Source organism: Aquimarina ulvae, from assembly GCF_053613295.3.
Map to the genome: position 1 here is coordinate 1 of NZ_JBSIBP030000017.1, position 87870 is coordinate 87870.

An 87870-nucleotide genomic window follows, 5' to 3' on the forward strand; every position below is an offset into this window, starting at 1 on the left:
AAAGAACTAACAAAACATTATCCCGTTTTGCGGGTGCAAACATACAACCCTTTTTCTAATCAACAATAAAAAAATAAGAAAGTTTTTTAGATGGATATATAACTCTGCTGATTTTTAAAAAGTTGGAAGGTCAAGATACTAAAATTAATCAAAATAGAGCATAAAAAAAAGTAAGAAAATGAATTATAAAGTGATAAAACCACTAAATAATTAATCTTTTGTTGCGGTACTTTTGATAGTATCTGTCCATTTGTTTCTTAGTTCATAGAAACTAAAATCGAGGGCAGTTTTTTGCTCCTCTAAAATGTTAGACTGAAAACTTCTTTGCAATATATCTTCAATCCAATAATCTTCTTCAACATTTATGGGATCATATTCCTCTTTTAAAGAAATACTAAAAAGTTTAGCTGTGCTATTATACCAAAATGCCTTCCATCCGCTTCTATATTCTTTTACCAAATCAAACATTGTTTGCCCAGTTTGCCGATGTATCAACTTTACTAAAATCTGACCTTCAGTACGGGTCATTTTTTTTAACTCAGACGTAAACTCCTCTTCCATATATCTCTGAAGTATTTTTATATATTTTTTGCGAGCTCTTTTCGTTTTAATATCCGTTAGTCTTTTATTCAATTCGATTAACCTGTCTGAAGCTAATTTTGCATAAGGATATACTTTTCTAGTTTTACGCCGTAAAATAAGATACTTTCTTCTAGCTAATCTATCTTTGAAATTGAGTTTACCTAATATAACAACTTCATCAAGATCGATTGCCTCGTGTGGAATAGTGTCTCCTTCTATAATATAATATTGTACGTATCCCGTTGTATCTATTTTTGTAGAGTCAACCTCTTCCTGACAAAAAACAGTATAATGAAATAATACTACTGATATGTATAGCAAATGTTTCTGCATAGTAGGTAATCTTCTTCTAAAATCATTCCAAAATTAATAATAAACCCTTTGTTAACTGCAAAATCTTTGTGAATATTATTAACTTCGTACAAAACAAAATAATATACATGGCTAAAAAAAGCATATTAAATAAGAAGTCTCTATCTTTTCTAGAGAAATATTTAAATAACGCAGCTCCTACCGGTTATGAATGGGAAGGACAAAAAATATGGATGGACTACCTTAGTCCTTATGTTGATGAATTCATTACTGATACTTACGGAACAGCTGTAGGTGTTATCAACCCTGAAGCGCAATATAAAGTAGTTATTGAGGGGCACGCTGATGAAATTTCTTGGTATGTTAACTACATCACTGACAACGGTCTTATTTATGTTATAAGAAATGGAGGAAGTGATCATCAAATCGCCACCTCTAAACGAGTGAATATCCACACAAAAAAAGGTGTTGTTAAAGGTGTGTTTGGATGGCCTGCTATCCATACAAGAGATAAGTCTAAGGAAGAGGCTCCAAAACCAGACAATATCTGTATTGATGTTGGATGTGATACTAAAGAGGAAGTTTTAAAACTTGGAGTTCATGTAGGGTGTGTGATTACATATCCCGATGAGTTTTTTATCCTAAATAAGGATAAGTTTGTTTGCCGTGCTTTAGATAATAGAATGGGTGGTTTTATGATTGCTGAAGTTGCTCGGTTATTAAAGGACAACAAAAAGAAGCTCGATTTTGGATTATATATTACTAATTCAGTACAAGAAGAAATAGGACTTAGAGGTGCCGAAATGATTACACATACTATCAAGCCCGACCTAGCTATTGTCACGGATGTCTGCCACGATACAACCACACCAATGATAGAAAAGAAAACTCAAGGTGAAACAAAAATTGGTGAAGGTCCAGTGATTTCTTATGCTCCAGCTGTTCAGAATAGACTTAGAGAACTTTTAATCAATACTGCAGAAAAGAAAAAAATACCTTTTCAACGAATGGCGTCCAGTAGAATGACAGGTACTGACACCGATGCTTTTGCCTATAGCAATGGTGGCGTCGCTTCTGCATTAATTTCTTTACCACTTCGTTATATGCATACTACTGTAGAGATGGTTCATAAAGATGATGTAGAAAATGTAATCAATTTAATTTATGAAAGTTTACTTTCTGTTAAATCTGGTGAAACTTTTAGTTATTTTGCAGAGCCAAAATCAAAGACAAAAAAGTAATACTAACTAAACAAAAAACCTCGCAATTGCGAGGTTTTTTGTTTAGTCGTGTTTTCACAAGGCATTGTCCATAATTTCTTGCACTACCTCCGGATTCAGTAACGTGCTGGTATCGCCAAGATTAGAAGTGTCTTTAGAAGCAATCTTTCTTAAAATACGCCTCATAATCTTACCACTTCTTGTTTTAGGTAACCCTGGAACAAACTGAATTTTATCCAGTTTTGCTATCGGGCCAATCCGTTCTGTGATCTGTTGATTAACTTCTCGGCTTAAATTATCTCGATCTCTGGACTCTCCTACTTCTTTGAGAATCACAAACCCATATAAAGCATTTCCTTTTATATCGTGAGGAAAACCAACAATAGCTGATTCTGCAACTGCTGGGTGCTCATTAATCGCATCTTCGATTGGTGCAGTTCCTAGGTTATGACCGGAAACAATGATTACATCATCTACTCTACCGGTTATTCTATAATATCCAACTTCATCTCTAAGCGCACCATCACCGGTAAAATACTTGTTTTTAAATGCAGAAAAATAAGTTTCTCGATATCTTTTATGATCGCCCCAAATGGTTCTTGCAATAGATGGCCAAGGAAATTTAATACATAATCGACCTTCCACCTGATTCCCTTTAATTTCGTTCCCATTTTCATCCATGAGTGCTGGTTGCACTCCTGGCATTGGCAATGTAGCATATGTTGGTTTAGTTGGTGTGGAAAATGGTATTGGAGAAATTAAGATCCCTCCTGTTTCTGTTTGCCACCAAGTATCAACAATAGGACATTTTTTTTCTCCAACATGATCATTATACCAATGCCAGGCTTCTTCATTAATTGGTTCTCCAACCGTTCCTAATACTTTTAAACTTGACAGATCATGTTCAGTAACATAATCTAAATTTTCCTTTGCCAAAGCCCTAATTGCTGTTGGAGCTGTATAAAACTGAGTAATTTTATGTTTTTGAACAATATCCCAAAATCTTCCAAAATCAGGATAAGATGGAACACCTTCAAACATAACTGTTGTTGCTCCATTAGCTAATGGCCCGTATACAATATATGAATGCCCCGTAATCCAACCAATATCAGCTGTACACCAGTAAATATCATCTTCTCTATATTGAAAAACATTTTTAAAACTATAAGCTGTGTATACCATGTAGCCTCCAGTAGTATGCATCATCCCTTTTGGCTTTCCTGTTGATCCTGATGTATAGAGTATAAATAAAGGGTCTTCTGCATCCATAATCTCAGGAGCGCAATCAATATCTGCTTGATCCAATAATGGTTGTAACCATTCATCTCGATCAGGCTCCATCTGTATATCAGATTTTATTCTTTTTGCCACCAACACCGATTCAATACCAGGGCAGGTTTCCAGAGCATCGTTCACTATTCCTTTAAGATCTATTGTTTTAGATCCACGATATGACCCATCAGAGGTGACTACCATTTTTGCACTGCAGTCATTAATTCTAGTAGCTAATGCTGTGGCAGAGAATCCTGCAAAAACTACTGAATGAATCGCTCCTATTCTTGCACAGGCTAAAACCGAAATAGCCAATTCTGGAATCATTGGAAGGTAAATACAAACCCGATCTCCTTTTTTGATTCCTTTGCTCTTGAGAACATTAGCAAATTGACAAACTCGCTTATGAAGCTCTTTATAGCTAATATGCTCTGCAGCTTCCTTAGGGTCATTAGGTTCAAATAAAATAGCGGTTTTATCGCCTCTTACATATAAATGTCTGTCGATACAATTTTCCGTAATATTTAGTTTGGCTCCTTCAAACCATTTCACTTCTGGTTTGGAGAAATCCCAATCTAACACTTTGTCCCATTTTTTTCTCCACAAGAAGTGCTCTTCTGCAACTTCTCCCCAAAAAGTCTCAGGGTTACGGATAGATTTTCTATAAACCTGAAAATACTCTTCAAGATGTTTTATGTGATAATTACTCATTGTAGTTGGTTTTATAATTTTTAAATATTCAATTTCTTAATATTCATTTTACCTTTCAAAATTATTTAGTCAAACGACACGCTATTGTAGCTAAAAAACCTTTAATTATATATTTCAAAATCTAATGCTATCTCACTCTATTCAATTAAGGTTTTTATTTCTGCTACCACTTTTTTAACAGAAAATGGTTTTAACAAATACCTATCCGCTCCCATTTCTAGTCCTTTTTCTATATCTGCAGCTTTGTTCTTAGCACTTAAGAATACTACTTTGATATTCTCCGTTTTTGGGTTTTTTCTGATATACTGAATAGTTTGATATCCGTCTACATTAGGCATCATTATATCCAATAATACTACATCAGGTATCTGTGTTTCTAAAATCTGAATTGCTTCACAACCATCTCTAGCTATAAAGACTTCAAAATTTAGTTTTTTAAAAGTATATTCTAATGACATTACTATATTCGGTTCATCATCAACTATTAATATTTTTTTTTGCATTTGTTGTAAGTTTTCTATCTTTTGGTAAGATAAAATTTCTTTTTATTACATATTAAAAAATTAGCCTGTTACGTTTTTGGGTAAGTCTATAACAAACCTAGCGCCTTTACTAAAAGAATCATCAATCCATATTTTGCCAAGATGTCCTTCCATGATTTGCTTACAAATAGCCAGCCCTAAGCCACTACCTATAGGCTTCTTAATATTCTGATTATTTGACTGGTAAAACTTATCAAAAATATATTTTCTATCTTCTTCTGATATCCCTTTCCCATTATCTTGTATAATTATTCTAATAAAACTATCAACTTCAGAAAGTGTAATCGTTATCAATCCATTTTTATCCTCTACGAACTTAATCGCATTAGATAAAACGTTCGTAATGACCTGTTGCATCCTATCTTCATCATAAAATACGAGAATTTTATCAGGTAATTCAGAAGTAATAATTTTTATTCCTCTCTGTTTTGTAATAGTAGATACCCCAGTAATTATTTGTTTTAAAGTAGAAACCAGATTATTATTCTTTTTATCGAAATTTTCTCTACCCGAAGACAGTTTCTCTAAATCAAGTATGTTATATATTAATCGAGAGAGTCTATTTGCATCCATTAGAATAGTCCCTAAGAACTGAATTTTTAATTCATTTGGCATATCATCAGCGTCATCTAACAGAACTTCTGAAGCTGCTTTTATAGATGTGATGGGAGTTTTGAGTTCGTGTGCTACTGTATCCAAAAACTCATCCTTCATTCTATCCTGAAGTTTTAATTCTTCATTTGCTTGTTTTAGCTCTTCTGTAAGCTGAATCAGTTCATTCGATCTTTGCTTTAAAAATTTATTTGTAGAAATCGTTTTTTTACTTTCTTCTAAAATTTCTAAGACTTCTACCAAAGTAACAGGTTGCTCTTTTACAACACTTGCAATTAAGATTCGAGAAGAAGCTCCTCCAATACTTCCAGTCAAAAGTTTTTCTGAAAAATTAATTAATCGAGCATCTGCTTTCTCTTCAACAATAGACAAACCATGCTTTTTATAAAATAGATTTAAAGCTCTTTCGGTTCTATTGGCACCTAGAAATTTGGTTAATAAGTTTCTAATATCCGAAACATACGCTTCTCCTTTCCATACATACGCATTTTCCTGAAGAGAATTATAACTGTTATTTACAAACATTTCGGCATAATTACGTTCTCTATAATTTCCTTTTTTAGAAAGAGAAACCGATAGGTACACCAATGTATTAAAAAACAAACTCCAAAAGAATGCATGAGTAACTGGTGTCATAAAATCTACCCCTAATAATTCATAGGGCTTTAACAATTCTACTCCAAAAGCACCATTCATAATAAAACCAGTATCACCCAATATGATATCCATCACAAAAGGCAGTATTAATGTATATACTGTGATCAACGTTCCACTAATTATAGAGGCTTTAGCTGCGATTGCTGAGCCCCTGTTCCAAAACAATCCAATAAAAAATGATGGTGCTAATTGTGATATAACTACAAAAGAAATTTGTCCGATAGAAAACAAAGATAATTGTACATTAAAATTAATGTAAAATAAATAGGCTCCCACGATCAATGTAAAAATTGCAATTCTTCTGATATTTTTAATATAATAAGCATTTCGTTCTGGGTGACTTCTACTAAACTTATCGAGAAAACCATAAGGAATAATGAGATTATTGCTTAACATCACTGACAACGCCAATGTAGAAACTACTACCATGGAAATTACCGCAGAAAAACCTCCTAAAAAAACTAAAGTAGCTAGAAAAATATTGTCATTCTGTAATGGCAATAACAATGTGTAGTAGTCTGGGTTAAGATGTTCACTAAGACTTAATTTTCCTCCCCAAGCTACAAATATCACAAATATATTAAATAACAAAAGGTATAATGGAAACAACCAGATCGCCTTCTTCAGATGTTTTTCTGAAGTATTCTCTATAACTGAAACCTGAAACTGTCTAGGTAATAGAAATATAGCAAAAAATGATAAAGCGATCATAAAATACCAATTAATCCCAGCTTCTAAACCATTAAGTGTAGTAAGCGATTCGAAATTTTCTACTAAAGAAATTTTATTATAAATATCTGTAGTCCCATCAAATAAAAAAAAAGTTACATAAATACCAATGGTTAAAAAGAAAACTAATTTTAAGACTGATTCTACCGCAACAGAAAATACAATTCCTTGTCGTCTTCTGGTAGCATCCGTAAGTTGAGTTCCAAAAAAGGCTGCAAAAATAGCTAATAATAAAGCTACGTAAAAAGTAGCATCCTGAAAAATTGAAGCTGAGGAAAGACTGGTATCTTTAGAAATAATCGCAAATGTTTCGGAAACCGCTTTTAATTGTAATGAAATATATGGTACAATACTTATCACGCAAATTACTGTCACCAATGCTCCCAAAAAACGATTATTACCATAGCGTAAAGAAATAAAATCAGCTATACTTGATACCTTTTGCTCTTTAGATATTCTTATTATTTTTTTTAAGACAATAATCCATAATGGAAATGCAATCACTGGACCCAGGTAGGTAGTCAAAAAGCTAATACCTGAAGTAGCTGCAATTCCCACACTACCATAATATGTCCAGGCAGAACAGTAAACCGCAAGTGACAAGGTATACACATATGCATTATTAACCCAACTACTTTTTGCTTTTTTTTCTGCCCATAGAGCTATCCCAAACAAAAGTGCTAGGTATACTATAATTATGAATATTAAAACATAATTATTCATAGTACTTCATTAAAATAATTGCAGCTATTAAAACACCAATAGCCCAGATCAAAAAAATAGAAAAAAACATCACTGGAAAACCATATACACTTCCGGAATAGTTGAAAATTAAAATCAGTGGAATATTAAACAGTAATAGCAACACTAATGATAGTATGATCAACTTTTGTTCATGTCGTTTTTTCATGTAATTCGATTATACTTTTAAAACCTATGCGAATTTTAAATATCACATAGGTTTTTATCTCTTTTATTAATGATTAACGGCTTCTCCTGCTCCACTCGGTATTCTAATATTTTCTACAATTTCCTGAACTTCCTCAGGTGGTGCCGCAGTGAACTTACATACTACTATAGAAACTAAAAAATTAATTACCATCGCTACAGCGCCAAAACCTTCTGGCGAAATTCCAAACCACCATTCGCTCGAAGAAGGTAGTTTTTCGTCGAACCATCCTAACTTATATTTTATCATATATAATAACATACATAAAATACCTACTACCATTCCAGCGATTGCACCTTCTTTATTCATTCTCTTATAAAAAATACCCAATACAATTGCTGGAAAAAAGGATGCCGCTGCCAAACCAAAGGCCAAAGCTACTACCGCAGCTACGAATCCTGGTGGATTAATACCAAAATATCCAGCTACGCATACCGCTGCTACTGCAGAAAGGCGTGCAGCAATTAACTCTCCTTTTTCAGAAATATCTGGTTTAATCATTTTCTTTATTAAATCGTGAGACACTGAAGAAGAAATCACAAGCAATAAACCAGCTGCTGTAGATAGCGCTGCAGCCAATCCTCCTGCAGCAACCAAAGCAATTACCCAGTTCGGCAGATTTGCAATCTCGGGATTTGCTAGGACCATAATATCTCTATCTACAAAAAGTTCATTTTTTGTAGCGGCATTTACATTTGTAATTAACCGCTCTCCTCTTTCACCTCGATTTTTACCATCAAACACTGGTTTATTCTTATTCCCTTCTACTGCATGACCATTAGAATACTGTACTTGACCATCTTTGTTCTTATCAACCCATCCTAACAGTCCGGTATCCTCCCAGTTTTTGAACCAAGCTGGAAGTTCTTCATACTTCTTATTCTGAACAGATTCTATCAAATTGGTTTTTGCAAACACAGCAACTGCAGGTGCAGTGGTATATAAAATTGCAATCAAAAGAAGTGCATACCCTGCTGATTTACGAGCATCTTTAACTCGTTTTACTGTAAAAAACCGAACAATCACGTGCGGTAAGCCAGCTGTACCAACCATTAAAGCTAATGTGATTGCAAAAACATCTAATAAAGACTTAGAACCATCAGTATACGCCGCAAAACCAAGTTCAGTACTAAGTCCATCTAATTTATCCAATAAATACATTTCTGATCCGTCAGTTACCGTACTTCCAAAACCTAATTGAGGAATCGGGTTCCCTGTCATCTGGATAGAGATAAAAATTGCAGGAACCATAAAAGCGAAAATTAACACACAATATTGTGCCACTTGTGTATATGTGATCCCTTTCATTCCTCCTAATACTGCGTAAAAAAGAACTATAATCATCCCGATAATTACTCCGGTATTGATCTCAACTTCCAAAAAACGAGAAAATACAATTCCCACACCTCGCATCTGTCCTGCTACATAAGTAAAAGATACTAATAGTGCACAGAACACTGCCACTGATCTGGCTGTTTTAGAATAATATCGATCTCCGATGAAATCTGGAACTGTAAACTTTCCAAATTTCCGAAGATATGGTGCCAACAATAAAGCCAACAGCACATAACCACCTGTCCATCCCATTAAATAAACTGCTCCATCATATCCTGCAAAAGCAATAATTCCTGCCATGGATATAAACGAAGCGGCACTCATCCAATCTGCAGCAGTGGCCATCCCGTTAGCTAATGGCGAAACTCCGCCTCCAGCAACATAAAACTCCTTAGTAGATCCAGCTCTTGACCAAATCGCAATACCGATATATAGTGCAAACGTAATTCCTACGATAATATAAGTCCATAATTGAACACTCATAATTTTATATCTTAAATTGTTATTTTTATTTTATTTTACCTTTAGTACTTAAATACTAAGGTCAACGATAAGCTTTTTTAGCATCTTTACTAAACCCTAATCTTTATCATATCCGTACTTCTTATCCAACTTATTCATTAACCGAACATATACAAATATTAAGATTACAAACACATAAATTGAACCTTGTTGAGCAAACCAAAAACCTAGCCTGAAACCTCCAAGCCGAACATTATTTAAAGCGTCTTTGAGCAAAATACCTGCTCCATATGATACTGAAAACCATATAGCAAGAAGTATAAAAAGATATTTCACATTTTCCTTCCAGTACGCTTTTGCTTTTTTCCTTTTTTCTGTCATAATGTTAGATTTTATAAATAAATCATCGCTTGTAATGTTACTAATCCTTGAGCACTATTATCACCATACTTTGTGTTTTGATACTCCAGTGTTAACTTAGAATTGTGTCCGCTGATATATGCATTTGCTCCTATTCCAAAACTTGTAGCATTATCATCAATAGCATCTATTGATCTGCTTTTGAATAATGCGTATGGTTGAAATTTTATTTTTTTATCAGCATTAGGAATCACATAACCAACATGGCTATAGAACATGGACCCTGTTTCGTAGGTTTGTCCTAACGTAAAATCGTTCCCATAATCATTATTTTGATAGGTTGCATATGCTGTAATTGCAGAGCCATTATTTCCTACCGGTGCATCATAAAAAGCATCTACTGCTAGTATAGCTACATCCTCTCCTTCTAGTGTTCCATCATCGTTAGCAAGTACACTGCCGTCTGGGTGATAGAAGAACCCTGCACCAACATTAAACACTTTCTTACCACCTAAGTATGTTCCTACCTTGTAAGGTAAGAAGTTTGATTCTTTATCCATAAAATTATATTCAAAATATCCAGCAAAGTTTTTACCTGCATCTTTAGAACCTAATAATCTGCGTCCTGCATAAACTGCCGAACCATTTGCTACTGGATCTATCGCTTCCTGAAGATTGTTGGTTATGGATTCATTGACAGATACCTGATATGAAAAATTACCAAAAGATCCTTTAGCATAAATTCCAATATGGCGAGCAAATTGATCAGACAGCCCAATAGTTGCCCAAGATTGTCTATTATTATCTAAGGTCATTATGTTTAAAGTACTTTGATTATTTAATCTAGAAATACCATTCCAATAGTGCAACCCAGCTCCTATCGCATGGTTTGTTCCCAAACTATACTGTACCCACACTCCGTGGAAGAATAATTGAGAACTTTCTCCAAGTCCGGTGGGACTTTGATTATTTGCATTTAAACTATTAAGTCCAAAATGCGTAAGAATTAAAAAATCTTTATTTATCTGCGAATACATAAGTATCCGTGCACGTCTAATACTGAAATTAGTATTACTTACATCATCTGGGACATCATCGTCATATTGAGCCCAGAATTGAGCCCAAGATATTACTCTGAAATATTTGGACCCATCTTCATTAAGTTTCACTTTTAATCCACCAGTATAGTCTGGAGATCCTTGTGAATATGAATACTGAAAGAGAAATAGAAAAATCCCAACCAATAATATCAATTGCTTCGTCATAAAGTTTTAGAGATTAGATTAATTAAAATGATCGTGTGCACACTGCTAATCTCATAAAAAGAATGAGTTAACAAAAAAGCACTATACTTTTATGTTAACTTACTATATCTAATCTCTAAAACGCTCCCATCTTATTAGCATAAACTTATCACCTAGCTCTGTAATAACAAAACCTGCTCCCGATAAATTAGTAGGATCCTGAAAGTAGGTTGATAACTCTGATCCACTAAGAATCTTATATGTTGGGTGATAATTATGATTATAAGGCCTCTTTATATTATATTTTTTCACCCAATTCATAATACTAACATGGGACACCCCCAAAACCCGTTCGATTTCTCGGTATGTTAACCCTTCTAAATATAGCTGCAGTGCCTTATTCACGTAATAATCGTCAATCTTTTTACCTATTTTATTTACTGAAAAAAAATAATTACATGATTTACACTTGTATCGTTGTCTATTAGAAACTATTCCACTTTTAATATATTTGTTAGATCCACAATTTGGACAGGTTTCAATTTTCATGTATATTAAATTTGCATAAATATATTAATTTAGCAATAAATATTTAACAAACAATTATGCTAAATACTATCAAATACCAAAAAAACGTATGGTTTTCATACAATATTTATAATAAAAAAATAATTTTTTAGAAATTAACATAATTTCATTTAAAAAGATGGCTGACGAACTAATTGATATTTTAGATAAGAATGGTAAACCTACTCGAGAAGTTCGACTAAAATCCGAAGCTCATCAACTGGGGCTGTACCATAGCAGCGTTCATATTTGGTTATATACCAAAGAAGGAAACCTTTTGTTCCAAAAACGCTCAAATAACAAAGATACTTTTCCTAACCTCTGGGATGTTTCTGTAGCTGGTCATATAGGAACAGGTGAATCTGCAAAAGAATCTGCACTAAGAGAAATTCAAGAAGAAATAGGAATTTCGGTAGCTCAAGAAGATTTAGAATTTATAAGAACTTGTCTGGCAAAAAAAAGACCCCGATCAGATATTTTTGATAACGAGTTTCATCACGTTTTTATTTCTGAATTAAAAGTATCTTTAGATGAATTAACCTTACAAAAAGAAGAAGTATCTGATATCAAACTAATGCCTCTTGCCAAACTAAAGCAATTAATACAGAATACCGAATTATCAAAAGCCTATGTTCCACACGGATCTACATATTTCGAATTTGTTTTGGGAGCTGTATTGAAAAAATTAAAAGCATACAAACGGCGATTTTAATTTTTAAAAACTAATTTCGGCATATAAAATTTTAAACTGAAACCCTTTCCTATGATACTTCCAAAATCAAATCTCTACTTTATGTTGTTTCTTAATGTATTTTTAGGAAGTTGTCAAAACATGGAGGATACAGATCTCATTCTCGTAAACAACCTTTCAAAATTGAATCGTGAAATATCGGGTATTGCTTTATTTCCGAATGAACAAACGATGTATGCTATTAACGACTCCGGAAATAGCAATTCCATATTTTTACTCAACCTTAAAGGTGAAATCCAAAAGGAAATACGTATACCCAATACTAAAAACGAAGACTGGGAAGATTTGGCTTATGACGATAATAAGAATTTATATATAGGTGATTTCGGAAACAATGATAATGACAGAAATGATCTCGTTATTTATAGAATATCAAATATAAACTCCAATGTTCCTCAAGTAGCAGAAATAAAATTTACACTTGAAGATCAAAAAAAATTTCCTCCTAAGAAAAAAGAACGGAATTTTGATATAGAGGCAATGATTTATACAAAAGGGAGTATATTTCTTTTTAGTAAGAACCGTAGTTCTAAATTCGAAGGAACCACTAAATTATATAAAATCCCTGCTCGTCCCGGAAAACATAGTGCGCAATTAATTTCTAGCTATAAAACCTGTGATGATGACAAGGACTGTTTTGTCACCGGAGCTACAATTAATAGTGATGGTTCTAAAATTGTATTATTAACTTATAATAAACTTTTTGTGCTATCTAATTTTAAGGATGATCAACTATTTGAAGGAAATATCGACAAAATTAAACTTCATCATTATTCACAAAAGGAAGGAATCTGTTTTAAGAACGATAGTACGCTTTTAATCACTGATGAAGGTAGCGGAAAATCAGCAGGTAATTTGTATGAGTATCATCTGGATTAAAATTAATTTAACAACTCCCAATCTTCTTCTAACATTGCATATTCGTAGTTATCAGACCAACCTGTTTTAAGCGGCAACACTTTGCGCTTATGACCTTCTTTAATCATTCCTGATTTTTCTAATACCCTAATAGACCCCATATTATCTACTGCACAACCTGCTTCAATCCTATGAAGCCCAATATCGGTAAAACCAAATTGTAACACTCTCTTTACAGCCTCTGTAGCGTATCCCTTAGACCAAAAATCGGGGTGTAATTTATACCAGAGCGACCCTATACTATATTTAGGGTTACCAATTCTTAAGGATACAAGCCCGATAAATTCATCATTGGATTGTAAAGTAATCACAAAAACAAATTCATTTCTCATCTTAAAATTTTCTATCCACTCTTCAACGTATACAGTTGTGACTTCTTTATTAGTGGGGATTCCCAGAGCATTGTATTGATCTACCTCTGCAATAGAGAGCAATTCATGAACTTTAAGGAGATTAGATAATCCTACAATTGCAAGTCCTAATCGATTTGTAGTTAATGTTGCTATTTTCAAAATACTAGTTTTTAATAAAATATTTACAAGCCTACTTTTATCGTACAAAATGATGTAAAAACATTCTTAAAAGTTATTAACATGTTCACACTTAAACTAAAGGTTTATCCTTTTGTCGACAAAAACAGTGATGCCGATTTGTTGTTAAATAAAAAAGTAGTACAAAACCTACTTATTAACATTTGCTGTGATGAATGAATTAAGTTTTCAACTGATTCATACTTATTTACAGATCTTTTTATCTTTATTTTAGCTACTCAATTCTTGGTAACATAAATTACCTTATAGCAACCCCAAACATCAAATGAATATATGAAAGCCACCCCAGCTTACTTTATAATAATAATTACCCTATCATCGAGTTTTCTTTTTTCTCAACAAAACATTTCAAATAGCAAAGTCGAAATTATAGAAAACACCATAAAACACAAAATTACTCAAATCACTAAAAAAACTAAGAAAAATATCATTGTATAAAGTGTAATACCTAAGCCATCAAATGATAAAGCAAAAAAAACAAGGACTACAACAAAAACAGTTCGATCTAATTTTAAAAGTACAAAGATTCCACGTACCACATTAGATTTTTTCTAGAAAAACATTTGGTTTTGCGGACAAGTTAATTGTTTTCGAACCTGAAAACTCCTGGTATTTCGCATCTTATATCGGGAGTTTTTTTTAAAAACTCAAACCTAATCCAAAAGTAAATCTCAGTCCATCATCACTTCTGAACAAATTGAATTGACCTGCTATTGCATCTACTGCATTGATCCAAAACCCTCCTCCAATAGAATCGTGCCAAATATCAGCATCGCTACTGTCAAACCATACCCTGCCAATATCGTAACCTCCATATACCCCTAATTGTAAAGGTAATAAACCTGTTTTGAACTTATTAAAACTATATCTAAGATCCGCACTAAACGCTAATGCTTTATCACCCGTAAAACGTTCTTCTCTAAATCCTCTTAGACTATTAATTCCACCTAAAGTTGCTGCTTGATAAAACTCGAAACCATCTCCAATTATAAACGCTCCCTGCACATTCGTTTTTAATACCAGTTTTCTGTTTTTACTAATTGCATTGTAAAACCCAAGTTTAGGGTTTAAGTAACCAAAAGTACGATCTGCGTTATCCAGGTTCATTTTAGAACCACCATTCAATCTAAATAACATCCCTCTGGTAGGGTTCGCAATGATATCAAAACTTTGGTATTCGTAGTTCAAGTCTATACCTGCAAAAAACTTTCTTTCAAAAAAGTCAGAATCAGCCGTAATGAATTCAAGACCAGGAAGTGCAGATGTAATAAATCTACCTTTTGAATCCTGTACCTCTACCCCTTCATATGAACCTGTTATAGAAAAATCATTACCAAACCTTCCTTTTTTGGCTGCACCAATGTGTACTCCCCAAATACCAGTTTTGACCCTATTATAATCTAACCCCAAAACATCGTCTGGATTACTTGTGTTGTTTCCAAAGCCAAAAAAATTCTGAGCAAAGTTCTCGCTTGTATATGAACCTCCGACCAACAAGTTCCAATCTCCAACTGTATTTACGAATTCTCCTTTGTAGGAAAAATCATACCCAGTAGTAGCAAAGTAATATGCTGCTTTGAACGTATGTTTACTTTGATAAGGGCTGTTATTAAAACCTCTTACAGTATACACATCCGTGAGATTGATATTAACTCCGTCATCAGGGTTAAAACCAATTAAGGGTGTTACGGTATTCGCCTCATCTATATACTTATTGTAATCATAGGTATTATAGTTATAATTATTACTGAAGATAAACTTAGCTCCGCCTTTTTTATTTATTGTATTCGGTTTTGTTTTATGATCATATACTTTAATTTTTCTACCATTTTCAATAGTATAGACATCATTATTTTGTCCACCAACGATTCTGATACGTATTGGTCTTTTTCCTTTTCCTGTAACTACAAACTCATCATCATCATCCAGTCCATAAATCCATATTTCTTTTGTTTCTTCAGAAAAAACAGTTCTTTCATAAAATGGTTTTTTAGGAACACCTTTCTTAATTCGAGAAATTTTTATTGTTGTTTGATCATCTTTTCGAGTAATCTCAAAAACATCATCTTTATCCGTTCCATTAATGATCACTTGTTTAGAAAGATACTTATAATATCTAGCCGCAATATCTTCTACGTTATCCCTTCTTTTTCTCAATGACTTTTTAATTTTCTCTACCGTTTCATCTTGCAATTCTAAAGGCAGGTTTTCAAATGCATTATCTATAGATTTATCACTCAAGTTTTCTTTTATATATCTAGCTTGCTCTAACCATATTTCTTTTCCAGAACTTTGTGCAAAGGTTCTGTCTAATCGTATTCCCGCTTCGTTAATCCATCTAATATTCTTTAATTCTCCATCGTACACCTGAAACTTTCTTGTTATAGGTACAATAAATTTTATGACATCTATAAGACCTCCATCATAATTAGAAAACACTTGATCACGATCCTTTGGTATGGGTCTATAAATTCTTCTTTTATCTGTATCAAAACGAGACCATCTCCATTGGTCTGAGTGCCTGTCCCAATCTCCTAAAAGCATATCGAATAATCGGGTACGGATATAATGTGGTTCATCCATTTGATACTTCTCATCTCTTCGCAATTTTTTGAGCATATCATCTGTGCCCTCAATATCATCTGGATTTCCGAAAGAAGCAACATCTTTATGTTCTTTACCAGGGCGCTCTTCCAGAAAATACATTTCATCACCAAAGTCTTTATTGTATTTTCCCAAAGCTGGATGTTTAGGAATATAATATACTTTGGAATTGGCATGGTATACATCGATTACATCTGCCAAACCTCCAACAACCAAAAATGCATAAGGATAACTGGAAGTATAAAAGTCGAAAAGGAGTTCTTCTGTAAATGTATCGTCAAAACCATCTTCTAAATACGTATCTCTAAATGCTCCTTTTTGTAAAAACTGTGTAACACTTTTTCTCATCGCTCGAAGACTATAGCGCTTTCCTGTACTATCAATCAATCGCAATGATCTTGTTACCTGACCTCCTCCTCTTCTATCTATCGTAAAACCTCCCATTAACGTATCTAATGTGGCCACAGGGATTTTAATATCTGTACTGTATATTTCTCTATAATGTTCGCCCCAAAGAGATTTATAAAAATTGGATTTTGACGTTTCTTCTTCAGCATATATAGACTCCGACATTTCATTATCAAAAGTATTATTTAGGCCATCACTTTGATAATTTTCGGGCTGCGTATGCACATTTGTCTGAAAAACCAATGTCGCCTCTCCATTTTCATTTCCATAGAAACGAACATTAGAGGATCCATCAGTGTATACATCCAATACTGCAAAACCTTGATTGGGATAAGAAAACAATCCATCTTTACCTAATGAAGCCGGAGAAACTTTAGAACCAGCTCCAGAGACTATTTGTTTTAACCCTTTATTGTCAATATACTGTAATGAATGTTCGTGGCCAGATGCAAAAATCACCCTCTCACTATCTCTGGCAATTGTAGCCAACCTTCTCATCAATTTATTATAACTTTCATTATATCTATCCTGAGACGAAACACCTCCCTGAGAACGGATTTGTGTTACCAAAGATCCTAGCACAGGTAGTGGTATACGGTGCCTAGTAGGAAAAATATGTTTCTTAAAACTGTATTTTCCACCGTGTGGTCCATTGGTAAACATAGGATGATGCATCACTACCAGAACAGTCTTACCATTGTGTTTTTTAAGTTCTCCTTCTATCTCACTTAAGAATTTATCTCTGGTTTTAATCTGACACTCATCATTGATGGTAGGGTTTTTATTCCAATCTGCCAGGTACCATTGTGTATCCAGCAACAAAAGCTGAATTTTATCACTCACTTCAATGCTTTCAAGAGGACATCCCTGAGATGGTAAAAAAGAATTTTTACGATCTAATTTCTCCTTTACATACTTTTCTTGTCGTGATAAACCTTTTACCCCATTATTATACCAATCATGATTTCCAGGAATAAAAACAATGTCTCCATCAAACAATGTTGCTGCATCTATTTGTGCATTAATCTTATGCTCAGACAAAACCCTTTTTGAAGATTCCTTTACTGGCATACCTTTTTGATAAATATTATCGCCCAGATATAGTAAATAATCGTTTTTTGTGTCTTCTTTATCAATAACCTGTTTCAGTGCATCAAGACCTAATGTACTTTTATTCATGTTAGCATTGCCAGCATCACCGATTAGGTAGAAACTCTTTTCTATTTCTTTGTTTGGTAATGGATCTGAGAATTTTTCGTCTAAATATTGAGGGGTATATGTTGCACAAGAGTTTACTAGTAAAATAAGAAGTAAGAATAACGCCTGGATATTTCTTTTCATAAAAGAGTGCATTCACTTTTTTTTAATTATTTTGGTTACTGAAAAATTATAATATGGAATCCCTAGTTAAAAAAACTGATAATTTCGTTTCTGAGCTGTTTGAAAAAAAGCTTCCGAAATCCTGTATTTATCATAATTATACTCATACCAAAAGAGTATTTAAAAGTACAAAAGAAATTATTGACAACACAAATATTTCTGAAGAAGATAAAGAAGCTTTGCTGCTAACTGCTTTGCTTCATGATACAGGTTACTCAGAAAGTCTTGATAACCATGAAGAACACAGTGTTCGTATTTCAGAAACGTTCCTAAGACAGCAACAGGTTTCGGAAGAGTTGATAAACAAAGTTTCTGCATTAATTATGGCAACCAAAATGGAATATGAGCCTGTTAATTTGTTAGAAAAAGTTATTAGAGATGCGGATGCATCCCATTTAGCTAAATCGTATTTCAAAGAGACAAGTGAATACTTAAGGCAAGAATTTGAATTAAATTGTAAAGAAAATTATAGCAGTAGTGACTGGTTAAAAATTAATATTGATTTTTTACAAAACAGGCATAATTTTTATACAGAGTACGCAATTGAAAATTGGCAATCTAAAAAAGAGGAACATCTTTTGGAAATAAAAAATGAGCAAGCTGCTTTAAAGAACAAAAAGAAAAAAGAAAAACTAAAAAAATTAGTCAAAGAAGAAAGCCCAGAGAAAGGTATTCAGACACTATTTAGAGTCACATTGCGTAATCATTTAAAGTTAAGTGATATTGCAGATACTAAAGCCAATATACTTTTATCCGTAAACGCTATTATTATTTCGTTAGCGCTATCAAATCTAATTCCTAAGTTAGATAACCCTTCTAATCAATATCTTATTTATCCAACACTAATATTTATTGTATTTAGTATCATATCGATGTTGTTATCTGTTTTAGCAACCCGCCCCAATGTAACTGGTGGAGAATTTACACGGAAAGAAATCGAAGAAAAAAAAGTAAACCTTTTATTCTTTGGAAATTTTCATAAGATGCCGTTGAATGAATATAAGTGGGCTATGCACGAGCTTATGGATGACAAAGAATATATTTACGATACAATGATTAAAGACTTATATTTTTTAGGAAAAGTTCTTCATAAGAAATACAAAATACTTCGTATTACGTATACAGTTTTTATGATTGGTTTTATAACGTCTGCTATTTCTTTTGTTGTTGCGTTTAATACGTTACAATAAAAAATAGGTTATTTGCTTATTTCCTTCATGAGATCTTCATACGTGTAAAACTCTTTATCCTCTTTATTTTTGCTATAAAGAATATTTACTCTTAATGCTTTGAGACCTGTTACACCCTGTAAATCCTCCAATTCCACTATTTCAATTTCATCTTCGAGATAATTTTTGGATTGCAAGAAATTGATATATTTTATATATTCCACTTCATCTGAACGCTGCGAATAAACGACAACCAGCTTCCCTTTTTCTGTTATGCGTCGGTCGGTTCCTTTAATATAGGCTTTATCAACTCGTTTTTTGACTACTTCGTATCTGGCATTATAAGTACCATCCACATCAAAACGCTTTTCATCCATCCTAAATCTAACTGATAAGGAGGTATTAAACACCAGCACCATAGAAGCTACGTCCAATGCCACAGGAAGGTCTTGCTTAAATTGATAATACTCATTTTCCATTTCACACATTACCTGTAGCTGCCACAATCTTAAATTATACAAATAGATTTTATTGAAATTATTTTGCTTGGTAATGGATTCTCCGATATACATATTATGTTCTACACCATCCGTCTTGAATCTTTCAAAATAGTGCGGATACATTTTTTGTGCTTCTTCTTGTTTTTTATCTAGTAATGAAGCCATTTTCTTATTGATCAACATGACTGACTCATCGTAGGCTTTTCGATGTTTATACAACATCTTAGTACTTTTATCTAATGAATTGTTATACTGATTGATTAAGCCTTCTAGCTCGATATTTGTTCCTTTAAGATGTTTGAATAGCGGTTTTATCTCATTCTTGATAAAAACTAGAATTCCTTGCTCGCTGTCTACCTGTAATTGATCTGCAATAGAACTAATCAGCGTATCAATCCTAAACTTGATTTGTTCATATACTGGCAATGGATCTATTTCTATTACTTTACGAATTACTTTGGTGATTCCTTTTAATTGTAATATCAAATCTTTCTGTACAGAACGATTTCGAGCATCAGAAGAACCTTTTATATCTATTTGACCGAACAAAGGATATACATCGTCAAAAACTACTTCTCTAAAAGATGTTGGGTTTTCTTCTGCTTTTGCCAAAATAAACCGTTTAGCTTCTTGTCTAAATTTCCAATATACACTAGAATGGATTGCGGTACATTCTTGTTGGATAATTAATTCAATTTCATTCTCTGCTTTTGCTTTGGATCTTAAAACCGAATCGATCAAATAAGGCATAATATCTAATAGTTTATGCGCATTGATACTATTTAACTCCTGACTATTAGGAGATACGATCTCTAAAACTCCTAAAAACTTACCATTATTTTCTATTGGTGCAATAATTGCACTATTAATGTTTTGTTTGATCAGGTTGGCATACATCACCTCATCCGGGTAGGTCTCTACTATTTTTTTGACATTAGAAATTGCAAATGCCTCTGATTTTTCAAATAAGGAATGATAAGTCCCTTTGCACAAAGCAGTCTCACAACGGTCTGAGTATTCATCGTATAAAATATAACTTTCTATTGTTTTAAAAGGAACTCTTTCTAAAGTGCCTTCTTCTTCATTGTAATTTGCAAATCCCACTTTAATCTCTGGAAGATTAAAAATCCCCCTGAAAATATTCTGAAAACTTTCTATAAAATTACCTTGAGATTTATCATACTTTAAGAGACTGGTCTTAAAATCTGATAAAGACACATCAGTAGTTACATCAAAAAGATTCGCGATGACTATCCCCTTAAAAACCCAAGAATTTGGAGGGAACTTTTCCTTCCATATTTCTACGTTATTAAAATTATCCAGTAACTCTGCTACATCCTCTTTTGTAATTTCTTTTGCTTTCTCCGTTTTAATAACTTCGATAAAATCCCCATTATATAGAATTCTATAATGACGTACAATTCCTGATGCATCAGGAATATCATAAAAAAATGGTCTTCTGAAATCAATTTTATATCCGTAATATTGGCTCAGAATAATGCTGCATCCCATAATAAAATAGTGATCTTCGTCTAGGTTCTTTATTTGAGGTTCAAAATCAGGTCCGGCTGCCTTAATAATATTTTTATACCGTTGTGTAGCTTTTACGACCGTATTATTGAAAGGAATAGTAGCTATTTTTATTTCATTATCTTGTAGAATCTGAGCAAAAGAATCTTCTAAAACCAATTCTATTTGAGGTAAAAGCTCCTGGAGTCTTTCTTCGGTACTTATACCATCTTCAAGTTCTGGAAACTTTGACGCGATTTTAAGTATATTTTCCGCACGATCACGAAGCAATATATTATCACTATGTAAAAACTCTCGATATTTGTCAAAAAATAAGGAGAAGCTTATTTTAATATCCATCGGAAAATCATGCCCCAATACCTTCATAACGGTTTACTTATGGTGGTTATACAAAAATAACATAAAACTTTAATACTCAATTATAGTATTAACAATTAATTAAGCTATTTCATTTGTTCGGTTATAGTAGGAATCCTGTATTACTACATCGAATATGTTACGAGAAGTTGGACAAAAAAAATTAAAAAAAGTATTTGCAATCGTATCACTTGCCTAAAGCCCCTGTTTATTCCTGATCCTATTACTTATTAGACGAATTAAGTACTGATTTTGTTACATAGACCTTAAAAAACAGTAAAAATTAACAATTACCCATATTTTAAAGTTAATTTTTGTGGTATAATCATCATATTATATATTTTTACACATCAAAAAAATAGAAGGATGAAAAAAATAATAGTGCTTGCGCTTATATTACTATCTGTAGCTTGCCAAAAAGAAGAAAAGGGATATTCTATTGCAGGAGAAACAATAGGATTCAAAGATGGAGTAACGGTATATGTAAATGCGATAAATCAGTCAAACAGACCAACTATTATTGATTCTACCACCATCAAAAATGGGAATTTTAACATAAACTTACCCGTAGTAGAACAAAACGACTTTAACTACTTAACCTTTAAAGGAGTTCCGCAAAATGTGTTGTTTTTAGCAGAGAATAATCCAATAAAAATGACAATCTACAAGGATAGTTTACGGTCTTCAATGATCAAAGGTGGATCAGAAAACCAATTATTTTTTGCATATCTAAAGAAGATGAATGCTTTTGGTAAAAAAAGACAGGAGCTTAGCAATCAATACCAGATAGCTTCTAAGTTAAAAGAAGTTGAAAAAGCATCAACACTATCTTTAGAAATACAAGAAGCACAGACGAATGAAAATAAATACCGTAGAGAGATTGCAGAGAACAATCCTAATTCTTTGGTAGCTGTTATGGCACTTACAGATTTATTGAACCTAAAGGCAGCACCTGCAAAGGAAGTAAAAAAAATATATGCAGCAGTAGAAGACACTCTTAAAACATCTCGATTAGGTAAAAACCTAGATAGATTAATCACTGCATCTATAGGCAAAATAGATGTCGGTAGTGAGGCTGAAGATTTTTCTGCTCCTAATCCAGAAGGGCAAGTAGTATCTCTTAAGGAATCTATGGGTAAAATCACCATAATCGACTTTTGGGCTTCTTGGTGTAAACCTTGTAGAGCAGAAAACCCAAATGTGGTAAAAGTGTATAATAAATATCACGATAAAGGTCTTAATATTATAGGAGTATCTCTGGACAGAAATAAAGATCACTGGATACAGGCTATTGATAATGATAATCTAGACTGGAATCACGTATCTCATTTAAAGTTCTGGCAAGATCCAATAGCAAAAGCATATGGTGTAAGATCCATTCCGGCGACTTTTATCCTTGACGAAAAAGGAAATGTAATCGCTAAAAACTTACGTGGAGCTGCGTTAGAAGCCAAAATGTCAGAATTGCTAGGAGAGAAATCCTTGTAAAGTTATCTTATAAAAAAAATTGAAAACGACCTGATGATTAGGTCGTTTTTTTTTACCTATAGTTTGCCTAAGCGTTGCATAACAAACAAAACAATGATAGGAACTGCTAATAAACCTATCATTAGTAAGTTTTGCTGAAATAAGTAGGGAGCCAGAATTAAAGTTACTAAATATCCACCGGCAGCTCCTCCAAAATGGGCATCGTGACCTATATTACCTGTTCTACTTTTCATACCATAAATAGAATACAATAAATATCCAATACCAAAGATATATGCAGGAATCGGAATTGGAATAAACATAAGATAAAGTTTCATATTGGGTTGAAACAATATAGCAGAAAAAATAATCCCAGAAACCGCACCACTTGCTCCCACAGCACTATAATGGTATTCATTTTTATGGAAAAATAAAGAAAATAAATTCCCAACAAATAAGCTACAAAAATACACTGCCAAAAACTTAATATTACCTAATGAATTTAATACAACGGGCGCAAAAAAATATAAGGTGAACATATTGAAAAACAAATGCATCATATCTACATGTAAAAAACCAGAGGCCAACATTCGCAATTGTTCACCTCTTCTAATTCCTCCGACATTAAACTTATAGCGTTCAAAAAACGAAAAATCATTTAACCCTTTTAATGAAACAATAACATTAGCAAGTATGATAACAACTACGACAATATCCAGATTTAGCATATACAATTTTTTATCGTTCAAATATAGCATATATTTTCACCCAATGGATCTAGATTTTAATTTGAAACAATATCATTTTACGCTTTGCTAGTGCTACGTTAAAATATATTACCTTTGAAAATTCAAAAAAATAAATCAATGCATTTAGTTATTTATTGCCTCGTTTATCCATTACTTTGGATGATATCTAAACTACCGTGGCGACTATTTTATTTCCTATCCACCTGCGTATATTTATTAGTCTATTATATCATAGGGTACAGGAGAACTACTGTTACCGAAAACCTAAAATTAGTATTTCCTGATAAGGCCCCAAAAGAGATAAAACGTATCCGTAAAGCTTCTTATAAACATATGTGTGATATGTTTCTAGAAATGATCAAGTCATTATCTATCAGTGAAAAAGAAATAACAGAGCGTTTTCAAATAACTAACCTCGATACACTTGTAGCATTAGAAAATAAAAACAAAAGTATAATTACTATGATGGGACATTATAATAGTTATGAGTGGACCAATTCGATAGACCTGATTAGCAAGTTTAGATGTGTTGGCATCTATAAACCAATCAAAAACAAGTATTTTGATAAACTGGTACATCGCATTAGAGGTAGATTTAACTCTAGGTTAATACCAAGTGCAAAAGTCTTTAGAGAAATGACGTTGGACCAGAGAAAAGAAAACCCAGAGCTTAGTCTATACGGTTTGATTTCTGACCAATCTCCTAAACTTACGCATGCTACCTTTTGGACAGACTTTATGGGCATCAAAGTTCCAGCTTTCGTAGGAGGGGAAGTGCTATCCAAGCGATTAGGTCTTAGTATATTCTATCTCCACGTAGAAAAAATAAAAAGAGGATATTATGAAGCTACATTGGTTCCTATTTCTGAAAACCCCAAAGAGGAAGAAGAATATACTATCACAAAAAAATTTACAAAACTACTAGAAGCTCAGATTATTAATAAACCGGAAAATTATTTATGGACACATAAACGATGGAAGCACCGTAATGCAAAACCTATAAAAACTGCAGTAATTAGTTAGGTAAGAATTCTATTTCTTAAGATTATCCTAAGATTCTGAGCCCGTACTTAATTTTATATGTGTAGGCTTAAATTATTACAATGTAATTATTGATGTATCGCTTGGTATATCCTATTTTGTGGGTTATATCAAAACTACTCTGGCGTGTATTCTATATGTTCTCTACCTGTGTATATATTTTTTATACCATATAATTAGATATAGAAGAAAATCAGCAACTGAAAATCTGGTACTCGTTTTTCCTAAAAAACCATCACAAGAGATCTTTAAAATTCGCAAAGCTTTTTATAAACAAATGTGTGATATGTTTTTAGAAATGCATAATCAATTTCTATAGGGACAACGATTTACTGGATCGTTTTAAAATTATTGATATTGAAACACTGAAAAAATTAGAGTCAAAAAATAAAAGTATTCTGGTTTTAATGGCGCATAATGCCAGTTATGAATGGGCTACCGTTACACAACTACTAATTGATTTCCACACCGTTGGGGTTCTCTATAAACAAATTAAAAATAAATATTTTGATCAACTTGTACATAGGATATGGCAACGATATGATGCCCGTCTTATACCTAGTTATCGTGCCATGAAAGAAATTACAAGAGATAAGATCAATGGTAAATTATGCTCTATGCTTTTTTATCTGATCAATCCCCTAGATTGGCTAAAGCTACATACTGGACAAATTTCAAGGGTATTAAAGTTCCTACTCACGTGGGAGGTACCGCTCTGGCGAGAAGATTAGACCTGTCTGTGGTATATTTACACATAGAAAAATAAAGCGGGGTTACTACCAGACCAAGTTTATTCCTATTACAGAAAACACAAAAAATTGTGAAGACTTTTTATTGTAAAAACATATTTAAGAATACTCGAAAAACAAATCCGCATTGCTCCGGAGTACTATTTGTGGACACATAAGCGATGGAAACATCGCAATGCAGATATTCCGATGGACGCAACTGTACATTAACAAAAACACTCCTACTTAGAAATTGCAGGAGTATTTTTAACGTAATCTAAATCCCTGCTATTTCTTTTAAGACAGCAATCGTATCGTTAGCCAATTGATCTGCTTTTTCCTGACTTAATGCCTCTGTATAAATACGAATAATAGGTTCTGTGTTACTTTTTCTAAGGTGAACCCAGCAATCACTAAAGTCAACTTTTACTCCATCTATCGTACTAACTTCTTCAGAAACATGTTTGTTATGAAACCCTTTTAGTATAGCATCTACATCTAATTCTGGTGTTAACTGAATTTTATTTTTACTCATAAAATAGGATGGATAACTATTACGTAGTTCGCTTACACTACATTTTTTTTCTGCCAGATGCGTTAGAAAAAGCGCCACACCGACTAAAGAATCTCTGCCATAATGGAGCTCTGGGTATATGATTCCTCCATTTCCTTCTCCACCAATAACTGCTTTATTGGCTTTCATCTTGGCAACCACATTTACCTCTCCTACTGCGCTCGCTTCATACATACCGTGATGTTTTTCGGTAATATCCCTAAGGGCTCTGCTAGATGATAAATTGGAAACTGTATTTCCTGGTGTTTTACTTAACACGTAATCTGCACAAGCCACTAACGTATACTCTTCTCCAAACATTTCTCCATCTTCACTCATAAAAGCCAAACGATCCACATCGGGATCAACAGTCAATCCAAAATCTGCTTTTTCCTTCACCACAAGTTCTGACAAATCAGTTAAGTGCTCTTTCAATGGTTCTGGATTATGAGGAAAATGACCATTTGGTTCGCAATATAACTCTACAACCTCAACGCCCATTTCTTTCAATAATGCCGGTATTGCAATTCCACCAGTCGAGTTCACTGCATCGACTACTACTTTAAAACCAGCATTTTTTACAATTTCTATGTTTACTAATGGAAGTTTTAGCACCTCTTCGATGTGCTTATCGATATAGGTATCATTTGTGGTAATTGAGCCTAGGTCATCAACCTCAGCAAAATTATAATCATCATTTGCTGCAATATCTAAAATTTTCTTGCCATTTTCTGCATTTAGAAATTCGCCTTTACCATCTAATAGTTTTAATGCGTTCCATTGCTTTGGATTATGACTGGCAGTTAGTATAATGCCTCCATCTGCTTTTTCTAAGGGTACAGCCACTTCTACAGTAGGTGTAGTGGATAATCCTAAATCTATTACATGAATACCTAAACCTACCAGGCTATTCATCACTAATTGTTGAATCATTGATCCAGAAATTCTGGCATCCCGACCTACTACTACAATTGGGTGCTTTTTTTTACTTTCAGCCAGTAACCAGCTACCATAGGCAGATGCAAATTTAACGGTATCAATAGGAGTCAAATTGTCCCCCACGGTTCCGCCAATAGTTCCTCGAATACCTGAAATTGATTTTATGAGTGTCATATACCTTACTAAATTTGTGTCATTTTTGAACAAATGTACAAGATACAGGTAATTGCTACAATGTAATACCAGAAAACTTCCGGTAAAAAGCAAAGTTTATCATGACCTCATCTATATCTTTGAGGTATAAGAAATAACTTTTTTAGATATTTATAATGTATTTATTACCGCCTCAATACATCCTTTATCAGCCATTGTGATAAAAAATGTTTTAAAATCATTATCAAAAGTAATATTAGTAGGTTTCTTTCCTTCTAAAATAAATTCTTTCAATAGTATTCCTTCTGGTGATAAAACTACTACACTACCTTTATCGTAACGACATATATAGAGGTTTCCTTTATTATCACATCTCATACCATCCAATCCATACTCGTCAAAAGAAAAAAACTGTTTTTTATTTACTACTGAACCATTCTGCATAATATCATATACCCAAACTTTTCTCTGTACAGATTCATTAACATACAGTTTTTTACCATCAGGGCTTACTTCAATACCATTTGTTGTCCCCATCCCACTCTCTAATAATTCAAATCCTTTTTCTTTTGTAACTTTCCAAATGTTACCCGTATGATCAGACCAATTAGGATCACTGGCATATAGTATTCCATCATCACTTATCGCTATATCATTAGGTTGATTTGCCAATGGTTCATGCGCAAATACTACTATAGATTTTGTATCCATATCTACCTTTAAAATATTGTGATTGATATAATCTGCTACATACATTTCATTGGTTTTACTGAAACGTATTCCGTTTCCTATACTAGTACCTGGAAGCTGAACAAACAACGACGTATTCCCATCTGGTGTTATTTTTCCTATTGTTCCTTCTTTTTGATAATTTACAGCATAAATATTTCCAAGAGGATCAGTTGCCGGCCCTTCTATTCCGGCGGTAAAACTTCCTGGTTCGGTATAATTAGTAGTCTTAAGGTATCGACCACAGGAATCCAGAAAAATTAAGAGCATTAGATTCAAAAATATTTTATATTTCATCATTATAAGTTCAAGTATTCAAAAATATTTTTTTTCTATTCTAAAAAACTTCTTTTTTGTACAAACGACATCAATTATACTACAAACAACTTTTATAGTAAAAATATCGTAAATAAAACTCGTATTTTAACACAATGAATTTTTTAGCCCATATCTACCTTTCCGGAGAAGACCCGGAACTTAAAATTGGTAATTTTATTGCTGATTCTGTTAAAGGTAAAAAGTTTACCCAGTTCCCTGATCGTGTGCAACAAGGTATTACATTACACCGTAAGATTGACTCTTATACAGATAGTCATCCTATTGTTAGAGAAAGTGTTTTACGTCTTTTTCCTAAATACGGTCACTACAGTACCGTAATTGTAGATATATTATATGATCATTATCTGGCTGCTTACTGGAGTGAGTACTCTGATATTACATTAGATACATACGTCTCAGATTTTTATGATCTGCTACAGGAGAATTATGAGATATTACCTAAACGTGTCCAAAATTTCTTACCCTATATGTTACGGGATAATTGGCTATTAAGTTATGCAACCATTCCCGGTATCGGAAGAATCTTGTATCAAATGAATCACAGAACTAAGAATAGATCAAAAATGAATTTTGCAGTGATAGAGTTACAACAACATTATTCAGATTTTGAAAAAGAGTTTCGCTCATTTTTTGAAGAACTTCAGATTTTTACTAAAAATGAAATAAGAAATTTATGAAATCAAGAACTCCCTTCATAATTACCTATATTTCAGTCAATCTTTGTAGTATAGAAGTCTATAATACAAACCACATAAAAGAACTTAACTATTAACGATATTCTATGATGCGTTTACTTTATTTTTTATCCTTTCTTTTAATTTTCTCGTGTAAAAATTCTGAAAAATCTACTGAAGCTAAAAAGGAGTATATCCCAGTTAGAGGTGTAATTGAGAAAAATGCTATAGTAGTTTCTGCCAGGCAAGAAGCTTCTAAAATAGGGAATGATATTCTTAAAAAGGGTGGAAATGCTTTTGATGCGATGGTTGCAACAGAGATGGCACTTGCAGTATCTTATCCGTATGCCGGTAACTTAGGTGGTGGTGGTTTTATGGTTTACAGAAAAGCTAATGGAGAAACTGGTGCGATTGATTATCGAGAAAAAGCTCCTCTCGCGGCTTTTAAAGATATGTATCTTGACGAGAATGGAGAGCCCATTCCAGAAAAAAGTCAATTAGGCGCTACGGCGGTCGGAGTTCCAGGTACGGTGGCCGGTATATTTGAAGTACACAAAAAGTTAGGAACTCTGCCTATAAGAGAATTATTGTCTCCAGTTGTTGAACTTGCTCAAAAGGGATATGTAATTACAGAAAAACAAGAAAAACGGCTCAATAACTTTAGAGAATTATTTATCGAAACTAATAAAGACACCATCCTTTATGCTCAAAAATTTAAAGCCTTTGATACTATAAAAAACCCGATGCTCGCTGCTACAATTCAACGAATAATAGAAAATGGGAAAGATGAATTTTACAAAGGAGAGACCGGTCAAAAACTGATCGAATATATTCAATCTCAAGGTGGCATCATAACGATGGATGATCTAAATGCATACAAAGCAAAATGGAGAAATCCTGTAGAGTTTACTTATAAAGACCTTACGATTATATCTATGTCACCTCCATCTAGCGGAGGCGTGTGCCTTGCACAAATCATGAAGATGATTGAGCCATATGACATTGGCAATTATGGCCACAATACATTAAAATCAATTCAAATTATAACGGAAGCAGAAAGAAGAGCATATGCCGATAGAAGTTTCTATCTTGGTGATCCTGACTTTGTGAAAATTCCAGTGAGTACCTTGATTAGTGATGCTTATTTATCAGATAGAATGAAAAATTTTGATTTTGAAAAAGCCACTCCGTCCACTGATCTAAGTTATGGAAGCATACCAGGATATGAAAGTAGTGAAACCACACACTACTCGATTATTGATCAATTTGGAAATGCTATTTCGGTTACAACCACACTAAATGGAGCCTATGGATCTAAGCTCTATGTTCCAGAACTTGGGTTCTTTTTAAATAATGAAATGGATGATTTTAGTGCGAAACCCGGCACCCCTAATATGTTTGGACTATTAGGTGCTAAAGCCAATGCCATTGCGCCAGAAAAAAGAATGCTTAGTTCTATGACACCCACACTTGTAGAGAAAAATGATAAACTATGGATGTCTGTAGGAACTCCAGGAGGATCCACCATTATCACCTCAGTCTTACAAACTATTCTGAATGTAAAAGAGTATGGAATGACGATGCAAGATGCAGTGAATGCTCCTCGCTTTCATCATCAATGGCTACCGGATATCGTTATCTTTGAACCTCATTCCTTTGACGAAGAAATATTAAATAATTTGAGAACCAAAGGATACAAAACGAATGAAGAAGAGAGTAGAATTATTGGTAAAGTGGACGGTATTCTTGTACTACCCGATGGGAGTCTAGAAGGTGGTGCCGATAAACGAGGGGATGATACTGCAGTAGGGTTTTAAGGTTTAATTGCATCCAATATGTGAATATCCTAAGATTGCAATATCCTTAATTTTTTACAGCATAATTTTTTATTCTTGTAAGAATCTATCATAAAAACACCAACGTTATCAACTTGCACAGTGTATAAAACTAAATAAAGCAAGTAAATGCAACAAAAGTGTTAGCAATTGCAACATTTCTTATAGTAGAGGTTTATTCTTAAAAATAACTTAGTATTCATAATGTAACGTTGTTTAAATATAATCACATTTTAAAAAAAGCAATGTTCAAAATATATAATTATGAAAAAAATACTACTGTTCACTTTATTAATGACTATTGGAAGTCTTTACACTACAAATGCGCAATATGCTATTAGTTATGACTCTGCAGATCCGATAACTGTTGTTGCAGGTCAATCCATCGAATTAAATTATACATATACTGCATCAATGCAAGTAGCTGCACAGTTTCAAATTTTCGAGACAGATGATGCCGGTATTTTTGGAGGCTCTACGGCTATAGGAACTGCCGTAGCCGAGTTTCCCACACTTGACGCAGGAACAGATGTAATGGGCACCGTAACGCTTACAATTCCAGCCAATTTTCCTGTGAGTTCATCCCTTTCTGGAACAGAATATAGAATTTTTGGTAAATTATCGTCTGAAGCAAATCCTGATGCGACATCAGATGTAACCTGGGATACTGCAGGAGCATATCCATTAATAACAGTGGCAAACCCTCCGTACTCTATTACATACGATTCAGCAAATCCAGTTACGGTGGCTGCGGGCGAATCTATAACACTGAATTACACTTACACTGCATCTATGGACGTTGTGACGCAATTTCAAATTTGGGAAGCTGATACTCCTAGTATTTTTGGAGGAAGTACCGCTAGTGACACGTCAGTTATTGTCACTCCTACTGTAACTGCTGGAACAAATGTTGCAACCACAGTGACCCTTGATATTCCTTCAAATTTTCCAACAAGCGCATCACTTTCTGGAACAAAATATTATATTTTTGGCAAATTATCATCTGAAGCAAATCCTGATGCGGACTCTGATGCAACTTGGGATTCAGCTGGGGAATATCCAGAAATTACTGTTTCAGAAACACTTAGTATAGATGATAATAATTTTAATAAAGAAACATTGTATTTTAATAACAGAACTTCTTCTCTGGTTTTGGGTGAAACTTACAATAGTAAATCAATAAGAATTTACAATACGATAGGAAAACAAATTTTAGATTTAGCGGATATTTCAGACACCAAAAACATAGATTTATCTGGTTTACCAAAAGGATTGTATATTGCTAGATCTGATTCTAAGTTTTTAAAGTTTATCAGATAAAATTGATTTAGAGTAACCAACGATATCAATTTAATTTGATTATCATATAAGTTAAGATACATCTAAAGAAGATTACAGTTTAAGCTTAACTTGTCAAAAACAATTCGGTCATAGATTAAAGGTGCGGAATCGGAATATACTAACATCTCCCCATAGGTTGTATGGTTCGATTTCGCCCAAAATGACATGAAACTTCTTTTTTCAAACAGTTACTTTAGCCGTAATGAGTTGCTCCTTGATAAACAGTTTAATCATTTGTAAAATTTGAGATAACCCTGTGATTGAGGATAGTATGTATTAAAAACTTCTCTTCTTTTCCCAGATGATAACAATGGGATTTCGGCTACGTATTCAATTTTGATATTAGCGTCCTGCCCAAAATATCCTCTATATTCCTTCAACATTCTATTTTCATCTACCTTTTTATCCGTGTTGAGTTTAATTACATAATCTTTTTGACCATTTTGCACTAGTTGAAACTGTTTATAATCCCCATATTTACATAGTTTATAAGACACATGAGAAGGAATAATTTCACCCTTTGTGTTGTAGATTACATCTAATTTTCTTCCTTCTACAGAAGAGAGATAAGGTATATTGTTTTCATCAAAATCCATAGTTCCAATATCACCTGTATCATAGCGAATCATTGGCATTGCATAATTATGCAGATCGGTAACAATAATTCTTCCTATTTCACCTGGATTGATTGGGACATCTTGATCGAAATGAAAAACTTCTATAAAATAGCTCGCAGAATTAATGACAAATTTAGAGGTTCTATTTCGATCCTCTTGTGCTAAAATTCCATTTTCATTATTAGAATATCTTCATATGGGAAAAATGCCAAAATACTTTTTCATACTGTACCTTACGTAATCATTAAGTCCTTCTGACATTGTGATAATTGATTGGACTTTCGATGCTATCGGTGTGGCGTTTGTTTTATCGAGATATTGGCAAATTGTTGCAAAAGCAGAGGGGTATCCCAGAAAACTTTTTTGCGAAACACTATCGGCTCTTAATTCTTTAATAAACACTTCTATTTCTTGATCCGAAAGGTTAAAAACACTTTTAGGATATATATTCTGCCACCAGAATTTGGAGAATAAATTATGTTTATAATTGTCTGACCAAATTTTTACATAGATTAACTTTTGTCCGATTTCATATCCCGAATTGTTTGAAAAGTAAAGGTTATCTGCTGTATTTCTACATCGTTTGCTCTTGTTATGCAGCACTGAAAATGGAGCTCCTGTAGAACCACTGGTGGAAACCAATACACAATTCTTAGCTATATATTTGGACGATTTAAATTCTTCAAAGTTATCCCGAATTAAGTTTTTGTTGATAACCGGAAAATCGTCAATAGAACGATATCCCGAGTATTTCTGATAAAACCAGGTAGTACTTACTGCATGCTGGAGAATTTTCTGAAGATATTCTTTTTTTCTGAACTGAACCAACTGAGAGTTTGGATTTTCAATCAATTCTTTGATATCCTTAAAATGATTTTTAATATCATTTCCTTGAAGAATATCAAAAAACCAAAAGATTTTTCTACGAAAAACTTGTGATAGACTCATTAATACATTTCATTATTTACACCTGAAAAAATTAGGCTCTATAGTGATCTTCATTATTAAGAATAACTGTGTGTAAAATGCAATACTATTGTGAGGGATAATTTTAAGCTATTATAAAAGTAAACTTTTTTTGCTATACGTGCTCTATTAATATAAAAAAAATGCACAGCTTTCACCGTGCATTTTTTTTTTAGAATAACAACAATTCTTACTTCACTTCTTCAAAATCTACATCCTCTACATCACTAGCTTCAGAATCACCGCCTTCTGGTTGTGCTCCGGCTTCTGGTTGTTCAGCTGCACCACCTTGTTGTGCTTCTGCCTGCGCCTTATACATTTCCTCACTAGCTACTTTCCAAGCTTCGTTGATTTTATCAAGAGCAGGTTGAATTACTGCTAAATCTTTAGATTCATATGCTTTTTTCAATTCCTCAAGAGCATCTTCGATTGGTTTTTTCTTATCATCAGATAATTTATCACCAAACTCTTTAAGCTGTTTTTCTGTCTGAAAAATCATTCCATCTGCTTCATTTAACTTATCTGCAGTTTCTTTTGCCGCTTTATCTGCTTCAGCATTTGCTTCAGCTTCCTGCTTCATTTTCGCGATTTCTTCTTCTGTTAGTCCCGAAGAAGCCTCGATACGAATATCTTGCGACTTATTAGTTGCTTTATCTGTAGCAGAAACTTTAATAATACCATTAGCATCGATATCAAAAGTAACTTCGATCTGTGGTGTTCCTCTTTGTGCTGGTGGAATTCCATCCAAATGGAAACGACCAATAGTTTTATTATCTGCAGCCATAGAACGTTCTCCTTGTAGTACATGGATCTCTACAGAAGGTTGATTATCTGCTGCTGTAGAAAACACTTGTGATTTCTTAGTAGGAATCGTAGTATTCGCTTCGATTAGCTTCGTCATTACGTTCCCCATTGTTTCAATACCAAGAGAAAGTGGTGTAACATCTAATAACAATACATCTTTTACATCTCCTGTAAGTACTCCTCCTTGAATGGCAGCTCCAACAGCTACTACTTCATCAGGATTCACACCTTTACTTGGTGCTTTTCCAAAGAATTTTTGTACTGCTTCCTGAACCGCAGGAATACGGGTAGATCCCCCAACTAAAATAATTTCATCAATATCGCTTGTAGATAGCCCTGCACTATCAAGAGCAGTACGACAAGGTTCGATAGTACGCTTTACCAAATCATCTATCAACTGATCAAATTTAGCTCTTGTTAAAGATCTTACCAAGTGTTTAGGACCACTAGCTGTAGCTGTAACATATGGTAAATTGATTTCTGTCTGCGGAGAAGATGATAACTCAATCTTTGCTTTTTCTGCAGCTTCTTTGAGGCGTTGTAAAGCCATTGGATCCTTACGAAGATCCATATTTTCATCTGCTTTAAACTCTTCTGCTAACCAATCAATAATTTTTTGATCTACATCATCTCCACCTAAGTGCGTATCTCCATCTGTAGAGAGTACTTCAAATACACCATCTCCCAATTCCAAGATTGATACATCGTGCGTACCTCCACCAAAGTCAAATACGACAATTTTTTGATCCGTACCTTTTTTATCAAGTCCGTATGCTAATGCTGCCGCTGTGGGCTCATTAATTATTCTTTCTACAGTAAGTCCCGCAATTTCTCCAGCTTCTTTAGTTGCCTGACGCTGTGCGTCATTAAAATATGCTGGTACTGTAATTACAGCTCTACTAACATCTTGTCCAAGATAATCTTCTGCTGTTTTCTTCATTTTCTGAAGTGTCATTGCAGATAATTCCTGAGGAGTATATAAACGACCGTCGACATCAACACGCGGTGTATCGTTATCTCCTTTTACTACTTTATAAGCAGCTCTTTCCGCTTCTTTTGCAGATTCAGAGAATTTATTACCCATAAATCTTTTAATAGAAGAGATTGTTTTTGTCGGGTTCGTAACCGCCTGACGCTTTGCAGGATCACCAACCTTTATTTCTCCTCCTTCTACAAATGCAATTACAGATGGAGTGGTTCTCTTACCTTCCGCATTAGGGATTACAACGGGCTCATTACCTTCCATCACAGAAACACAAGAGTTTGTCGTCCCTAAATCTATTCCTATTATCTTACTCATAATTATTATATAAATTTTTTAGTGTTGTTCCTAATAATTTATTCAACATAAGTCAATGATTATGCCACGACAATTTGTATGACAGGATGTCACTACCTTCCAATAGCAATTAGTCATCAAAAAAAATGACACATAAAAAAACATACATTCCCTACATAAGTATTCTTTAAAAAAAAGTATTCTTTTTTACCAATACGCTATATTTACCTGCAAAATTTTATACTTAATTACGGATTATGGAATGTATCAGTATTTTTGATATGTTGAAGATTGGCGTAGGCCCATCCAGCTCTCATACCTTTGGGCCCTGGAGAGCAGGAAGAAGATGGATAGCAAAGTTGAAAAAAAACAATAAGTTTGACTTCGTTGAATCTATTACCGTAGATTTATTTGGATCTTTATCATTAACTGGAAAAGGACATGCTACAGATATCGCTTGCATATTAGGGTTGTGCGGATACGACCCCCAAACTATTGATGTTGACTCTATTTCTAGTATTATAGAGGGTATTAAGAAAAATAAGGTTTTGCACTTCAATCAAGAGTTTCTCATAAAATTTGATCCACAAACCCATATTGTTTTTAACAAAGAATTTAAGGAATTCCACCCGAATGCAATCACTTTTAGTGCTACACTTAGTAACAAGCAAAAAACAACTGCTACATTTTATTCTATAGGAGGTGGTTTTGTCGTTCAAAAAGAACGAAAAAGGAAAAAGAAAAAAATGGCTGCTTTCAGAGAATTTCCACTTCCAATACAGAAAGCAACTGATCTTTTAGCATATTGCCAGAAAAAAAATAAGAAGATATCAGAAATTGTTCTCGAAAATGAACGTTCCCTGCAAAATGATCATGAAATTGATGAGCGAATAAAAGAAATATGGGATGTCATGCTAGATTCTATGTATCAGGGTTGTCATACTGAGGGTACACTGCCTGGAGGACTTCATGTACGAAGGCGTGCTTATGATACTCATAAAAGATTGATTGGATCTAAAGAATATAGCAATCCCGCGGAGTGGATTGCATCCATCAGAGATACCGAAGTAAAATTTAGACAAATTTTAAAATGGGTATCTTGTTTTGCACTTGCCGTGAATGAAGTAAATGCTTCTCTAGGTAGAGTGGTTACAGCGCCAACTAATGGAAGTGCTGGAGTAATCCCTGCTGTGATGATGTATTATATGGTTATAGAAAATCACGATGCTAATCTTGATGATGTTAAGCAGTTTATGTTGGTAGCAGGAGAAATAGGTAGCTTATTTAAAAAAGGCGCAACGATATCTGCAGCTATGGGTGGCTGTCAAGCAGAAATTGGTGTTTCTTCGGCAATGGCAGCCGGAGCATTGACAGAATTAATGGGTGGTACACCTGCGCAAGTCCTAATGGCAAGTGAAATAGCAATGGAGCATCATTTAGGGTTAACCTGTGACCCAATTGGCGGCCTAGTACAAATTCCTTGTATAGAACGAAACGCTATGGGAGCCATAAAAGCTATCAATGCTTGCGAAATGGCATTAGACGCAGATGCTACTTTTGCAAAAGTACCTTTAGACAAAGTCATAGAGACTATGTGGGAAACCGCAAAAGATATGAATACTAAGTATAAAGAAACCAGTGAAGGCGGTTTGGCTATTAAAGTAAGTTTAAGTGATTGCTAGTTTTGACAATGGATAACAATATCTTGTTTCATAAAATTAAAAATCTATTAGTCACCTACTTCCAGTTGTTTGGATTATATATTCTCTTTTTTATTTGCGTGGCAATACTACAAAGTGTTTTTCCTTATCTAGACCTAAAAAAATATTCTCAGGATAGTATTTTTGAAATCTTCAAGGAGGATAGACTTAAAGCATTTCTGGCAATGATCGTATTTGCTCCCATTGTAGAAGAATTGATGTTCAGAACATTACTGAAACCCAAAACAACAGATCTTTTATTATTTTTAAGTTCCTGGACACTTTTCTTCTTAGGATTATTTATAACCCCTGCGTTGGCTTGGTATTATCGTTCTCTATTATTTATGGTATTTATTGTACTACTCTTCCTAATGTATAACAAAGTACTACCGAAACACTATCTTGAGAAGAGTAAGAAGTATTTAGAAAACCATCAATTAATGACACTTCAGGTTACATCTATCGTATTCGGTTTTCTTCATATTTTTAATTACGTAGACTCTTTTAAGATGAACAGCGTACTATTCCTTCTGATTGTGCCCAGAATTATTGCCGGTCATATGTTTGGCAACATAAAATTAAGAAACAACCATATTGTTTGGTCTATCTTACTTCATGCAATAAATAATGGGGTAGTTTTTTTGATCATTAGCAGTAGGCTCTAAATTACTTACAACCATCCTTTTTTCGGGTATCAACGATGGCTATAATCTTCCAGCTATTTCCATCATTAAATAACTGAAACATATTAACGCCACAATGACTAAATTTGTCATTTACATAAAATTTATATGGAGTCCAAACCTGCGCAATACTTGTATCTGCGTCAATTTTAAAACCCAACAACTTTTCTAGCCATCTTTGATCTTCAGGTCTGTTATGAATCACTTCTAGAAACTTATTTACGTCAGTCTTTAGGATTTTGGTTGTTCCTTCTTTGGTTTTAACAATTGTTTGCATGACAATTGTAGCATCCATTGTCTTCCTGATTCGAGTAGTATCGCCTTGATGAAATCCTTCAAAAAAATCCAACACTGCTTGTTTAGCATTTTTTTGATTTATGTCTATTTCTTTTTGAGAGAAACCAACATTAACAATGAATATCATAAATAAAAATAAACTCTTATACATACAGCCGCCTTTTGGTAAGTTTAAATATATGATTTTTATTACTTTCTAAAAGTAATTTGTTAAATTGACAATATGGTATGATTAAAAAAACAAAATTGATTACCATTATGTTACTTTTTACATTCAATTATTGTTATTTTTATCCTAGACCTGATAAATTCTAGAACCATTCCCAAATCTTCATACTTACTGTTGAATTTATCTCCAAAAATCAATAAAATGGGAAAGTTCTATCATTACAATTTAGACTATTGTGAATTATTTATTCTTGAAAACTTGATTGTAAAACAAATTAAAGAAGGGGAAATAATTTCTTCAAAACACATTACTGAATTAGAAAAAATAATTGAAAAACATTTTAAAAACGATACGCTAATATACCTTTCGAATCGAACTTTTTCATATTCAGTGGACCCTTTAGTATATAAAGAGGCTTCGAAAATCAAAAACTTATTAGGGATTGGGATTATTGTTAGTAATGACAATACCATAGAAAATGCAAAATTTGAAGGAAAATTTTATGAAAAAGACTTTGAGGTGTTTCGTCATTTTGATAATGCAGTATCCTGGGCAAAAAAGATTTTAAGCAGCTATGATTAAAGAATTATCATATTTTATAGAGCTGCGATAGAGATTTTGTAAAAATAATTCGGGTAGTTATCCACATTGATAATCAAATACAATATACGTTTGTTACCATTATACGAATTGATTACTTTTACCACATTAAATTAATAAAATCAAATGTCTACAGCAAAAAAGGATTACAAGCGTGTTACAGTAAAATCTCTGGTAGAGATGAAAGCCAATAAAGAAAAAATATCTATGCTTACGGCATATGACTATACGATGGCAAAAATTGTGGACAGCGCTGGGGTTGATGTTATTTTAGTTGGAGATTCTGCTTCGAATGTAATGGCTGGGCATGAAACTACACTGCCAATCACGTTAGATCAAATGATATATCACGCATCCTCTGTGATCAGAGCAATAGAGAGAGCATTAATCGTTGTAGATTTACCTTTTGGAAGTTATCAAAGTGATCCTAAAGAAGCATTGCGTTCTGCAATTAGAATCATGAAAGAATCCGGAGGTCACGCCGTAAAACTCGAAGGAGGAAAAGAAGTTAAAGAATCTATCAAACGAATTCTGAATGCAGGAATCCCGGTAATGGGACATTTAGGTTTAACACCTCAATCCATTTATAAATTCGGAACCTACACGGTACGTGCTAAAGAAGAAGAAGAAGCTAAACAACTAAAAGAAGATGCTTTAATGCTCGAGAAAGCAGGGTGTTTTGCTATAGTATTAGAAAAAGTACCGGCTAAACTAGCAAAAGAAGTAGCCGAAAGCCTTACGATTCCTATCATCGGAATTGGTGCAGGAAATGGAGTGGACGGACAAGTATTGGTCACTCACGATATGCTCGGAATGACTCACGAATTTAACCCGCGTTTTCTAAGACGTTACCTGGATTTATACACTGATATGACAAATGCTTTCCAACAATATGTTTCTGACGTAAAGTCTTTAGATTTTCCTAATGATGATGAGCAGTATTAATGTTAGTTCTTAGTTCAAAATAACTATACTTACCGAATAAAATTATTATTGAAAAAAATAATCTCCAATACATCGAATCTTCAGGTTCTTTATGAAGATAATCATTTGATTATCGTTAATAAACGGGCAGGAGATATTGTACAAGGAGATAAAACAGGCGATAAACCACTTAGCGAAGTTGTAAAAGAATACATCGCAAAAAAGTATAACAAACCGGGTGCTGTTTATCTGGGTGTTGTACATCGTTTAGATAGACCTACCAGCGGAATTATAGTTTTTGCAAGAACAAGTAAAGCACTTCCCAGGCTTAATAAATTATTTGCTGATAAAGAAGCAAAAAAAACATACTGGGCCGTTGTAAAAAATACGCCACCAAAAGAAAAAGACACACTTATTCATTGGCTAAAACGTAATCCAAAACAAAATAAATCGTATGCTCATAACAAGGAAGTAATTGATAGCAAAAAAGCTATTTTGAATTATAAAATTATAAAAACCCTACATCACTATTGCGTTTTAGAAATTGATCTTCATACGGGTAGACACCATCAGATAAGATCTCAATTGTCCTATATCGGTAGTGCAATTAAAGGAGATTTAAAATATGGAGCAGCTCGAAGTAATAAAGATGGAAGCATTCATCTACATGCTAGAAAACTTACATTGATACATCCTGTAAAAAAAGAACCTTTGACGATTGTAGCACCGCCTCCACCCGATCCTATATGGAATGAAACTATGAAATAGTTACTAACACGTTACGTTACTTATAAGATCGCACACTCTCAATGACCACAGAAGTTAAGATTAGAACTCCTCCGATGATAGTGGTTAACACAGGAATTTCTTTTAAAAATGTAATTCCTATGACAATTCCGTAAACTGGTTGTATGCTACCTATGATACTGGCTGTAGTTGTAGAAAATTTTTTCAGACTAAATAAAAACAATGTATGACCAACAGCCGTTGTTACTATTGCTAAAACTAATGTCCAAGGCCAATGTGTAACAATTCCGGAGCTATCCTTTATAAAAAGCGAAGGTAATAGCATCATACCAATAATCAGAAGTTGATACCACATAAGTATTGATCCGTTATAAATGCTCACTTTAGTTTTCATAATTAAGTTTCTCAGTGCATAACAAAAGGCAGACACAATACCTAAACCTACCGCTTTTGCATAGGAGTTATTTAAACTAAAATCAGGCACTAAAAAGTAGATTCCTAATAACACTAAAGCGCCTAAAACCAAATGCATTTTCTGAAACTTGGTTTTCAGTAGTATCGGTTCCAAAAAAGAAGTAATCACCGGATATGTAAATAAAGATAACATCCCTATTGCTACATTAGACATCTTTAGCGCATAGAAATAAGTAATCCAATGAAGTCCCATAAGAACACCACCAACGATGATTGTTAAACGATCCGCAGCGGCAATTTTGAAAGATATTTTTTTCCACTTACAGAAAAAAAACAATACAATTCCTGCTAAAATGGCTCTAAAAGCTATAGTCACTGGTACTGGCATGTCAATATATCTTCCTAATGCTCCCGATGTACTGATGAAAAGCATGGCAAGATTTAATTCGAGAATATTCTGTAAGTGCTTTGTACTTTTTGCCATAGAATTATCTAATTATCGAACTAGTTTCCTAGATTTTTCTTTGATGATATCAGCTACTGGTCTTCCTTCTATATTGCTTTCTAGCCAAGATAAAATATCCAAATATAAAAATGCTCTTTTCTCGTAAGGATGGTTTTCATATTGCTTTAATGTTTTATGCAGTTTTCTAAATTCATCCTTAATCTGATGTGGAAAAATATCTCCAAGGTTTTTAAGAAACTTAATCATCTCTTTTTGCACTTCATATAAGTCGTCCATTTTTATCAAAAACCGATAGGTCTCTTTCAACTGAGTTTCTAGATGATAATCCATTCCTGCTTCATAATGTGCCACCAAGCTCAGTACTCTTGCAAAACACATTAGATCTTCACGCATTTTTAGAGATTTGTTATTGATGATTTTGCTGAGATATTCTATACATTTTCGATGATTTGCCATCCCAAAATAGAGACAACCTACTTTATAATATAACACCATAATATGGTGATCATCTAAGCGATTTTTGTATTCTTCAATTCCTGTCAATATTTCATTTACCAAATATTCACCTTCATCAAAGGTTCCTTCTAAAAAGTGAATATTTAATTTGTTATTATAGACAAACTGAAAAGAAAGCACTGCAATATTATCGTCAATCGGAAAGTCATCTGATGCAATACTTCTTTCGAATGTTCTCAATGTTAATTTTAACTGAGTTTTATCCTGAATCAGAAACAATGATTCTAATAGATAATGATTTCCTCTTAGAAAAAACACTGGGTTAAGAATGATCATTTTAGGGTATTCATAAAACAGGTCTACCCATTTTTTTGAATATTTATAGCAGGATAAAAAATCCTGTACCATAAAACTATACCATAAATGTGTTTTGTACAACCATAATTTCTCTCTAAAACCAAGAATGTTCCAATCATACTTTGGCAACTTACTTTCAAAATAATTGGTAATTATTGTATGCTCCTTATCATTGCGCACATACCCACTTTTAATCATCAAACCATACAATTGAAGCGAAAGATTAGACAATCTGCTAGTGAGCACATTTTTCATGCTTAGCATTTTTGCTTCTATTGTCAATTCATCAGCACGACTATTAATACTTCTAGTTATATATTGGGTTTCTATGACCTTTTCTAACTCTACAATCTCATAAGCGATATTATTCTCTTCATTTTCTTTTGCTAACGTTTTTGCTTTATCCAAAATCTTGAGGCTTTGCTTATAGAGTCCTTTATGATATAAAATGGTTGCAAAATCTAATTGTTCCCGTATCTGTGACCTAACGTTTTGATGCAATGGACTTAACCGAAGACTAATTAATATTTGCTTATACAGATGCGCTTTAAGATTAGAAAGTTGTTGTTTTTTTACAATTCCTTTGGATACAACTAACTCTTCGTCCAGCGATTCATTCTTATCCAAATGGTTAAAAAGCGCTAAGAATTTTGAATCAGTATTTACCCCTAACCTTCCGACATACACTTTAAATTGTCGTTTTTCGGACTTGGATAGTGACTTCACTAAGACAAACAAAGGATCTTTTTGATCATTAGTCATTGTAAGAAAATATATTATAATTAACTGATTAAAAGAAAGTTAAACTCACATCAAAACATTTCAACATTGTAAAATGTGTGTCAAAACCCTTCTTTTTCAATAACCAAAATATAAATTCGTAATAGAATACTAAAACATCTTTAACATTATATTTAAAAAGATATCATTTAAAGAGATTATCAATATTAATAATTCACATAATTCCTATGAGCGATAATAAAGTCCAAATTTTTGACACCACGTTAAGAGACGGAGAACAAGTCCCTGGTTGTAAGCTGAATACACAACAAAAATTAGTGATTGCAGAGCGCCTAGACCTGCTAGGAGTGGATGTCATTGAAGCCGGATTTCCAGTATCAAGTCCAGGAGATTTTACTTCGGTATATGAAATTGCAAAAATTGTTAAAAATGCTACGGTTTGTGGATTAACCAGAGCTGTAGAAAATGATATTAAAGTAGCTGCCGAAGCGCTTGAGCATGCCAGAAAACCAAGAATTCATACTGGAATCGGAACATCAGAATCTCATATAAAATACAAGTTCAATTCTACACAAGATAAAGTTATTGAACGAGGAATTGCTGCGGTAAAATATGCTAAATCTTTTGTGGAAGATGTAGAATTTTATGCTGAAGATGCTGGTCGTACTGATAATGAATTCTTAGCCCGAGTCTGTGAAGCTATGATCAAAGCTGGAGCCACTGTACTAAACATACCGGATACTACCGGATATTGTTTACCAGAAGAGTACGGTGCTAAAATAAAATACCTAAAAGAAAATGTAAAAGGCATCGATAACGTTATTATCTCCTGTCATTGCCATAATGATTTAGGGTTAGCAACGGCCAATTCTATTGTCGGAGCAATTAATGGAGCACGACAAATAGAATGCACCATTAATGGAATAGGAGAACGCGCCGGAAACACAGCGTTGGAAGAAGTGGTGATGATTATGAAACAACACCCATATCTAAACCTGAATACGGATATTAATTCTAAATTATTATATGACACAAGTCTTATGGTATCAGAAAGTATGGGGATGCTGGTACAACCAAATAAGGCCATTGTAGGTGCCAATGCGTTTGCACATAGCTCCGGAATACATCAAGATGGTGTTATCAAAAATCGCGAAACATACGAAATTATTGACCCAGCCGAAGTTGGAGTAACTGAATCAGCCATCGTCCTGACCGCAAGAAGCGGTAGAGCTGCGCTTGCCTATAGAGCTAAAAAGATTGGGTATGAATTAACCAAACTTCAGTTGGACGAAGTATACAAAGAGTTTTTGAACTACGCAGACAGAAAGAAAGAAGTTATTGATGAGGATATTCATCAGATTATGAAAACTGTTCAGGTCGAAGCAGCGGCAGTAGCTTAGAAAATAATTTTATACAAGTAAATTCTTTATATGAAAAAGACATTATTTGATAAAGTTTGGGATGCTCACGTAGTCAAAGAAATAGAAAACGGTCCCCAAATACTTTATATCGATCAACATTTAATCCATGAAGTTACAAGTCCACAAGCATTTAACGAACTTGAACATCGTGGAATCCCTGTCTTTAGACCAAATCAAGTAGTGGCAACGGCAGATCACAACACCCCAACTATCGACCAACACTTACCAGTAAAAGATCTATTATCCAGAAATCAGTTAGCTCAGCTTACAAAGAATTGTGAGAAAAATGATATCACCTTATACGGCTTAGGACATAAATATAACGGTATTGTGCACGTAATGGCACCAGAGTTGGGCATTACTCAACCAGGAATGACTATGGTTTGTGGAGACAGCCACACTTCTACTCACGGAGCATTTGGTTCTATCGCTTTTGGTATAGGCACCAGCCAGGTAGCTCAGGTTTTTGCAAGTCAATGTCTGTTACTCCAGAAACCTAAAAGTCTGCGAGTTCAGGTAAACGGAAAACTGCGACCTGGTGTTTTACCCAAAGACGTAATTCTTTATGTTATAGCAAAGCTGGGAACCAACGCGGGTACGGGATATTTTTGCGAATATGCGGGCAATGTATTTGAAGAAATGTCTATGGAAGGGCGCATGACAGTCTGTAATATGAGTATCGAAATGGGAGCTCGTGGTGGTATGATTGCCCCGGATGAAACAACGTTCGATTATGTAAAAGGACGAGAATTTGCACCCAAAGATGCTGCTTTTGACAAAAAAGTAGCATACTGGAAAACATTACCCACTGACGAAGGTGCCGTTTTTGACAAAGAATATAATTTTGATGCAGAAGATATCGAACCGATGATCACCTACGGAACCAATCCCGGAATGGGAATCAAGGTCACTGCAACGATACCAACAGAAAACAGCGCTTCTTTCGAAAAATCATTGGCGTATATGAATTTCGAAAAAGGACAATCACTTATAAATCACAAAATCAATTATGTTTTCATAGGGAGCTGTACCAATAGTAGAATTGAAGATTTCAGAGTAGCAGCAAGTTATATTAAAGGAAAGAAAAAAGCTGCCAATGTAACTGCCTGGTTTGTTCCAGGATCACAACAAGTAGCTTCGCAAATAATTAATGAAGGATTGAATGAAATTTTTGAAGAAGCAGGATTTAAATTAAGACAACCTGGATGTTCAGCATGTTTGGCTATGAACGACGATAAGATTCCTGAAGGAGAATATTGTGTTTCTACATCCAATAGAAATTTTGAAGGCCGCCAGGGACAAGGATCCAGGACTATTCTAGCTAGTCCATTAGTAGCTGCAGCCACAGCAATAGAAGGGAAAATTATCGATATCACTAAACATTTGAATTAAAACTATGGATAAGTTTATCAAGTTAACGTCTACAGCAGTGCCATTATCTATAGAAAATGTGGATACCGATCAGATCATTCCTGCTCGTTTTCTAAAAGCTACAGATCGCGAAGGATTTGGAGAAAACCTGTTTAGGGATTGGCGTTTTCTAAAAGACGGAAGCATCAATACTGATTTTACTTTAAATAATCCCGATTATACTGGCAGTATTTTGGTGGCTGGTAATAATTTTGGTTGTGGTTCGAGTAGAGAACACGCTGCCTGGGCCATACACGATTATGGGTTTAAAGTAGTAGTTTCCAGTTTTTTTGCTGACATATTTAAAGGGAATTCATTGAATAATGGCTTAGTACCTGTAGAGGTATCCCCAGCATTTCTACAAGTGTTATTTTCAGAAATTAAAAAAGATCCCAAAACGCCAATAGAAGTAGATCTTGAAACACAAAAAATCACTCTGGTATCAACAGGATCTCAAGCGCATTTTGAAATCAATGCTTACAAAAAGACGTGTTTGATGAACGGATATGATGATATAGACTTCTTGATCAGTAACAAATCAGATATTGAAGCTTTTGAAAAAACAAGAACATAAATAAAATAGTCAAGACGAGCCTATCTTTTCAGAAAAGAACTACGTATGACAATTAAAAATAATAATCTTAAATAGATAGTAATCTATGAAACTAGAAATTGCTGTATTATCAGGAGACGGAATCGGACCAGAAGTTACTTCGCAAGCAACAAAAGTGCTCGAAGCCATTATGCATCGGTTTGATCATACCTTTACTTTTAAAGATGCACTAGTAGGTGCGATAGCTATTGACAAGACCGGAAATCCACTACCAGATGAAACCTTGCAGCTTTGCTCTAGTACAGATGCTGTGCTATTTGGGGCTATTGGTGATCCCAAATACGATGACAACCCTGATGCACCGGTAAGACCTGAACAAGGATTATTACGGTTACGAAAAGAATTAGGATTATATGCAAATATTCGTCCGGTAAAAGCTTATAAAACCCTATTGGACAAATCCCCTTTAAAACGAGAAATTATTGAAGGAACTGATATTTCGATTTACAGGGAACTAACAGGTGGTATTTATTTTGGTAAAAAACATCTTAATAAGGAAGGAACGATCGCCTCAGATCTATGTGAATACTCTAAGGAGGAAATTGAACGTATTTCTCATCAGGCTTTTAAAGCCGCTCAGAAACGACGTAAAAAGTTAACACTGGTAGACAAAGCAAATGTCTTAGAATCTTCTCGATTATGGAGAAGAGTAGTTACAGAAATCGCTAAGGAATATGAGGATGTGGCGATAGACTTCTTATTTGTAGACAATGCAGCAATGCAACTAATCTTAAATCCGAGTCAATTTGATGTGATCCTAACAGAAAACATGTTTGGAGATATTATTTCTGATGAAGCGAGCGTTATTGGTGGATCCATTGGATTATTAGCCTCGGCATCTGTGGGTGATACTTGTTGCATGTTCGAACCCATTCACGGATCCTATCCGCAAGCTACTGGAAAAGGAATTGCCAATCCAATCGCCGCTATTCTTTCTGCAGCCATGCTATTAGAACATTTTAATCTGGTGGAAGAAGCCAATACCATCAAAAAAGGAGTAGAAAAAGCTTTAGAGTTAAACATCACCACTCCTGATCTTAATCATACTAACCCGCTATCTACAGAAAAAGTAGGAGATTTTATTTATGATTATATTTTGAATCCAGAAGATTCGAATATTAATTTTGAAAACATACACGTAGGGCAGTCTACAATTATATAATATTATATTAGTTATATATATTCATAAAAGCAACCAGGTTTTAATATCTGGTTGTTTTTTTCGTATCTTATTACAATGAAAATAGCCGTTTTTCTTTTAACAATAATACCGATGTTAGCGCTCTCTCAAAGTCTAAACAAACACCTATGGAAAGATCGTTTGCTGTTAGTTGTAGCGGATTCATATGAAAATCCTAAATTAGTTGAACAACATAAAGAGTTTGAAAATAAACCGATGGCCGTAGCGGATAGAAAACTTATCATGTATCAGATAACACCTAGCTCCTATCAAAAAGGAATTAAAAAAAGTACACCTATTGAAAATAGTGATTTTTACAAAAAATTTAATCCATCTAATAGAGATTTTATGGTAATTCTAATAGGGTTAGACGGCGGTATAAAGTTAACATCAAATAATGTTTTGTCATCTTCCCAGATCTTTGGCAATATCGATCAAATGCCTATGCGTAGACAAGGATTGAGAAACAAGAATTAAACCACTAAAGTCATTACTTGTTATCGATTCCATATCAAGTCCAGAAAGACATAGTTCATTGAGAAATCCTTTTTTTTGTTATAGATTCCAGATCCAAGTCCGGAAAGATATAACTCATTGCGAGATTTTATCATTTATTTTGGATTCCGGATCAAGTCCGGAATGACAAATGCTCCCATTCTGCGATAATTTTTAACTTCGCAGCTCAAATTAAACAGTCTTCAGATACGCTAATACATTCTCTTCTATCCTAGTATCGATATTAGAAACATCCGCTTTTTCAAAGGCAGTTCCTGTAATATTTTCAAACAATTCGATATAACGATCAGAGACAGAATTGATATACTCCTCGCTCATATTAGGGATCTGCTGTCCTTCTTTCCCTTGAAAACCGTTGCCAATCAACCATTGTCTCACGAATTCTTTAGACAATTGTTTTTGAGCCTCCCCTTTTTGTTGTCTCTCTTCATAGCCTTCCTTATAAAAGTAACGAGAAGAATCTGGTGTATGAATCTCGTCAATCAACATGATTTTACCTTCTTTTGTTTTTCCAAATTCATACTTGGTATCCACCAATATCAAACCCCGTTCTGCCGCGATCTCCGTTCCTCTTTGAAACAATTTTCTCGTGTACTCTTCCAACACTAGGTAATCCTCTTCAGAAACGATGGCATTTGCTAAAATTTCTTCTCTGGATATATCCTCATCGTGTGCGCCATTATCCGCTTTGGTTGATGGTGTGATGATCGGTTCAGGAAACTTATCATTTTCTTTCATTCCTTCTGGCATAGGTACACCACACAACAGTCTTTTCCCTGCTTTGTATTCTCTGGCCGCGTGACCGGATTGATACCCTCTGATCACCATTTCTACCTTAAACGGATCACAAAGATGACCAATTGCCACATTAGGATCAGGAGTAGCAATGAGCCAATTAGGCACTATATCCTCGGTTGCTTTCATCATTTGTGTAGCAATCTGATTCAGAATCTGCCCTTTGAACGGAATTCCTTTTGGCATCACCACATCAAACGCAGACAGGCGATCTGTAGCGATCATTACTAGCAGATCATCATTAATATTATATACTTCTCTTACTTTTCCTTTATACACTGATTTCTGACCAGGGAAGTTGTAATTGGTATCTGTTATCGTATTCACTTTAGTTTATTAGTTTTTGATTGGTGAGTAATTGAGAAATTTATAATATACCCTCTATTACTCTTCAGGTTTTGATTTTAATTTTAAATGTCTTTTAAGTGATGTGATCATTTTTGATAGTTCAGTAATATCTGCTCTATTTCTTTCGTCTTGAACTTCTCCTATAAAACCTCTTAATTTTGCTTTGGTACTACAAACAATACATTCGTGAGCACTGTCCCAAGCCATTTGTAGATTTCTGTTAAACTGAGCGTCAGAACTTCCAGAACCTTCTGCAATATTCAATGCTATTGAATCAGCAGCTCTAATAAACTGAGAAGCTAATCTATACATTTCTTCTTTTGGAAAAGCCGAAATCTTATCATTTACCGATTCTCCAAACTCAATGGCTTTATTGTAAATAATTAAATCTTCAAATTTAAAATGATATTTACTTTTCAATGTATTCCTTTTTAATATCAAAATTAGGTAGCAATCTTCAAAAAGCACTCTAGGTTACTTACACATTCAAGTTTTACCGACTCCATAACTCCTATTCTAACTTCTCAAAGCAAAGCGTCCTCACCTCTTCGTTAATCATTCCTGTTTTCTATTTCTTTATACGCAGCAATCACCTTTTTTACCAGTTTATGGCGAATCACGTCTTTATCATCAAGGTGTATAATTCCTATTCCAGAAACCCCCTTCAGTACTAATAGTGCTTCTTTTAAACCAGAGATGACCCTACGTGGTAAATCAATCTGTCCTGGATCACCGGTGATCATAAATTTTGCATTTTTACCCATACGTGTCAAAAACATTTTCATTTGAGCATGAGTGGTATTCTGCGCTTCATCTAATATCACATAAGCATTATCCAATGTTCGACCACGCATAAATGCCATTGGGGCGATCTGTATCACTCCTTTTTCTATAAAACTCTCTAATTTTTCGGCTGGTATCATATCTCGCAGCGCATCATACAAAGGCTGCATGTAGGGATCTAACTTTTCTTTTAAATCACCTGGTAAAAATCCTAAGTTTTCTCCTGCTTCTACAGCCGGACGTGTTAAAATTATCCTTCTTACTTGCTTTTCTTTTAAAGCTTTTACAGCTAATGCAACTCCCGTATATGTTTTACCAGTACCTGCAGGACCAATTGCAAAAACCATGTCATTTTTATAAGTCAATTCTACCAATTTACGCTGATTAGCAGTTTGTGCCTTGATCGCTCTGCCTCCTACTCCATGAACTAGGGTTTCTCCACTAATCGCCGAGGTCTCGTAATCAGCCTTACTATCACTTGTAAGAATACGCTCTATGACATTTTCATCCAGTTTATTATATTTCCCAAAATGCTCCAAAAGCATATTAAGTCGTGTATCGAATTCCTCGAGCATATCTTCATCCCCATATACTTTCAGTTTGCTACCTCTGGCAACAATCTTCAACTTTGGAAAATATTTTTTTAATAATTGAATATTACTATTCTGAAGTCCGAAAAACTCCCGTGGATTGATTTCTGTCAGTTCAATAATAAGTTCGTTCAAAAGCTATAGAAATTTTAGTATGATTTGTTTTTTGGATTGACTAAGTTTGTTCTCCCAAAAGCTATTGGGATTGTTTGAAGTTTTTGTTGGGGAATCAAAAATGCAAAACGTGGTTTAAGTTGATTATTACTAAAGATCATACTGGATATTAATGGTCAAGAATGATAAACTCATATGTTTTTATTATAGATTTCCAGATTCAAAAAAACTTTGAATAACTTCATAGCAAATTTACATATTTTTAAGCGCTTATAATTAAAAGATATTAACAATTCTTGTAGATGCCAATAATAACTTTAACTACCGATTTCGGAATCAAAGATCACTTTGTGTCTGCGGTTAAAGGTGCTATCTATACAGAACTTCCGGATGCAATTATTGTAGATATTTCTCACGAAATCTCACCATTTCATATTACAGAAGCTGCATATATTATTCAGAATGCTTACAAAAATTTCCCAAAAGGAAGTATACATATCATCGGGATCGACAGTGAGCTTAATCCTGAAAACAAACATATTGCTGTAAAACTTGATGATCATTATTTTATCTGTGCAAATAATGGTTTGATTTCATTAATCGCTTCAGAATTTAGACCTGAAAAAATTGTAGAAATTAATATTCACGATGCGATCGGTACCAATTTTCCGGTGTTGGACGTGTTTGTGGCAGTTGCTTGCCATATTGCTCGCGGAGGAACGCTCGAAGTAGTCGGTAAATCAATTGCAGATATCAAACTTATTAAAGGAATCACTCCTATTGTCAATGTTGGCGATAAACAAATCGTGGGAAGTATAATTTATATCGATAATTACGGAAACTTGATTACGAATATAACACGCAAAATTTTTGAAGATGTAGGAAAGGGTCGTGTGTTTAAAATTACAGCTAGAAGTGCCATTTTTAATACCATTTATGAGCGGTATAGCGATGCAATCAATTTTGACATGGAAAAAACCAAGCGCGAAGAAGACGGCAAGAAGCTAGCTATTTTTAACTCTTCCGATTATCTAGAACTAGCAATTTACAAAAGTAACCCAAAAACAGTGGGCGGCGCTTCCAGCCTTTTCGGATTACATTTTAGAGACACCGTGAGTATTACTTTTGAATAAATTAATAAGTAAACGAATAGTAAAGTACATGAGTATTGGAGTGGTTGCATATCTAAAAAAATGCATAATTCCATATGTAGTTTAGTTGTGATTACATACTATTGCGTTCGAACGGGCTATCTGTTTTTTCTTTTGTATAATGTCCCCTTCAGCAGGCTCAGGGTGATATTATAAAAATAATGTCACTGTTATCCCTATCGCAAAAAAATTAAAATCAATATATTGAAAGAGCTAACTAAATATATTATCCTGATAAAGTTGTTTTCCCCTACTCTTTTATGGAGTCTGGGAATTATAATTTCAATTACTTTTCTTAAAGATTCTTTAGTTTAGTTACTTTCAATAATAAGCATCACGGCACTAATCCTTTATTTAGTGATTAAAAAAACCATTGAGAATTCACTAAAATTAATGTATAAGCAACAGTTTTTATATGTAAGTTCAAAAGGTAATAACAGCAGAATAGCTTTAAAAAATAGTATAAGATTCTCTGTAAACAAGAAAAACACGCAGCTGTTTGGATTCAAAATTATTGAATGTAATGTAGCATATCCCATAGATCCAAAAAAATGAATTCTGTTTCATTTTGGGCCTTTGAAGTAAATTTTGTTGTTACTGATTTCGAAAATGCCTTAAATAATTGCAAAAGTTACTAAAGAACTTTATAGTTTTGTCACCACTTAAACAAAAAACAATGATTATACGCATCGTAAAAATGGGATTCATTCCAGAGCAGATTGATGCTTTTTTAGAGAATTTTCATCAAAACAAGGATCACATAAGAAATTTTGAAGGTTGCTCACATCTGCAACTAATTCGAGATATTCATCAAACGAACCAATTTTTCACCTACAGCCATTGGAAATCTGAAGCACATCTCAATAACTATCGAAACTCGTCGTTATTTAAAGGTGTTTGGGCAAATACTAAAAATAAATTCAACCAAAAGCCAGAAGCTTGGAGTGTTACAGAAGTATAGGTTTATCAGATTTATTTCTGATAAAACACGAACGAAATCCTTATTTTCACCATTCATTAATCAATACTAAAGCGACAATAAACCAATATGCTTGCAGTCATAAGAAAAGAAATTAATACATTTTTTGCCACTACGGTAGGATATTTGGTCATAGGCATATTTTTGATTCTTAACGGCCTATTTTTATGGGTGTTCAAAGGCCAATTTAACATTCTAGATAGTGGTTTCGCAGATCTTTCACCATTCTTTCTAATTGCACCCTGGATTCTCTTATTCTTAATACCGGCGATAACCATGCGCAGTATTTCTGAAGAGAAAAAACAGGGAACTTTAGAACTTTTATTGACCAAGCCTTTCAAAATCTGGCAATTAGTCGCGGGAAAATATATTGGAAGCCTTTTTCTTATTATCTTGGCTTTAGTACCGAGCTTATTATACATACTCACTATAAATCAATTAGGCAGTCCAACAGGTAACCTCGATGTCGGAAGCACCATTGGATCGTATATTGCACTTTTACTGCTTAGCGCTACGTATACCGCTATTGGAACATTTTCATCCTCGATTACTAATAATCAGATCGTGGCTTTTTTGATTGGCTTATTTCTATGCTTTTTATTTTATTTTGGATTCAACGGACTAGCAAACTATCAATTCCTAGGTACGACGGATTATACTATAGAACAAATTGGAATTCAGCTGCATTATGAACGGATTAGTCAGGGGATCATTGATACCAGAGATCTTGTTTATTTCATAAGCGTGATCATACTTTTCATCTTTTTAACCACTATAGTGCTACACAAACGGGCAAAAAAAACGATCGTAAAGCTTGCTTCATTTGCTACTATCGGAGTTATAATAATCAACCTTTTAGGCAGCACTGTGTACCATCGTTTTGACCTAACTGAAGATCGCAGATTTACACTTTCTGAAGCTACAGAAAATCTATTAGAAGAAGCAGAAGTGCCCATCTCTATCGATGTATTATTAGAAGGTAATTTCCCGTCAGAATTCAGGAGATTACAAGTAGAAACCAAGCAAATACTTGAAGAATTTAATGCGATCAACCCAAATATTCAGTATGTTTTCACAAATCCTATTGAAGAAGAGGAATTTAGAAAAGAAACGTTGGAAGAACTACAAAGATTAGGGCTCACCCCAATGGAAGTAAGTGTTCGGGAAAGTGGCAAAACAGCAATAGAAACTGTGGTTCCCTGGGCTATCATGAATTACCAAAACCGTAGTGTAAAAGTAGCATTGGTAAAAAACACCATTGGCGCTACAACCGAAGAAAGAGTTAATAATTCAATCCAACAATTAGAATATGTTTTTGCTGATGCTCTAAAAAAATTAATTCATCCAAAAAAACATAAAATTGCCGTTCTCAAGGGCAATGGACAATTGCCGGATATTAGAATTACTGATTTTGTAAAAACACTGCAAGAATATTATTTCGTAGGGGCTTTTACACTAGACTCCATAGCTTCTAACCCTCAAAAAACCTTGCAAGAACTTCAAAAATTTGATCTTGTCATCAATGCAAAGCCGACACAACCTTTTTCTGAAAAAGAAAAATACGTATTGGATCAGTTCATCATGAACAGCGGTAAATCACTTTGGTTGTTAGAATCTGTAGCCATGGAAATTGACAGCTTGTTTACGCCAAAATCAAAAGGGGCTACCGTAGCATTTATGCAAGATCTTAGATTAGGAGATGCTTTATTTTCTTATGGAGTAAGGGTCAATCCTGTATTAGTCAATGACCTCTACTCTGCTCCATTGATGCTAGCCTCCGGACAAGGAGATGATACTCAATTTACACCACATCCATGGTTTTATGCCTCATTAACAAAAAGCAACAGTAACCATCCCATCGTTAAAAACATAGAATCGGTAAAGTTTGAATTCTCGAACCAAATAGACACCTTACCAAATGATCTTACTAAAACTGTATTGTTAACAAGCTCAGAACGATCAAAATTAGAAGGAATTCCTACAGAAATTAGATTGGACAATATCATTGGACAAAAACCAGATATGACTGCGTATACGGATGGGAATCATACACTAGCAGTTTTATTAGAAGGATCTTTTAAGTCTGCATACAAAGATCGTGTAAAGCCATTTAAGTTTGATCAAGCAAAGGATACTAGTAAAGAGACTAAAATGGTGGTGATCGCGGATGGCGATGTTATAAAAAATGGCGTTCGGCAAGGAAGACCGATTTCATTAGGATATGACCCATATTTAAATCTTCAATACGGTAACAAAGAGTTTCTCCTGAATACGGTAAATTATTTGCTGGATGATGGTGGTTTGATGGAAGCAAGAGGTAAAGAAATTAATATCGCTTTTCTTGATATTGAAAAGGTTATGAAAGATCGAACTTTCTGGCAAGCTATAAACATCCTCATCCCTTTGTTAATTCTAGGGCTATTTGGATTTGTATTTTCCTTTATTAGGAAGAAAAAATATAGTAGGTAGTTATAATTGATGATACATCGGCAACCAATTTTCTATAAATTAGAGATTGAGCGGTATATTTTAGCTCATAATACCATCATATTTAACGGAGTGCAGACACAACTTAATAGCGAGTAGCGAAAGCCCGATCGTATTTTTTTGGATAGTATGGTAACTTCCTAAAAAAATAGTATATTCAAGTATCGATGTCTAAAAATTTGTACAGATGAATCCAACCATATATTTAAACGGAATCACAAAGCAATTCCTTTATTACAAATCTTTAGGTGAAAAAACAATAGATCAGGTCACTGATAAAGATTTGTTTTGGCAATACAACCAGGAAAGCAACAGTATTGCTATCCTTGTAAAGCATCTTTGGGGAAATATGAAATCTCGTTGGACAGATTTTCTAACTTCTGACGGAGAAAAAGAATGGCGTGCCCGTGATGCAGAATTCGATAATGACATCCAATCAAAAGAGGAGTTAGTAGACAAATGGAATGAAGGTTGGCAATCTTTGTTTGAGGCACTAGACAGTATTAATAACACTAATTTTGATCAACCGATCTACATCAGAAATATTGAACATACAATTACCGAGGCTATCAACCGACAATTAGCACATTACTCTTATCATATTGGCCAAATCGTATTTCTTGGAAAAATGATCCGTGATAAGCACTGGCAATCATTATCTATCGCCAAAGGAACATCTAATGCTTTTAACAAAAAACGTTTTGCACAACCAAAACACAAAGCCCATTATACCGATAAACTGATAAAAGATCAGAATTCCCCATCTTCTTCTTGATTTATCAGTTCAAGAAATCATTATTAGCCAATGATAGTCAATAACTCCTAGCTGTTTGTTAATAACTAACGTTTTTGGCATATCGAAATCCTAACAGATTACAATTATATTTGCGTAAGCTATCAAATGATCGCTACTGCTAAAACAGTACTAATCTCAAAAAATTAAACGGGTGAAATTCATAGTATCCAGTTCATATTTATTAAAACAATTACAGGTATTAGGCGGTGTTATTAATAACAGCAATACATTACCTATTCTAGATAATTTCTTATTCGAATTAGATAATAACGCATTAACGGTTTCGGCTTCGGATCTGGAGACTACCATGTCTGCCAAATTAGAAGTAGAATCTTCTGATGAAGGAACGATTGCAGTTCCAGCAAAGTTACTATTGGAAACCTTAAAAACGTTTCCTGAACAACCTCTTACGTTTGTAGCCGGAGATAATAATACAGTAGAAATAAGTTCCAATCATGGTAAGTATGCTTTGGCATACGCAGATGGAGAAGAGTTTCCGAAAGCGGTAGAACTAGAAGATCCTAGTGCTACTACTCTTTTAGGAGACATTCTGGCAACCGCAATCAGTAAAACTATTTTTGCAACGGGTAATGATGACCTCAGACCAGTGATGAGCGGTGTATTTTTTCAATTCTCTACAGAAAGTTTAACTTTTGTAGCTACCGATGCTCATAAATTAGTAAAATACGCTCGTGAAGATGTACAAGCTTCTCAAGCTGCAGAATTTATTATGCCTAAAAAACCACTAAATCTTCTGAAAGGAATATTGGCTGGCAGCGATACAGAAGTGTTGATAGAATACAACGAATCTAATGCTAAATTCACTTTTGATGAGACGCAGCTTATTTGTAGGTTGATTGATGGTAAATACCCAAATTATGAAGCAGTAATCCCAAAAGAGAATCCGAATAAATTAACCATTGCACGTACTCAGTTTCTAAACTCCGTGCGTAGAGTTTCCATTTTCTCTAATAAAACAACCCATCAAATACGATTGAAAATTGCTGGTGCAGAGTTAAATATCTCGGCAGAGGATATTGATTACTCCAATAAGGCAGAAGAACGCCTTACGTGTGATTATCAAGGAGATGATATGCAAATAGGATTTAACTCACGTTTTCTGAGTGAAATGCTCAATAATCTTAATGCAGATGATGTGCAATTGGAAATGTCTTTACCTAACCGCGCAGGGATCCTTACTCCTACGGATGGATTAGATGAAGGAGAAAGTGTAACTATGCTAGTTATGCCAGTAATGCTTAACAACTAGAAAATATATCAAATACAAATAATTTCATCCAATCACATTGCCGTGATTGGATGCTTTGTTTATAAGATGTCCTTTTTTTAATACTTTTATAGAACGAAACAACGCTGAACTTTGGAGTATGTCTGTTTTTACAAAATTCCTAAAGAAAACAATATTTATATGAATCACCGTGAAGTTTTTGATGGATTAATGATGAATGAAGAACACCGTAAACTAATTCATCATAAACTTAAAAAAATAACAGTCGTAAAAGGTGAAACTTTACTATACCCAAACGATAGCACATACTATCAATATTATGTGACACAAGGATGTCTCCGTTCTTTTTTTACAGATAAGTTAGCGAGAGAACATACGATACAGTTTGCTATAAAAGACTGGTGGATTAGTGATTATACAGCTTTTTTTAAAAAGGAAAAAGCAATTCTTCAGATCGAATGCATTCAAGACGCTACAGTATATAGACTTTCCAGAGATGACATGAACAAGATTTTTGACGAAGTGCCAGGTATTGAACGTTATTTTAGAAGAAAAACGGAATCTTATATTGGTTCCTTCCAAAAGAGGATTGTTGGGGACCTCTCTAAAACTGCTAAACAACAATATATTGATTTTGTAAACACTTATCCTAACATTGAGCAATTAGTAAAGAATTATCATATAGCTTCTTACCTAGGTATCACTTCAGAGAGCCTTAGCAGAGTACGAAAAGAAATTGCTAAAAATTAGTTTTATTTCTTACCATACATCATTTTTTTATGTTTTAGGTAGTTTTAATTTTGACCCTATATAAAATAAGTTTTAATAATAGGATTAGAAATGAAAAAAATCATTGGAATAACCACAGCAATTATACTATTTGCTTCGTGTGGAAAAAACACAGCCGCTAAAGAAATAACTAAAAAAACAGATAGCGTGAAAAAAGTGTTATTTGTATTAACCAGTCATAGTGAGTTAGGAAATACTGGAGAAAAAACAGGGTTTTGGATTGAAGAGTTTGCTTCACCTTATTATTATCTAAAAGATAATGGGGTAGAGATAACAATCGCTTCACCAAAAGGAGGACAACCACCAATTGACCCCAAAAGTGAACTCCCTGATTTCCAAACACCTTCAACTAGAAGATTTAATAAAGATCAAGAAACACAAGCTGTTTTATCCAGTACGATCAAACTAGCTGACGTAGACACAAATGATTATGATGCGGTTTTTTATCCGGGAGGTCACGGTCCTTTATGGGATTTATCCGAGGACAAAAACTCTATTGCTTTAATTGAAGCCTTTTATAATCAAAATAAACCTATCGGAGCTGTCTGTCACGCCCCTGCAATTTTCAAGAACACGAAGACAACTAATGGAGAACCTTTAGTAAAAGGTAAAAACGTAACCGGATTTTCTAATACAGAAGAAGAAGCTGTTCAATTATCAGATGTAGTACCTTTCTTAGTCGAAGATATGTTAACAGAAAATGGGGGTAACTATTCCAAAGGGACTGACTGGAGCTCATACGTCATAGAAGATGGATTGTTAATTACAGGACAAAACCCTGCCTCTTCAGAGCTTGTTGCCGAAAAATTATTAGGGCAATTGAAGTAATCTAGGTTTAAATAAAGTAAAAGAAACTATTCTAAAGTAGATAGTAAAAAGAGGCTGTCTGAAATATGCTTTTTAGACAGCCGCTTTATGCATCTTTTCAACTAATCTGTTATTGTCTCGTAAATTTCTTACTAACCATTGTTTTTCCATCCGTAACAGAGATAAAATATATTCCTGATGACAATCGATTAAGAACAATAGGTTGTTTTGTAACTTCTCCCATTTTCACAACTTGTCCTATGTGATTTATGATTTTGTAGTTTGCGTTTTTGGCGTTTTCTAATTGTAAATTTAATACCTCCTTAACCGGATTAGGATAAAAGTTGAAATTCATTACCTCAGGAGTATTTTCTTTTACTATCTCTTCGGAAAAATTTCTGGATGCAGAATTTATACAAAAACTCGTACTTTCTTGTGATCCAAAAGAACCTCCTGATGCTAAAACCGTTCCATTAGATACCATAGTCAAGGTATAAGAACCATTGCCATAACTACAGCAAATACCATCGCCATAGGTGTCTTTTACTACCAATGTGTAACACCCAGCATCCAATCTTCTGGATACATTAATCGTAGATCCATTTGCCTGAGATCCATAACTTCCTTCAGAGTACACTATCTGGTTATTCTCATTTCTTACCTCCCAACCTGTTTCTTCAGGATAATCATCGAATGTAATGCTCAAGTTAACCTCGCTGCTAGTTGATCCACCTCCTGTATTTCCTGAAGTAGAAAAATTTATGGCATCCACAGCCATATCTCCTTGCCAGGTAGTTCCTGTTATACCGTTAAAACGTAGCTGTACTTTTTCTCCAACATATGCCGCCAGATTAACAGACGCTGTTTGCCAGGAACTTCCTTGATTTCCAGACTTACTCCAGATTGATGTCCAACTGCTTCCATCCAGAGTTGCTTCAAGCGCCAAGCTTCCCATAGCAGTAGTACCATACATATGATATTTAAACGAGAAACTAGCCTGGGTAGCTTCAGTAATATCATAACACGGTGAGTATAGTATTGCTCTTTTATTAGAATAATTTGGGCTCGATGACTCCATATAAATATAATAAGTACCCTCACTCGCTGAACTTGGTCCAGTATTGGATGATGGGGTACTCCCTGAACGTGTTGCCCAATTAAAATCATCTGAAGATGTAGCTTGGCTCCATGTACCAAAAGTATTCTCAAAACTTTCGTTATATGGGAATGAACTGACCGTAGCTCCACACAGTGTATTTCCTCCACCTCCGGTACTTCCAAAACGGTCCTCAGCTTGCGGTCCTCCCCAGATTTGGGTGGCAAAAGCAGGATTGTCAATAAAAGGATTTCTATTTCCCTGTAAATTTTCGAGAATAGGATTACGTTGTAATTCCAATGCAGAAACAGGATCGTCTACATTCCACTCTAGAAATAATTGGATCATATTGGTATCACCTGATACAGCCGTTCCTACGCCGACATTAGAGGGTAAACAACGGTTACCGTATCTGAGATACATATACATCATCATTCGGGCTACATCCCCTTTAAACTCATCTCCTGGATACCAATGGCCTTGCGATTTAGTTCCAGAATTACCCGAACCATCCGCAAATTTTCGACTTCCTCGGTTAGAGTTTCTCTGTACGTCTGCAGGTCTCAAGTGATGGGCATCTGCACCGGGCCCAGAAGTTCCTAAATTTGGGTTACCTAAGGATTTTGGATATACGTGCTCTCTATTCCAATCTGTAGTACCGCCTCCATTATTATTCACTCCTCTTGTTCTATCTGTAATGGAATTGCCGTCAGTATCACTGTATCCATAAATTAAGATCACCTTAGAAGCATCTGTGGAGTTCAGGTCTGTTTGTTTTAAAGCATCCCAAACTCCGGGAGTATATGATAACATATTTGTGTGGGTACTAGTCACTTTATCCGCTAGGTGATTTTTTAGCAATTGACCAGATAAAGAAAGGTTGACATCATTATAATATGATGGTACCTGCCCGAAACCGATAATGGTAAATCCCATCATTAGGAATAGTAATAATTTTTCCATTGTGTGTTGTGAATTAATTTAGTAAATTTTAACAGTATCGAAGCTATAACTATTTTATTAAATTAACTAAAAGCACAGGTTATCAAATCATTACCCAACTTGTTGATAATCTTACAATTACTACTTAAAAAAAACGTAAGTATTTGTTTTTAAAGTATTTATACGAAACTAATCTTGTTAATAAGTTGTTTTTTTACAGAGTGCTGAAAGAAGTGTACTTTTCAATAATGATTAAAAGCACAAAAATGTAATCAAAAAAAGTCTGAAAATTCGTCAAATAAGTAATAAAACCTCATTTATTTCGTGTATTTAACGTAACCTACTTAGGGAATTTTCATCTATTTTTATACAATTAACTTAAAACATCTTACACAATGAAGAAAATCTTAGATTTACAAGGAATTCAAGAACTAAGCAAAGGAGAACAAAGATCTATTAAAGGAGCTTGGGGTAATGTAACCTGTTGTCCAACAGGAAGAGGTTGTCAGATTAGTTTTCCTGGAGGAAGTTTCTGCGAACCCGGATACTGTGATCCATACAGCTTCGGAAGATGTATTCTTTACTAAAATTAAAATCGATAAGGCATTCCTAATCAGTTAGCCTTTTTTGTCTAAAAAATATTCATATTAACTCATATATTTTACACAATGAAAAAAATCTTAGAATTAAATGGAGTTCAAAAGCTTAGCAAAGGACAACTACGTTCTATCAAAGGGGCAATGACCAGTATCACTTGCTGTAATCCAAATCCTAGAAATGGAAGTGGGAATAAATGCCGTATAAGTTATCCTGGAGGCAGTTTTTGCGAGCCGGGCAGATGCACAAGTTTTGGGGGTTGCATCCTTTACTAAAATAGATCACAAAATATTTTGAAAAGAAAAAGAGACTACTAGAAACAGTCTCTTTTCTTGTTTTTAATACTGAGAAAAAAAAGGCTAAAAGAGGTTACTGAAATTTATAAATTTCAATAAATTGAAGTTGTATTGTATCCTAGCACCCTGTATATTGTTGATAGATATTAACTTTAAATACGTACATAATGAAAAAAATCTTAAGCCTTACCGGGATTCAACAATTATCAAAAAAGCACCAACAGCAAATTACTGGTTCTAATAGACCTTATGTATATTGTGGACCGCCAAAACAATGCTGTCAAATGGTTAATGGGGTTGAATATTGTGATTACGGTTATTGTCAGCCTTATGGAAGGTGTATCTGGGCATAACAAACCGATTATACAATAGGACGATTAAAACGAGGCTATCTGAAAACCTTATATTTTATACTATTTTAACAATGAACTTTTTGACTTTACTTAGTCAAAATGGATTGAAAATCTCCAACTATAATTTCTCGACTACGTTCGAAAAGACAGATGGAGTTGTTTTTCAGATAGCCTCGTCTTTTTTATTTAAGTAGTTTCATGGATTGTTGTGCAATCTCTAGTTCTTCATTTGTAGGAATCACCAGAATTTTAACTTTGGAACCCTCCTGACTTATTTCTCTGGTCTCCTTCGACCTTATGTTATTTTTTTTCTGATCCAATTGAATACCCAAATAATCTAATTCGGTACAAACTAAGTTTCTAATAACATCAGAATTTTCTCCAATTCCAGCAGTAAAAACAATCGCATCCAGACCGTTCATAGCTGCTATATAAGCTCCGATATACTTTTTAATACGATATGCATTCATCTTTAGTGCTTGCTGGCAGTTTATATCGCCTTGTATCGCAGCTGATTCTATATCTCTTAGATCGCTAAAACCGGTCAATCCCAGCATACCGCTTTCTTTTTGTAGTAATGAATTTACCTCATCCAAGGAATATCCTAATGATTTTACCATATAAAAGATCACCGAAGGGTCAATATCGCCGCATCTGGTTCCCATAATCAAACCGTTCATCGGTGCAAAACCTAATGTATGATCTATACTCTTTCCATTATTTACTGCTGTCATACTACATCCATTACCCAAATGAATTGTAATAATTTTGGAATTTTCTTTTCCTAAGTATTGTTTAGCTTTTTCAGAAACATATTTATGACTGGTTCCATGAAAACCATACACTCTAATATCGTGGTCATCCGTAAATGTATTAGGAATTGCATACTTATAGGCTTCTATGGGCATCGTTTGATGAAACGCTGTATCAAATACCGCAACCTGTTTTGCTTCTTTAAAAATCTTTTCAGAAACCAAAATCCCCTGCAAATTAGCTGGATTATGAAGTGGAGCCAACTCAGATAGCTTTTCTATTTTCTGTTTTACCTCATCGTCAATCTCAACAGTTTTAGCAAAAGTGCTTCCACCATGAACTACGCGGTGACCAACAGCTTGGATTTCAGAAGCAGTAGTAATCACCCCTTTTTCAGAATCTAATAAAAAAGAAGCTATTAATTCTAAGCCAATTTTATGATTCGTAATATCTACTTTTTTTTTGATATCCTGAGTATTCGTTTTGTAGCTGATTTTAGCATTTTTTAATCCGATACGTTCTACAAATCCGGAACAAAGAACTTGAGTAGACGGCATATCGAATAACTGAAATTTAATAGATGAACTCCCTGAGTTTAATACAAGTATCCTCATAGTTTATTTGCTTCTTTTTATAGTCCTTGTGCCTGAATAGCTGTAATAATCACCGTATTATAAACATCATCCACCGTGCAGCCTCTGCTCAGGTCATTTACCGGCTTATTTAATCCTTGGAGCATTGGGCCGATTGCCAAAGCTCCGGTTTCCCTTTGTACTGCTTTATATGTATTATTTCCTGTATTAAGATCCGGAAATATTAAAACACTGGCCTGTCCAGCTACTTCAGAATCAGGAAGTTTGCTCTTACCAACTCTCATATCCACTGCTGCATCATATTGTATAGGACCTTCTACCTTTAGTTCAGGATGTTTATCTTTTACTATTTTTGTAGCTTCTCTTACTGTTTCTACATCCTCTCCTTTTCCTGATGTTCCTGAAGAATAAGACAGCATAGCTACCTTAGGTTCAATGCCAAACGCCGCCGCTGATTGTGCTGATGAAATTGCTATTTCCGCTAATTGCTCTGCATTTGGGTTAGGGTTTATAGCACAATCACCAAATACAGAAACTCTGTCATCCAAACACATAAAAAATACAGAAGAGACAACCTTTACTCCAGGTTTCGTTTTTATAAACTGCAATGCTGGTCTGATGGTATGTTGGGTAGTATGCACAGCTCCAGAAACCATTCCGTCTGCGTGACCTTTGTAAATCATCATTGTCCCAAAATAAGAGACATCTGCCATCATGTCTTTAGCCATATCCATATTCACATTCTTATGCTTTCGCAATTCATAAAATGTTTCTACGTAGTCGTTAAAATTTGGGGAATCAATAGGCATAACGATATTTACATTATTAAAATTAATGGGGATATCAAGCTTTGTGGCTTTATTTTTAATTTTCTTTTCATCTCCGATTAGCGTTATATCTACTACATTGGATGCCTGTAATCTATAGGTAGCCCTAAGAATCCTCTCATCAGATCCTTCGGGTAGCACTATATGCTTTTTATGTTTAAGTGCCCGTTTTAGCAAGTTATATTGAAACATACTTGGGGTAAGGCTATCAGACTCAAAAGTGATTAAAGGGTCCACTAATCTATCTGCATCTACAAATTGGCCAAAAGTGCTAATCGACGTATTTATCTTTTGCAAATTGTCAGCATATATTTTAGACCGTATAGCGCCAATTTTATTCGTTATGGAAAATGTTCCTTGTGCTACTGAAACAATAGGCACAGATAAAGAAACTCCTTCTATCAATTTAAGTATAGGTTCTTCTGGAATTATTCCTCCAGTCAGAATAATACCAGAAATCTTAGGATAATTGTCGGATATATTGGCTTGTAAAACACCTAAAATAATATCAGCACGATCACCTGGGGTAATCACCAAACTATTATCTTTGAGGTGTGTAAGATAATTGCGCAATTGCATTGCTCCTACACCAAAACTACCAGCCTGATTATTAAGAAACTCTTTTCCAAAGAGAATAGTACCATCCAGTTCTTTTACAATCTCTTTTATTGTGGGATTGATTAGAGAACCTATTTTAGGAATGATAATCTTTTCTACGTTTTGTTCTAATTCATTTTCTAATATTGACTTTAATTGTTTTTCACCACCATTTAGGACTTTATTTGCGACCACTGCTACTACTTCTGCATCTTTACTAGTAAAGGTGTCATAAGCTAGTTTTAAATTACCAACTATTTCTTCTTTTGTTTTATCAATTCCACTGGCAACGATTATCGATGGAATTCCTAGGTTTTTTGCAATGATTACATTAATATCAAATTCTATGATACTTCCTTCATCAGAAAAATCTGTTCCTTCTACGAGAATAAAATCAAACTTTTCTTCTAGATTTTTATATTTCTCGATAATCCCTTCTATAATTGCTCCTGCACGACCTTGATTATATTTTTGAAGCACTTCGCTTCTTGTGAACGCGTAGGCTTTTTTAACATTAATATCTAATTCGAAATGTGATATAACGGTATTGATATGGTTGTCTATTTCTCCCTCTTTTGGATCATCTATTATAGGTCTGAAGTATCCTACTCTTGCTACTTTTCCCAGTAACATTCTCATTAATCCCAGAACGACAATTGATTTACCACTATTAGGCTCAATAGTAGCCACATAAACAGCTTTACTCATAAATATAAATTTGGTGATGCAAAGATATAGTAATCGTACTGAAATAATACCATGTAAGATAGCATGATATAGTTGTTCTATAAAGGGTATAAAAAATTAACCATTTTTTTTTAGAATCCACAAAAAAAGGATCAGCAAAACACTGATCCTTTTATAAATATGTGCTGTTATTGATTACATATACTTTTCTAATTTAAAACATGTCTAAATGCGACGCTTATACAGGTTTTTGAGAATAGCTTTTCATTTAATTAATATTTTCTCCTTTTTTAAGTTTTTCTAATTCCTCGGATAATCTACCTTTAAATCTTTCAGGAGCATTGTCTATAGCAATATTCATAGATTTAATAGCATTGTTATAATCTCCCGTGGCGGAATATGCTTTAGCTAATCCATAATTAGAAGGCCAGACACCATTGTTGTTTTTTACATTATTCTTTAAAACCTCAAGCGCTTTATCCCTTTGTCCCTGACTAATTAGCCCATTTCCCAATTGAAATACCTCAGATGCATTTCCAAGTTTAGCTGCCTCATCAATTAGCGCCATGGCCTCTTCTGTCTTTCCTTGTTTTGCTAAAACCTGAGATTTCAAGGAGAGGTTACCAAATGTCTCCTTGCTAAAAAAATTACCACTAATCGAAGTATTAATCCACTCTAACGCTTGATCCATATCACCTGTATTAAATGCATAATTTGCAGCATTATCCCAGTTTGATTGTGTAAACCCTGCACTACTTCTAAGATCATCTTTTATTCCTTTTATAACGATACCTGTTACGTCTACATTAATCTTAAACGGAATTTCTTTCTTTTCCCATCTTAATACTGCTGTGGTACTATTAGCATCAAAGGAAGGAAACAAAAACAGAAGTGTTTCTGTATGAGCAGTCTCTTTAGTCTCAACATCTACTCGTAATGCATCTTCTTTTTCATTATAAAAATAACTCCCCCAAGAAGTTGCATTTTTAGAAAATATTATCGTAGCCCCACCATCTTCCTTAAGAGCGATATGAAGCCCATAAAGACCGGCTTTTATATCCTTTCCTTCTACTGTAACATCATGAGAAAATTCGATGGTAGTATTTTGATTAGCTCCGGCTCGCCAAGGCGCAGCAGTAGATGTTCCGAAACCAAGATTGTTATATCCATAAGGAACTAGTTTCCCCCAGATTTCTCGTTCCTTTACGCTTGGTCTTCCATAATCAATAGTTATATCAGTTATTCCAACTCGTTGTGTTACTTGCGCTCGCTGACTTGCTTCGGGAGTGCTAAGCTGAGCATTCATTTGGATTGATAGCAACAGTGTAGCACTTACAAAAAATACTATTATTAGTTTGTTTTGTTTCATTACTTAAATTGTTTGAATTATTTATTAGATTTTCAACTAAAGAAAGACTCATAGATTATTAACAATAATAAGGTGATATTCTTAACCCGGGTGTTACCACTGTGTTAAACTAAGGCTGTAAGTACTAATAAGCATTAAATCCTCTATTCTTTTAACAGCTGATTAACAAAGCTATCAAACTCATTTGTAAAATCCACATACTTTTGACCCGTAGCTGGCCCATTAAATCCTGTATGAATTTTGCGTACTTTTCCAGTTTTATCAATAAAAATTGTTGTGGGGTACGAAAGTATATGGTTAAGCATCGGTAGCTTTTCTTGGGCTTTTTCTTTATTAGAAGTTCCATGTTGAGCTAAAAGAATTGGATATGGCACCTTTAGTTTCGAACGCAATCTTTCAATAGATTTAAAGGCTTTCTCGGGAGTTTTAGCGTACTCAAATGCCAGTGCCACAAACTCCAGATCTTTATCCTTGTTTTTATTGTAGTAATCGACATAATATTTGGTTTCATCCAAACAATTGGGACACCACGTTCCCATTACCTGAACCATAGTTACTTTTCCTTTAAAACGATCGTCTTCTAGAGAAACCTGATTTCCTTGGGCATTAGGGAAACTAAATTCAAATTTATCATACCCTTCTTTAATAAATGTTAGCGAATCTTCTGATGGAAGCTGGAATTCCTCATTACGTGTAGCTATAAAAGGTTCTTTCCAGTGATTCCCCGAATAAAAGTATCCGTTCATTGTACTATCTGTAACCTGTGCATTGAAAAGAAAAGCGTGTGCCCCATCAAATGTTGATAATTCTAGTTTATCATTATTTAGCACACCTTCCAGATAACGATAATCACCAGTTGTAGTTCTGAAAGTACCAGTAACAATATTTCCATTTTGTTTAAAAATCCCTTTAGCAATATATTGATCTTCTGGAGTATCTTTACTAAATACAGTTTCCCAATTACCTTCGATATTGGCAGTTGGTTTTGAAGTAATATCAAATCTATCCTTTACTCCAAATGTCCCCTTGAAAGGAACAATCCTATCTAAGCTCTCTTTAATAAAACTTCCCGAAATTGTTAGGGAATCCTGAAATTTGGCCGCAATATATCCTTCGAAAACTGGAAACTTGATAAATACAGAATCTCCTTCGATTGTTACCTCATCAACATCTATTACTTCTTCTGCATTAAAAACCTTTAGCGTTTGGTTATCAAACACTTCAAAAAGGAAGGGTAATTCTTTAGTGTCTTGTAATGTAAAGGATCCTTTCCATGGACCACTTTTAAGAAATAGATCTTCCTTTGATTTCTCCTCTTTACATGAGAATAATAAGAGTATAGATGTTACTAATAATATATGTTTTTTCATAAGTCTGTGTGAATATAAAACTGTCTAGTTAGATGATAGAATCCCACTAGACAGTTTTATGAATTATCATTATGTTTTTACAATAGTAAAAATTTAGTCAGTTTTTCATTTATAGCCGTTCTTCACTATCTAATGATTCAAAATTACAGAATATTCTTGTTAAACCGAGTATTATTGAGGTTAAAATAGGTTATCTCAGAAAAGTGATAACATAAAATTCCCAAAATAAATATCTTAAACTTTACCTATATTTTTTTCTAGAATAATATAAGCAAGCGTTCTTGTTTGTCAACTTTCCCCAAAACAGTATCTTTACCGCCTAATTTCAGAATCATCATTAATGAAAATTTCATATAACTGGCTGAAGCAATTTATAAAGCTGGATTGGGACGCGGAAAAAGCTGGCGAATTACTCACAGACTTAGGGCTTGAAGTAGAAGGGATTGAAACCTACCAAAGTGTACAAGGAGGATTAGAAGGTGTCATTGTGGGACAGGTAATCAGTTGCGAAAAACACCCTAATGCCGATAAGCTAAAAGTTACTAAAGTAGATTTGGGAGATGAAGAGCCTGTACAAATTGTTTGTGGAGCTCCAAACGTTGCAGAAGGTCAAAAAGTTCCTGTAGCTACCATTGGTACTATACTCTATGATGAAGAAGGCAAAGAATGGAAGATCAAAAAGGGTAAAATCCGTGGAGAAGAAAGTCACGGTATGATCTGCGCCGAAGATGAATTGGGGCTTGGTAAAAGTCACGATGGAATCATGATCCTTGATAAGGATATTTCTGTGGGAACTCCAGCAGCAAGTATTTTTGATATTGAAAATGATCAAGTTTTCGAAATAGGGCTAACTCCTAATCGAGCAGATGCTATGAGCCATTGGGGAACTGCTCGGGATCTAAAAGCCGGGCTACAACAAAAAGATCTTAATCTGGAGCTAATCACACCTTCTGTAAGTAATTTTAAGGTAGACAACAGATTACATAAATATGCAATCGATGTTAAAAACCCAGAACTGGCACCAAGATATTGCGGGGTGACTATTTCTGGACTAAAAGTGACAGCATCTCCTTCTTGGCTTCAGCACAGATTAAAAGCAATTGGTATTACTCCAAAAAATAATGTGGTGGACATTACAAACTATGTTTTGCACGAGCTAGGACAACCATTGCATGCATTTGATACTCATTATATAGAAGGAAATAAAATAGAGGTAAAGACTTTAGAAAAAGGCACCAAGTTTACTACACTCGATGAGGTAGAACGAGAATTACACGAAGAAGACCTCATGATATGTGACTCCAAAAAACCGCTGTGTATTGCAGGAGTTTTTGGCGGAATTAATTCTGGAGTTACAGAAAATACGACATCCATATTCTTGGAGAGCGCGTATTTCAATCCAGTGAGTGTTCGAAAAACAGCAAAGCGTCATGGGTTAAATACCGATGCTTCTTTTAGATTTGAAAGAGGTATTAACCCTAATATTACTGAGTACGCGCTAAAGCGAGCGGCGTTGCTGATACAAGAGATGGCAGGCGGTGATATTACAAGTGAAATTGTTGATCTGTACCCAAAAAAGACCGAAGATTTTCAGGTGTTTTTATCTTTTGATAATACTGCAAAGTTACTTGGAGAAGAACTTCCACCAGAAACCATCAAGGATATTTTAAGCTCACTGGAAATTAAAGTAAATAATGTTACAGAAAGAGGACTAGGACTTACGATTCCTTCATATCGCAATGATGTCCAAAGAGAAGTTGATGTAATTGAAGAGATTTTACGCGTTTATGGATATAATAATATTAAGTTTACTCAAAAGCTAAATGCCTCTATTGCTAATATTGATAAATTTTCTGATCATAATGTCCAAAACACCATTTCAAATCAATTGGTGGGTCAAGGCTTTTATGAAATGATGGCAAACTCACTGACATCTCCAGCGTACATCTCATTATCAGAACAGTTAAAAAAAGAAAACAACGTAGAGATGCTAAATCCTTTAAGTAATGATTTGGCCGTATTGCGACAATCCTTATTATTTTCAAGTTTAGAAGCAGTGTCTTATAATATTAATAGAAAACGTGCTGATCTCAAGTTGTTCGAATTCGGAAAAACATACCACAATTATGAAAGTCGTCGCATTGAAAATAAACATTTAAGTCTCACAATCACAGGTAATAAAACCGCTGAAAACTGGAAGGTGCGACAGGAAAGCAGTGATTTCTTTTATATGAAAGGAGTTATAGAAGCTATTTTAACTCGTCTGGGTATTAAAACATCGAGGACATCTCCAGTAAAAAATGACCTCTTTTCTGAGGGGGTTACCTTTAGTTTGGGCAAATCAAAATTGGTAGAATTTGGGATGATCAAAAAGTCTGTATTGAAAACTTTTTCGATTTCTCAAGAAGTACTGTATGCTGATTTTAATTGGGACACCATTCTAGAGTTTGCAAGACGTACCAAAATTAAATTTAAAGATATCCCCAAGTTTCCGGAAGTTAGGCGTGATTTTGCTTTATTAATAGATCAGGCAATTACCTTTGAAGAAATTCATACCATTGCGAAACAAACAGAAAAACAACTGCTACAGAACATCAGTTTGTTTGACGTTTATGAAGGCAAAAATCTACCAGAAGGCAAGAAATCGTATGCTGTTAGCTTTACTTTACAAGATGAACATAAAACACTGACTGATAAACAAATTGATAAAATCATGAATAAGCTTCAATATAGTTTTGAGAACAAATTAGGAGCAGAGTTACGATAAACGTATAATCAATTTGTTATAACACATCAATGCCCTTGAAAAATTCAAGGGCATTTTTTATGAAAAAAATTGTAAATAAGCACCGTGATTCAACATTTGTTAAAAACTCTGAAATCTTGCAATACAAATCGTAAATACTTAATTTAGTGATGTTAAAGAAAGAAAAATGATGATTCCAAAGACCAACATAGAAAAAAAACTCACACAATTACGCAACAAACAATTGGACCCAGAAAGTTGGGAGTTTCAGGTTCATACCATTTTTAAAGAGGGTACAAAGAAGAATGATCGCATTACGAATACACTAGAAAACGGTACTCCAGTCATAGAAAACGACTTTATATTTGATCATTTAGAAAGTTCAAAAATCTATCATATCGATCAGATTAAAAAAATCTGTATAGATTATAGATTACGTTTTTTAAACTCTACTTATTTTAAAGGTAAAATTCCTAAGGAAGCATTATCGAAAATAAAAAATCTTGAAAAGATTCATGAAATTGAACTACAGGGTTTCAAGATTATAGCCCCGTCCAAACTATTTAAGTTAGCTAACGCAGATGACCCATTACTTTTTGCACCAATGGGAAATGACTATTATTATTTAATTCATAAATGGGGAGATGACCTGCACCCTTTTCGCAAGGTAATGATGTGGTTCTTTAAAAGTTTTGAAAATTTATTATTTCTTACTTTTTTAGTTAGTCTTTTACTTACCTTTATGGTCCCACAAGGATTGTTCAGTAAAGAAAATAACACCTCTGAATTGATCATGATATTTTTCTTTATGTTTAAATCTGTGGCGGCGGTTGTTTTATTCTATGGATTTGCTTTAGGTAAAAATTTCAATACTGCCATTTGGGATAGTAAATATTTTAACGCCTAATAACGATATATGTTTCCTGAAAGTGATTACGAAAGAGTTTATACCGGAAGTTTGATTAATATTCAATTTCTGCAGACTTTGCTTCAAGATAGTGGTATCAATTCTATCACCAGAGATGATATGAAGTCAGGTATGGCTGCAGGATTTGGTGGTGGGATCCCGGATCATATTCAACTTTTTGTTAAGAAAAAAGATGTAGATGAAGCAATCCCTATCATCGAAAAAAGCTTATCTTAGGTCATTATGGAAGAAGAAGAAAGTAAAAAAGTGCCTAGAAAAAACTGGGACTTCATGATAGGTATTGCATTGGTTATATTCGGTAGTTTCAGACTATACCAACGAATTCAGGCCGGATCAGAATGGGATTATCGTATCTTACTTACAGCTTCGTTCATTGCGTATGGAGGATTCCTTATTTTTAAACATTTTAAAAATACTAAAAAGAACTAAAGTTCTTTAACGGTATCTTGCTCATAGCTCTTTCAGTTATTGCTGTAATCGATAAAGAAGGATTAACACCCGGATTCGCTGAGATCATAGATCCATCACACACATACATATGATCATATCCAAATACTTTATTGTTTTTATCAATAACGCCTTCACTGCTCCTTGCTGCCATAACAGCTCCTCCTAAAATATGAGCGGTCGAGGGGATTCCTGCCAGTGGTTCTAATCCAAAAACTGTTTCTTTGCCTTTTATCAATGTAGCATACCGCTTAGCCAACTGCAACGATTTTGGAAGAAAAGCACTAGGTTTTGCACCTTCTGTTACTGAAGTATTCATGCGTCCTAAGGAATTTATCTTAAATTTTAAGGTACTATCCAATGTTTGCATAAACAATAAAATAGCAGTACTCTTTCCCCAATCTTTTCTTGTGTATAATTTAAGATATGTTATTGGATATTTTAAAATACTTGTAACCATTTTTATTATCCTTACAATTATATTTTTACCGTGAGTTAATGGCAAATGCGATAACCTCCAAAACCCAGAACCCTTTGCATAACGTACAATTTCTAAATGACTATTTTTATCCGTATTTAGAATAGAACCTATTGCCACACCTTTAGACATATCCATCGTACCGTTTAGATTAGTCACACTAATTAGGCTTTCATTATTTGTTCTGATATCTGTTCCTAAACGATCTGATAATCTGGGCAAAGAACTGTGTTTCAACCGTAGCAGTAATTTAACCGTACCCAAAACCCCTCCTGAAAAAATAACACCTTTTGCTTTTACCGTTTTTTTAGCACTAAAAAAGCCTGTTGATGATTTATATGTTACTTCATACCCTTCTTTAGATGGGTTCACATCAAAAACTTCATTTTCTGCCAAGATAGTGGTACCTAACTGTTGTGCTAAATATAAATAATTCTTGTCTAGTGTATTTTTTGCTCCGAATCTGCATCCTGTCATACAACCACCACAAAAGTTACAACCTGTACGATCAGGTCCTTTTCCTCCAAAATATGGGTCAGAAACTGTCTTATTCGGTGTTCCAAAAAAAACAGCAACTTCTGTTGCAGAAAAATACTCTTTTAAATCCATTGCATCTGCTAATTGCATCAGTGCTTTATCTCCATCAAAGAGTTTAGGATTTTTTTTTGCTCCAAGCATATTTAATGCTGTTTTGTAAAATGGTGCTAACGTTACTTGCCAATCTTCCAGGTTTTTCCAACTCCCGGAGGCAAAAAACTCTTTCTTTGGAACAGGGAGTGTGTTTGCATATACCAAAGACCCACCTCCTACTCCAGTTCCTGATATTACCACTACATGTTTAAAAAAGGACATTTTCATGATACCAAACCATCTTAAAAAAGGAACCCACAACCATTTTCGAAGATTCCAATTTGTTTTTGGAAAATCTTTAGGCTTATACCACTTTCCTTTTTCGATTACTAAAACCTTATATCCCTTTTCAGAGAGACGCAAGGCACTGACAGATCCGCCAAAACCACTTCCGATGATTACATAATCGTATTCTTTCTCAGGTTCCATATCAATAATTTTATATTAGTATTTTGCATTATACATCCCGGAGCATATTACTGGTCAGCCAAATCACTCTTCTGGATTTTTTTATCGAACAGCTTGATTTTTCACACTTCAAATGGTTATGTTTGAAAAAAAGATATACATATTTCGAACTACTTTATCAAATATAGTTCGGTTTTAACAAAATACCAAGGATGGGAAGAAAATCTATCAGTCGCGAAAGAAAAGAAAAAACGAACAAAGTAGAACAATGGACACAAGCGCTTCTTCCAAAACTTACCCATAAAGAACTGGGTGAGCTTACAATTAATGATTTGGCTATATTAATGAATAAGAGTAAATCTACGATTTACCAATACTTTATAACCAAGGAAGAAATCTTCGAGTACATTACTCAGGTCAGAATAGACCAACTTAAAGCATATAAAAATGAAATTTCAGGAGAGCTTTCCAGATTAAATTATCAGTACGACACGTTAGCTAAGATTCTTGTAGAAGGAGTAAAAGACATTTCTCCTTTTTATTTAAAGCAATTACAAATCCACTATCCTAATGCGTGGAATATCGTTCAAGAGTTTTTACACGGCTTATTGAAAGATCTTAAAGAATTTTACATTGTTGGGATCCAAAACAAGCTATTTAAACCTGTATCTCCCGAACTCCTGATCAAATTAGATGAATATTTTATTATGCAACTGATCACCGATCACAGTTTTTTTGAAAACACCAAGCAAACATTAGAATCTGCTATTAGAGAGTATTTGTGTATAAAGTTTGAGGGGTTGATAATCGAATAACGAGTATATCCAAAAAGTATCGTAAACGACATTTCTGTATATACGCTTTATACGTTTACCGAATACATTTTCTCTCGCAATTCTTTTATTTTATTATCACTCATATACTCATCAAAAGTAGTATAGCGGTCGATTACTCCATTTGGTGTCAGCTCTATCACTCGATTTGCTACTGTTTGCGCAAATTCGTGATCATGTGTTGTAAATAAAATAGTTCCTTTGAAGTTTTTTAATGAGTTATTGAAGGCAGTAATAGACTCTAAGTCCAGATGATTCGTTGGTTCATCAAGCATCAATACATTTGCTCTGGTCATCATCATTTTAGACAACATACAGCGTACTTTTTCTCCTCCTGATAAGACATTTGATTTTTTTAGCGCTTCTTCTCCACTAAAAATCATTTTTCCAAGAAAACCTCTAATAAATACCTCTTCACGTTCTTCTTCTGTTGTTGCCCATTGACGTAACCAATCTACTAACGTGAGGTCGTTTTGAAAATACTCACTATTATCGGCGGGCAAGTAGGATTGCGTAGTTGTGATACCCCAAGAAAAAGTTCCTGCATCTGCTTTTTGCTTATCGTTTAGAATTTGATAAAAAGTGGTTGTAGCTCTGGAATCTTTAGAAAACACGACCACCTTATCTCCTTTTGCAAGGTTAATATCCACTCCTTTAAACAGCACATCATCTTCATTACTTGCTGCTAATCCTTCCACGTTTAGGATTTGATCCCCTGCTTCTCTATCTCTTTCAAAAATTATTGCAGGATACCGACGGCTAGATGGTTTTATATCCTCAATATTTAGTTTTTCGATCATTTTCTTACGAGAAGTTGCTTGTTTTGATTTCGCAACGTTAGCACTAAAACGAGCTATAAATTCCTGTAATTCCTTCTTTTTCTCTTCTGCCTTTTTATTTTGCTGTGCTCTTTGGCGTGCTGCCAACTGAGAAGATTCGTACCAAAATGTATAATTACCACTATAGTTATTGATTTTACCAAAATCAATATCTGAAATATGAGTACATACAGAATCCAAAAAGTGACGGTCGTGAGAAACTACGATTACCGTATTTTCATAATTAGCCAAGAAATTCTCTAGCCAAGAAATCGTTTCATAATCCAAATCATTTGTTGGCTCATCCATAATCAACACGTCCGGATTACCAAATAAACATTGTGCGAGTAATACACGCACACGCTGTTTTGTATCCAAATCTGACATGCTTGTGTAATGCAGCTCTTCTTTGATACCAAGATTAGAAAGCATCGTGGCGGCATCGCTATCAGCATTCCATCCATTCATTTCTTCAAATTGCACCTGAAGTTCTCCTATTTTCTCTGCATTTTCATCTGTATAATCAGCGTATAATGCATCGATTTCAGTTTTAATTTTATACAACTCCTTATTACCCATAATTACTGTTTCTAAAACAGTATACTCATCATAAGCATAATGATTTTGTTCTAAAACAGACATTCGCTTTCCGGGCTCTAGATGTACCTGACCTGAGGTAGGTTCTGATACTCCAGAAAGAATCTTTAAAAATGTAGATTTTCCGGCTCCATTGGCACCAATAATACCATAACAATTACCTTGTGAAAAGGTGGTATTTACTTCATCAAATAAGACCCGCTTACCAAATTGAACAGAAAGATTAGAAACTGATAACATAGTTATAAATTGTATTTTCGGCAAAAGTAGAAAAATGGATTCAGAACCTGAAAGAATATAGTAGTATTTTCTGGGCAATCGTATTAAAAAATAATCTACGAAAATTTTCAACCTTTCTTCAAAGGTATTGGCGTGTAAATATTTTTTAAGCTTAAATCCTCAGGCAAATCACCTAATTACAACTTTTCATAACACAAAAATTGTCAATAATTTCCCTGTGGAGTCGGAACTATAAACGCATATAAAAAAACTATACAAATCCATGTAATCTAATCGACATAAGAAGACTTGACAGCATCCTAAACGGTTTAATTCAACTACACTATGCTTAAAGATAGTTCAACTGATTCACGACGAGTTTTATTCTGGTGGGCACATTGGCTAATAATAACACAATTAACGTATTCTTAACAAGCGGTAGAGGTCATTCCATTTATTTTTGACTGTTTGTCAGTAAAATAATAGCGCCCAAAATGTATTTCTACAAGATAAAATATTTTATTTATATCTCAATTGCAAGTTGTTGCTTGTTAAGTTGTGCTTCTGAGACCGATGTCATCAAAGACCATATTTATTTTGGCGGAGAAATTGTGAATCCGAATACAGACTACATCGTACTTTTTAAAGATAAAAAACATCCAGATACTATATATCTCGATAAAAATAATCGATTTTCGCATCGTATAAAAGGGATGAAAGAGGGACTGTATTCTTTCAGGCATAATCCTGAGTACCAAATAGTATTGCTGGAGAAAGGTGACAGTATTTTATTACGATTAAACACTTTAGAATTTGATGAATCCCTTGTTTTTTCTGGGAGAGGATCCCGAAAAAACAACTTTCTGATTGATATGTTTTTGCAAAATGAATCAGAAAGAGAATATTTACGAAAAAGAACAAGACAGACACCAAAACAATTTAAAAAAGAACAAGACTCATTGTATGATGAAAGATTGAAAAGGTTTAACCGTCTGATTCACAAATATGATTTTAGTGATCTTTCTAAAAAGATCTGTAAATCCAGTTTTGAATATGATTTCTATTCGAGATATGAGATGTTTTTGTACAAGCATCAATATTCCAGGATAAAAACCGCTGATACATCAGTAGATTTTCAAGAAGGTTTTTTTGATTACAGAAAACAGGTTGATTTTAACGATGATGATTTAATGAGGTTATACTCTTATAATCGATTTCTAAATCATTATTTTACAAACTCATCGTATATCAAGTATATGAATCAAAAATCTTTCTCCAAGAGTAAGGTTGAATATACCCTATACAAATTAGACCTGGTGGATAGTATGATTGATCACTCTTATATCAAAAATAATTTACTACGCGGAATCACTACCAATTTTATATTAGATAACAAAAACGATTATACCTCCCAAAAGGTATTAAACCATTACTTATCTATAAGTAGTGATAAAAAGTTTCAAACTGAACTTATAAAGCTGGCGAAAGCAACGACCAGGCTAAAACCAAATAATATCATCCCTGATCAGGATCTTATTTCTTCAAACGGAGAAATTACCAAATTATCTTCTCTTTTCGAAAAACCAATTACTGCCTTATACTTTTGGTCTATAGAAAGAAAAGGTCATTATATCAGAGCTCATAATAAAACGAGTTATTTAAGCGAACTCTATCCTGAGATCGATTTTATTGGTATTAACACGGATGAGGAACAAACAGATAATTGGCTAAAAACTATCAAAAGACATAATTACAAATTAGATAATGAGTTTGAGTTTAAATTTCCTAAGTGTTCTGCGGATGAATTAGTAATCCACTACACAAACAAGGTCATTCTTGTTGATCAGGAAGGAAAGATAATAAACCCAAATGCTGATTTATTTTCTCCATTCTTTGAAAAACAGTTACTGAATTATAGTAGCATGATTACTAGCCAAAAACAAAAAACTGCTCTCGATTAAAAGAACAGTTTTTTAGATTTTATTATATATACGCTGTTTAATTTCCTTTTTTGTAATCTGCCAGAAATTTTGCCAAACCGATATCAGTTAATGGATGTTTTAGTAACCCTTCGATAGATGAAAGCGGACCTGTCATCACATCTGCACCTATTTTTGCACAATCGATCACGTGCATCGTATGCCTTACAGAGGCGGCTAAAATTTGCGTATCAAAACCATAGTTATCATATACCAATCTGATTTCTGCTATTAAATTTAATCCGTCAGTAGAAATATCATCTAACCTACCGATAAATGGAGAAACGTAGGTAGCTCCTGCTTTGGCAGCTAATAAGGCTTGACCTACAGAAAAAACCAATGTACAATTAGTCTTTATACCCTTATCACTAAAATATTTTATTGCTTTCACACCTTCTTTGATCATCGGCACTTTTACGATGATTTGATCGTGAAGTTTAGCCAGCTCCTCACCTTCATTAATAATACCCTCAAAATCTGTGGCAATTACTTCGGCACTTACATCTCCTGTTACTATATCACATATTTTTTTATAATGTTCTATAATATTTTCTTTACCTGTGATACCTTCTTTAGCCATTAAAGATGGATTTGTCGTCACTCCATCCAGTACACCCAGATCCTGTGCTTCTTTAATCTGATCTAGGTTAGCCGTATCAATAAAAAACTTCATATTGTTGTGTTTAAATTTATGATTTATTTGTCGAGATTATACGTTAATACTACGATACTCGAATTATGCGTTCAAAATTACAATTTATAATGATTCATTAGTAATTTCTCATATATTTTATCCGGTAACATTTGTTTTAAAACAATCGAAAATTTTTGCATAAACGCTCCTACTTTATAGTGGACTTTAGGATTATGTGTTTGTATAACTCTATATACTGCTTTAGCCATTTCATTAGGATTCATTCCTTCATCTACGTGTGCATCCATTAATTTCAATGACTTACCGTATGATTTTTCGTACGGGGATCCTTTAATAACAGGAGCATGATAACGTCCGGCTGCAATATTTGTAGCAAAATCTCCGGGAGCAATCGTAGTCATATAGATATTGAAAGCTTTCAGTTCCATTCTCCACGCTTCTGTAGTTATTTCTAACGCAGCCTTAGAAGCACTATAAATACCTCTGTATGGCAATCCCATGTATCCTGCAATAGATGTTATATTTATGATTAAACCACTTCCTTGTTCCCTCATTAAAGGTAAAATAGCTTTGGTCATGTTAATAGGTCCAAAATAATTAGTAGTAAAGTTTCGAACGATTTCTTCTTCGGGAATTTCTTCTAACGGGCCTGTAATTCCAGCTCCTGCATTGTTTATCAAAACGTCTAATCGTCCGTGCTTTTGTTCTATCGTTGTTACAGCAGATGCAATACTTTTTTTATCTGCGACATCTAGTTGAAGAAGTGGAAATATATCAAAATCACTAAATCGTGAAGGATTCCTACTAGTTCCATACACAATGTACCCCTGATCCTTTAAAAAAATTCCGATGGATTTACCAATTCCTGAAGAACCACCTGTTATTAAGACTACTTTAGCGTTTGGATTTGTATTCATGTCCGCAAATATACATTCGGAAATTAGATTTACGAACTATGAATTACGAAATCAACTTAAAAAAACAAAAAAGGAAACTATAAGGCACAAAAAAAGGCAAGCTACCTACATCACACCGCTACGACCATTTACCTTTGCTGCGTTCCCGCCCTGGAGGATTCAACAGGAGCTGGTTGTGTAGGACTTGCCGATGCAAAGATACAATCTTTAGCATATAAAACAATGATTTTTTAAACCCAATTAAAATAAATATCTTGCTCTAAATTTTACCAATATCATGAATAAACGTAACCTATTCGTCATCATCACCTTATGTGCTCTTATTTTTTCTTGTGGCAGTAATCCCGATACGAAAAAAAAATATTTTTCGATAAAAACAGACGATAATAAAACCAAATTTCAGTTAGGAGAAATGGTAAAAGCAAGTATTGTCAACAACAAAAATATTGAAATTGATTCTGTAACATTCTTTTTAGGAGATCTAAAATTAAAGTCTACCAGTAATCACAATTTAAACGAAAAGATTGATACCGAGAGATTAGGCAAACATTTATTAAAAGCTATTGTGTACTACGAAGGAAAAGAAGAAGATGTTTATAAAAAACTTACCTTTTTTAGTAATGTACCTCCCAAATTATATACGTATAAAATCATTGCAGAATATCCACACGATCAAAACGCATTTACACAAGGATTAGAATTCAACATGGATACACTATATGAAAGTACCGGTAAAAATGGTTTATCATCTCTTAGGAAAGTTGATTATAAAACTGGAGAAATAGTGGACAAAAAAGAGATTGATAAAAAATATTTTGCAGAGGGTATCACTATTATTGATAATAAAATATTACAACTTACCTGGCAGTCTCAGGAAGGTTTTATATACGATCTAAGCAGTTTAGAAAAAACAGGTGATTTTGCTTATAACAAAAGTAAAGAAGGTTGGGGATTATGTAATGATGGTAAACACATTTATAAAAGTGATGGAACCGAAAAAATCTGGATATTAGACCCTGAGACACTTGCTGAGAAATCCTATATAGAAGTTGTAACTCATAATAAGATAAAATCAAAGTTTAATGAACTCGAGTGGATCGATGGAAAAATTTATGCAAACACTTGGCAGAAGGACGGAATCGCTGTTATAAATCCAAAAAACGGAGCCGTTGAAGCGGTTATTAACCTTGCTGGTTTGCGTAAAAAAGTAAAGCAACATTCTGACCTGGATGTGCTAAATGGTATTGCTTATAAAAAAGACACAAAACAATTATTTGTAACGGGCAAGAATTGGAACAAACTTTTTGAAATTGAGATCATTAAGTAACTTTTATTTGATTTCATTGTCTATGACTATTGATTAATTTGCAACAACAGAATAAGTAGTTCGTTATTATAATAGACAGATAATAAACCGTACCTTTGCGGCTTATTTTATTTATATGAACAAATTTGAAGCATTAGGCCTCAGCGAAGCCATTATAAAGGCGGTGAATGAAATGGGGTTTGAAACCCCAAGTGAAGTACAGGAAAAGGCGATCCCTATTTTGCTTAATGAAGAAACGGATATTGTTGCGTTAGCACAAACCGGAACCGGAAAAACCGCTGCATTTGGTTTTCCGTTAATTGAAAAAGTAGACATCGAAAGTAAAATAACGCAAGGATTAATTTTATCCCCTACGCGTGAACTTTGTTTACAGATTACTAACGAATTAAAAAATTACTCAAAATTTAGCAAAGGCTTACGCACTGTTGCCATCTACGGAGGTGCTAGTATCCATGATCAAGCTAAAGAAATCAAACGCGGTGCACAGATCATTGTGGCCACGCCAGGACGTATGCAGGATATGATTAACCGTAAAATGGTGGACATATCTAATATTGGTTACTGTGTATTAGATGAAGCAGATGAAATGCTCAACATGGGATTCTATGAAGACATTACTGCCATACTTTCTCATACTCCAAAAGACAAAAGCACTTGGTTATTTTCTGCAACAATGCCCAAAGAGGTTTCTACTATTGCTAAACGTTTTATGAATAATCCGGTAGAGATAACGGTTGGCCATAAAAACACTGGTTCTAAGAATGTTTCTCACGAATATTATGTAGTAAATTCTCGTGATCGATATGCTGCTTTAAAACGATTAGCAGATGCGAATCCGGATATTTTTTCGGTGATATTTTGTCGCACAAAAAGAGATACGCAAAAAGTAGCAGAAAAGCTTATCGAAGATGGATATAACGCCGCAGCATTACACGGTGATTTAAGTCAGAACCAGCGAGATTTGGTAATGAAAAGTTTCAGAAATCGCCAAATACAAATGTTAGTAGCCACAGATGTAGCTGCAAGGGGAATTGATGTGGATGATATAACACACGTGATCAATTATCAACTACCCGATGAAATAGAGACCTATACGCACCGAAGTGGTAGAACCGGACGTGCAGGTAAAAGTGGTGTCTCTATGGTTATTGTTTCTAAAAGTGAACTTAGAAAGATTAAGACAGTAGAACGAATTATTAAACAAAAATTCGAAGAAAAAGAAATACCAAGTGGTGAAGAAATCTGCCAAGTCCAATTATTTCATTTAGCTAATGATATTGCAAAGTCAGAGATTAATCATGAAATTGATAGCTACTTATCCTCTATCAATGAGGTGCTGGAAGATTTTACAAAAGAAGAGCTGATCAAAAAATTCTTTTCTGTAGAATTTTCCCGGTTTCATAATTATTATAAGAAAGCTAAGGACCTTAGTACTTCTGGAGATGGTGGAGATCGATCTCATGGAAGAGATGGTAGTACGCGTTATTTTATCAATGTAGGTGAAAAAGATGGTTTTGACTGGATGACACTAAAGGATTTTCTAAAAGATGCGTTAGATCTAGGCAGAGATGGTGTAAGCCGTGTAGATGTCAAAGAAAGTTTCTCTTTTTTCAATACAGATACTGAACATCAGGAAACAATTCTTGCTGTTTTTGAAGATTTTAAAATAGAAGGAAGAAAAGTAAACGTTGAAGTCTCTAAAGATTCTGGACGTAGCAGAGGTGGTGGTAGACGTCGAAGAGATAACAACGGTGGTGGTTTTAAAGGAAAACGCAGAAGCGAAGGCTTCAAACCAAAAGGAAAGAATCGTCGTGATAATGACAGAGGTGACCGCGCCGGTAGCGGACGGAGAGACAGAAAAAAACGTAGTGATCGTAGATAATTCTTTATGAATTAACTAAACTATATGATTTTTGGTCCGATTTTTATGTTATGTTCGTGTAGGTTGACCGTCATATATACTAGTTAACATAGAATTATTACTAAAAATACGCTTTTGAAAAAAATACTATTATTCATATTACTAATCACAGGCATTGTTGCCAAGGCTCAGGATACTGATATAGAAACTGTATCCGGTAGCGTTCTCAATGCCTCTACAGATGCTATATTGCAAAATGTTCATGTAGTAAACCTTAGCCAAGTAGTTGGAACCATAACCAATAAGGAAGGTAATTTTGAAATAAAGGCAACAGTAAACGATACACTATATTTTACTTATATAGGATACAAACCGTTAAGAGTTAGAGTAACCAACGATTGGAAGAAATTTGGTGCTGTAAAAATTAAGATGACTGAATTAGGTATCGCTCTAGAAGAAGTAGTTGTAGCAGATGTTCAGCTTACAGGTTACCTAGAAATAGATGCTAAGAAAATTCCGGTGTATAATAATTATAGATATAGTATTTCTGGATTAAATTCTGGATATGAAGGTGGTAGTAACCAACCTGGAGCAGTAAATAAAGTGCTGGGTGCCATTTTTAACCCAGCAGATTTTCTTTATAATATTTTCAGTAAACGATCCAATGAGTTGCGTAAACTGAGAAAAATGAAAAAAGATGACGAGATAAGAAATCTGCTAGAATCAAAATTTGACAGGGCTACCCTAATGGCTTTATTACAAGTCGAACGTCTCGATATTGACGAAATATTAAGAAATTGTAATTACTCAGTTGATTTTATAAAATTTGCCAATGATCTTCAAATTCTGGATGCCATTAGCGATTGCTATGAAGAATATAAAGTTTTAGATCGAAAATAAGACAGAGAGCACTCTTTTTATCTAAAGTATAGCGTCAGCGTCCTTTATTGCCTTTAGAATGAATAAATCAATGAAATATACCTACGGGCTGCTGATATTTGAGTTTTTTTAGATATTATTTTTCCTACACTACCAACCTGTAGTGATCTTCGAAGCAGAAATAAATTAAGAAACTATTTTGGCTAATTTTATAACTAGTTTATAAAATAGGTATAGTATTGAACGTCAAAAGTTACGAAGTACTTGTTCTTTTTTGAAATATATCATGAACTGCCTCTGTTGGATAATTCAATATGGTTTTATTAGATTTAAAGCCAGTTTTCACTTGTTTTAAAAACGTTTTCATTTTGTTAGCAGGTGACTTTTTTTTGCTCATGATAAAGGTGTTTTAGGGAGTTATAACGTTTGGTCTTTATCAAATATAGGGAATTAATTTCTAAAACCTTTGATCTAAGAACGTTAACCTTTTACACATAAACCTTTGTTTGTGAGTAAATTAAATCCTTTCTGGTAGTTAACAAATTAGAATTTGTAGTACATTATTCATTATCTGTAATGAGTTGATTAGTATTTGTCATCTATTACCTTCTTCATATCTAGCTATAATCTTTTTATGACTTTTAATCACTTTTTTTGCCCAATCCAGTCTTTTTTCTAGCTTTTCTTCTTCAGATAATTGCCAAGAAATACCAGAACGTCTTAGCAATGATGTTACTTGTTGTAAAATAATAGCGGCAGAAACAGAGATGTTTAAGCTTTCTGTAAAGCCAACCATAGGGATATGTAATTTTATATCTGCTGATTCTAGCACCATGTCACTTAATCCTTCTTGCTCTTGACCAAAAAAAAATGCTGATGGACTATTAATATCAAAATCCTTTAATTCTACTGAATCATCATGGGGAGTAGTGGCTACAATCTGATATCCTTTACTTTTAATAGAATTAATACATTCTGCAGTTGTTGTATATCGATTGATGTCCACCCATTTCTGTGCTCCCATGGCAATTTCTCTATCAATACGTTTTGCATTTATTTCCTCAATAACATGAACATTTTGAATACCAAAAACATCACAACTCCTTATAACAGCACTTGTATTATGCAATTGGTAAACATCCTCTACTGCTACGGTAAAATGATTGGTACGCTGCTCAATTACTTTTTTATATAATCCTAACCTTCTGGATGTAAGAAAAGATTCTAAATACTCTAATAACTTTTGATCGATCATAGGTGGCTAAAATATGAAAGCATTTCCTAATTATTTAGATAATGGGAAGTTTTGATAAAACACCTCCCGTTCGATACCCATTCGAATCGGGAGGCGGTATACTGATCAAGGATCAAAATATTCAAGAAATTACTGTTTCAGTTTTTACTCTACCATCGTCACTTGAAAATAAAAACCCAGAAATTTTGAAACTGCTTATATAATTTTATGTATAAAACTATAAGCGTAACCAGTATTTTAAAATTCTATCTCATTTTCTCTATCTACTCTCCTAATATCTCCTAAAAAGAGTTTTTCTGAACTTTTATTTTAGCCTGTCTATATTCTCAATACATATCAATTTACATTTCATACTGAGTACTGAAAATTAAAAGAATCGCGGAGTTAACATCCTGTTATACTTCCTAAACAGCTCAAAACGTAACATGACCTCGTAACTCCCATCATTAAATTGTGTTCTTCCTAATTCAGTAGTTTCTTTATCATATGCAAATCCAATCATTAACGAGTCTGAAACCTGAAACCCTGCCATAGCACTGAATGCTGCACTCCATCTATACGCTACCCCTAATGTTAGTTTATCGAACAGTAAGAAGTTTGCAGAAAGATCTACTTGTAAAGGAGCGCCAAATACCAACTTACCAAGGACAGCTGGCTTAAACTTTACAGAATCGCTTAGATCAAACACATGGCCTGCAATCAAGTAATAATTAATCCTTTCTTCTGCGATAAAAGTGGAAGAGTCATTGCTACCCACCGTAGCCTCCTCATCAAAATGATCTGTTTCTAACAAATTAGGAGCACTCAATCCCAGATAAAATTTATCTGTATGATAATACAAACCAATCCCAACATTAGGACTAAGTTTATTATCAATGTTATTCTCAAAATTAGGATCATTGATATCAAATTGTGATAACCGCTGGAAATCAACATTTAATAAATGACCTCCTGCTTTTAAACCAAAACTTAACTTTCCGCTTTCTGAAGTCGGAATCGTATATGAAAAATCGATCCCAAAATAAGTTTCGTCTGTAGGGCCTATTTCATCATTTACAATCGAAAATCCTAGACCTACCCTGTTATTATCCCCTATGGGCGTATTTAGCGTAAGCGTCTGTGTACGCGGGGCGCCATCTAATCCAACCCATTGACTACGATGCATCCCCATTATGCTCATCACCCCACGACTACCTGCATATGCAGGGTTTACACTGATCGTATTATACATATACTGGGTATACTGAGCATCTTGCTGGGTATATAATTTCTGCTGGAAAGCAAAACTTAAAAATACTATTATAATTAATATGCATTCTTTTTTCATCGACTCTAGTTTATATTTCTATTCAATTCCTTCCTTGAGAAGTTTGTTATAGGTGTTTTATTTTAATCGATCATTTGTTTATATAGAGATATCCTGCTTTATTTTTACGTTCGCCGCTATCTATAACATATTGAATAACATAGTAGTAGGTCCCTACAGGTAATTCATTATTGGCAGATATAGTTGATCTTCCATTAGAAATACCCCTAAACAAATTATCATTACTACCATAGTTATTTGCACTGAAAACTTTTACTCCCCATCTATTATATATTTCTAAAGTATTTTCTAAATCTTCAATTCCTCTTATTATAAACTCATCATTAATACCGTCGCCATTTGGTGAAATCCCAGAATAGATTATGACATCCTCTCCAGAAGGAACTATTGTTACCGTCTCATCCTCTGAGTCACCATCATTATCAAGATCGATATCTGTTGTGTTAATAGGATCGTCTGATACATCGGTCACATCATTTCCATTTAGATCTTGACCTGTAACTATAGCTTGATTCCGTACTTCTCCTGATAAAACATCTTCTGCTGTTAAAATATATGTAGCGGTAAA

Annotated in this window: 74 protein-coding genes and 1 other RNA gene; 38 read left to right on the forward strand and 37 right to left on the reverse strand. The window is 34.1% G+C overall.

Annotated features, from left to right (window positions below; genetic code table 11):
* Positions 1–210: 210 nt before the first annotated feature.
* Positions 211–915: a DUF4294 domain-containing protein gene (locus tag ACWGOQ_RS22625; protein ID WP_452060019.1), complete on the reverse strand. Its 705-nt coding sequence runs from the start codon at positions 913–915 to the stop codon at positions 211–213.
* Between the two features lie 107 nt (positions 916–1022).
* Between ACWGOQ_RS22625 and ACWGOQ_RS22630 the strand changes: the two genes are divergently transcribed.
* Entirely contained in the window at positions 1023–2135 is a 1113-nt protein-coding gene (locus ACWGOQ_RS22630) for a M42 family metallopeptidase (protein ID WP_452060020.1), read from the forward strand.
* A gap of 54 nt (positions 2136–2189) precedes the next feature.
* Here ACWGOQ_RS22630 and acs read toward each other — a convergent pair whose 3' ends face one another.
* The 8 genes from acs to ACWGOQ_RS22670 all read right to left on the reverse strand — a co-directional run bounded on the left by acs (position 2190) and on the right by ACWGOQ_RS22670 (position 11536).
* Positions 2190–4097, reverse strand: a complete 1908-nt coding sequence (acs, locus tag ACWGOQ_RS22635; RefSeq protein ID WP_452060021.1) for an acetate--CoA ligase — start codon at positions 4095–4097, stop codon at positions 2190–2192.
* Between the two features lie 137 nt (positions 4098–4234).
* Complete coding sequence (locus tag ACWGOQ_RS22640; RefSeq protein WP_452060022.1) at positions 4235–4600, reverse strand: response regulator transcription factor; 366 nt, start codon at positions 4598–4600, stop codon at positions 4235–4237.
* A gap of 60 nt (positions 4601–4660) precedes the next feature.
* Entirely contained in the window at positions 4661–7360 is a 2700-nt protein-coding gene (locus ACWGOQ_RS22645) for an ATP-binding protein (protein WP_452060023.1), read from the reverse strand.
* Positions 7353–7547, reverse strand: a complete 195-nt coding sequence (locus tag ACWGOQ_RS22650; protein WP_452060024.1) for a hypothetical protein — start codon at positions 7545–7547, stop codon at positions 7353–7355. The genes ACWGOQ_RS22645 and ACWGOQ_RS22650 overlap by 8 nt, the downstream gene beginning before the upstream one ends.
* Before the next feature lie 66 nt (positions 7548–7613).
* Positions 7614–9404 (reverse strand): sodium:solute symporter family protein, encoded by a 1791-nt coding sequence (locus ACWGOQ_RS22655; RefSeq protein ID WP_452060025.1) that lies wholly within the window; start codon positions 9402–9404, stop codon positions 7614–7616.
* Between the two features lie 96 nt (positions 9405–9500).
* A complete protein-coding gene (locus ACWGOQ_RS22660; protein WP_452060026.1) occupies positions 9501–9764 on the reverse strand; it encodes a DUF4212 domain-containing protein in 264 nt (87 codons plus the stop codon).
* Positions 9765–9775: 11 nt separating this feature from the next.
* Positions 9776–11008 (reverse strand): hypothetical protein, encoded by a 1233-nt coding sequence (locus ACWGOQ_RS22665; protein ID WP_452060027.1) that lies wholly within the window; start codon positions 11006–11008, stop codon positions 9776–9778.
* Positions 11009–11116: 108 nt separating this feature from the next.
* Positions 11117–11536 carry a transposase-like zinc-binding domain-containing protein gene (locus ACWGOQ_RS22670; protein WP_452060028.1) on the reverse strand — a complete coding sequence of 140 codons (420 nt, stop codon included), beginning with the start codon at positions 11534–11536 and terminating at the stop codon, positions 11117–11119.
* Positions 11537–11693: 157 nt separating this feature from the next.
* On the opposite strand from ACWGOQ_RS22670, the gene ACWGOQ_RS22675 reads away from it, so the two are divergent.
* Both ACWGOQ_RS22675 and ACWGOQ_RS22680 read left to right on the forward strand, forming a co-directional pair.
* Positions 11694–12266, forward strand: a complete 573-nt coding sequence (locus ACWGOQ_RS22675) for an NUDIX hydrolase (protein ID WP_452060029.1) — start codon at positions 11694–11696, stop codon at positions 12264–12266.
* A 51-nt stretch (positions 12267–12317) separates the two neighbouring features.
* The gene (locus ACWGOQ_RS22680; RefSeq protein WP_452060030.1) at positions 12318–13184 is read left to right on the forward strand and encodes a YjiK family protein; all 867 of its coding nucleotides are present in this window, start codon (positions 12318–12320) and stop codon (positions 13182–13184) included.
* Positions 13185–13186: 2 nt separating this feature from the next.
* Here ACWGOQ_RS22680 and ACWGOQ_RS22685 read toward each other — a convergent pair whose 3' ends face one another.
* Together ACWGOQ_RS22685 and ACWGOQ_RS22690 are read right to left on the reverse strand one after the other, a co-directional pair.
* Positions 13187–13735 carry a GNAT family N-acetyltransferase gene (locus ACWGOQ_RS22685; protein WP_452060031.1) on the reverse strand — a complete coding sequence of 183 codons (549 nt, stop codon included), beginning with the start codon at positions 13733–13735 and terminating at the stop codon, positions 13187–13189.
* A 678-nt stretch (positions 13736–14413) separates the two neighbouring features.
* A complete protein-coding gene (locus ACWGOQ_RS22690) occupies positions 14414–18127 on the reverse strand; it encodes a metallophosphoesterase (protein ID WP_452060032.1) in 3714 nt (1237 codons plus the stop codon).
* Positions 18128–18180: 53 nt separating this feature from the next.
* Between ACWGOQ_RS22690 and ACWGOQ_RS22695 the strand changes: the two genes are divergently transcribed.
* Positions 18181–19356 (forward strand): Pycsar system effector family protein, encoded by a 1176-nt coding sequence (locus ACWGOQ_RS22695; protein WP_452060033.1) that lies wholly within the window; start codon positions 18181–18183, stop codon positions 19354–19356.
* A gap of 8 nt (positions 19357–19364) precedes the next feature.
* Here ACWGOQ_RS22695 and ACWGOQ_RS22700 read toward each other — a convergent pair whose 3' ends face one another.
* Positions 19365–21731, reverse strand: coding sequence for a GAF domain-containing protein (locus ACWGOQ_RS22700; RefSeq protein ID WP_452060034.1), 2367 nt, complete (start codon positions 21729–21731; stop codon positions 19365–19367).
* 357 nt (positions 21732–22088) lie between these two features.
* Here ACWGOQ_RS22700 and ACWGOQ_RS22705 point away from each other — a divergent pair, with 357 nt between their 5' ends.
* The gene (locus ACWGOQ_RS22705; RefSeq protein WP_452060035.1) at positions 22089–23210 is read left to right on the forward strand and encodes a redoxin domain-containing protein; all 1122 of its coding nucleotides are present in this window, start codon (positions 22089–22091) and stop codon (positions 23208–23210) included.
* Between the two features lie 56 nt (positions 23211–23266).
* Here the strand turns inward: ACWGOQ_RS22705 and ACWGOQ_RS22710 are convergent, their stop codons facing one another.
* Entirely contained in the window at positions 23267–23917 is a 651-nt protein-coding gene (locus ACWGOQ_RS22710; RefSeq protein ID WP_452060091.1) for a rhomboid family intramembrane serine protease, read from the reverse strand.
* A 138-nt stretch (positions 23918–24055) separates the two neighbouring features.
* Between ACWGOQ_RS22710 and ACWGOQ_RS22715 the strand changes: the two genes are divergently transcribed.
* Both ACWGOQ_RS22715 and ACWGOQ_RS22720 read left to right on the forward strand, forming a co-directional pair.
* Positions 24056–24961 (forward strand): lysophospholipid acyltransferase family protein, encoded by a 906-nt coding sequence (locus tag ACWGOQ_RS22715; protein ID WP_452060036.1) that lies wholly within the window; start codon positions 24056–24058, stop codon positions 24959–24961.
* 323 nt (positions 24962–25284) lie between these two features.
* Entirely contained in the window at positions 25285–25710 is a 426-nt protein-coding gene (locus ACWGOQ_RS22720; RefSeq protein ID WP_452060092.1) for an LpxL/LpxP family acyltransferase, read from the forward strand.
* Positions 25711–25984: 274 nt separating this feature from the next.
* On the opposite strand, the gene glmM is transcribed toward ACWGOQ_RS22720, so the two are convergent.
* Both glmM and ACWGOQ_RS22730 read right to left on the reverse strand, forming a co-directional pair.
* Positions 25985–27373 (reverse strand): phosphoglucosamine mutase, encoded by a 1389-nt coding sequence (gene glmM, locus ACWGOQ_RS22725; RefSeq protein ID WP_452060037.1) that lies wholly within the window; start codon positions 27371–27373, stop codon positions 25985–25987.
* A 150-nt stretch (positions 27374–27523) separates the two neighbouring features.
* Positions 27524–28351 carry an SMP-30/gluconolactonase/LRE family protein gene (locus tag ACWGOQ_RS22730; RefSeq protein WP_452060038.1) on the reverse strand — a complete coding sequence of 276 codons (828 nt, stop codon included), beginning with the start codon at positions 28349–28351 and terminating at the stop codon, positions 27524–27526.
* Between the two features lie 161 nt (positions 28352–28512).
* Between ACWGOQ_RS22730 and ACWGOQ_RS22735 the strand changes: the two genes are divergently transcribed.
* From ACWGOQ_RS22735 to ACWGOQ_RS22745, 3 genes are all read left to right on the forward strand, one after another.
* Positions 28513–29097, forward strand: a complete 585-nt coding sequence (locus ACWGOQ_RS22735; protein WP_452060039.1) for an acyl carrier protein phosphodiesterase — start codon at positions 28513–28515, stop codon at positions 29095–29097.
* Between the two features lie 104 nt (positions 29098–29201).
* Positions 29202–30911, forward strand: a complete 1710-nt coding sequence (gene ggt, locus ACWGOQ_RS22740; RefSeq protein WP_452060040.1) for a gamma-glutamyltransferase — start codon at positions 29202–29204, stop codon at positions 30909–30911.
* Between the two features lie 282 nt (positions 30912–31193).
* Positions 31194–32249: a T9SS type A sorting domain-containing protein gene (locus tag ACWGOQ_RS22745; RefSeq protein ID WP_452060041.1), complete on the forward strand. Its 1056-nt coding sequence runs from the start codon at positions 31194–31196 to the stop codon at positions 32247–32249.
* A 251-nt stretch (positions 32250–32500) separates the two neighbouring features.
* On the opposite strand, the gene ACWGOQ_RS22750 is transcribed toward ACWGOQ_RS22745, so the two are convergent.
* From ACWGOQ_RS22750 to dnaK, 3 genes are all read right to left on the reverse strand, one after another.
* Complete coding sequence (locus ACWGOQ_RS22750; protein ID WP_452060042.1) at positions 32501–32899, reverse strand: hypothetical protein; 399 nt, start codon at positions 32897–32899, stop codon at positions 32501–32503.
* A gap of 180 nt (positions 32900–33079) precedes the next feature.
* Positions 33080–33835 carry a hypothetical protein gene (locus ACWGOQ_RS22755; RefSeq protein ID WP_452060043.1) on the reverse strand — a complete coding sequence of 252 codons (756 nt, stop codon included), beginning with the start codon at positions 33833–33835 and terminating at the stop codon, positions 33080–33082.
* A gap of 208 nt (positions 33836–34043) precedes the next feature.
* A complete protein-coding gene (dnaK, locus tag ACWGOQ_RS22760) occupies positions 34044–35957 on the reverse strand; it encodes a molecular chaperone DnaK (protein ID WP_452060044.1) in 1914 nt (637 codons plus the stop codon).
* A 236-nt stretch (positions 35958–36193) separates the two neighbouring features.
* On the opposite strand from dnaK, the gene ACWGOQ_RS22765 reads away from it, so the two are divergent.
* Together ACWGOQ_RS22765 and ACWGOQ_RS22770 are read left to right on the forward strand one after the other, a co-directional pair.
* Positions 36194–37618, forward strand: coding sequence for an L-serine ammonia-lyase (locus ACWGOQ_RS22765; RefSeq protein WP_452060045.1), 1425 nt, complete (start codon positions 36194–36196; stop codon positions 37616–37618).
* Positions 37619–37626: 8 nt separating this feature from the next.
* Positions 37627–38301: a CPBP family glutamic-type intramembrane protease gene (locus tag ACWGOQ_RS22770; RefSeq protein ID WP_452060046.1), complete on the forward strand. Its 675-nt coding sequence runs from the start codon at positions 37627–37629 to the stop codon at positions 38299–38301.
* A gap of 1 nt (position 38302) precedes the next feature.
* Here ACWGOQ_RS22770 and ACWGOQ_RS22775 read toward each other — a convergent pair whose 3' ends face one another.
* A complete protein-coding gene (locus tag ACWGOQ_RS22775) occupies positions 38303–38767 on the reverse strand; it encodes a nuclear transport factor 2 family protein (protein ID WP_452060047.1) in 465 nt (154 codons plus the stop codon).
* A gap of 219 nt (positions 38768–38986) precedes the next feature.
* On the opposite strand from ACWGOQ_RS22775, the gene ACWGOQ_RS22780 reads away from it, so the two are divergent.
* The 3 genes from ACWGOQ_RS22780 to ACWGOQ_RS22790 all read left to right on the forward strand — a co-directional run bounded on the left by ACWGOQ_RS22780 (position 38987) and on the right by ACWGOQ_RS22790 (position 41077).
* Positions 38987–39367: a hypothetical protein gene (locus ACWGOQ_RS22780; RefSeq protein WP_452060048.1), complete on the forward strand. Its 381-nt coding sequence runs from the start codon at positions 38987–38989 to the stop codon at positions 39365–39367.
* A gap of 144 nt (positions 39368–39511) precedes the next feature.
* Positions 39512–40330 (forward strand): 3-methyl-2-oxobutanoate hydroxymethyltransferase, encoded by an 819-nt coding sequence (gene panB, locus ACWGOQ_RS22785; protein WP_452060049.1) that lies wholly within the window; start codon positions 39512–39514, stop codon positions 40328–40330.
* Between the two features lie 48 nt (positions 40331–40378).
* The gene (locus tag ACWGOQ_RS22790) at positions 40379–41077 is read left to right on the forward strand and encodes an RluA family pseudouridine synthase (protein WP_452060050.1); all 699 of its coding nucleotides are present in this window, start codon (positions 40379–40381) and stop codon (positions 41075–41077) included.
* 16 nt (positions 41078–41093) lie between these two features.
* On the opposite strand, the gene ACWGOQ_RS22795 is transcribed toward ACWGOQ_RS22790, so the two are convergent.
* Positions 41094–41954, reverse strand: a complete 861-nt coding sequence (locus ACWGOQ_RS22795; protein ID WP_452060051.1) for a DMT family transporter — start codon at positions 41952–41954, stop codon at positions 41094–41096.
* A gap of 12 nt (positions 41955–41966) precedes the next feature.
* Positions 41967–43511, reverse strand: a complete 1545-nt coding sequence (locus ACWGOQ_RS22800; RefSeq protein WP_452060052.1) for a hypothetical protein — start codon at positions 43509–43511, stop codon at positions 41967–41969.
* 206 nt (positions 43512–43717) lie between these two features.
* On the opposite strand from ACWGOQ_RS22800, the gene ACWGOQ_RS22805 reads away from it, so the two are divergent.
* From ACWGOQ_RS22805 to ACWGOQ_RS22825, 5 genes are all read left to right on the forward strand, one after another.
* On the forward strand, positions 43718–44890 hold the full coding sequence (locus tag ACWGOQ_RS22805) for a 2-isopropylmalate synthase (RefSeq protein ID WP_452060053.1): 1173 nt from the start codon (positions 43718–43720) through the stop codon (positions 44888–44890).
* 30 nt (positions 44891–44920) lie between these two features.
* Entirely contained in the window at positions 44921–46303 is a 1383-nt protein-coding gene (gene leuC, locus ACWGOQ_RS22810; RefSeq protein WP_452060054.1) for a 3-isopropylmalate dehydratase large subunit, read from the forward strand.
* A 4-nt stretch (positions 46304–46307) separates the two neighbouring features.
* Positions 46308–46895, forward strand: coding sequence for a 3-isopropylmalate dehydratase small subunit (leuD, locus tag ACWGOQ_RS22815; protein ID WP_452060055.1), 588 nt, complete (start codon positions 46308–46310; stop codon positions 46893–46895).
* Between the two features lie 85 nt (positions 46896–46980).
* On the forward strand, positions 46981–48096 hold the full coding sequence (gene leuB / locus ACWGOQ_RS22820; RefSeq protein ID WP_452060056.1) for a 3-isopropylmalate dehydrogenase: 1116 nt from the start codon (positions 46981–46983) through the stop codon (positions 48094–48096).
* 75 nt (positions 48097–48171) lie between these two features.
* Positions 48172–48591 (forward strand): DUF4174 domain-containing protein, encoded by a 420-nt coding sequence (locus tag ACWGOQ_RS22825; protein WP_452060057.1) that lies wholly within the window; start codon positions 48172–48174, stop codon positions 48589–48591.
* Between the two features lie 210 nt (positions 48592–48801).
* Here ACWGOQ_RS22825 and ACWGOQ_RS22830 read toward each other — a convergent pair whose 3' ends face one another.
* From ACWGOQ_RS22830 to ACWGOQ_RS22840, 3 genes are all read right to left on the reverse strand, one after another.
* Positions 48802–49752 (reverse strand): phosphoribosylaminoimidazolesuccinocarboxamide synthase, encoded by a 951-nt coding sequence (locus ACWGOQ_RS22830; protein ID WP_452060058.1) that lies wholly within the window; start codon positions 49750–49752, stop codon positions 48802–48804.
* Between the two features lie 57 nt (positions 49753–49809).
* A complete protein-coding gene (locus tag ACWGOQ_RS22835; RefSeq protein ID WP_452060059.1) occupies positions 49810–50193 on the reverse strand; it encodes a four helix bundle protein in 384 nt (127 codons plus the stop codon).
* A gap of 131 nt (positions 50194–50324) precedes the next feature.
* Positions 50325–51281, reverse strand: a complete 957-nt coding sequence (locus ACWGOQ_RS22840) for a PhoH family protein (RefSeq protein WP_452060060.1) — start codon at positions 51279–51281, stop codon at positions 50325–50327.
* 281 nt (positions 51282–51562) lie between these two features.
* Between ACWGOQ_RS22840 and ACWGOQ_RS22845 the strand changes: the two genes are divergently transcribed.
* The 7 genes from ACWGOQ_RS22845 to ACWGOQ_RS22875 all read left to right on the forward strand — a co-directional run bounded on the left by ACWGOQ_RS22845 (position 51563) and on the right by ACWGOQ_RS22875 (position 59539).
* Positions 51563–52393, forward strand: a complete 831-nt coding sequence (locus tag ACWGOQ_RS22845; RefSeq protein WP_452060061.1) for an SAM hydrolase/SAM-dependent halogenase family protein — start codon at positions 51563–51565, stop codon at positions 52391–52393.
* A 694-nt stretch (positions 52394–53087) separates the two neighbouring features.
* Positions 53088–53372, forward strand: coding sequence for a putative quinol monooxygenase (locus tag ACWGOQ_RS22850; protein ID WP_452060062.1), 285 nt, complete (start codon positions 53088–53090; stop codon positions 53370–53372).
* Positions 53373–53459: 87 nt separating this feature from the next.
* Positions 53460–55859, forward strand: coding sequence for a gliding motility-associated ABC transporter substrate-binding protein GldG (gene gldG, locus ACWGOQ_RS22855; RefSeq protein ID WP_452060063.1), 2400 nt, complete (start codon positions 53460–53462; stop codon positions 55857–55859).
* A gap of 205 nt (positions 55860–56064) precedes the next feature.
* Positions 56065–56652, forward strand: coding sequence for a DUF1572 family protein (locus ACWGOQ_RS22860; protein WP_452060064.1), 588 nt, complete (start codon positions 56065–56067; stop codon positions 56650–56652).
* 172 nt (positions 56653–56824) lie between these two features.
* The gene (gene dnaN, locus ACWGOQ_RS22865; protein WP_452060065.1) at positions 56825–57943 is read left to right on the forward strand and encodes a DNA polymerase III subunit beta; all 1119 of its coding nucleotides are present in this window, start codon (positions 56825–56827) and stop codon (positions 57941–57943) included.
* Positions 57944–58102: 159 nt separating this feature from the next.
* Complete coding sequence (locus ACWGOQ_RS22870) at positions 58103–58672, forward strand: Crp/Fnr family transcriptional regulator (RefSeq protein ID WP_452060066.1); 570 nt, start codon at positions 58103–58105, stop codon at positions 58670–58672.
* A gap of 90 nt (positions 58673–58762) precedes the next feature.
* Complete coding sequence (locus ACWGOQ_RS22875; RefSeq protein WP_452060067.1) at positions 58763–59539, forward strand: type 1 glutamine amidotransferase domain-containing protein; 777 nt, start codon at positions 58763–58765, stop codon at positions 59537–59539.
* A gap of 109 nt (positions 59540–59648) precedes the next feature.
* On the opposite strand, the gene ACWGOQ_RS22880 is transcribed toward ACWGOQ_RS22875, so the two are convergent.
* Positions 59649–61577, reverse strand: coding sequence for an endonuclease (locus ACWGOQ_RS22880; RefSeq protein ID WP_452060068.1), 1929 nt, complete (start codon positions 61575–61577; stop codon positions 59649–59651).
* Between the two features lie 374 nt (positions 61578–61951).
* Between ACWGOQ_RS22880 and ACWGOQ_RS22885 the strand changes: the two genes are divergently transcribed.
* Together ACWGOQ_RS22885 and ACWGOQ_RS22890 are read left to right on the forward strand one after the other, a co-directional pair.
* Positions 61952–62143: a hypothetical protein gene (locus ACWGOQ_RS22885; RefSeq protein ID WP_452060069.1), complete on the forward strand. Its 192-nt coding sequence runs from the start codon at positions 61952–61954 to the stop codon at positions 62141–62143.
* 473 nt (positions 62144–62616) lie between these two features.
* Positions 62617–62802 carry a hypothetical protein gene (locus tag ACWGOQ_RS22890; RefSeq protein WP_452060070.1) on the forward strand — a complete coding sequence of 62 codons (186 nt, stop codon included), beginning with the start codon at positions 62617–62619 and terminating at the stop codon, positions 62800–62802.
* 182 nt (positions 62803–62984) lie between these two features.
* Here ACWGOQ_RS22890 and ACWGOQ_RS22895 read toward each other — a convergent pair whose 3' ends face one another.
* From ACWGOQ_RS22895 to ACWGOQ_RS22910, 4 genes are all read right to left on the reverse strand, one after another.
* Complete coding sequence (locus tag ACWGOQ_RS22895) at positions 62985–64169, reverse strand: acetate/propionate family kinase (protein WP_452060071.1); 1185 nt, start codon at positions 64167–64169, stop codon at positions 62985–62987.
* Positions 64170–64186: 17 nt separating this feature from the next.
* Positions 64187–66280, reverse strand: coding sequence for a phosphate acetyltransferase (gene pta, locus ACWGOQ_RS22900; protein ID WP_452060072.1), 2094 nt, complete (start codon positions 66278–66280; stop codon positions 64187–64189).
* 247 nt (positions 66281–66527) lie between these two features.
* Complete coding sequence (locus ACWGOQ_RS22905; RefSeq protein ID WP_452060073.1) at positions 66528–67628, reverse strand: DUF2911 domain-containing protein; 1101 nt, start codon at positions 67626–67628, stop codon at positions 66528–66530.
* Between the two features lie 143 nt (positions 67629–67771).
* Positions 67772–68998, reverse strand: coding sequence for a peroxiredoxin family protein (locus tag ACWGOQ_RS22910; RefSeq protein ID WP_452060074.1), 1227 nt, complete (start codon positions 68996–68998; stop codon positions 67772–67774).
* 340 nt (positions 68999–69338) lie between these two features.
* Between ACWGOQ_RS22910 and pheT the strand changes: the two genes are divergently transcribed.
* From pheT to ACWGOQ_RS22930, 4 genes are all read left to right on the forward strand, one after another.
* A complete protein-coding gene (gene pheT, locus ACWGOQ_RS22915; RefSeq protein ID WP_452060075.1) occupies positions 69339–71765 on the forward strand; it encodes a phenylalanine--tRNA ligase subunit beta in 2427 nt (808 codons plus the stop codon).
* Positions 71766–71931: 166 nt separating this feature from the next.
* On the forward strand, positions 71932–72651 hold the full coding sequence (locus tag ACWGOQ_RS22920) for a hypothetical protein (RefSeq protein ID WP_452060076.1): 720 nt from the start codon (positions 71932–71934) through the stop codon (positions 72649–72651).
* A 9-nt stretch (positions 72652–72660) separates the two neighbouring features.
* Positions 72661–72888: a putative signal transducing protein gene (locus ACWGOQ_RS22925; protein WP_452060077.1), complete on the forward strand. Its 228-nt coding sequence runs from the start codon at positions 72661–72663 to the stop codon at positions 72886–72888.
* 6 nt (positions 72889–72894) lie between these two features.
* Complete coding sequence (locus tag ACWGOQ_RS22930) at positions 72895–73101, forward strand: hypothetical protein (protein WP_452060078.1); 207 nt, start codon at positions 72895–72897, stop codon at positions 73099–73101.
* Here the strand turns inward: ACWGOQ_RS22930 and ACWGOQ_RS22935 are convergent.
* The gene (locus tag ACWGOQ_RS22935) at positions 73088–74656 is read right to left on the reverse strand and encodes a GMC oxidoreductase (protein ID WP_452060079.1); all 1569 of its coding nucleotides are present in this window, start codon (positions 74654–74656) and stop codon (positions 73088–73090) included. The genes ACWGOQ_RS22930 and ACWGOQ_RS22935 overlap by 14 nt on opposite strands.
* A gap of 191 nt (positions 74657–74847) precedes the next feature.
* Here ACWGOQ_RS22935 and ACWGOQ_RS22940 point away from each other — a divergent pair, with 191 nt between their 5' ends.
* Positions 74848–75450: a TetR/AcrR family transcriptional regulator gene (locus ACWGOQ_RS22940; RefSeq protein WP_452060080.1), complete on the forward strand. Its 603-nt coding sequence runs from the start codon at positions 74848–74850 to the stop codon at positions 75448–75450.
* Positions 75451–75497: 47 nt separating this feature from the next.
* On the opposite strand, the gene ACWGOQ_RS22945 is transcribed toward ACWGOQ_RS22940, so the two are convergent.
* On the reverse strand, positions 75498–77123 hold the full coding sequence (locus ACWGOQ_RS22945) for an ABC-F family ATP-binding cassette domain-containing protein (RefSeq protein ID WP_452060081.1): 1626 nt from the start codon (positions 77121–77123) through the stop codon (positions 75498–75500).
* Between the two features lie 473 nt (positions 77124–77596).
* Here ACWGOQ_RS22945 and ACWGOQ_RS22950 point away from each other — a divergent pair, with 473 nt between their 5' ends.
* Complete coding sequence (locus tag ACWGOQ_RS22950; RefSeq protein WP_452060082.1) at positions 77597–79063, forward strand: peroxiredoxin family protein; 1467 nt, start codon at positions 77597–77599, stop codon at positions 79061–79063.
* A 37-nt stretch (positions 79064–79100) separates the two neighbouring features.
* Here the strand turns inward: ACWGOQ_RS22950 and fsa are convergent, their stop codons facing one another.
* From fsa to ffs, 3 genes are all read right to left on the reverse strand, one after another.
* A complete protein-coding gene (gene fsa, locus ACWGOQ_RS22955) occupies positions 79101–79754 on the reverse strand; it encodes a fructose-6-phosphate aldolase (RefSeq protein WP_452060083.1) in 654 nt (217 codons plus the stop codon).
* A gap of 77 nt (positions 79755–79831) precedes the next feature.
* Complete coding sequence (locus ACWGOQ_RS22960; RefSeq protein WP_452060084.1) at positions 79832–80653, reverse strand: SDR family oxidoreductase; 822 nt, start codon at positions 80651–80653, stop codon at positions 79832–79834.
* Between the two features lie 91 nt (positions 80654–80744).
* An RNA gene (gene ffs / locus ACWGOQ_RS22965) (signal recognition particle sRNA small type) lies at positions 80745–80843 on the reverse strand.
* An 87-nt stretch (positions 80844–80930) separates the two neighbouring features.
* On the opposite strand from ffs, the gene ACWGOQ_RS22970 reads away from it, so the two are divergent.
* From ACWGOQ_RS22970 to ACWGOQ_RS22980, 3 genes are all read left to right on the forward strand, one after another.
* Positions 80931–81980, forward strand: coding sequence for a glutaminyl-peptide cyclotransferase (locus tag ACWGOQ_RS22970; RefSeq protein ID WP_452060085.1), 1050 nt, complete (start codon positions 80931–80933; stop codon positions 81978–81980).
* Positions 81981–82095: 115 nt separating this feature from the next.
* The gene (locus ACWGOQ_RS22975; protein WP_452060086.1) at positions 82096–83862 is read left to right on the forward strand and encodes a DEAD/DEAH box helicase; all 1767 of its coding nucleotides are present in this window, start codon (positions 82096–82098) and stop codon (positions 83860–83862) included.
* Between the two features lie 114 nt (positions 83863–83976).
* Entirely contained in the window at positions 83977–84741 is a 765-nt protein-coding gene (locus tag ACWGOQ_RS22980; RefSeq protein ID WP_452060087.1) for a carboxypeptidase-like regulatory domain-containing protein, read from the forward strand.
* A gap of 574 nt (positions 84742–85315) precedes the next feature.
* On the opposite strand, the gene ACWGOQ_RS22985 is transcribed toward ACWGOQ_RS22980, so the two are convergent.
* From ACWGOQ_RS22985 to ACWGOQ_RS22995, 3 genes are all read right to left on the reverse strand, one after another.
* Entirely contained in the window at positions 85316–85975 is a 660-nt protein-coding gene (locus ACWGOQ_RS22985) for a TrmH family RNA methyltransferase (RefSeq protein WP_452060088.1), read from the reverse strand.
* A 367-nt stretch (positions 85976–86342) separates the two neighbouring features.
* Positions 86343–87302, reverse strand: coding sequence for a PorP/SprF family type IX secretion system membrane protein (locus tag ACWGOQ_RS22990; RefSeq protein WP_452060089.1), 960 nt, complete (start codon positions 87300–87302; stop codon positions 86343–86345).
* A 70-nt stretch (positions 87303–87372) separates the two neighbouring features.
* Positions 87373–87870, reverse strand: a 498-nt coding sequence (locus tag ACWGOQ_RS22995) for a T9SS type B sorting domain-containing protein (RefSeq protein ID WP_458202873.1), incomplete at its 5' end; no start/stop codon positions are given.

Bases quoted from the DNA above. Each gene is read 5' to 3' on its own strand.
- ACWGOQ_RS22625 (WP_452060019.1), bottom strand. From the start codon at position 915: ATGCAGAAACATTTGCTATACATATCAGTAGTATTATTTCATTATACT.
- ACWGOQ_RS22630 (WP_452060020.1), top strand. From the start codon at position 1,023: ATGGCTAAAAAAAGCATATTAAATAAGAAGTCTCTATCTTTTCTAGAG.
- acs (WP_452060021.1), bottom strand. From the start codon at position 4,097: ATGAGTAATTATCACATAAAACATCTTGAAGAGTATTTTCAGGTTTAT.
- ACWGOQ_RS22640 (WP_452060022.1), bottom strand. From the start codon at position 4,600: ATGCAAAAAAAAATATTAATAGTTGATGATGAACCGAATATAGTAATG.
- ACWGOQ_RS22645 (WP_452060023.1), bottom strand. From the start codon at position 7,360: ATGAATAATTATGTTTTAATATTCATAATTATAGTATACCTAGCACTT.
- ACWGOQ_RS22650 (WP_452060024.1), bottom strand. From the start codon at position 7,547: ATGAAAAAACGACATGAACAAAAGTTGATCATACTATCATTAGTGTTG.
- ACWGOQ_RS22655 (WP_452060025.1), bottom strand. From the start codon at position 9,404: ATGAGTGTTCAATTATGGACTTATATTATCGTAGGAATTACGTTTGCA.
- ACWGOQ_RS22660 (WP_452060026.1), bottom strand. From the start codon at position 9,764: ATGACAGAAAAAAGGAAAAAAGCAAAAGCGTACTGGAAGGAAAATGTG.
- ACWGOQ_RS22665 (WP_452060027.1), bottom strand. From the start codon at position 11,008: ATGACGAAGCAATTGATATTATTGGTTGGGATTTTTCTATTTCTCTTT.
- ACWGOQ_RS22670 (WP_452060028.1), bottom strand. From the start codon at position 11,536: ATGAAAATTGAAACCTGTCCAAATTGTGGATCTAACAAATATATTAAA.
- ACWGOQ_RS22675 (WP_452060029.1), top strand. From the start codon at position 11,694: ATGGCTGACGAACTAATTGATATTTTAGATAAGAATGGTAAACCTACT.
- ACWGOQ_RS22680 (WP_452060030.1), top strand. From the start codon at position 12,318: ATGATACTTCCAAAATCAAATCTCTACTTTATGTTGTTTCTTAATGTA.
- ACWGOQ_RS22690 (WP_452060032.1), bottom strand. From the start codon at position 18,127: ATGAAAAGAAATATCCAGGCGTTATTCTTACTTCTTATTTTACTAGTA.
- ACWGOQ_RS22695 (WP_452060033.1), top strand. From the start codon at position 18,181: ATGGAATCCCTAGTTAAAAAAACTGATAATTTCGTTTCTGAGCTGTTT.
- ACWGOQ_RS22700 (WP_452060034.1), bottom strand. From the start codon at position 21,731: ATGAAGGTATTGGGGCATGATTTTCCGATGGATATTAAAATAAGCTTC.
- ACWGOQ_RS22705 (WP_452060035.1), top strand. From the start codon at position 22,089: ATGAAAAAAATAATAGTGCTTGCGCTTATATTACTATCTGTAGCTTGC.
- ACWGOQ_RS22710 (WP_452060091.1), bottom strand. From the start codon at position 23,917: ATGCTAAATCTGGATATTGTCGTAGTTGTTATCATACTTGCTAATGTT.
- ACWGOQ_RS22715 (WP_452060036.1), top strand. From the start codon at position 24,056: ATGCATTTAGTTATTTATTGCCTCGTTTATCCATTACTTTGGATGATA.
- glmM (WP_452060037.1), bottom strand. From the start codon at position 27,373: ATGACACTCATAAAATCAATTTCAGGTATTCGAGGAACTATTGGCGGA.
- ACWGOQ_RS22730 (WP_452060038.1), bottom strand. From the start codon at position 28,351: ATGCTCTTAATTTTTCTGGATTCCTGTGGTCGATACCTTAAGACTACT.
- ACWGOQ_RS22735 (WP_452060039.1), top strand. From the start codon at position 28,513: ATGAATTTTTTAGCCCATATCTACCTTTCCGGAGAAGACCCGGAACTT.
- ggt (WP_452060040.1), top strand. From the start codon at position 29,202: ATGATGCGTTTACTTTATTTTTTATCCTTTCTTTTAATTTTCTCGTGT.
- ACWGOQ_RS22745 (WP_452060041.1), top strand. From the start codon at position 31,194: ATGAAAAAAATACTACTGTTCACTTTATTAATGACTATTGGAAGTCTT.
- ACWGOQ_RS22750 (WP_452060042.1), bottom strand. From the start codon at position 32,899: ATGATTCGCTATGATACAGGTGATATTGGAACTATGGATTTTGATGAA.
- ACWGOQ_RS22755 (WP_452060043.1), bottom strand. From the start codon at position 33,835: ATGAGTCTATCACAAGTTTTTCGTAGAAAAATCTTTTGGTTTTTTGAT.
- dnaK (WP_452060044.1), bottom strand. From the start codon at position 35,957: ATGAGTAAGATAATAGGAATAGATTTAGGGACGACAAACTCTTGTGTT.
- ACWGOQ_RS22765 (WP_452060045.1), top strand. From the start codon at position 36,194: ATGGAATGTATCAGTATTTTTGATATGTTGAAGATTGGCGTAGGCCCA.
- ACWGOQ_RS22770 (WP_452060046.1), top strand. From the start codon at position 37,627: ATGGATAACAATATCTTGTTTCATAAAATTAAAAATCTATTAGTCACC.
- ACWGOQ_RS22775 (WP_452060047.1), bottom strand. From the start codon at position 38,767: ATGTATAAGAGTTTATTTTTATTTATGATATTCATTGTTAATGTTGGT.
- ACWGOQ_RS22780 (WP_452060048.1), top strand. From the start codon at position 38,987: ATGGGAAAGTTCTATCATTACAATTTAGACTATTGTGAATTATTTATT.
- panB (WP_452060049.1), top strand. From the start codon at position 39,512: ATGTCTACAGCAAAAAAGGATTACAAGCGTGTTACAGTAAAATCTCTG.
- ACWGOQ_RS22795 (WP_452060051.1), bottom strand. From the start codon at position 41,954: ATGGCAAAAAGTACAAAGCACTTACAGAATATTCTCGAATTAAATCTT.
- ACWGOQ_RS22800 (WP_452060052.1), bottom strand. From the start codon at position 43,511: ATGACTAATGATCAAAAAGATCCTTTGTTTGTCTTAGTGAAGTCACTA.
- ACWGOQ_RS22805 (WP_452060053.1), top strand. From the start codon at position 43,718: ATGAGCGATAATAAAGTCCAAATTTTTGACACCACGTTAAGAGACGGA.
- leuC (WP_452060054.1), top strand. From the start codon at position 44,921: ATGAAAAAGACATTATTTGATAAAGTTTGGGATGCTCACGTAGTCAAA.
- leuD (WP_452060055.1), top strand. From the start codon at position 46,308: ATGGATAAGTTTATCAAGTTAACGTCTACAGCAGTGCCATTATCTATA.
- leuB (WP_452060056.1), top strand. From the start codon at position 46,981: ATGAAACTAGAAATTGCTGTATTATCAGGAGACGGAATCGGACCAGAA.
- ACWGOQ_RS22825 (WP_452060057.1), top strand. From the start codon at position 48,172: ATGAAAATAGCCGTTTTTCTTTTAACAATAATACCGATGTTAGCGCTC.
- ACWGOQ_RS22845 (WP_452060061.1), top strand. From the start codon at position 51,563: ATGCCAATAATAACTTTAACTACCGATTTCGGAATCAAAGATCACTTT.
- ACWGOQ_RS22850 (WP_452060062.1), top strand. From the start codon at position 53,088: ATGATTATACGCATCGTAAAAATGGGATTCATTCCAGAGCAGATTGAT.
- gldG (WP_452060063.1), top strand. From the start codon at position 53,460: ATGCTTGCAGTCATAAGAAAAGAAATTAATACATTTTTTGCCACTACG.
- ACWGOQ_RS22860 (WP_452060064.1), top strand. From the start codon at position 56,065: ATGAATCCAACCATATATTTAAACGGAATCACAAAGCAATTCCTTTAT.
- ACWGOQ_RS22870 (WP_452060066.1), top strand. From the start codon at position 58,103: ATGAATCACCGTGAAGTTTTTGATGGATTAATGATGAATGAAGAACAC.
- ACWGOQ_RS22875 (WP_452060067.1), top strand. From the start codon at position 58,763: ATGAAAAAAATCATTGGAATAACCACAGCAATTATACTATTTGCTTCG.
- ACWGOQ_RS22880 (WP_452060068.1), bottom strand. From the start codon at position 61,577: ATGGAAAAATTATTACTATTCCTAATGATGGGATTTACCATTATCGGT.
- ACWGOQ_RS22885 (WP_452060069.1), top strand. From the start codon at position 61,952: ATGAAGAAAATCTTAGATTTACAAGGAATTCAAGAACTAAGCAAAGGA.
- ACWGOQ_RS22890 (WP_452060070.1), top strand. From the start codon at position 62,617: ATGAAAAAAATCTTAAGCCTTACCGGGATTCAACAATTATCAAAAAAG.
- ACWGOQ_RS22895 (WP_452060071.1), bottom strand. From the start codon at position 64,169: ATGAGGATACTTGTATTAAACTCAGGGAGTTCATCTATTAAATTTCAG.
- pta (WP_452060072.1), bottom strand. From the start codon at position 66,280: ATGAGTAAAGCTGTTTATGTGGCTACTATTGAGCCTAATAGTGGTAAA.
- ACWGOQ_RS22905 (WP_452060073.1), bottom strand. From the start codon at position 67,628: ATGAAACAAAACAAACTAATAATAGTATTTTTTGTAAGTGCTACACTG.
- ACWGOQ_RS22910 (WP_452060074.1), bottom strand. From the start codon at position 68,998: ATGAAAAAACATATATTATTAGTAACATCTATACTCTTATTATTCTCA.
- pheT (WP_452060075.1), top strand. From the start codon at position 69,339: ATGAAAATTTCATATAACTGGCTGAAGCAATTTATAAAGCTGGATTGG.
- ACWGOQ_RS22920 (WP_452060076.1), top strand. From the start codon at position 71,932: ATGATGATTCCAAAGACCAACATAGAAAAAAAACTCACACAATTACGC.
- ACWGOQ_RS22925 (WP_452060077.1), top strand. From the start codon at position 72,661: ATGTTTCCTGAAAGTGATTACGAAAGAGTTTATACCGGAAGTTTGATT.
- ACWGOQ_RS22930 (WP_452060078.1), top strand. From the start codon at position 72,895: ATGGAAGAAGAAGAAAGTAAAAAAGTGCCTAGAAAAAACTGGGACTTC.
- ACWGOQ_RS22935 (WP_452060079.1), bottom strand. From the start codon at position 74,656: ATGGAACCTGAGAAAGAATACGATTATGTAATCATCGGAAGTGGTTTT.
- ACWGOQ_RS22940 (WP_452060080.1), top strand. From the start codon at position 74,848: ATGGGAAGAAAATCTATCAGTCGCGAAAGAAAAGAAAAAACGAACAAA.
- ACWGOQ_RS22945 (WP_452060081.1), bottom strand. From the start codon at position 77,123: ATGTTATCAGTTTCTAATCTTTCTGTTCAATTTGGTAAGCGGGTCTTA.
- ACWGOQ_RS22950 (WP_452060082.1), top strand. From the start codon at position 77,597: ATGTATTTCTACAAGATAAAATATTTTATTTATATCTCAATTGCAAGT.
- fsa (WP_452060083.1), bottom strand. From the start codon at position 79,754: ATGAAGTTTTTTATTGATACGGCTAACCTAGATCAGATTAAAGAAGCA.
- ACWGOQ_RS22960 (WP_452060084.1), bottom strand. From the start codon at position 80,653: ATGAATACAAATCCAAACGCTAAAGTAGTCTTAATAACAGGTGGTTCT.
- ACWGOQ_RS22970 (WP_452060085.1), top strand. From the start codon at position 80,931: ATGAATAAACGTAACCTATTCGTCATCATCACCTTATGTGCTCTTATT.
- ACWGOQ_RS22975 (WP_452060086.1), top strand. From the start codon at position 82,096: ATGAACAAATTTGAAGCATTAGGCCTCAGCGAAGCCATTATAAAGGCG.
- ACWGOQ_RS22985 (WP_452060088.1), bottom strand. From the start codon at position 85,975: ATGATCGATCAAAAGTTATTAGAGTATTTAGAATCTTTTCTTACATCC.
- ACWGOQ_RS22990 (WP_452060089.1), bottom strand. From the start codon at position 87,302: ATGAAAAAAGAATGCATATTAATTATAATAGTATTTTTAAGTTTTGCT.